Source organism: Bacillus sp. 2205SS5-2, assembly GCF_037024155.1.
Lineage (GTDB): Bacteria > Bacillota > Bacilli > Bacillales > Bacillaceae_K > Bacillus_CI.
This window is the reverse complement of the sequence record NZ_JAYKTS010000018.1, coordinates 1-90,274: the sequence shown is the minus strand read 5'-3', so window position 1 is coordinate 90,274 and position 90,274 is coordinate 1. Positions and strand designations below refer to the sequence as shown.

At 39.5% G+C, this 90,274-nt stretch carries 83 protein-coding genes, 1 tRNA gene, 1 other RNA gene, 3 pseudogenes and 1 riboswitch; of the genes and pseudogenes, 6 read left to right on the top strand and 82 right to left on the bottom strand.

What is annotated here, in order from left to right; genetic code table 11:
• Positions 1-593: 593 nt before the first annotated feature.
• The 7 genes from ssrA to U8D43_RS13120 all read right to left on the bottom strand — a co-directional run bounded on the left by ssrA (position 594) and on the right by U8D43_RS13120 (position 6,989).
• Positions 594-933: a transfer-messenger RNA gene (gene ssrA / locus U8D43_RS13150) on the bottom strand.
• Between the two features lie 150 nt (positions 934-1,083).
• Entirely contained in the window at positions 1,084-1,557 is a 474-nt protein-coding gene (smpB, locus tag U8D43_RS13145) for an SsrA-binding protein SmpB (RefSeq protein WP_335871636.1), read from the bottom strand.
• 90 nt (positions 1,558-1,647) lie between these two features.
• A complete protein-coding gene (rnr, locus tag U8D43_RS13140; protein ID WP_335871635.1) occupies positions 1,648-4,047 on the bottom strand; it encodes a ribonuclease R in 2,400 nt (799 codons plus the stop codon).
• Positions 4,048-4,073: 26 nt separating this feature from the next.
• On the bottom strand, positions 4,074-4,820 hold the full coding sequence (locus U8D43_RS13135; protein ID WP_335871634.1) for an alpha/beta hydrolase: 747 nt from the start codon (positions 4,818-4,820) through the stop codon (positions 4,074-4,076).
• 678 nt (positions 4,821-5,498) lie between these two features.
• Positions 5,499-5,729: a preprotein translocase subunit SecG gene (gene secG / locus U8D43_RS13130; protein WP_335871633.1), complete on the bottom strand. Its 231-nt coding sequence runs from the start codon at positions 5,727-5,729 to the stop codon at positions 5,499-5,501.
• A 296-nt stretch (positions 5,730-6,025) separates the two neighbouring features.
• The gene (locus U8D43_RS13125) at positions 6,026-6,511 is read right to left on the bottom strand and encodes a DinB family protein (RefSeq protein ID WP_335871632.1); all 486 of its coding nucleotides are present in this window, start codon (positions 6,509-6,511) and stop codon (positions 6,026-6,028) included.
• Positions 6,512-6,557: 46 nt separating this feature from the next.
• Positions 6,558-6,989, bottom strand: a complete 432-nt coding sequence (locus U8D43_RS13120) for an SRPBCC family protein (RefSeq protein ID WP_335871631.1) — start codon at positions 6,987-6,989, stop codon at positions 6,558-6,560.
• 557 nt (positions 6,990-7,546) lie between these two features.
• Between U8D43_RS13120 and U8D43_RS13115 the strand changes: the two genes are divergently transcribed.
• From U8D43_RS13115 to U8D43_RS13105, 3 genes and pseudogenes are all read left to right on the top strand, one after another.
• Positions 7,547-7,945, top strand: coding sequence for a nuclear transport factor 2 family protein (locus U8D43_RS13115; protein ID WP_335871630.1), 399 nt, complete (start codon positions 7,547-7,549; stop codon positions 7,943-7,945).
• 160 nt (positions 7,946-8,105) lie between these two features.
• Positions 8,106-8,230 (top strand): annotated as a pseudogene (locus U8D43_RS13110) (transposase); the annotation flags it as partial.
• Between the two features lie 470 nt (positions 8,231-8,700).
• Positions 8,701-9,135 carry an SRPBCC family protein gene (locus U8D43_RS13105; protein ID WP_335871629.1) on the top strand — a complete coding sequence of 145 codons (435 nt, stop codon included), beginning with the start codon at positions 8,701-8,703 and terminating at the stop codon, positions 9,133-9,135.
• A gap of 625 nt (positions 9,136-9,760) precedes the next feature.
• On the opposite strand, the gene U8D43_RS13100 is transcribed toward U8D43_RS13105, so the two are convergent.
• The 10 genes from U8D43_RS13100 to U8D43_RS13055 form a co-directional block, all read right to left on the bottom strand.
• Positions 9,761-10,906, bottom strand: a complete 1,146-nt coding sequence (locus tag U8D43_RS13100) for a M15 family metallopeptidase (RefSeq protein ID WP_335871628.1) — start codon at positions 10,904-10,906, stop codon at positions 9,761-9,763.
• Positions 10,907-11,592: 686 nt separating this feature from the next.
• The gene (gene eno / locus U8D43_RS13095) at positions 11,593-12,885 is read right to left on the bottom strand and encodes a phosphopyruvate hydratase (protein ID WP_335871627.1); all 1,293 of its coding nucleotides are present in this window, start codon (positions 12,883-12,885) and stop codon (positions 11,593-11,595) included.
• Between the two features lie 24 nt (positions 12,886-12,909).
• The gene (gene gpmI / locus U8D43_RS13090; RefSeq protein ID WP_335871626.1) at positions 12,910-14,445 is read right to left on the bottom strand and encodes a 2,3-bisphosphoglycerate-independent phosphoglycerate mutase; all 1,536 of its coding nucleotides are present in this window, start codon (positions 14,443-14,445) and stop codon (positions 12,910-12,912) included.
• A complete protein-coding gene (gene tpiA, locus U8D43_RS13085; RefSeq protein ID WP_335871625.1) occupies positions 14,438-15,199 on the bottom strand; it encodes a triose-phosphate isomerase in 762 nt (253 codons plus the stop codon). The genes gpmI and tpiA overlap by 8 nt, the downstream gene beginning before the upstream one ends.
• Before the next feature lie 46 nt (positions 15,200-15,245).
• Positions 15,246-16,430, bottom strand: a complete 1,185-nt coding sequence (locus U8D43_RS13080; protein WP_335871624.1) for a phosphoglycerate kinase — start codon at positions 16,428-16,430, stop codon at positions 15,246-15,248.
• Positions 16,431-16,594: 164 nt separating this feature from the next.
• Positions 16,595-17,602 (bottom strand): type I glyceraldehyde-3-phosphate dehydrogenase, encoded by a 1,008-nt coding sequence (gene gap, locus U8D43_RS13075; protein WP_335871623.1) that lies wholly within the window; start codon positions 17,600-17,602, stop codon positions 16,595-16,597.
• 52 nt (positions 17,603-17,654) lie between these two features.
• Entirely contained in the window at positions 17,655-18,677 is a 1,023-nt protein-coding gene (locus U8D43_RS13070; RefSeq protein ID WP_335871622.1) for a sugar-binding transcriptional regulator, read from the bottom strand.
• Positions 18,678-18,807: 130 nt separating this feature from the next.
• A complete protein-coding gene (locus tag U8D43_RS13065; RefSeq protein ID WP_335871621.1) occupies positions 18,808-19,047 on the bottom strand; it encodes a glutaredoxin family protein in 240 nt (79 codons plus the stop codon).
• Positions 19,048-19,134: 87 nt separating this feature from the next.
• Entirely contained in the window at positions 19,135-20,406 is a 1,272-nt protein-coding gene (gene rpoN / locus U8D43_RS13060; RefSeq protein WP_335871620.1) for an RNA polymerase factor sigma-54, read from the bottom strand.
• A gap of 323 nt (positions 20,407-20,729) precedes the next feature.
• Positions 20,730-20,801 (bottom strand) — tRNA-Arg (locus U8D43_RS13055).
• Between the two features lie 247 nt (positions 20,802-21,048).
• On the opposite strand from U8D43_RS13055, the gene clpP reads away from it, so the two are divergent.
• Positions 21,049-21,642: an ATP-dependent Clp endopeptidase proteolytic subunit ClpP gene (clpP, locus tag U8D43_RS13050; RefSeq protein ID WP_335871619.1), complete on the top strand. Its 594-nt coding sequence runs from the start codon at positions 21,049-21,051 to the stop codon at positions 21,640-21,642.
• 372 nt (positions 21,643-22,014) lie between these two features.
• Here the strand turns inward: clpP and U8D43_RS13045 are convergent, their stop codons facing one another.
• From U8D43_RS13045 to hprK, 20 genes are all read right to left on the bottom strand, one after another.
• Complete coding sequence (locus tag U8D43_RS13045) at positions 22,015-22,272, bottom strand: HPr family phosphocarrier protein (protein WP_335871618.1); 258 nt, start codon at positions 22,270-22,272, stop codon at positions 22,015-22,017.
• Between the two features lie 25 nt (positions 22,273-22,297).
• Positions 22,298-23,251 carry a DNA-binding protein WhiA gene (whiA, locus tag U8D43_RS13040; RefSeq protein ID WP_335871617.1) on the bottom strand — a complete coding sequence of 318 codons (954 nt, stop codon included), beginning with the start codon at positions 23,249-23,251 and terminating at the stop codon, positions 22,298-22,300.
• 59 nt (positions 23,252-23,310) lie between these two features.
• On the bottom strand, positions 23,311-24,282 hold the full coding sequence (gene mgfK, locus U8D43_RS13035; protein WP_335871616.1) for a gluconeogenesis morphogenetic factor MgfK: 972 nt from the start codon (positions 24,280-24,282) through the stop codon (positions 23,311-23,313).
• Positions 24,279-25,172 carry an RNase adapter RapZ gene (rapZ, locus tag U8D43_RS13030; protein WP_335871615.1) on the bottom strand — a complete coding sequence of 298 codons (894 nt, stop codon included), beginning with the start codon at positions 25,170-25,172 and terminating at the stop codon, positions 24,279-24,281. Before rapZ ends, mgfK begins: the two co-directional genes overlap by 4 nt.
• A gap of 18 nt (positions 25,173-25,190) precedes the next feature.
• Positions 25,191-25,658, bottom strand: a complete 468-nt coding sequence (locus U8D43_RS13025) for an 8-oxo-dGTP diphosphatase (RefSeq protein WP_442893608.1) — start codon at positions 25,656-25,658, stop codon at positions 25,191-25,193.
• Positions 25,659-25,969: 311 nt separating this feature from the next.
• Complete coding sequence (trxB, locus tag U8D43_RS13020; protein WP_335871614.1) at positions 25,970-26,914, bottom strand: thioredoxin-disulfide reductase; 945 nt, start codon at positions 26,912-26,914, stop codon at positions 25,970-25,972.
• 110 nt (positions 26,915-27,024) lie between these two features.
• Complete coding sequence (locus U8D43_RS13015; RefSeq protein WP_335871613.1) at positions 27,025-28,539, bottom strand: tetratricopeptide repeat protein; 1,515 nt, start codon at positions 28,537-28,539, stop codon at positions 27,025-27,027.
• 238 nt (positions 28,540-28,777) lie between these two features.
• Positions 28,778-29,425 carry a bifunctional phosphoribosyl-AMP cyclohydrolase/phosphoribosyl-ATP diphosphatase HisIE gene (hisIE, locus tag U8D43_RS13010; protein ID WP_335871612.1) on the bottom strand — a complete coding sequence of 216 codons (648 nt, stop codon included), beginning with the start codon at positions 29,423-29,425 and terminating at the stop codon, positions 28,778-28,780.
• Positions 29,422-30,177 (bottom strand): imidazole glycerol phosphate synthase subunit HisF, encoded by a 756-nt coding sequence (gene hisF, locus U8D43_RS13005; RefSeq protein WP_335871611.1) that lies wholly within the window; start codon positions 30,175-30,177, stop codon positions 29,422-29,424. Before hisF ends, hisIE begins: the two co-directional genes overlap by 4 nt.
• Positions 30,171-30,893, bottom strand: a complete 723-nt coding sequence (hisA, locus tag U8D43_RS13000) for a 1-(5-phosphoribosyl)-5-[(5-phosphoribosylamino)methylideneamino]imidazole-4-carboxamide isomerase (RefSeq protein WP_335871610.1) — start codon at positions 30,891-30,893, stop codon at positions 30,171-30,173. The genes hisF and hisA overlap by 7 nt, the downstream gene beginning before the upstream one ends.
• On the bottom strand, positions 30,890-31,513 hold the full coding sequence (hisH, locus tag U8D43_RS12995; protein WP_335871609.1) for an imidazole glycerol phosphate synthase subunit HisH: 624 nt from the start codon (positions 31,511-31,513) through the stop codon (positions 30,890-30,892). The genes hisA and hisH overlap by 4 nt, the downstream gene beginning before the upstream one ends.
• Positions 31,514-32,113 carry an imidazoleglycerol-phosphate dehydratase HisB gene (gene hisB, locus U8D43_RS12990; RefSeq protein WP_335871608.1) on the bottom strand — a complete coding sequence of 200 codons (600 nt, stop codon included), beginning with the start codon at positions 32,111-32,113 and terminating at the stop codon, positions 31,514-31,516. It abuts the gene before it with no gap.
• Between the two features lie 11 nt (positions 32,114-32,124).
• Entirely contained in the window at positions 32,125-33,393 is a 1,269-nt protein-coding gene (gene hisD / locus U8D43_RS12985; protein WP_335871607.1) for a histidinol dehydrogenase, read from the bottom strand.
• Positions 33,383-34,024, bottom strand: a complete 642-nt coding sequence (hisG, locus tag U8D43_RS12980; RefSeq protein ID WP_335871606.1) for an ATP phosphoribosyltransferase — start codon at positions 34,022-34,024, stop codon at positions 33,383-33,385. The genes hisD and hisG overlap by 11 nt, the downstream gene beginning before the upstream one ends.
• A complete protein-coding gene (locus tag U8D43_RS12975; RefSeq protein WP_335871605.1) occupies positions 34,018-35,199 on the bottom strand; it encodes an ATP phosphoribosyltransferase regulatory subunit in 1,182 nt (393 codons plus the stop codon). The genes hisG and U8D43_RS12975 overlap by 7 nt, the downstream gene beginning before the upstream one ends.
• A gap of 519 nt (positions 35,200-35,718) precedes the next feature.
• Positions 35,719-36,261 carry an acyltransferase gene (locus U8D43_RS12970; RefSeq protein ID WP_335871604.1) on the bottom strand — a complete coding sequence of 181 codons (543 nt, stop codon included), beginning with the start codon at positions 36,259-36,261 and terminating at the stop codon, positions 35,719-35,721.
• A 2-nt stretch (positions 36,262-36,263) separates the two neighbouring features.
• Complete coding sequence (gene ppaX / locus U8D43_RS12965; protein WP_335871603.1) at positions 36,264-36,908, bottom strand: pyrophosphatase PpaX; 645 nt, start codon at positions 36,906-36,908, stop codon at positions 36,264-36,266.
• Positions 36,905-37,846: a nucleoside recognition domain-containing protein gene (locus U8D43_RS12960; protein ID WP_335871602.1), complete on the bottom strand. Its 942-nt coding sequence runs from the start codon at positions 37,844-37,846 to the stop codon at positions 36,905-36,907. Before U8D43_RS12960 ends, ppaX begins: the two co-directional genes overlap by 4 nt.
• 13 nt (positions 37,847-37,859) lie before the next feature.
• Entirely contained in the window at positions 37,860-38,666 is an 807-nt protein-coding gene (lgt, locus tag U8D43_RS12955) for a prolipoprotein diacylglyceryl transferase (RefSeq protein ID WP_335871601.1), read from the bottom strand.
• A 17-nt stretch (positions 38,667-38,683) separates the two neighbouring features.
• Positions 38,684-39,628, bottom strand: coding sequence for an HPr(Ser) kinase/phosphatase (hprK, locus tag U8D43_RS12950; RefSeq protein WP_335871600.1), 945 nt, complete (start codon positions 39,626-39,628; stop codon positions 38,684-38,686).
• A 204-nt stretch (positions 39,629-39,832) separates the two neighbouring features.
• Between hprK and U8D43_RS12945 the strand changes: the two genes are divergently transcribed.
• Positions 39,833-40,498 carry an N-acetylmuramoyl-L-alanine amidase gene (locus U8D43_RS12945; RefSeq protein WP_335871638.1) on the top strand — a complete coding sequence of 222 codons (666 nt, stop codon included), beginning with the start codon at positions 39,833-39,835 and terminating at the stop codon, positions 40,496-40,498.
• 136 nt (positions 40,499-40,634) lie between these two features.
• Here U8D43_RS12945 and U8D43_RS12940 read toward each other — a convergent pair whose 3' ends face one another.
• The 45 genes and pseudogenes from U8D43_RS12940 to U8D43_RS12720 form a co-directional block, all read right to left on the bottom strand.
• Positions 40,635-40,985, bottom strand: a complete 351-nt coding sequence (locus U8D43_RS12940; protein WP_335871599.1) for a phage holin family protein — start codon at positions 40,983-40,985, stop codon at positions 40,635-40,637.
• Positions 40,986-40,994: 9 nt separating this feature from the next.
• Entirely contained in the window at positions 40,995-41,186 is a 192-nt protein-coding gene (locus U8D43_RS12935; RefSeq protein WP_335871598.1) for a PspC domain-containing protein, read from the bottom strand.
• A gap of 30 nt (positions 41,187-41,216) precedes the next feature.
• Positions 41,217-42,299 carry a DUF4097 family beta strand repeat-containing protein gene (locus U8D43_RS12930; protein WP_335871597.1) on the bottom strand — a complete coding sequence of 361 codons (1,083 nt, stop codon included), beginning with the start codon at positions 42,297-42,299 and terminating at the stop codon, positions 41,217-41,219.
• An 18-nt stretch (positions 42,300-42,317) separates the two neighbouring features.
• Entirely contained in the window at positions 42,318-42,632 is a 315-nt protein-coding gene (locus U8D43_RS12925; RefSeq protein WP_335871596.1) for a magnetosome magnetite crystal formation protein family, read from the bottom strand.
• A gap of 452 nt (positions 42,633-43,084) precedes the next feature.
• On the bottom strand, positions 43,085-45,970 hold the full coding sequence (gene uvrA, locus U8D43_RS12920) for an excinuclease ABC subunit UvrA (RefSeq protein ID WP_335871595.1): 2,886 nt from the start codon (positions 45,968-45,970) through the stop codon (positions 43,085-43,087).
• A gap of 7 nt (positions 45,971-45,977) precedes the next feature.
• Positions 45,978-47,954 (bottom strand): excinuclease ABC subunit UvrB, encoded by a 1,977-nt coding sequence (uvrB, locus tag U8D43_RS12915; protein WP_335871594.1) that lies wholly within the window; start codon positions 47,952-47,954, stop codon positions 45,978-45,980.
• A gap of 727 nt (positions 47,955-48,681) precedes the next feature.
• Positions 48,682-48,975, bottom strand: a pseudogene (locus U8D43_RS12910) (sulfite exporter TauE/SafE family protein); the annotation flags it as partial.
• Positions 48,956-50,392, bottom strand: coding sequence for an MBL fold metallo-hydrolase (locus U8D43_RS12905; RefSeq protein ID WP_335871593.1), 1,437 nt, complete (start codon positions 50,390-50,392; stop codon positions 48,956-48,958). The pseudogene U8D43_RS12910 and the gene U8D43_RS12905, both read right to left, overlap by 20 nt.
• A 446-nt stretch (positions 50,393-50,838) precedes the next feature.
• On the bottom strand, positions 50,839-51,069 hold the full coding sequence (locus tag U8D43_RS12900) for a CsbA family protein (RefSeq protein ID WP_335871592.1): 231 nt from the start codon (positions 51,067-51,069) through the stop codon (positions 50,839-50,841).
• Between the two features lie 71 nt (positions 51,070-51,140).
• Positions 51,141-51,776 (bottom strand): HD domain-containing protein, encoded by a 636-nt coding sequence (locus tag U8D43_RS12895; protein ID WP_335871591.1) that lies wholly within the window; start codon positions 51,774-51,776, stop codon positions 51,141-51,143.
• 323 nt (positions 51,777-52,099) lie between these two features.
• Positions 52,100-52,855 carry a (S)-benzoin forming benzil reductase gene (locus U8D43_RS12890; protein ID WP_335871590.1) on the bottom strand — a complete coding sequence of 252 codons (756 nt, stop codon included), beginning with the start codon at positions 52,853-52,855 and terminating at the stop codon, positions 52,100-52,102.
• A gap of 397 nt (positions 52,856-53,252) precedes the next feature.
• Entirely contained in the window at positions 53,253-54,086 is an 834-nt protein-coding gene (locus U8D43_RS12885; protein ID WP_335871589.1) for a metallophosphoesterase, read from the bottom strand.
• Positions 54,087-54,148: 62 nt separating this feature from the next.
• Positions 54,149-55,345 (bottom strand): PDZ domain-containing protein, encoded by a 1,197-nt coding sequence (locus U8D43_RS12880; protein ID WP_335871588.1) that lies wholly within the window; start codon positions 55,343-55,345, stop codon positions 54,149-54,151.
• Positions 55,346-56,435: 1,090 nt separating this feature from the next.
• On the bottom strand, positions 56,436-57,869 hold the full coding sequence (locus U8D43_RS12875; protein WP_335871587.1) for a S41 family peptidase: 1,434 nt from the start codon (positions 57,867-57,869) through the stop codon (positions 56,436-56,438).
• Between the two features lie 187 nt (positions 57,870-58,056).
• Positions 58,057-59,103: a homoserine O-acetyltransferase MetX gene (gene metX, locus U8D43_RS12870; RefSeq protein ID WP_335871586.1), complete on the bottom strand. Its 1,047-nt coding sequence runs from the start codon at positions 59,101-59,103 to the stop codon at positions 58,057-58,059.
• A gap of 7 nt (positions 59,104-59,110) precedes the next feature.
• Positions 59,111-60,421, bottom strand: coding sequence for a homocysteine synthase (locus U8D43_RS12865; protein WP_335871585.1), 1,311 nt, complete (start codon positions 60,419-60,421; stop codon positions 59,111-59,113).
• 130 nt (positions 60,422-60,551) lie between these two features.
• A riboswitch (SAM riboswitch) is annotated at positions 60,552-60,662 on the bottom strand.
• Positions 60,663-60,902: 240 nt separating this feature from the next.
• Positions 60,903-62,042, bottom strand: a complete 1,140-nt coding sequence (locus U8D43_RS12860) for a trans-sulfuration enzyme family protein (RefSeq protein WP_335871584.1) — start codon at positions 62,040-62,042, stop codon at positions 60,903-60,905.
• 143 nt (positions 62,043-62,185) lie between these two features.
• Positions 62,186-62,386, bottom strand: a complete 201-nt coding sequence (locus U8D43_RS12855) for a DUF302 domain-containing protein (protein WP_335871583.1) — start codon at positions 62,384-62,386, stop codon at positions 62,186-62,188.
• Between the two features lie 86 nt (positions 62,387-62,472).
• A complete protein-coding gene (locus tag U8D43_RS12850) occupies positions 62,473-63,021 on the bottom strand; it encodes a peroxiredoxin family protein (protein WP_335871582.1) in 549 nt (182 codons plus the stop codon).
• A complete protein-coding gene (locus U8D43_RS12845) occupies positions 63,022-63,612 on the bottom strand; it encodes a hypothetical protein (protein WP_335871581.1) in 591 nt (196 codons plus the stop codon).
• Between the two features lie 207 nt (positions 63,613-63,819).
• Positions 63,820-65,148, bottom strand: a complete 1,329-nt coding sequence (locus U8D43_RS12840; protein WP_335871580.1) for a murein hydrolase activator EnvC family protein — start codon at positions 65,146-65,148, stop codon at positions 63,820-63,822.
• A gap of 33 nt (positions 65,149-65,181) precedes the next feature.
• Positions 65,182-66,066 (bottom strand): permease-like cell division protein FtsX, encoded by an 885-nt coding sequence (gene ftsX / locus U8D43_RS12835; RefSeq protein WP_335871579.1) that lies wholly within the window; start codon positions 66,064-66,066, stop codon positions 65,182-65,184.
• Positions 66,056-66,742: a cell division ATP-binding protein FtsE gene (gene ftsE / locus U8D43_RS12830; protein WP_335871578.1), complete on the bottom strand. Its 687-nt coding sequence runs from the start codon at positions 66,740-66,742 to the stop codon at positions 66,056-66,058. The genes ftsX and ftsE overlap by 11 nt, the downstream gene beginning before the upstream one ends.
• Before the next feature lie 1,583 nt (positions 66,743-68,325).
• Entirely contained in the window at positions 68,326-68,682 is a 357-nt protein-coding gene (gene cccB, locus U8D43_RS12825) for a cytochrome c551 (RefSeq protein WP_335871577.1), read from the bottom strand.
• A 52-nt stretch (positions 68,683-68,734) separates the two neighbouring features.
• Positions 68,735-69,610, bottom strand: coding sequence for a YitT family protein (locus tag U8D43_RS12820; protein ID WP_335871576.1), 876 nt, complete (start codon positions 69,608-69,610; stop codon positions 68,735-68,737).
• 183 nt (positions 69,611-69,793) lie between these two features.
• Positions 69,794-70,895 (bottom strand): peptide chain release factor 2 gene (prfB, locus tag U8D43_RS12815; RefSeq protein ID WP_335871575.1). Its coding sequence is split into 2 segments (ribosomal slippage): positions 69,794-70,822 and positions 70,824-70,895, totalling 1,101 coding nucleotides; the frame shifts between segments, so codons are not numbered across the junction.
• Between the two features lie 743 nt (positions 70,896-71,638).
• Positions 71,639-74,146, bottom strand: a complete 2,508-nt coding sequence (secA, locus tag U8D43_RS12810; protein WP_335871574.1) for a preprotein translocase subunit SecA — start codon at positions 74,144-74,146, stop codon at positions 71,639-71,641.
• A 272-nt stretch (positions 74,147-74,418) separates the two neighbouring features.
• On the bottom strand, positions 74,419-75,462 hold the full coding sequence (locus tag U8D43_RS12805) for an SEC-C metal-binding domain-containing protein (protein WP_335871573.1): 1,044 nt from the start codon (positions 75,460-75,462) through the stop codon (positions 74,419-74,421).
• A 417-nt stretch (positions 75,463-75,879) separates the two neighbouring features.
• Complete coding sequence (gene hpf / locus U8D43_RS12800; RefSeq protein WP_335871572.1) at positions 75,880-76,437, bottom strand: ribosome hibernation-promoting factor, HPF/YfiA family; 558 nt, start codon at positions 76,435-76,437, stop codon at positions 75,880-75,882.
• Positions 76,438-76,744: 307 nt separating this feature from the next.
• Entirely contained in the window at positions 76,745-77,128 is a 384-nt protein-coding gene (locus U8D43_RS12795; RefSeq protein ID WP_335871571.1) for a DUF8042 domain-containing protein, read from the bottom strand.
• A 9-nt stretch (positions 77,129-77,137) separates the two neighbouring features.
• A complete protein-coding gene (gene fliT / locus U8D43_RS12790; protein WP_335871570.1) occupies positions 77,138-77,479 on the bottom strand; it encodes a flagellar protein FliT in 342 nt (113 codons plus the stop codon).
• A complete protein-coding gene (gene fliS, locus U8D43_RS12785) occupies positions 77,479-77,877 on the bottom strand; it encodes a flagellar export chaperone FliS (RefSeq protein WP_335871569.1) in 399 nt (132 codons plus the stop codon). Before fliS ends, fliT begins: the two co-directional genes overlap by 1 nt.
• A 191-nt stretch (positions 77,878-78,068) precedes the next feature.
• Positions 78,069-79,541, bottom strand: coding sequence for a flagellar hook-associated protein 2 (locus U8D43_RS12780; RefSeq protein WP_335871568.1), 1,473 nt, complete (start codon positions 79,539-79,541; stop codon positions 78,069-78,071).
• Between the two features lie 12 nt (positions 79,542-79,553).
• Positions 79,554-79,916, bottom strand: coding sequence for a flagellar protein FlaG (gene flaG, locus U8D43_RS12775; RefSeq protein ID WP_335871567.1), 363 nt, complete (start codon positions 79,914-79,916; stop codon positions 79,554-79,556).
• A gap of 271 nt (positions 79,917-80,187) precedes the next feature.
• Positions 80,188-81,294, bottom strand: coding sequence for a flagellin N-terminal helical domain-containing protein (locus U8D43_RS12770; protein WP_335871566.1), 1,107 nt, complete (start codon positions 81,292-81,294; stop codon positions 80,188-80,190).
• Between the two features lie 304 nt (positions 81,295-81,598).
• Entirely contained in the window at positions 81,599-81,826 is a 228-nt protein-coding gene (gene csrA, locus U8D43_RS12765; RefSeq protein WP_335871565.1) for a carbon storage regulator CsrA, read from the bottom strand.
• Positions 81,827-81,830: 4 nt separating this feature from the next.
• On the bottom strand, positions 81,831-82,274 hold the full coding sequence (gene fliW / locus U8D43_RS12760; protein ID WP_335871564.1) for a flagellar assembly protein FliW: 444 nt from the start codon (positions 82,272-82,274) through the stop codon (positions 81,831-81,833).
• A gap of 18 nt (positions 82,275-82,292) precedes the next feature.
• A complete protein-coding gene (locus U8D43_RS12755) occupies positions 82,293-82,886 on the bottom strand; it encodes a DUF6470 family protein (RefSeq protein WP_335871563.1) in 594 nt (197 codons plus the stop codon).
• A 630-nt stretch (positions 82,887-83,516) separates the two neighbouring features.
• On the bottom strand, positions 83,517-84,407 hold the full coding sequence (gene flgL / locus U8D43_RS12750; protein ID WP_335871562.1) for a flagellar hook-associated protein FlgL: 891 nt from the start codon (positions 84,405-84,407) through the stop codon (positions 83,517-83,519).
• A 14-nt stretch (positions 84,408-84,421) separates the two neighbouring features.
• Complete coding sequence (gene flgK, locus U8D43_RS12745) at positions 84,422-85,972, bottom strand: flagellar hook-associated protein FlgK (protein WP_335871561.1); 1,551 nt, start codon at positions 85,970-85,972, stop codon at positions 84,422-84,424.
• 20 nt (positions 85,973-85,992) lie between these two features.
• Positions 85,993-86,490 carry a flagellar protein FlgN gene (locus U8D43_RS12740; protein WP_335871560.1) on the bottom strand — a complete coding sequence of 166 codons (498 nt, stop codon included), beginning with the start codon at positions 86,488-86,490 and terminating at the stop codon, positions 85,993-85,995.
• 90 nt (positions 86,491-86,580) lie between these two features.
• Positions 86,581-86,844: a flagellar biosynthesis anti-sigma factor FlgM gene (gene flgM / locus U8D43_RS12735; RefSeq protein ID WP_335871559.1), complete on the bottom strand. Its 264-nt coding sequence runs from the start codon at positions 86,842-86,844 to the stop codon at positions 86,581-86,583.
• Between the two features lie 70 nt (positions 86,845-86,914).
• Positions 86,915-87,331 carry a TIGR03826 family flagellar region protein gene (locus U8D43_RS12730; RefSeq protein ID WP_335871558.1) on the bottom strand — a complete coding sequence of 139 codons (417 nt, stop codon included), beginning with the start codon at positions 87,329-87,331 and terminating at the stop codon, positions 86,915-86,917.
• A 79-nt stretch (positions 87,332-87,410) separates the two neighbouring features.
• Positions 87,411-88,094 carry a ComF family protein gene (locus U8D43_RS12725; protein WP_335871557.1) on the bottom strand — a complete coding sequence of 228 codons (684 nt, stop codon included), beginning with the start codon at positions 88,092-88,094 and terminating at the stop codon, positions 87,411-87,413.
• The gene (locus U8D43_RS12720; RefSeq protein ID WP_442893607.1) at positions 88,091-89,572 is read right to left on the bottom strand and encodes an ATP-dependent helicase ComFA; all 1,482 of its coding nucleotides are present in this window, start codon (positions 89,570-89,572) and stop codon (positions 88,091-88,093) included. The genes U8D43_RS12725 and U8D43_RS12720 overlap by 4 nt, the downstream gene beginning before the upstream one ends.
• Before the next feature lie 214 nt (positions 89,573-89,786).
• Here U8D43_RS12720 and U8D43_RS21020 point away from each other — a divergent pair.
• A pseudogene (locus U8D43_RS21020) lies at positions 89,787-90,177 on the top strand (DUF4277 domain-containing protein); the annotation flags it as partial.
• Positions 90,178-90,274: the final 97 nt, after the last annotated feature.

Genomic DNA, 90,274 nt, shown 5'->3' with positions numbered 1-90,274 from the left:
CGAGCTTCTTGAATATGCATTGAAAAAGAGCAACAAAAAGGTACAAAAACTAATCAATAGTCAACTACAACAATGGATTGCAGGCTTGCCTAACTACATCAAGGATTACCTGCCTATTTCAGTCTGCGAAAGTTGAGTAATTAACTTAACGATTAATGGAAGATAGTATTGAATATTCTGCTGAAATAAAGCATAAAATTTCCTAAAAAAAAATAAAGCATAAGCTTTCCAAACGGAAAGCTTATGCTTTATGTCAAAACAAAAAACAAAAAACAAAAAACCACCAAATATGTATTTGGTGGAGACGGTGGGACGTGCACATCCATGCTTTCGACATGGCACTGACTATATCTTGAACCTTCAGTTTAGAAGGCCCTTTGGCGTATTATGCGAAACATAGTTTTACCTTCATTGAAGGTAGATTTTCGCATCCTAGTACTACCAAGTTGGATTGGCAGTCTATGAGTCGATACACGGCTGTTGGATTACTCCACATACCGCTCGGCATTGCCCTATCACATTAAAGATGACTTAGGTTTCACCGATAAAGCCAAATTTTCACTTATATGTTACCACATAAGGCGACTAATAATTAATCGAACCCACGTCCAGAAACATCGCCACTTAAGCGTCTACGAGTGTAGTCGATAAATTTGCGTTTTCGCTAACTCCTATGCCTATCGACGGGCGTCGGAGCAGCTAGTCTGGTTAATCTCTTCCTTCATCCTCAGACGGTGGAATCCGGCGTAGCCTACTAAAAGTGAGTCCCTTACCCTACCACATAGGCGATGGAGGGAGGAACCGCTAAGCTAGCTTACGCTGCTAAAGCGAAGTTGTTGTTAGATTTGCCAGTTATTATTGGCGTTGACGTTTTAACGAGGACGATCCCCTCGACTCGCAACCCAAGCTCGAACTATCCCTGTCGAATCCGTAACGTCCCCATATATAATATAAGGAAGAACGGGAAGAATATTGAGCAAGTGTCAACTATTCAATTGTTCTTACAGCGCCGTTGTTATCTCGGCGACTAATACTAGTATAACAAAACTACAGAAAAATGCAATTGTAAGATTTTAGAAACTACTAAATTGTCCCCTTCTGTCTCTGCACAAGCTCACGTTGAATCGAACGGTTTGCTTCTTTTCTCTTCAAATCTTCGCGTTTGTCGTATTTCTTTTTACCCCGAGCAAGTCCAAGTAAAACCTTTGCATAGCCATCTTTAATATACATTTTTAGTGGAATCAATGAATATCCTTGTTCCTTCAAATCACCAATCAGTTTATTAATCTGATAACGGTGAAGCAAGAGCTTTCTCATACGTAACGGTTCATGGTTATGAATATTTCCTTGTTCATATGGACTAATATGCATATTGAGTATGAACAGTTCCCCATTTTGAATCCGTGCATACGAATCTTTTAAATTCACTCGGCCTCCGCGAATCGCTTTAATTTCTGTTCCTTTTAGAACAATCCCTGCTTCATACGTCTCTTCGACAGCATAATCATGTCGGGCCTTTTTATTTTGGGCTATTACCCCACCGGTTCCTTTTGGCATGTGAAATCCCCCTTCAACTCTCTCTATACTTAGTTTACCGAAAATAAAGAAAGGTTAAAAGGAAAACCTCTTAACCTCTTCCTGTTCAGACTATCTTTTCTTTTTCTTTTTACGTTTAGCAGCTGGAGAATTTTCAAAGAATTTTTTGTTTTTCTTTTTCTTTTTCGGATTGGTTGTTGACCATTCGCCACGATTGTCGTTGCCACGTCGGGTCTCGCCGTTCTCTTTGTTGCCGCTATCTTCTTTGCGATCCGAGCGTCGACCTTGTCCTGCTCCTCGACCTTTGCGTCCATCATTTCTGTCTGCCCGTATCGCTTTCGGTCGTTCGGTCCCTGGTGGACGTCTATTGCTAATCATGCCGACAATTTCGAAATCAATGGCTCTTTCTTCTTTATTCACATTAACAACCCGGACCGTGATTTCATCTCCAATACGGAACACATTTCCAGTTCGTTCACCAATCATCGCCATATGACGTTCGTCGTAACGATAATAATCATCAGTCATATAACTGACATGAACGAGACCCTCAATCGTATTCGGTAATTCAACAAACATTCCAAAGTTGGTGACAGAACTGATGATTCCATCATACTCTTCGCCAATTTTATTCAACATAAATTCAGTCTTTTTCAGATCGTCTGTTTCACGTTCAGCATCCACTGATCTTCGTTCTCTACTAGAGGTATGATCCGCAATCTCTCCCATAATCGCATCCCATTTGCTTTGGGTTGCTTCATCGAGCTTACCTTCAATTAGGTAGGTCCGAATTAACCGGTGCACAATTAAATCTGGGTAACGACGAATCGGCGATGTAAAATGAGTATAGAATTCTGTGGATAATCCAAAGTGCCCTAGACTGTCTTCATTGTATTTGGCTTGTTGCATGGAGCGAAGCATCATTGTTGATACGACCATCTCCTCTGGCTTTCCTGCTACCTCTTCCACAATGTCTTGCAGTGCTCGTGGATGAACGGAATTGGCCGATCCCTTCACGACGATTCCAAAATTCGTAATAAACTCGAAAAAACGTTGTAGTTTTTCTTCTTTCGGATCTTCATGAATTCGATAAATGAACGGGACTTCCATCCAATGAAAATGTTCCGCTACCGTTTCATTCGCCGCTAGCATAAATTCCTCGATGAGTTTTTCCGCTACCGAGCGTTCACGTAAGACTACTTCTGTTGGATTTCCTTCTTCGTCCACCAATATTTTCGACTCTTTAAAGTCAAAATCAATCGCTCCACGATTCATGCGTTTTCTTCGCAAAATCTCCGCAAGCTTTTCCATTTCTTGAAACATCGGGACAAGTGGTTCATAGCGTTCAATTAACGATTCATCTTTGTCGACCAAAATTTTATTCACATCGGAATAGGTCATGCGCTCATTCGTTTTAATCACACTTTGATAAATTTCATGAGACACAACTTCACCGCTTGATGTAATTTCCATATCACATGAAAGTGTTAGACGGTCCACTTGAGGATTTAATGAGCAAATCCCATTGGACAAGCGGTGTGGAATCATTGGAATCACACGATCTACTAAATACACACTCGTTCCGCGCTCATACGCTTCTTCGTCAATCGGCGAACCTTCTGTCACATAATAACTGACGTCCGCTATATGAACGGATAGCTTGTGGTTTCCATTGTCTAAAGCCACGACTGAAACGGCATCATCCAAGTCTTTTGCGTCTGCTCCGTCTATTGTGACAATCGTTTCATCACGCACATCACGGCGATTTTTAATTTCAGCCGGATCAATTTCATCAGGGGCTTGGTTCGCTTGCTTTAGCACCTCATCTGGAAATTCGACCGTGATCCCGTGTTTGTGAATGACCGAAAGAATATCTACTCCGGGATCATTTTTATGACCGAGAATCTCTTTAATTTCACCTTCAGCGCTTTTTTGCCCTTCTGGATAAGCAGTTAATTCAACTACGACCTTATGTCCTTCAACGGCTCCTAGACTGGCATTCTTCGGAATAAACACATCACTCGCAAATTTCTTATCATCCGGTATGACAAACCCAAAGTGTTTGCTTTCAGTATAGGTTCCTACCATTTTCTGAACGCCTCGCTCGAGGATGCGAATGACCGAACCTTCACGTCTCGAACCTGAACTTCCTTCTGATACGCGTACTAGAACAATATCTCCATGCATGGAATTATTCGTTTCACCTGGCGGAATAAAGATATCATCCATCCCTGGTTCATCTGTTATTACAAAGGCAAAGCCTTTAGCGTGAGCAGCGAGTTTCCCTCGCACTAAATTCATTTTCTCCGGCAATCCATAACGGTTACTTCTCGTGCGAACCAATAGTCCTTTTTCTTCCATATAAACTAGCGCTTTCACGAAGCCCTTAAATTCAGTTGAATCCTCTATCCCAAATGCCTCTTCAAGCTCTTGAACGGTTAATGGCCTGTACGCCTCATCTTTCATATAAGTTAATAACCGAGTCACATGCTCTTTTATGATTTGATCCATTCCCTTTCCCTCCTTACAATTATGTATTAATCTTTCCAGTCTAATTTATTTAGAAATGCCAAAACATCTTCATGTAGTTGCTCTTTTTCTTTATCTAGCGTGATGACATGTCCAGAATCCTCATACCATTTCATTTCTTTATGTGGAGCCTCAATCTCGTTATAAATAATATTCGCAGAATCTGTATTAATCATATGATCATGTCGTCCTTGAACAACAAATGTTGGTGCATAAATCATATCCACATGTTGACGAACATCCGAGATGAGTGCCTGCAATTCCTTTAATGTATTCATTGGCGTCTGCGCAAATTCCTTCATTTCATTGTCGATTTCCTCTGGGCTTTTCCCTTGGAATTTTTTAAATTCGCGAGCATAGTCCAGTACACCCTCATACATCACTTCTTCACTCTTGATATACATTGGAGCACACATCGGCACAATACCCTTTATAGGTACAGTGTAACCTAATTTCAAGGAAAATACCCCACCGAGGGATAATCCCGCCACAGCTATTTCATCATACCCTAAGTTTTTTAAATGCTCGTAACCATCCATCACATCCTGCCACCAATCCGTTGGACCCGAATGAACAAGCTCTTCTGGTGGGACACCATGTCCTTTATAATGGGGGGCATGAGAGGTGTAACCGTTCTTTTCTAAAAATCGTCCAAGCATCCTCACATCCGCTGAATTTCCAGTAAATCCATGTAAAAGTAAGACCGCTCGTTTTCCTGCTTGAAAGGTAAATGGTTTCGGTATAGCTATTTTCATACAACTAAACTCCTTTATCTGTCACTCTACTGATGCAGAGATTCCTTACTACTTCTTATCCCTATTGTAAACAAAGAAGCACTTCTCAATCCAATATAACGCCTAACGGATCACGAAAAGCGGAAGTGGCTGCCCTGCGGCGTCAGGCAAATGAAGAACTCGGAGGTGATGCCTGCATCACTGGAGAGTTATTCATTTGACCCCGAGCCGCAAGCCACTGTAGCTAGACACGAAAAGCGAAAGTGAATCCCAAGAAAAACGTTACACCCATAAATTTAAAAAATGCTTAAACCCACTCAAAATCACTATCTATACATGGCTACTCTCGCAAAAATAGTTGATTTAACCATCAGGGTGTAGATACGACTTAGAAAGTTTTCTCTACATCTTTAGTCTTCAAATTGAAGAAATTTCTCCCTAAAAATACAAAGTCGATTATTCTTAAATCCTATAGAACCAATGTATACGAAAGGCTGTTTTCGCAAAGATTGTGGCTTTTCTTATCCATTAATAATCTATGATATGGCTTGTTTCGGGCATCATTTCGTCTGTTTTTGATCGAAATCAACAGGGAAATGGAGGATTTATTCAAAATCAGATGAAGTAGCCACAATGTATACGAAAAGAACCTATAAATAAAAGCCTGACCCCGCTGGGCCAGGCTTCACTTTTATCATCTTAAGCGAAGTATGCAACTGCAATGGTTAAAACAAAGAATAAAACCGATAGAACAATCGTCACACGGTGTAAAATCAAGTCAATCCCACGTGCTTTTTGCTTCCCGAAAAGTGTTTCCGCACCACCAGAAATGGCACCTGACAATCCTGCACTTTTCCCAGATTGAAGTAAAACAACAGCGATGATACCTAAACAATCAATTACAAGCAATGTTATTAACAATGCTACCATAACTTCCACCTCCTGAAGCGTACATAACAGTATTTCTAGTTTATCATATTGAAATAATTGTCACAATAAGCAAACAAGGAGAATTCGACGATTTTATCTAGATTTTTTTTATTGAGGATTATTTCGTCTACATTGTGGCTATTTCACCTAATTTTTGATTAAAATCTCCATTTTACTGTTGTTTTTATCAAAAACAGACGGAATTCTTAGTTCCATTAAAGAATCCAAAAAAGCTACTCAGTTATAGGCGCTTTAAAGAAATAAGATTTGGCAACAGACGACGGGAAAATCAGTGTTTATTTTAGAGCTCTTTTAAATCCTTTAGGCGTTCTTCCATTAATATATCCAAGATGGAATCCTTCATGATATAGGCAAAAATTAAGCACTTCTCCTAAAGTCTCTTGAGGATTTCCGTATAGGTTAAATGTTTTTGGTGTCTTTTCATCCATTGAACGATTCTCTAAGTGTTTTTTTATGTGGTCTATTTGCCCATTAAACATTTCAGAAATCTCATCTAACGTTGGAGGCTCAGTATGCCAATCTGCTGGTTTCGAACCCGATTTAAACATTTCGAATTGTTCTTCAGATAAGTACATCGGTATTTCAGCAAAGTTAAATAAAAATGCATCTGTCACAGCTACAATATGACCTAGATGCCATCGGATCGTGTTTTTATATCCTTCTGGCATTTCATCAGCGACCTCTTCTGAAATCGATTCAATTGATTTTGTGGAAATGGCCCGGATAACTTCGAGTTGTTTTAATAATTTGTTATCACTCATGATTTTATTATCCCCCTTTCTTTTTCATAGGTTGAACGACTATTCTTTACGATCCTTGGTACCATGCACCAGGATTTCCACCCTCTACATACTGCTTCAGGATAGACATAAGCGTACCCCAGGTTGTATTAATCATCGCATACGGTCCATCCATGGAGTCCCATCCAGAGTGACTAAAGTGTAGGATAGTTGAACCATTTTCTTGTGGCGATAATTCAAAACTGATTTTTGTTCCTTTCCAACCAGGCATATCGTGCTGAGCAGTCCAATTCACAAGCTTTCCTTTTTCAAGCTTATCTATATGCATTTGAAAAACTGCTTGACGGTTATAAAAGCCAAATTCAGCAACTGTTCCCACAGTTGGTTCTACTTTTGCATCAGAAGTCCACCACCCTTTTATTCCTTCTGAAGTGGTAATGGCCTCGTATATTTTTTCTGGTTTCTCATTAATAGTGATTTGATGTGGCATATTGATCATTATAGTTCGCTCCATTCCATCATGTTATATTTGTAAAAACAATAAAAAAAGCACTCTTCTAGTGGGTTACTTACAAGCAGTTTATTTCATCATTTCGTCTACCTTAGATTATGCACAAATTCAGACTCATTAGGCGGAAGATCCGAATGCGGTATATAAACTTCAGTTGAGTTATTCTTCTCTAGAAATCCTGCATATAGTTAACTATATGGTTAACTATATTTATCTATATAAAAATTGCAATAATATTAAATGTTTTAACCAACAATTCCCAATATGTTTTTAGAACTTCGAATCTTATTTATCCTTAACGTATAAAGCTCTTGAGCAAAATTACCAAAGCTTGCAACTCCCTTTAATAATTTACGAATGAGCTAGCTTTTGCTTATGATATTTAGATTCTTATTCATCATTTTCATAAAACTCACCTTATTTCTACAACGTGTAGTCAGGGTTAACTATTTTTTTGTTTTCAAATAGTTGACTTTCTATCGTTTATACCTTATTTTTCGTTAAACATATATAGTAATACTCATGAACATGAAAGGAGCATTGAAATGAAAAAAGATCAGTTAGTCCATGGCAAACTCTCTAACAGAGAGAAAGCATTGTCGTTTCTACAACTTGTCGTATCAAGGAAAGTTCGAGAAGCATTCTTAAGTCACATAAGCCCTGATTTTTGCCACCACAACCCTTATTTCCAAGGAGATGCAGATTCAATTATGTTAGCGATGGAAGAGGATGGAGCAAAGAATCCTGACAAGATATTTGAGGTCAAGCGTGTTTTAGAAGAGAGAGAAACCGTTGTGGTTTACTCACATGTTAAACAAAATCCAAAAGACCTAGGAGTGGCTGTTGTTCATATATTTCGCTTCCAGGATGATCTAATTGTTGAAATGTGGGATGTAGGTCAACCTATCCCAGAGGCTTCCCCTAATGAGAATGGAATGTTTTAACTAGGTTTCCGAAATTCATCTCCCACTTCAAGGAATAGGAAGGGCGAAGCCCAATGAGTAAGTGGGAGATGAATTTTCGGTTGGAGTCAGCCGTAGTGTTTGTAGCTATTAGAAAATTACGTTTGAATCAGTCTGTACATACGGAAAGGTTGATAACATAATGAAATTAGATAGTACTAAACATTCGGCCTTTTTTTGCACTATCATCTAGTATTGGTAGTGAAATATCGTAGACAAGTATTTGATGATGATTTGTCAAACTATGCAAAAGATATTTTTGTGAGAAGTGTGTTTCCACACGATTTTATAAGCTAGAGCATCAAACTTTGCGAAAACAACCTATGTAAAAGAAGGTGAAACTTCATCTTTTTATACCCATACATTTTCTGAGATGGCATTTGCCTTCATACGACAATATGGCGGGCCGTTACAATAAGCGTATAAAAAACTAAATGATTATTCCGCTAACCCAGACAGAATTGATAAACGCTACTCGCTTACTGGTGACTTAGCTTAAAAAAACTATCCAAAACGGTGGTTTTAGCTTGTTTTCATCTAAAAATCTGGTTATTGAAAATGCTATTCTGAGTAAAGGCGATGCTCATTAAAAACTATTTTAAATGATTCCCCTAATTAGGGTGTTATACCAATTGGATTACAAGCAACCAAAATCTATCGAACAACATCATTAGGTCCAATTTCAGATTTAAATGAAACGACCTTTGTATACGAGGAATAATGGAGGAGAAATAACTATGCCTGAATTTCAAGATACTGTGACGATTGATCATCCGTTAGAAAAAGTCTTTGCCTTTGCATGTGATGTTCGGAATGGTCAAAAATTCATGAAAAATGTGGTCAGATGTGAAAAACTTACGGAAGGACCGATTGGAAAGGGAACCAAGTTTAACGAAACAAGAATTATTGGCAATAGAGAAGCTTCGTCTATAATAGAAATTTCTGAGTTTACGCCTAATCAATCGTATTCAGCACAAAGTGAAACAAAGGGACTCTGTGCAAAGTATCATTATCAATTCAAAGAAATTGGGTCAACAACGCAAGTGTCTTTTCAATGTGACATTTTTACAAAAGGGCTGATTATGAAATTAGCAAAGCCAATGTTTGTGAAAATCATGAAGAAAGAAGATGGTGATCACCTCCAACGTTTAAAGCACGAGCTAGAACAGTAAGTTAGTTACTTTTGGAAGTTGTGCAAAATGAGATATAAGATAAATCGTACCTTACCACCATTATGATAAAGCGGTAATATGTTTGGATTCAGACACTTAATTCATATTTCTCCATAGTAGGTCAGCCTTATTAAATGGCTTTTTTTGTATACATTGTGGCTATTTCATCTGATTTTTGACTAAATCCTCCATTTCACTGTTGATTTTCATTAAAAATAAATTGAGTTCCTATGGAAATAAATGATCAGATCGTGAAAATTCCTTGTGCAACAATCATCATAAATTTTTCATCACGAGCAAGTTGGTTGGACGGATTCCCCCCCCTTGATACTGCTTGAATGTCTCCCAGTGACCATGATGTTCAAGGAGATTCGTTTTCTATTATTTGTCTCCATAATAGAAAAAAACACAACCAAAAAGTTGTGATCGATCTTTTTTTATTTTCTTATCTGTGAAAAAAGAACATTTCTTCCTGGAAATGTTCTTTTTGGTTTAATCTATTCATTAATAGCCCCTTTTCAAAGCTTTGGAATTCAAAAAGCCACTCTTATAATGCTCTAAAAATATTGAAATTACAGCACATTCTTTACCAATCAGCTTTACTTTATAACATAGCCAAAGAAAACTACATTCCTCTAGTATATTCTTCAAGCGTAAGTCCTTCACTCTCAATCTCTCGCGCCATTTCTTTGCCTACATAACGGAGATGCCAAGGTTCATACTTATACCCTGTAATCGCTTCTTTCCCTTTTGGATAACGAACAATAAATCCGTATTCAGCTGCATGAGTCGCCACCCATTTTCCTTCTGGTGTTTCCCCAAAAGCTTCAGTCAGATCATAAGCAACACTTTTACTAGAAACGTCCATCGCGAGTCCAGACTGATGTTCACTTTGACCAGCTCTTGCGCTAAATTTATTGGCTTCTTCTTCCCCGTGCGTATCCGCATACCAAGCAAACAAAGTTTTCTGTTGGTCGAACGAGCGGTATCCAGATGCGGCTAGAAGTTCTACATTCTCATTTTTAGCAGCGGCAAACATCTCTTCTAATGCTAAAGCAGCTTCTTTAACCAACAACTTCTTCGGCAAATCTTCTTCGAAGGTAAACGGAACATTCGGTTCTATTAAATCAGCTGGTATATAATCATTTGGAAGAAAATACTGTTTATTGATTAAAGCCATCTCGCTATCATGATTCTCAGCTAAAGTAGGCTTGGTTTGAGTGAAAGAACTCTTAGCAATCACCCAATGATCCCCATCTACTTCAAATGACGCTTCGATGGTATAGGAGCCAAACAGTTCATCTTGTTGATCCTGTGTTACTTGATATTCTGTTTCATTAATTTTGTTTAATTGAAACGGAAGAGTAGGATCTATGTGCGGGATAGCTTCTTGCGGAACCAATTTCAGTTTCCCATTTTCTTCTTTGTAATAGGTATCGACTAAAGACTGAGCGAATCCTTTTTTCGCGTATTGAACTAGATATTGGACCAACTCTGTTTTTGAAGAAAACTTTTTCACAACATACTGTTCATCCGTTTCTTGTATAATTGACTCGTAAAACGAGGTAACTAGCTCGTTCACAGGCGGCTCAGCAGGAGTTTCAGGTTCCTGTTCCTTCACTAAAGGTTCCTTGTTTTCTTCCTCAACTGGCTCCTGCTCTGTTGGCTCTATTCCTGATTCATTCTCCGTTGAGCTATTTCCAAATAACGCCGTACATCCTCCAAGAAAAAGAAGGGAGAGGCTTAGCGCCATTCCTACAATAAACTTCATTTCTATATGCACTCCTCAACCCGATATTAAAACGGGAAAATTAAACATTCACTTTCTTCATTATAGATTATTTTAGCCTCTTTTGCTTCTTACAATGATAGGAAATGACCAAATTCCCATTTTCACAGATAATTAAGACAACTAAGAACCTAATAAATATTAGGAGTAGAGGATTCACTTCCCTGCTCCTAGAGTCGTTTTGATTATCATTCTATTTCCATTAAATAAACGTATGTTCGTTATTATTCTTTTTTACACTATACATAGAATTTTTGCACAATCCTGCCTCATTAGTCTTAGTACAGACATTCATAACCCACCTTAAATTTCCATGTAATTACAAATGGTGTTAATCAATCATGGCCAAATTGTTGATTAACAAACAGTTTTCCAATATCGCGAACGTTAAACAAGAAGGATGTCTTCAATCCGGCAAAGGTAATACTCCGTTTAAGATGATTTTTATTGAGTTAACTCTGCGGCAACGACATTGCGAAGAATTTGACAATCTTGCCTACTTTCAATTTGCGCTTTTAAGTCTAGGACAAACTCCAATAAAGAAGACCTTTTCTCATTCAAGATTGTTATCCTATTGCTTTCCTTTCTTATTTTTATATTCCTCCTTGCCAATATTCACAAAAAAACAACCCCGCTTATCAAAAGCGGAGTTGTAATATATGGTTAGCTTATTTTTTCAGGTTATAGAATGTTTTAGCACCTAGGTATTGAGCAGTATCAGCCAATTGGTCTTCAATGCGAAGTAATTGGTTGTATTTTGCTACTCGGTCTGTACGAGATGGTGCACCCGTTTTGATTTGGCCAGCATTTGTTGCAACTGCGATATCAGCAATCGTGCTGTCTTCTGTTTCACCGGAACGATGAGAGATTACTGCAGTGTAACCAGCGCGTTTAGCCATTTCGATTGCATCAAATGTTTCCGTTAGTGTACCAATTTGGTTTACTTTGATTAGAATTGAATTACCAATTCCTTGTTCAATTCCTTGAGCAAGCTTTTCAGTGTTTGTTACGAATAAATCGTCACCCACTAGTTGAACTTTGGTACCAATACGCTCAGTTAAAAGTTTGAAACCATCCCAGTCATTTTCGTCAAGTCCATCTTCAATAGAAACGATTGGGTATTTATTAGCCATTTCTTCGTACCAGTCAACCATTTCAGCAGAAGTACGAACCACACCTTCACCAGAAAGATGGTATTTACCGTCTTCTTTATTGTAAATTTCAGAAGCTGCCACGTCCATTGCAAGAAGAACTTCTTCACCTGGTTTGTAACCTGCTTTTTCAATCGCTTCGATGATAGTAGATAATGCTTCTTCATTAGACTTAAGGTTAGGAGCGAATCCACCTTCGTCACCTACTGCCGTGTTATAGCCTTTGTCTTTAAGAACAGATTTTAAGCTATGGAAGATTTCAGCACCCATGCGAAGACCTTCTTTGAATGTTGGTGCGCCTACAGGCATAACCATGAATTCTTGAATGTCGACGTTATTATCCGCATGCTCTCCCCCATTTACGATGTTCATCATTGGCACTGGAAGTTGTTTTGTGTTGAATCCGCCAAGATATTGATAAAGCTCAAGTCCTAGTAAGTCTGCTGCGGCGCGAGCTGCTGCCATAGAAACACCTAGAATAGCGTTCGCACCCAATTTACCTTTGTTTTCAGTTCCGTCAAGCTCGATCATTGCTTTGTCAATTCCGACTTGATCAGTTACGTCAAAGCCGATTAGCTCTTCTGCGATCGTTTCGTTAACATTAGCAACAGCTTGTTCTACACCTTTACCTAAGTAACGACCTTTGTCACCGTCACGTAATTCTACTGCTTCATACTCACCAGTTGATGCTCCACTTGGAACAAGCGCGCGTCCGAATGCACCTGATTGAGTGTATACTTCTACTTCAATAGTTGGGTTACCGCGAGAATCTAATACTTCGCGTGCATATACTTCTGTAATGAATGGCATATTGGTAAATCTCCTTTAATAATATTATTTTTTAATTAATGTATTTCCTGTCATTTCTGATGGTTGATAAACATTTAATAAATCAAGAATGGTTGGAGCCAAATCTCCTAGAATTCCACCCTCACGAAGAGATATTCCTTCTTTTGTTAAAATAACCGGTACAGGATTCGTTGTGTGTGCCGTCATCGGTGTTCCCTCTAACGTCACCACTTCGTCAGCGTTTCCATGGTCCGCTGTGATAATGGCTGAACCGCCTTTAGCTAAAATTGCGTCCACGATTTTTCCGAGACATTCGTCAACGGTTTCAATCGCTTTGATCGTTGGCTCGAGCATTCCGGAATGCCCCACCATATCAGGATTAGCAAAGTTCAGCAGAATCACATCCTGCTTGTCACCTTCTATTTCAGCAAGCAAAGCTTCTGTAACTTCATAAGCACTCATTTCTGGCTTTAAGTCATAAGTTGCAACCTTAGGAGAATCGATTAGGATTCTCCTTTCACCAGGAAATTCTGCTTCACGACCACCGCTCATAAAGAACGTTACATGAGGGTATTTTTCAGTTTCAGCGATACGAAGCTGCTTCAAGTCATTTTGTGCTAACACTTCACCTAGTGTGTTATCTAAGTTAGTTGGCTTAAATGCTACATAGCCATCAACTGTTTCACTAAAATGCGTTAAGCAAACGAAGTGAAGATTATTTGGATGCTTCTCTCCTCGGTCAAAGGAGCGGAAATCCTTATTTGTAAATGTATTTGAAATTTGAATGGCGCGGTCTGGACGGAAGTTATAGAAAATAACGGAATCCTCATTTTCAATCGTCGCAACCGGTTCTCCGTTTTCGTTGGTAATCACAGATGGAATCACAAACTCATCAAAAATTCCATTTTGATAAGAATCTTGCACTACTTCTAGCGCTGATGAATAGGTAGGGCCGTCGCCATACACCATGCTACGATACGATTTCTCTACTCGGTCCCATCGCTTATCACGATCCATTGAGTAGTATCGACCTGAAATCGTCGCAAATTCACCGACACCAATTTCTTTCATTTTGGCTTCTGCATCAATAATGTATTTCTCAGCTGTTTTTGGACCAACATCGCGTCCATCTAAAAATGCATGAACATAGACTTTTTCTAATCCTTCAGATTTTGCTAGCTTCAGAAGAGCGTACATATGTTCAATATGACTATGAACACCACCATCTGAGAGTAAACCAAAGACATGAAGAGGTTTATTATTTGTTTTTGCGTAAGTCATCGCATCTTGGAAAGTTTGATTTTGCTCAAACTCCCCTTCACGGATGGCTACATTTACGCGCGTTAAGCTTTGGTACACGATTCGACCTGCACCAATATTAAGATGACCCACTTCTGAATTCCCCATTTGACCTGCTGGCAAACCGACTGCTTCACCAGAAGCGGTTAACGTACTATGTGGAAATTCATTCCAAAAGCGATCAAAATTTGGTTTTTTTGCTTGTGAAACAGCGTTCCCTTTTACTTCATCTCGGCAAGCAAAACCATCTAAGATGATTAAAGCAACTGGGGCTTTACTCATGTGAACCTGCCTCCAATAATTGCAGATACGACTTCGCTTCTAGGCTTGCTCCGCCCACTAATGCGCCGTCAATATCTGGTTGTGCCATATACTCTGCAATGTTTTCAGGTTTAACACTTCCACCGTATTGAATCCGAACCGCATCCGCTGCTTCTTGAGAAAATTCAGTCGCAACTACTTTACGGATATACGAACATACTTCGTTTGCATCTGCAGAAGTGGAAGATTTTCCTGTTCCAATCGCCCAAATAGGCTCATAGGCAATGACTGTTTGCTTCAGTTGGTCTTCTGTCAATCCTGTTAAAGCTTTTTTGACTTGATCGCCCACAACAGACATTGTTTGCTCACTTTCACGTTGATCCAACGTTTCACCAACACACACAATCGGCGTTAAGTCGTATTGGAATGCAGCAAGTGTTTTTTTGTTAACTGCTTCGTCTGTTTCATTGAACATTTCTCGACGTTCTGAGTGTCCTAAAATCACATACTTCACGCCAAGATCTGCTATCGCTTTCGGGCTTAGTTCTCCAGTGAACGCTCCACTTTCTTCAAAGTGCATGTTTTGAGCACCAATTTCCACATTGTAGTCTTTCGTAATTTCAACTAAACGATCTAAAAACAATGCTGGTGCACATATGACCGAATCTACACGATCTTTGCCAGGAGTGAGTCCGTTTACTTCTTGAGCAAAAGCTTTTGCTTCCTCCATAGTTTTATGCATTTTCCAGTTACCTGCTATAATTGGCTTGCGCATAATTCCCCATCCTTTCAAAAAAGCTTCTTAGCTTTTCATTGTTGGTTTACTTATCGTTAAGGGCTACAACGCCTGGAAGATCTTTACCTTCCATAAATTCAAGAGACGCTCCACCACCTGTTGAAATATGGCTCATTTTATCTGCTAATCCAAACTTTTCAACAGCTGCTGCCGAATCGCCACCACCGATGACAGAATATGTATCTGTCGAGTCTGCTAACGCTTGGCCTACCGCTTTCGTGCCACCTGCATAAGATTCAAGTTCGAACACACCCATTGGTCCGTTCCAAATTACAAGTTTAGACTCTTTTATTACACCACTGTATAATGCTTGTGTTTTTGGTCCGATATCAAGAGCTTCCCAATCTGCTGGAATCTCTTCAATTGAAACTTCTCGTTTGTTTGCTGAATCAGAAAAGTCATCAGCCACAATCGCATCAACTGGTAGATAAAATTTCACGCCTTTTTTCTCTGCTTTTTCCATAAACTGTTTCGCTAAGTCTATTTTATCTTCTTCAAGTAAGGAGTTCCCAATTTCATGACCTTGGGCTTTAACAAATGTGTAAGCAAGTCCGCCACCAATAATTAGGTTATCCACTTTTTCTAATAAGTTGTCAATGACACCAATTTTGTCTTTTACTTTTGCGCCACCGATAATCGCTGTGAATGGACGCTCTGGATTGGATAAAGCTTTTCCTAGAACTTCAAGCTCTTTTTCCATTAAGAAACCTGCAACCGCCGGAATATGTTTCGCAATTCCTTCTGTTGAAGCATGCGCCCTGTGGGCAGCACCAAAAGCATCATTTACATAAAGATCCGCTAAATCAGCAAAGTTCTTTGCTAGCTCAGCATCATTTTTTGTTTCACCAGGGTAGAATCGGACGTTTTCAAGAAGCAGGATATTTCCTTCTTCCATCGTGTCAATTTTCGCCTTCACCTCTTCACCATAAGCTTCATCCGCTTTCTTTACATCTTTTCCAAGATGCTCAGATAGGCGTTTTGCAACAGGTGTTAAGCGAAGTTCTTCGACAACTTGTCCGTTTGGTCGGCCAAGGTGGCTTGCTAAAATGACTTTTGCTCCTTGTTCAGCTAAATGCTGAATCGTTGGTAGAGCCGCACGAATACGCGTTTCATCTGTAATGACACCGTCTTTCATTGGTACATTAAAGTCTACTCGGCAAAATACTCGTTTTCCTTTAACATCTACATCTGTAATACTTTGTTTGTTCATTGCAAAAGGCCTCCTTCTTTAGTTTCGGGCAAATGCCCAATTAAAATGGAAATGGGGAGAGGGAATGTTTCCCTACTCCCCATTCATCCCCTTACATTATAGATGCTTGGCATCACAATATCCAATGATATCCTATTGAATATTACTTTCAATGTTCGATCGAATTAAAGACCTTTTGAAGCGATGTAGTCTACAAGGTCAACAACGCGGTTTGAGTAACCACTTTCGTTGTCATACCAAGATAGAACTTTAACCATGTTATCTTCAAGTACCATAGTAGATAATGCATCAATTGTAGAAGATGCAGCATCACCATTGTAATCACGAGATACAAGTGGCTCTTCGCTGTATGCAAGAATATTTTTAAGATCACCTTCAGAAGCTTCTTTAAATGCTGCATTTACTTCTTCAGCTGTTACATTTTTATCTAGTTCTGCTACTAAGTCAACAACTGATACGTTAGGAGTTGGTACACGCATTGCCATACCATTTAATTTACCTTTTAATTCAGGTAGAACTAATGCAACGGCTTTTGCTGCTCCAGTTGTTGTTGGAATGATTGACTCAGCCGCTGCACGAGCACGACGGTAGTCTTTATGTGGTAGATCTAAAATTTGTTGGTCATTTGTATATGAGTGAACTGTTGTCATCATACCGCGTTTGATACCGAACTTGTCGTTCAATACTTTTGCGAATGGAGCAAGACAGTTAGTAGTACATGATGCATTTGAGATTACATGGTGGTTAGCTGCATCATATTGCTCATGGTTAACACCCATTACGATTGTGATATCTTCTTCAGATGCTGGAGCAGAAATAACAACTTTCTTCGCACCTGCTTCTAAATGTTTCGCAGCGTCTGCACGTTTTGTGAAACGGCCAGTAGATTCAACTACTACGTCTACGCCAAGATCTCCCCAACCAAGTTGAGCAGGGTCACGCTCTGCAATTACTTTTACGCGGCTATCGCCAACGATTAGATAATCACCATCAACTGCTACTTTTGTATTCAATGTTCCGTGAACAGAGTCATATTGTAGAAGGTGTGCTAACATATTTGCATCCGTTAAATCGTTAACAGCTACAACCTCAACATTCGGGTTAGCCATTGCTGCACGGAATACGATTCGTCCAATACGTCCAAAACCATTAATACCAATTTTTACTGTCATGAAAAACTTCCTCCTTTAATAGATAACGCTGTTTTATATATTTCAAAAGGGACTACCCTTTTAAAAGCTCTTTTGCGGCTCCTTCATCCGTTATTAAGACGGTATTGGAAGGGGCACTTTTTAAGTATGATCGAATGGCCTTTGCCTTCGATGTTCCACCTGCTACAGCAAATACATTGGGGATATTAGCCAAATCACGAAGTTGTAGCCCAATTGTTGGTACTTTGTGAACCACTTCTCCTTGTTCGTTAAAGTAATACCCAAAAGCTTCGCCAACAGCTTGTTTAAAAGTGATTTTTTCAATATCTTCTTCATTGGTTCTACGGCGTTTGGCCATCGAGATAGCCTCACCAATTCCATGAAGAACAATATTAGCAGATGTAATTAAATTCATTACCTCACGAATGTCAGGCTCTTTCATCAAAGAGTGATACACTTCTTTACTTACTTGATCAGGCACATACAAGACGCGATGCTTGGCACCTGTCACTTCTGCCATTTGAGCGCAAATGGTATTGGCTTGATTTTTCACATCTTCACCGATGCCACCTCGAGCCGGTACAAACAAAATTTCATTTTCAGAAAATCTTGCTGTCAGCATTTCAGCAACGGTAGCCATTGTCGAGCCACCCGTCACAGCGATGATATTATTTCCTTCTAATCGCTTTTTCATACTTAAAGTGGTTGCTCTTCCCATTTCTTCTTTCACCCATAATGACTCGTCCGACTCACCAGGTACAATGACAACTTCTTGGAGCATAAACTGCTTTTTGATTTTCTGCTCCATTACATTAATTCCAGATATCTCTCGCATTACACCTTCAAGTTCAAGTAATAATGTAAATCCCTCTTCAGTAATGCTCATTCCCTCCGCTTTGATCGCAATGAGATCTTGATTTTTCAAAAAATCGACCTCACTTCTCAAAACGCGCTCGGTTAACCCTAAGGCTCCACTCAAGCTTCTTCTCCCGACCGGTTGTAAAAATCGAATCGATTGAAGAATATGATACCTTTTTTGCATAATCTCTAGCAGGTCAGGTAATAATTGCTTTTGAATATCAATCATCGATTTCATATAAAAGCTCCTTCAAGGTTAATGGTCAACATACGTCCCAGTAAGACATATTGTGTCCCAGTAACGCTAAAAAAATTTATCCCTGCCTCTAATTAGTATTGTATCAGGGTTGTTTTTAATATTCAACTCACTATTTAGCTTGTAAGCGTTTACTAATTGAATAAAAATCGACAAATCCAAATTGCACAATTTCCCCTTGACATTCAACGACTGGTATCATAAGCCCATATTTTTCTGTCCATTCCTCACGGCTTGCAATATCCCGCTCGATTAGGATAAATGGGATCTCTTCTTGGACTAATAATAAAGTCCGTTTCGCCTCTTCACATAAATGGCAGCTTTCTCTTGTGTAAAAAATAATTTCCTTCAATTCTTCTCGCCTCCTTATTCAAGGCTCTTTTCGCATTTATTTATGTTTTTGACATGGAAACAACAATAATCCTTGCGAAAACAACTTTTATGTATATCGTTTTCTTTTCGTAGACGACGGAATCCCGAGTTGGTCTCGGTATTTTGCTACCGTTCTTCTTGAAATGAGAATACCCTTTTCGCTTAGTGTTTGGCAAATCTTTTCATCCGATAACGGTTTTAATTTATTTTCCTCGGTCACAATTGTTTGCACTAACTCTTTCACCTTTCGAACGGACACGTCGGATTGTTCGTCCCCTATTCTCGTCGAAAAAAAGAAATTCAATTCAAAAGTGCCAAAAGGTGTTTGAATGTACTTTCCTCTAACTAAGCGGCTAACGGTTGATTCGTGCACGCCGATATCTTCTGCAATCTGTTTTTGTGAAAGTGGATTGAGTGCTGAAGGACCATCCGTTAAAAATGCACGTTGATGATGAACGATACGATATCCAATAGCTAATAGACTCATATTGCGATGCGCAAGGCCTTGAGAAATCGATTCATAATGGCGCTTTCTATCATCTAAAAACGTCTGAAGCTGCTCATCTTGATCAGCACGATACTCTCGAAAACTAGCATCTTGAAAAGAGATAACGGGTACATTTCTTTCATTAATAATTACTTCGAATTCATCCCCTTTTAGGTTTACCAATAAATCGGGCGTAATATAGTTGATGGCTTGCTCTGAAGCTTTTTTTACAGGATAGAGGTGCAGCTGAGCGATTTCATCTATTGCCGTTTGGATTTCCACGATTGATACTGATAATAACTTCGCTAAAGGACGCCACTTTTCTGCTACAACTAACGAAAATCCTTGTTCAACAATTTTTTTTGCTAAGGATGAACCATTCTTTCGAGAAAGCTGCAAAAGCAAAGATTCTTCAATACTTCTCGCACCAATTCCTGCCGGCTCTAATTTTTGAATTTCTTCAATATAAAAGGAGATTGGCTCCATGGACAAAGGCAGATTATTGAAATCAGTAATCTCAAAAAATCCATTTTCATTGATATACTGAATTAAGACACGGAAATTTCTCAATTCTTCTTTAGAAAACGCTTTCAAATGTAATTGTGAAAAAATCTCTTCTTCTAAGCAAAATGAAACGGGTGCAGCCGTAAGCTCCGTCCAATCTGACGATAAACCCTTCGATTTAGAGCCAGACTCTTCTTTTTTTACAGAAAGAAAGGGATTTTCCAACACTTGGTCTTCAAGAAAGTCTTCTAGCTCAAGTGTAGACATTGACAACAATTCAATAGACTGCCTCAAGCTTGTAGTCATTTTTAGTTTTAGCACTTGAGATTGTATTTGCTTGAGTTCCATCTACTTGCCTCCTATCACTTTTTCACCATTTTCCCATAATTCTGTCTATTTAACAAGCGGTGAAAACCTACAAGAACGACATAAGATGATCCAACCTTCAATCATGAGTCGGCGGTTCATGGAGGTAGGCATCTAACTAACGACCCAAATTTACACTTTCTTATCTTACCAAAAGAATTGACTTCGGTGCATCCCATCGTCTATTTTTGAACAAAACCCATTCTAAAGTGGCTGATTCCATCGATACGTAATTTGAATAGCAACAATGTATACAAAGCCGTAAAAAAAAACCTCTCCCCTTAATAGGGAGAGGTTTTCAGTTATGCCCTCGGAGGGAATCGAACCCCCATTTTAAGAACCGGAATCTTACGTGTGATCCATTACACTACGAGGGCGCAAATATAAGTGGTACGATTTCATATTATAATGGACATCTAGCAATTAAGCAATAGTTTTTCCTAGTTTTAAAAGAGGAAGAAGTGGGTATGATGGAGAATGTTACTGTAGCCTTTATTCAAAGCAAAGCACAATAAATTGTTAAGGCGAAACGTTTGACCTTCATTGACCATCAGTGTATCATTAATTTACATAAGCAAACTACAAGCAGGTACGCCTGCTCATATTAAAAAGGAGGAAATAAGAATGAACTTAATTCCTACAGTTATTGAACAAACAAATCGCGGTGAGCGTGCATACGATATTTATTCACGCCTGTTAAAAGACCGAATCATTATGCTTGGGAGCGCAATCGACGATAATGTAGCCAACTCCATTGTCTCACAATTGTTATTCTTAGAGGCTGAAAACCCAGAGAAAGATATCTCTATCTACATTAACTCTCCAGGTGGTAGTATCACTGCCGGAATGGCGATTTATGACACGATGCAATTTATTAAGCCTAAAGTGCAAACAATTTGTATCGGTATGGCAGCCTCTATGGGAGCCTTCTTATTAGCTGCAGGTGAAAAAGGACATCGCTATGCTTTACCGAATAGTGAAGTTATGATTCATCAACCACTTGGCGGTGCCCAAGGTCAAGCAACAGAAATTGAAATTGCCGCAAAGCGCATTTTATTCTTACGTGAAAAATTAAATGGCATTCTTGCTGAACGTACAGGTCAAGATCTTGAGGTCATCAGCCGTGACACAGATCGCGATAACTTTATGACAGCAGAACGTGCTTTAGAGTATGGTTTAATTGATAAAATCATGACACGCCACGATATATCGAAATAAGTACTTTTTTTAACGCTCTGATCAAATGCTTTGTAGCTCTTGGCACTAAGAAAACACAAGTAGTAAGAGTATTTCGGATAATTTCCTAATGAAGAGTCTTTCATTTTTTCGGTATCCAAGTTTATAGACTGATTCGAAAATAGCTTTTTTCAAAATTCATCTCCCATTCTTCCGGAGGTGAATTTTTTTGAGAGGACCTTTTTGCATTATGTTGCGGTATTGAATTTATTTATTCCCAGAAACGTTCATTGTACCAGTAGTACAGTGCAAAACACCGAAACAATGCCCGAAATCATTCTTTTAGGGGCTGCAAGACTAGGTCGAAAAATATGAAAATAAAAAACAGCCGCGACGAGCTGTTTTTTTGTTTTATTAGACTTCCTTTATTACGAATTCACTTAGCGCGTTGATGGCTTCATTTTCGTCATTTCCATCGGCAATCAGTGAAACGGTCGCCCCGGAGCTAATCGCTAAGCTCATAAGCCCCATAATACTCTTGGCGTTAACTTTTTTTCCGTCTTTTTCTAAAAAAACTTCAGATGAAAAACGGTTTGCTTCTTGTACAAAAAGAGCTGCTGGTCTCGCTTGCAAGCCCGTTTTTAGCTTAACTTCTATTTTTTTCTCAACCATGTCACTTTTCTCCCCTTTATATTTTTCATGTTTTTTGTGATACAGATTCACCTGCACGAAGACGATCCGCTATTTGATCAATCTTTCGTAATCGGTGGTTTACTCCCGACTTACTCACCGTTCCTCCTGACACCATCTCACCTAACTCTTTTAATGTAACATCTTGATAGGCCACCCGGAGCTCAGCGATTTCTCTTAATTTATCTGGGAGAATATTTAGACCGACCACTGCTTCAATAAAGCGAATATTTTCCACTTGTCGTAGAGCCGCTCCAATTGTTTTATTTAAATTGGCTGTTTCGCAGTTCACTAGGCGGTTGACAGAATTACGCATATCACGAACAATCCGAACGTCCTCAAATCGCATCAACGCATTATGCGCGCCAATTACATTTAAGAGTTCCGTGATTTTTTCTGCCTCTTTTAAATAAGTAATGAAGCCTTTTTTCCGCTCTAACGTTTTACTGTTTAAACCAAATATATTCATTAAATCTGATAGAGCTTGATTATGCTCTTCATAAAGTGAAAAAATCTCTAAGTGATAGGAAGATGTTTCTGGATTGTTCACGGAGCCGCCAGCTAAAAATGCTCCTCGTAAATAACTTCGTTTGCAGCACTTTTTCTTTATAAGTTCAGGCGAAATATTATAAACAAACGTAAATCCTTCTGCTAAGATCATTAAATCTTCTAAAATTTGTTTAGCACCCTCATTTAAACGGACAATATACACATTGTTTTTCTTTAAGCGCATTTTTTTCCGTACCAATAATTCAACGGGAGCTTGATAAATCTTTTTAATCAATGTGTAAATCCGTCTAGCAATCGCTGCATTTTCTGTTTGAATATTAACAATGAGCATACGATTCGAAAAGGAAAGGGAGCCATTCATGCGAATTAATGCAGATAATTCGGCTTTTGCACAACAATGTTTCATTTCTATATTCGTTAATTCTTTCTTCGTTTCAGATGCAAACGACATACCCTTCACCTCCTGGTACAAACGGTTGCACATAGTAACCCTATAGGATAGTCTACTATTTAATTATGCTTCTCGTCCTCTAATAATGTGTAGATAATCTTCGCTACTTCATCTGTATTGTGTCGAATATACTCTCCTTCATATGAAAGGATATTCTTATATAGCACGTCTAGACCTAATTCTTTCAAGCGATCTATATCATACACGACTGGTTTAGCGAGCTCTTCCTTGTATTTCATCTGAACTTCTAACGGAACCTCTTCATTATTCACTAATATTATATCAATAAACTGAGAGTTCATGTGATGATAAATCGCTTTCACATGATCACTTGCGGTAAAATCAAGGGTTTCACCTGCTTGTGTCATAATATTACATATATACACTTTCTTCGCCTTGGCCTTGCTAACCTCTTCTCCTATTTGCGGGACAAGTAAATTAGGTAAAATACTAGTGTACAAACTTCCTGGTCCAATGATAATTAGGTCTGCTTCTCGAATAGCCGTTATCGTTTCAGGTAAAGGGTCTGTTTTTTCTGGTGTTAAAAAAACCTTTTTGATTTTCTTTCCTGAGTAAGGAATTTTTGATTCTCCTGAAACAATCGAACCATCTTCCATTTCGGCATGAAGAACTACACTTTGATTCGCTGCAGGTAGCACTTTACCTCTTACATTTAAGACACGGCTCATTTCTTGAATGGCATGAACAAAATCTCCAGAGATAGAGGTTAATGCGGCAATTATTAAATTCCCTAGTGAATGACCTGTCAATTCATTTGTCGTTTGAAACCGGTGTTGAAATAGCTGTTCAATGAGTGGCTCTACGTCGGATAATGCAGCTAACACATTGCGAACATCTCCCGGTGGAGGGATATCTAGATCATTCCGGAGACGACCTGAACTCCCTCCATCATCCGCTACAGTCACAATCGCTGTAATATCTAACGGGTATTTCTTCAATCCCCTCAATAGGACAGGTAGCCCTGTGCCACCACCTAGAATGACAATTTTTCGTTGATCAGGAATTATCATGTTGTATTTTCCTTTCTCCTCTCAACATCACGATGGAATACTTCTGTTTGATAATCTTCGCCAAAATACTTCGAGAAATGCTCGGCTAGCGCGACTGATCGATGCTGTCCACCGGTACAGCCAATCGCAATGACCAACTGACTTTTTCCTTCGCGTTTATAGTGAGGAAGCATAAACGTAAGTAAATCTGCTGTTTTTTCAATAAACTTCTGAGTTTCATTCCATTTTAAAACATAGGTTGAGACATCTTCATCTAAACCTGTTTTTGGTCTCATACTATCAATATAGTGAGGATTCGGTAAAAAACGGACATCAAATACAAGGTCAGCATCAATCGGTATTCCGTGTTTAAAACCAAATGACATCACATTGACCGTAAAAATCGATTGCTGATTCGCAGAAAACTCGGTTAAGATTTTTTCTCTTAACTCTCGCGGATTCATGCTTCCTGTATGATAAATCATTTGCGCGCGCCCTTTTAGCTCCTCTAACAATTCACGTTCTTGTTTGATTCCCTCTAGGGGTAAGCCTGTAGGAGCAAGCGGATGATTTCGTCTTGTTTCTTTGTATCTTCTCACCAAGGCTTCATCATCTGCATCTAAATAAAGAATATGCGGTGTAATCCAAGACGTTTCTGCAAGATTATCCAATCCCTTTAATAAATGCTCAAAGAACTCTCGTCCACGTAAGTCCATCACGAGTGCGACTTTATTCATTTTACTTCCAGACTCTTTCATTAGCTCTAGAAATTTCGGTAATAGGGTTGGAGGTAGGTTATCTACACAAAAGAAGCCCAAATCCTCAAAACTTTGAATTGCAACTGTTTTACCAGCCCCCGACATCCCTGTAATAATCACTAATTGCACATCACTTATTGATCCCGTACTCATGACAATCCCCCGTTTCTTTTAACTCGGATCTAACCGATAAGAAAGCAATTTAAAATCAGGTGTATACGTAAACGTTCCATAAATAATGCCTTGGCCGTGAATCATATAATCCAAAATATGATAATCACCTTCTGCCATAGGCAAATCCTTTAGGCTTCCAAACGGATGCCAACCAATTTGCCCTTCATCGGTCTGTTTTAGATTGACTCCATCCCCATCTTCGGCAAAAAACGTAAACATCATCCATTCTGATACTAGTTGTTCTCCATCTTTAATAATAAATGTAAAAATACCCTTGAGAACGGGTGAACGAAGATAAATTCCTGTTTCTTCTCGGTATTCACGGATAACCGCATCTCTCACCGATTCACCTGGCTCCATCTTGCCTCCTGGAGCAACCCACCAGCCTCTTCTTGGTTTTTTCAGTAATAATACTTGGTCATCTTTTAGGTATAAACAATTCGTCACACGTTGCAACATAATCACCTCGATGCTTCTGTCATTCGAAAGCCTTTATCGTTCCTTATATTATACTATTTTTAGAAAACACTCACAATGGATAAGAACGACAAGCGAAATGGCGACAAAATTAGACAAAGGCAAAAAAAATAGACACAGGATTCTCCTGTGTCTTCTACGGGATTTATTTCTTAAAGGGGGTCAATTTCTTACTCTTATATTACCCCATCATTGTTTCACTACTGTTACAACCTGTTTAAAACAGCATTACGCTTTTATTAAGTTGTCCTCGCAATATTCGACAACCACTATAGCGTTGTCGAATATTGTCTAGTTGATTATATTTTCAACTTTTCTTTAAGTTCTTCAATATAATGTTGAACACTTTGCGCAGCAATACTTCCATCACCGGTCGCCGTCACAATTTGACGTAACGTTTTTTCCCGGACATCCCCCGCTGCAAAAATTCCGTCTACTTTTGTTTCCATGCGTCCATTTGTTTCAATATATCCAAACTCGTTCGTAATCCCTAAATTAATAAACGGTTTGGTTAATGGGTCCATGCCAATGTAAATGAAGACACCTTGAGCTGGAAATTCTGTTTTCTCCCCATTTTCAGTAGACACAAGCGTGACGCTGCCAACTTTTCCGTCTTTATCATTGATTTCTTGAATTGTATGATTCCAAATGAAGTCGATTTTATCATTTTGGAACGCGCGATCTTGCAAGATTTTCTGTGCACGAAGTTCGTCACGACGGTGAACAATGGTGACTTTGTTAGCAAAACGCGTTAAATACACGCCTTCTTCGACAGCAGAATCTCCTCCACCAATGACAACCAAGTCTTTACCTTTAAAGAACGCACCATCACAAACGGCACAATACGATACGCCTCGCCCACCAAGTTCTTTTTCACCTGGTACACCAATTTTTTTGTACTCTGCTCCGGTTGTGATAATTACTGCATGAGCTTTGTATTCTTTTGAACCTGCTTTGACGAGCTTATACTCTTCCCCATCAACAATTTCTTTTATGTCCCCGTAGGCATATTCAGCTCCGAATTTTTTCGCATGTTCAAACATTTTATTCGAAAGATCCGGACCTAAAATATGATCAAAACCTGGATAATTCTCGACATCCTCAGTGTTAGCCATTTGGCCACCTGGAATACCTCGCTCAATCATCAAAGTAGAAAGATTTGCACGAGATGTATATACTGCAGCGGTCATCCCCGCCGGACCCGCACCGATAATAATGACATCATAAATGTTCTCTTCAGTCACGACACATCACTCCTTTTGTCCTAATTCGATAGCCTTGTATCGTTATAGTAGTAGTATTTCCTATCTATTCTTATCCTATAAAAAACGAGCATATTCGTCCACGAATATGCTCAAATCAAGTATTTATTAACAATCTTAGTATATTTAGCTAATGTAGCAGGTGATATTCCGTATTTTTCTGAAACCTCTTTTTGAGTTGTTGCTTCCGAACGAAGCTTAAGCCAAATATATTCTGTTGCGGCAGCGAAAGCACGGGCATTTGTAAACGACTCTCCACCATTCAAACCATTTATCCCAATCGTAAACCATAATAAATATAAACCCGATGAAACAGGATCAACCGGTTGATAATATTTGTACAAATAAAGAGCTGTTTCTTGCAGTTTACAAATACGGGCATCGGGTTCAAAAGCCGAAGATTTCTCTTTCTGAAGAATCTCTGCTAAATACAATTTCTCTAACAAGTTGAACTCTGATATATTAGTGAAATTAGGGTGAGATAACATCTGCTTCTGCTTATCACTTACAGACAGTAAAAATAAGCCAAATATTCGCTCCTCTTGGTGTTTACTTTTTAGTTTTTTTAATAGTGAAGGAATATGGTTTTCAAACCCTTCAACCGTTTCATTCTGGTCGATCCAAGGTTCTTCCCCTTCTTTTTCCGGACTTTCAAGCAACACTTTTTTCCATGCATTTCGAGCAGATTCTTCATGACCGGTAAAGTACGCTGCTTTTGCCAACCAGTAGTAAAAGCCGGTTTCTGTATCATAGCCTTGCTTTTGTAAATTTTTTAACCATTGATAGGCTAACTCGAATTTTCCGATTAATGCAAACGTTGCCCCCAATTTGAAGCGATGCTCAAAAGCAATTGGACGAACCTTCTCAAGACCTTTAACAATCTCAGTCAATTTTGTTTGCTCTTGTTGATAGAAATGAAACACTGCTAGGTTGCAAAGAGCATGTAAATTTCCTGGGTTTTCCTCTAACACTTTTTCCAGGATTTCTTTTGCTTTTTCCAATTCCCCTAAATAAAAATGTGCTAAAGCTAGGTTATTGTAAGCGGACCAAAACTCTGGAAACTCTTCAATGACTTCTTCTAAAAGCGCTATAGCTTTTTGGAAATTTCCTGATTCTAAAAGCTTTCTTGCTTCATCTTGCTTTGAGATTAGCTCGTCTTGTTCATAAAGTGTCTCTAACGACTCATCTGAATCGAGTTCTAGTAAATCTAATAAATCTTCGGCATCTTCATTAAATTCACCGATTTTATCATGCTCTAAGTATTGGGTCACATGCGTATATGCTTCCTTAAACAAACCTAAATGAGCATAATTATTCGATAAAAAATAATGACATTCAGTCATATGAGGATCCAGTTCTTCTACAATGACGTGAAGAAGTTCGTTTGACTGTTGGTAATCGCCAAGTTCTGTTTTCACGATGGCTAATTGGCATGCAATCATTGGTTCAAGTGGCTCTAGTTGAAAGGCCCGCTCTAAATATTTTGATGACTTTTGGAGCTCTTGACGATGGTACGCCTTTACTCCCTTATTAAAATAGTATTCTCCTGTTGGAACAAAAGAGACTAGTTTCCCTCTTTCTTTTTGTGCTCTTAAGCCTTTTCTCATGTATTTCCTCCGAACGTATTATTAACTACAGTAGTATACCATATCTAGTATGTTTGCTAAACATCTGTTGGAAGAAATTTATTGGAAATCCTCAAGGTAGCTAGAGAGGGGCTCAGTAACAAAAGACGAAAAGATGCCCCGAAAGAACGCTTTTTACAGGTTATTATCTGGTTCGTAAAGCAACAAATTTTACGAAGTTAGCCGTAAAAAAAGAACCGCATGTATGCGATTCGCCATTTTATTTCTTCTGACGTTCTGCTAATACATTCAGCACGTCTTGAAACGGTAATTTTTGCTCTTGAAGTAGGACTAGAAGGTGATAGAGGAGATCGGCTGTCTCCCATGTTAATTCTTCCTTATCTCGATTCTTTGCCGCAATAATGACTTCTGCACTCTCTTCGCCGACTTTTTTCAAAATCTTATCAAGTCCTTCTGAAAATAAATACGTTGTATAGGCTCCTGCAGGCATGTTTTGCTCTCGCTCTGAAATAAGCTGTTGCAGCGTCTCTAAAATGTTGTTTTCTTCCGGCTGTTCTCCCTCGCACTCATCTCTCTGATAAAAGGAGGGAGTAAAACAACTGACTTCGCCTGTATGGCAAGCTGGTCCTTCTGGTTTTACTAAGGCTAAAATCGCATCCTTATCACAATCAAAGCGAAGCTCGACAATGGATTGTGTGTTTCCGCTACTAGCTCCTTTATGCCAAAGCTCGGCTCTTGATCTACTATAGAACCAAGTTTCACCGGAATCAATAGACCTCCGCAATGACTCCTTCGACATATATGCCAGGGTAAGTACCTCTTTGGTTTTAGCATCCTGCACAATCGCCGGGACAAGTCCTTTTTCATCAAAGACGATGTCCTTCACAAAATCTGAATCTATTTTCATCGTACAACAACTCCTTTTGTTTTCAAAAAACGCTTCACCTCTTGAACACTCGTTTCTTCATAGTGGAAAATGGAGGCTGCTAAGGCTGCGTCTGCCTTGCCACTGGTAAAGGCGTGGAAAAAATCAGCTGCACTTCCCGCTCCTCCAGAAGCAATGACTGGAACCGAGACCGCTTCACTGATGGCTTTTGTCAATGCGAGATTATATCCATTTTTTCCGCCGTCGGTATCCATGCTGGTTAGTAAGATTTCTCCCGCTCCACGATTAACAGCTTCCCTTGCCCATTCGACAGCTGAATAGTCCGTTGGTGTGCGACCCCCATGTGTGTGTACACGCCAGCCAAGCTTGTCGTCTTGCTTGGCATCAATCGCAACGACGATGCATTGAGAACCAAAATACCTGGCTCCCTCAGTAATTAACTCCGGCCTTAAAACTGCGGCTGTATTTAAGGACACCTTATCTGCACCTGAACGAAGAATTTCTTTCATATCACTTACTGAATGAATACCTCCACCAACGGTAAAAGGGATGGCGAGTTCTGAGGCAACAGCTTTCACCACATTAACCATCGTTTTTCTGCCTTCATGTGTAGCAGATATATCTAAGAAGACTAGTTCGTCTGCTCCTTGTTTATCGTAAATTTTCGCTAACTCAACAGGATCCCCTGCATCGCGTAGCTCGACAAATTGAATGCCTTTTACGACCCTTCCCTCTTTAACGTCTAAACATGGAATAATTCGTTTTGTTAGCATGTAGTGACCTCGATGGCATCTCGCAAAGAAAATCGCTTCTCATAGAGTGCTTTTCCCACAATAGCCCCTTGTATGTTTGACTTCATCCCCAATTCCTTGAGATCGGCTAGTGAACTTACTCCGCCTGAAGCAATGACCTGTTTCCCGGTTACTTCACCAAGCTTTGCTACTGCCTCAATATTTGGCCCTGAAAGCATCCCGTCTGTTGCAATGTCTGTAAAAATAAACGTTTCCGCCCCTGCTTCTACTAACTCCTGGGCTAAATCAATCGCCGTTAGCTCAGAGGTCTCTTGCCAACCTTGGGTAGCCACATAGCCATCTTTCGCATCCAGACCGATGACAATTTGATCTCCGTAATTGACTAACCATTCTTTCACTAACGATCGATGCGATACAGCTAGGCTACCGATAATCACACGCTTCACACCATTATCTAAGTAGTAGCGAAGGTCGGCCTCTGAACGAATTCCCCCTCCTACTTGAACGGAAACGTTTAACGTATTCGCCACCTGGCAAACAAAATCGCGATGAATGGTGTCGCCATCTTTTGCACCGTCCAGGTCAACCATATGTATCCACTGAGCTCCGTTTTTCACAAAGTGCTCTGCTCTCTCTAAAATATCGCCGTAAATCGTTTCTTTTTGGTAATCCCCCTGCTGAAGGCGAACACATTTGCCACCAAGCATGTCAATAGCTGGATAGATCGTCAAACTCATGCGATCACAATTCCTTTCTGGACCAGTTCCGTAAAGTTTTGCAATAATCTCATGCCGAGAGACCCACTTTTCTCCGGATGAAATTGCATCCCGATAATATTTTCTTTTCCTACGATTGCAGGAATTTCTACATGATAGCTGCAAGAAGCCAGAAGTTCTTTGGGAGCAAATTCCGTTACATAATACGAGTGAACAAAATACACATGCTGTTGTGGTAACTTGTTTATGAGTGGGGAAAAACCATTATAGCGAAGAAGGTTCCACCCCATATGAGGAACCTTTACCTCCCCCTTAGGAATGTGCCTTACTTTTCCTTTTAAAAGAGAAAGACCCGTTGTATGTCCATTCTCCTCACTTTCTTCATATAAAAGTTGCATCCCAAGACAAATCCCTAAAACGGGTTTCCCAGAAGCAGAGTAGTTTTTTAGCAAACGATCTATTTTCTTTTCTTGCAATAACTTCATCGCATCTTTAAAGCTGCCGACACCTGGTAATATAAGTCCATCTGCTTGCTGTAATTCCTCTACTGATTCAGAAAGAAAATAAGGAATATTCAAGCGGTGCAAAGCTTTGCTGACCGAAAAAAGATTTCCCATTCCATAGTCAATAATCCCAATCATTTATAATATCCCTTTCGTCGAGGGAATCCCTGTTACTCTTGGATCAATCGTCGTCGCCTCATCTAACGCTCGGGCAATTGCTTTGAAGATGGCTTCGATGATATGATGCGTATTTTGACCGTAGTGGACAATCACATGCAAGTTCATGCGCGCTTCAAGTGCAAGTTTCCATAGAAATTCATGAACTAACTCGGTATCAAACGTACCCAACTTTTGGCTTGGAAAAGATGCTCTCATTTCTAAATGGGGACGATTGCTTACATCTACCACCACTTGTGCTAGTGCCTCATCCATCGGGACAAAGGCACTCCCATAGCGCTTAATTCCCTTTTTAGATCCTAAGGCTTCTTTTAGGGCTTGTCCAAGGCAAATTCCAATATCCTCCGTAGTATGATGATCATCCACATCGGTATCTCCTTGGGCATTCAGGGTCAAGTTAAAGTGACCGTGCTTTGTGAATAGCTCCAACATATGAGTCATAAAAGGGACATTCGTATTTATTTCGGCCTTCCCTTCTCCATCAACCGCAAATCCTAGAGATATATTCGTTTCAAAAGTTTGTCGGTTAATCGTTGCGTTCCTTTCAACTATCCCTTCCATCATATGTCCCCCTATTTCAAATTTCTGATTTCCACTGCTCTAGCATGTGCTTCTAGTCCTTCTAAGCGCGCAAATGAGGCGATTTTTTTACCGTTTTGTTTCAGAGCTGCTTCACTATATTGAATAATGCTTGATTTTTTCACAAAATCATCCACTGAAAGAGGACTAGAAAAGCGGGCTGTCCCGTTTGTCGGAAGAACGTGATTGGGACCAGCGAAATAATCGCCAATTGGTTCTGAACTGTAGGGCCCGATAAAAATTGCTCCAGCATGACGAATTTGCATGGCCGTTTCGAAGGCATTTTTCGTTATCACTTCAACATGCTCTGGTGCTAGTTTATTCACAATTTGAATGCTCTCAATACTATCTCTCGTCACATAAATCCGTCCATGGTGCTCTAACGCTTTTTCGGCAATTTCTTTCCGGGGAAGCGTGGCGAGTTGTTTTTCTAATTCCGTTTTCACATTTTCAGCCAGACTTTCAGAAGAAGTTACCAAAATTGCACTGGCTCGTTCATCATGCTCCGCTTGTGAGAGTAAGTCAGCCGCAATCTGAGCCGCCTCACCGCTTTCATCCGCTACTACCACGATTTCACTGGGACCGGCAATCATATCGATATCCACCATCCCAAAAACGGATTTTTTCGCTAACGCAACATAGATATTTCCCGGTCCAACAATTTTATCAACCGGTTGAATGGACTCGGTTCCATAGGCTAATGCCGCAATCGCATGGGCGCCACCTAGCTTATAAATTTCATGAACACCCGCAATCTTGGCTGCTGCTAAAACACCGGCTGGAATGTTGCCATCTTTCTTAGGTGGTGAAACCATCACAATCCGCTCGACTTTGGCTACTTTTGCCGGCATCACATTCATCAAAACAGAAGAAGGGTAAGCAGCTGTCCCCCCTGGCACATAGACACCTACTGAATCGAGCGGGGTCACTTTTTGACCGAGCAACGTGCCTTCGTCATCTGTTGTAAACCACGATTGTGAGGTTTGTTTTTCGTGAAAATTGTATATATTTTGAGCCGCCTCTTCTAGGATGTTAATCATGTCAGAATCCAGCGACCTAAATGCTCGTTCAATCTCCGCTTCGGTTACACGAAATTCTGCTAATTGGACCGAATCAAATTTTTCTGTAAAGGAATAAAGCGCTGCATCTCCAGCGACTTTTACTTTGTCTATGATTCTATTAACCTCTTGTTGTTGCTGAGCGGTTCCACTTTCAACTGAACGTTTCAGCGATGCTGTTATCGTTGCTTTTTCAATCCTCATGCCCTCCCCCCGTTTCTCCAATGACATTACATAATCGTTGTACCAAAGCGGATATTTGCGCAGATTTGGTGCGATAGCTAACGGTGTTTACAATGAGTCTAGAAGTTATATGGGCGATTTTTTCATATTCAATTAATCCATTTGCTTGGAGTGTTTGTCCGCTTGATACGATATCCACTATTCGGTCAGCTAACCCAATAAGCGGAGCGAGCTCAATGGAGCCATTTAGTTTAATTACTTCCACTTGTTCTCCTTGTTCACGAAAAAATGAGGAAGCTACATTCGGATATTTCGTCGCTATTTTTGGCGCAACTTCATTCATAATCGTGTCTGGAAGTCCCGCAACCGCTAGATAGCATTCACTTATATGCAAATCGAGTAACTCATATACATTTCGTTCTTCTTCTAAGAGCACATCTTTTCCTGCAACCCCAAGATCAGCCACACCATATTCTACATAGGTAGGAACATCCATAGGTTTTGCTAAGATAAACTGTAGATTTTCTTCATCTACATCTATAATCAACTTTCGTGAATCCTCGAATGCGGGTGGAAGCTTGTATCCCGCTAAGTCGAGTAATTTGACTGCTTCATTAAAAATTCTTCCCTTTGGCATGGCAATGGTTAGCATCTATTACTACCCTCTCCGTTTAAAAAATACACTTGTTGATAGGATGTTATAAATTTCCCAACATCCTCTACCCCGTTCATATCCTGCATGACCACATTCACACCTATTGCCCGTTTTTCGCGAACGAATTGAAGGGCTTCCTTTCTCCATCCCTCTTGAAACAGAACAAGCTCACATTCGTTTACAGGTTGGATCGTTCCTTCAAGTGCTTGCAGAAGATAGTTCATTGAGATCGCAAAACCTGTTGCTGCAACCGTTTTTCCGAATTTAGTGAGTAAATGATCATAACGCCCTCCATTTCCAATCGGAAAACCGACAGAATTGGCAGATACCTCAAACACTAGACCTGTATAATAGCTCATATGGCTAACTTGACCAAGATCAATTTTTATTGAGGTTGCCACACCATATTCGTCTAACTGCTCCCATAACAAGGATAATTCATCTAATGCGTTTCTGGCTTCTTCTGAACAAACTAGATCATAAGCTATTTGTAAGCAATCATTTTTACCAGTAAGGGATAAAAGTTTGGAAAGTCGATGCTTATCTAGGGATGAGAGCGATAATGACTGGACGTATGTTTCGAACCCTACATAGTTTTTATCAAAAAGAAAACGTTGCAACTCGTGTACCTGCGAGTCATTTCCCAACACTTCATTCAAAAGAGATTGAACAAAACCAATATGCCCAATCGATACTATAAACGAGTCTAATTGCAGGCCATTCAAGGAAGAAATCATAAGAGCGATTACTTCCGCATCCGCGCTGATTGTTCCATCACCAATGCATTCAATTCCTAATTGCTCAAATTCTGCTGCTTTCCCACCTTCTCTTTGCTGCGCTCGATACACCTTTGAATGATAGGCAAGTCGGAGGGGATTACGCGTACTTAAGAGCTTAGATGCAGCCACTCTTGCGATCGGGGCTGTCATATCTGGACGTAATACGAGGGTGTTTCCCTCTTGATCTAATAGTTTAAATAACTGTTCTTCTTGTATCGCCGAGGCCATCCCAACTGTATTGTAATACTCCAAGGCAGGGGTTTCTAAAAAGGAATATCCCCATAAAGTCCATTCTTTCTCCATCTCTTCTTTGATCATTTTTATTTTTTTATATGTAATTGGAAAGGTGTCTCTCATTCCAAGTGGTTTTTCAAACATAAATATTTTTGTCATCTTTCGTCTCCTTTCATCCCATTCAAACCGGTGTTTTAATACCTAACATGAATTAAATAATCGATCCTTGCTGATGAAGAATCCCTTTGATGGATGTATCAAGTAATATTAAATTATCAAATTACTTTATCTCGCTAATATACTACCAAGTTAAAGTTAACTGTAGTTTAACGTGCATTTTACCTTACGTCAACTGTTAACTGGACATCATTCAACACATACAGACAGCTTCATTTATTTACAAATAGGAAGGTGGCAAAAGTTCTATGGAAGATAATATGAAGGATTTATTTCCCTAGTTTGTTCCTTTGCCAAAACTGCCTAATAAAATTATCGTATGCATTGTGGCTATTACATCTGATTTTTGATTAAATCCTCCATTTCACAGTTTGTTTCCCTCAAAATTAGACGAAATGATGCCACGAAACAAAGCTATTCAATCATGATAAACTGATACGAAAAGCAACAAACTTTACGAAAATAGACTTAAAAAAAGCCTGCACCCAATGGTAGCAGACTTCACGAAATACTATTCATTTCTCCATAAATGCGATCATCTTTCCAACGTTCTTTTAACTCCTCTTTGCTATAAATGATTTTCATCGGGTTCCCTCCGACAAACGAACCCTCAGGAACATCTTGATGCACCAGCGTACCCGCAGAGACAATCGCTCCATCTCCTATTTTCACACCCGGCAATATTGTGCAATTGGCTCCAATCATAACCTCACTGCCAATGTCCACTTCACCCAAACGATATTCCTTGATTAAATATTCATGCGCGAGGATAGTGGTATTATAGCCGATGACCGTGTTTCGACCGACAGAAATTTTTTCTGGGAACATGACATCGAGCATCACCATTAAGGCAAATGAGGTTTGCTTCCCTATTTTCATGTGTAGAAACGTACGATACATCCAGTTTTTCATCCCCAAAAAAGGGGTGTATCGCGCCAGTTGAATGACCGCAAAGTTTTTTACAACCTTGATAAACGGTACCGTCTTATACACATGCCAGAGCGAATTAGCTCCCTGAACTTCGTAGCGCGTGGTACGCCTCATTCTCACTTCACCCCTAATAAATCTAATAAATCGGGCATTTCCTCTAAAATATAATCTGGGTGATAGTCTTCTAAGTAGCCTCTCCCTTTTGCTGACCATGCAACACCAATGGATGTGGTGTTCGCATTTTTGCCCGCTAATATATCATGATGATTATCACCAATCATACAAGCTTCCTCCGGGAGTGATCCTAATGCTTCTAGTGCCTTATAAAGAGGCTCTGGATCTGGTTTTGCATTCGTTACATCGTCTAAAGCAATAATCACATCAAAATACGGTCTTAGATTCATAAGTTCTAATCCCTTGATTACTACTGAGCGAATTTTCGTCGATACGATTGCCAATTTATAGCCCAATTCATGAAGAGCAACAACCGTTTCCTTTACACCACTGAATTCTTTCACCAGCTTGTCATGATGCTCTAAGTTATACGCCCGGTACCGCTTGACCATTTCTTCGACCTGATCCGGTGCCACTTTTTCAAAACTTTCCTCTAACGGTGGTCCAATAAATGTCAGCACATCTTCTCGTTGATAATCATTGGGAAAATAATAGTTCAACGTATGAAGAAACGAAGAGATGATTAATTCATTTGTATCAATCAGCGTTCCATCTAAATCAAATAATATGGTGTTTATGTTTTTCATGTTAGCGTAAATTCCTTTCCATTAGACACTTCTTTTTTCTTCCACGCTCTCCCTATGGCCCAGGTTAAGATAATAGCCGTTCCGAGTCGAATCAATAATAGAGGCCACACCGGTATTCCAAGTGGAAGGAAAATAAGCGTATCCTCTACAACTGCATGACACCCTACTAGAAAAATAAACGCCAATGTGACGTCTCGCTTACTCACTCCATCCTCTTTCACGGCTTGAATCATCACACCCGCTCCATAAGCCAAGCCAAACAGTAATCCCGCAGCCAAAGTAGTGGAAGTATTTTCATTCATTCCTAGCCTTCTCGTAAACGGAGCTAATAACGCAGAGAATTTTTGTAGCCATTGTAAATCTTTCAAAAATTGAATACCGATCATCAATGGAATCACAATTAGAGCTAACTGCAATACCCCGAAGGTTGCTTTTTGCAAAGCCATCGCGGCAATCATTGCCCAGCTGCCAACATCTGCTTGAACAGAAGGCATAAACCCATATTGAGCGAGTTCACTCCCTCCGTCCCATACGAGATGAAGAACTACAGCAGAAAAGAGAGCTAAGCCAATCCGGACAAGGAGTATAATCCAAAGCCTGACCCCTACCTTAACGGCGACACTCGATTCGATCAGTAAATTATGGGAAAAGGACAACATCATCGCAACGATAAAGACTTCTTTTACCGTTAAGTCAAGCGATAGAATTCCTCCAATCGCCGCATATAAATTCAAAAAATTACCTAATACAAGCGGGATAGCCGCATCTCCTGATAAACCAAACCAACTCATAAATGGTGAAATCCACTCAATCAACCATGGTAGTAGCGGAGTGTATTGCACAAGTGTCACCAATAAAGTGGTAGGGAAAATAATTTTCCCTAACGTCCAGGTCGTGGTGAGCCCTACTTTTGTCCCCTTTACTAATGATCCCATCATCCATTTCTCTCCTTTAGACATTTACCTCATCGTACCGTACCGATAACTTTCCGGTTTGACGACGATAAATCCAAACAGCAACTGCCCCGACAATCAACGCAATTGAGATCACTTCTGCCATTCGTAAACTCTCTGTCAGCATTAAGCTGTCTGTTCGTAATCCTTCTATAAAGAATCGACCGACAGAATACCAAATCACATACGATAAAAAGATGGTCCCTCTTCCAGGATTCATTCGTCTGATGATAACAAGTAGAATAATCCCCGCCAAATTCCACAGGGACTCATACAGAAAGGTAGGATGATAATAAACCCCGTCTATGTACATTTGGTTTACAATCCAATCTGGTAAAAACAATCCTTCTAAAAACGCTCTTGTTACCGGTCCACCATGAGCTTCTTGATTCATAAAATTTCCCCAGCGGCCTATTGCTTGTCCGACAAGCAAGCTCGGTGCAGCAATATCCGCTAACACCCAAAACGAGATTTTTTTTAATTTGGCGAACACTATCGTTGTAACGACAGCCCCAATTAAGGCTCCGTGAATCGCAATTCCACCAGTCCAAATTTGAATGATTTTTTCAGGATACACCGAATAGTACTCCCACTGAAAAATCACATAATAAATACGTGCCGAGATGATAGAAGCTGGAATGGCCCAAATCAGTAAATCGGCAAATAAATCCGGATTTAGCCCTAATCTCTTTGTTTCTCGAATTGCCAAATATAATGCTAAAATTATTCCTAGTCCAATAAGAATGCCGTACCACCTTACTTGAATGGCACCTAAATCTAGCGCAATTGGATTAATCGGTTCCATTTTTTTCACTCCTTTTCTTAATAGTCTTCGTGATCATCTTGTTCCCCTGAGGTGATCGCTCCCGATAAACGTTCTTGGAATTGCTCGGCTGCGTTTACGCCCATTCTTTTCAAGCGGAAATTCATGGCTGCCACTTCAATAATCACGGCTAAATTTCGCCCGGGTCGAACTGGTACCGTTAATTTTGTTACATCTGTATCGATAATTCTCATCGTTTCCTCTTCTAAACCTAAACGATCATAATGCTTGGACTTATCCCAAATTTCTAGATTAATGACCAGTGTGATTCGTTTATACGTACGAACAGCACCTGCTCCAAATAGAGTCATCACATTAATAATCCCTAGCCCCCGAATTTCAAGTAAATGTTCAATTAATTCAGGTGACCCTCCAATCAGGGTATCCGTATCCTCTTGACGAATTTCTACACAGTCATCTGCGACTAAACGATGTCCGCGTTTGACAAGTTCTAGTGCGGTCTCACTTTTTCCGACGCCACTCTTCCCAATAATCATCACCCCAACACCGTAAATATCAACAAGTACGCCGTGTACCGCTGTTGTTGGAGCTAACTTACTTTCTAAAAAATTCGTTAGTCGACTGGAAAATCTTGTTGTTTTCATCGCAGAACGCATAAGAGGCACAGAAAATTTTTCAGCAGCCTTCATCAATTCTTCTGGGACTTCTAATTCTCTCGAAATGCAAATTCCAGGAGTAATATCCGTACATAGCTTTCCCATTCGAATTTCTCTTTCGTCTTCGCTCAGTTTTTCTAAAAAAGAAAGCTCTGTCTTCCCGAGGAGTTGAATTCGCTCCGCTGGATAATAGTTAAAATAACCTGCTATTTCTAGACCTGGCCGAGAGATGTCACTTGTTGTAATCGGTCGATGAACCCCTTCTTCCCCAGCTATAAGATCTAAGTTGAATTTTTCGATGATGTCATTGGTCCGTACTTTTACCATTGTATTTCCTCCTTCAAGCCTATGTACAAATTATGTTGAACGATACCTATACAAATATACCATCCTATTGTAGCACTTTTCTATTTAGGGAAACCAGAAAACAACTTGGCCAAACTCAGGAACAAACACCGTGTCTTTTTTCACAATCCCATTATATGTTAATTGTGAAAGAAACAAAAAAGGAGGACATGTAGAGTGAAAATTATGCTAGATGCAGGTCATGGTCTGACTACCTCTGGTAAACGTACACCCGGTGGCATGAAAGAATACGAATTCAACACTCAAGTGGCCGATTATGCGAAAAACCTTCTATCCGCTTACGAAAAGGTGATCGTCTTTTTCACTCATTCGAACACTAGGGACGTCCCATTAACAGAAAGAACGAACAATGCCAATGCCAAAAACGTCAATGTCTATGTTTCCATTCACGCTAATGCGTATGGGAGTGGAGGATGGAACGAGATAAGTGGAATCGAAACATATGTGCATCCTTCACGACCTTCAGATGCCCTCTCGTTAGGCAAAAAAATACAAGCAAACCTGGTTGCAGCTTCAGGTTTGTCTGATCGCGGGGTCAAAACGGCCGATTTCCATGTGCTACGGGAAACTAAAATGACCGCCGTTCTTATCGAATGTGGTTTCATGACTAACCGAGGGGATGCGGCGCTATTAAAATCTGATCGCTACCGAAAACTTGTCGCTGAAGGAATTGTGAAAGCTCTCGCTACTCAATATAAACTCAAGAAAAAAAAGACCGGATTATATAAAGTCCAGGTTGGAGCCTTCTCCTCAAAAGCAAATGCCGAACAACTAGCCAATCAACTAAAACAGAAGGGTTTTTCCTCCTACATTAAGTGTGAAGAAGCATAGGGGTTGGTCTATCTGATTCCGAAATCTCTTCATTGATCTTCAAAAATGACAGTAGGTTAGTAATAATGAGACGCTCCTCTCACTTCCTAAAATGTATAAAAACCGTTCCTATATAGGAACGGTTTTACATTTGAGTCTATTTATCTTTATCAAATATCACTTTTTGAAAGACAAGGTTAACGATTGATAAAATCACGGAAGCCAACAACGCCATTCCAAAGCCGGAAATTTCAAAAGAATCACCCATAAGGCCATCGGTTAACAATAAAGTGATCGCATTGATAACAAATAAGAAGAATCCCAATGTAAGAATGGTCACTGGCAGCGTCAAAATCACTAAGATAGGGCGCACCAAAATATTGAGAAATGACAATACAAAGCTTGCCCCAATAGCCGCACCAAGACTAGAGACCTCGAAAGAAGTAAAATAGCCATCAAGAGCTACAAATAACACCGCGTTAATCAAAATTGTAAATAACCATTTCACTTGTTCAACTTACCCCCTTTCTTTCGGGATGATCCATGCCAAGATAATATAGATGAATACTATTGGAAAAAAGCCTGTTGCGAATACTAATACTGCAAAAATAATTCGCAATAACGTTGCATTCATTCCTAATTTTTTTGAAAGCCCGCCGATAATACCAAAGACGACCTTATTTGATTCCGATCGTGTTAAGGACATCATTCCTTATCACTCCTTCTTTCAGGCGCTTCTCTATTTAAGTGAAATAGAACCTGTTTTTGTATCTGCAAAAACGTGTAGCATATGTGGATTTAATCCTTTTTTAGAAAAACGCATATATTTTTGTACGAGTTCACTTTTCTCTTCTAGTATAGTAATACCCATTTGATTAACTTTAAAACTTCCTAGGTTGGACTTCAATTCTCCACTAAGTGATCGCTCCGTCCCAATCGCTAATACAACGCTACCCGTAACCGTTTTGGCATGAAGCGTTTCACACTGATCTCCGGTCACATCGCATTGAATATTTCCATTGAGAGATTGAAGATCAAGCTTTTGACTATCTCCTTTAAAGGTGATACTTCCATTAATCGTTTCCGCTTCAATTTTGCGGCTATAAGAGTTCACAATAGATATTGATCCATTGGCCGTTTCCGCTTCCAACGACTGTGAATAAAGCTGTTCAACATTCAGCTTCCCATTCGCTGTTTTAAATTTAAAGTCTTCAACTTGTAAACCTTTGACGGTTAATCCCCCATTAAAAATTCGAACCGACAGCTTTTCATATTCATTCTTTGGGATGTAAAGAATCGTATCTGCCTTCATCCACTTAAATTGAGTTGAAAAGCGTAATTTATCATTTTCAATGGAAAACGTCGTATTCTTAAGAAACATTGTTCTGGCTTCTTCCTGTTTTTCCGTTCGGTACACACGAACATTACACTCTATTCGCACGTCCTGCTGATCCCAAGGAATAATCTCCACTTTTCCATTCGATATATCCAATTCCAATTGTTGGACCGTTACACCAGTATGCTGGAACACATGGGACACATCCGCATGTTGACCAAGCTGAAAATCCAAATCCATATCTTTGACTTTTTTAATCGTACTTGAAATAAATTCCATCAACTTCTCTTTTGTGGATGAACCAGTCGGCCCATCTGTTTTTTTCTCTTTGTTTACTGCAATAACCAAATCGTTGAGTAATTTCTCCTCTTTCTTTTTGCTTGTTTCTTCTGCAGAATCTAAGGCTTCTAACAATGTAAGAGCTTCACGTGCCGATAAGGAACCATTCTCAACCATTTCTAATATTCGCTTACGCTCTTCTGTCATAATCTCGACTCCTCCTTTTTAAAGAAGTACTTTGACTCCTTTATATACATTCCAAATCGTAATAATGATAACCATCAGCATATAGAGACCAATTCCACCAAGCATAAAAAAGGGAATTCCACTGCCCTCACTTAATACGTTGAAATCTAAGATGATCGACAGAAAAATAAATGGTACACCTACAATTGGGATGATATGAGAAACTAAAGCTTTCACCGCATGTCCTTTCACTTCTTTATCTTTGGTCACAAACAACACAATTAAGGGAAAAATAAACCCAGCGAAAAAAATACTCAAATAAGAAAGAGATGATAATAATTTATTCGTTTCCATTGCGCTCAACTCCTTTAATTTACATTACGAAATTTTCATTAAAAAGTTTCGTTTACTTCTCCTATTTTGTGAGGCATCTGAACTTGATGGTTTGTGATAAAAAGTCTCAATATAGGAGTGTATGTTTGAATTCAGTAGAAAATTATGACCTATTGGTGAAATTTTTCATTTGGTTCTTAGGACTCTTGAGCTCGGAGTGGTATTTCTATGCAGCTGTTTTCGCGAAGATTGTGGCTTTTCGAATCGGAATATGTCCCCTGATTTGTATGACTTCGTGCCAATAGCAACAAAATATTCGAAAAAAGCCTTTTATTAAGATGTATTATCCATTCAATAGGCAATTAAAAAACTTCAGTTTAGTCAATTCGAAAAGGAGACCACAAATCTGGGTCTCCTTTTAAGAAATAACTAGGTCTACCTTATTTACCGATACATCTTTCAGAGGAAACTGCTCACGTTGATACTTCCTCTCGCACATCTTCTTGTTGAGCCAGTCGTTTTTTCATTCGCTCTCGATCACGCTCTAAAATCGGTTTTAAGTATTTCCCAGTATAAGAGGCTCTCGTTTCAGCCACTTTTTCTGGTGTTCCTCTTGCGATAATTTGGCCACCTTTATCGCCACCTTCAGGACCAAGATCAACCAAATAATCAGCTCCTTTAATAACATCTAAATTATGTTCAATCACTAAAACCGTGTCGCCATTTTCAACCAGTCGTTGCAGCACGATGAGTAAACGAGCAATATCATCCACATGTAATCCTGTCGTTGGTTCATCTAAAATATAAAAAGATCGTCCATTGGATCTTCGGTGTAACTCAGATGCTAATTTCACCCGTTGTGCTTCCCCTCCAGATAGTGTCGTCGCCGGTTGACCAAGCTTCATATATTCCAAGCCTACGTCAGCAAGAGTTTGGAGCTTGCGACTAATCTTTGGGATGTTTTCAAAGAAAGGAATCGCGTCTTCTATCGTCATATTTAGTACATCAGAGATATTTTCCCCTTTGTATTGAACTTCTAACGTTTCACGATTGTAGCGCTTTCCATGGCAGACCTCACAAGGTACATACACATCTGGTAGGAAGTGCATTTCAATTTTAATTATTCCGTCTCCTCGGCATGCTTCACAGCGTCCACCTTTTACATTAAAAGAGAAACGACCTTTTTTGTAGCCTCTTACTTTGGCTTCATTTGTTGACGCGTAAACATCACGAATATCATCGAATACGCCTGTATAGGTCGCCGGATTTGACCGCGGTGTTCGGCCAATGGGCGACTGATCGATATCAATCACCTTATCTAAATACTCCACACCCTTAATTTCTTTATGGTTACCAGGCTTTCTTTTCGCTTTATGCAGCTTTTGAGCAAGCGATTTATGCAAAATTTCATTAATTAATGTACTCTTTCCTGATCCCGATACGCCCGTGACAGCGACAAACATGCCTAGTGGTAGCTTCACTTTTACATTTTTTAAATTGTTTGCTTTTGCTCCGATTATCTCTATGAATCGACCATCATCTTTACGACGCTCTAATGGCAGTGGGATGAATTTTTCCCCTGCTAAATATTGCCCCGTTAAGGAGTGCGGGTTTTTCATGACTTCCTCCGGTGTTCCCTCTGCTACAATTTCTCCGCCATGTACCCCGGCACCAGGACCAACATCTATTAAATAATCTGCAGCCAGCATCGTATCTTCATCATGCTCGACCACGATTAAAGTATTCCCGATGTCTCTCATATTCTTCAATGTTGAAATGAGACGATCATTATCGCGTTGGTGTAATCCAATCGAAGGTTCATCGAGAATATATAAGACTCCTGTTAAACGGGATCCAATTTGAGTTGCTAGTCGAATTCTCTGTGCCTCTCCTCCAGATAGCGTTCCTGCCGCACGGCTCATAGTTAAATAATCGAGCCCCACATTCACTAAAAATCCTAATCGTTCCCGAATTTCTCGCAAGATCAGGTTGGCAATTTGCATATCTTTTTCTGATAGAGATAATGACTCGAAGAATGCATCGGCTTCTTCAATTGACAACTCTGTAATCTCACCAATATGTTTTGATGCGACTTTGACCGAAAGAGTTTCAGGTTTTAAACGATGACCCTTGCAGGAAGGACAATGTTGTTGTGCCATGTACTTCTCCATTTGTTCCCGAATATACTCTGAACTCGTTTCACGGTAACGACGCTCAACATTTCCAATCACACCTTCAAATTGAATATGATTTTCTCGAACTTGTCCGAAATCATTTTCATAACGGAAATACACTTTGTCAGTACCAGAACCGAAAAGTATTTTATTCAGGTGTTCGGGCGGCAACTGGGCAACTGGAACATCCATATCAATTCCATAATGAGTGGCAACCGCTTCTAGCATTTTCGGATAATATTGAGAACTTGACGGCTCCCACGGAGCAATCGCATGAGCACGTAAGCTCAATTCACTATTCGGAATCACTAGCTCCTTATCCACCTCGAGCTTCGTGCCTAATCCATCACAGCTCGTGCACGCTCCATATGGAGAGTTAAATGAAAACATTCGTGGTTCAAGCTCGCCAATTGAAAATCCGCAAATTGGACAAGCATGGTGCTCAGAGAACAATAACTCTTCTTCTCCCATCACATCGATCAGGACGCGCCCTTCAGCTAGCTTAAGAGCCGACTCTAGAGAGTCAGCTAAACGCGCTTCCACTCCCTCTTTCACAACAATTCGATCAATGACTACTTCAATATTATGTTTTTTATTTTTTTCCAATTCAATTTCTTCACTTAAATCGATCATTTCCCCATTTACACGGACACGAACATAGCCTTGCTTTTTCACGTCCTCAAGTGTTTTTACATGAGTCCCTTTTCTTCCAGAAACAATCGGCGCGAGAACCTGGAGCTTTGTTCTTTCTGGATACACGATAATTCGATCGACCATCTGTTCAATCGTTTGTGAGGAAATTTCAGTTCCATGATTCGGGCAAATCGGTTTCCCTACTCTTGCATAGAGAAGTCTAAGATAATCATAAATTTCCGTTACGGTTCCAACGGTCGAACGCGGGTTTCGACTCGTTGTTTTTTGATCAATCGAAATCGCAGGAGACAGCCCTTCAATCGCATCGACATCCGGTTTGTCCATTTGCCCTAGAAATTGCCGTGCATAAGCTGACAAAGATTCTACGTAACGACGTTGCCCCTCGGCGTAGACAGTATCAAATGCCAAGGATGATTTCCCTGAACCTGATAAGCCCGTTAACACCACCAGTTTATCTCTTGGAATGGTGACATCAATATTTTTTAAATTATGAGCTCTTGCTCCCTTTACAATAATTTTATCTATACCCATCTAATGGTCATCCTTCCGCTTTTAACTCTAGAATTGTATCTCGTAGCTGAGCAGCTCGTTCAAAGTCAAGGGCTTTTGCCGCAGCTTTCATATCGGTTTCAAGCTGAGATATCAGATTATTTTTTTCTTTCTTGGTCATTTTTTTCGTTGATTTTGGTACGTCAAATTCTTCCTGATCCTCAGCCACTTTTGTCGCGCGAATCACATCGCGAATATCTTTTTGGATCGTTTGTGGAGTAACGCCTAATCTTAGATTGTTCTCTTCTTGAAGAAGACGACGACGCTTCGTTTCACCAATCGCTTTTTGCATTGAATCCGTCATTTTATCTGCATACATAATAACGTGTCCATTGGAATTACGAGCGGCACGACCAATGGTCTGAATTAACGCCCTCTCAGAGCGCAGGAAACCTTCTTTGTCTGCATCTAGAATGGTGACGAGCGATACTTCTGGAATATCTAACCCTTCTCGTAATAAGTTAATCCCAATCAAGACATCGTATTTTCCCAAGCGAAGGTCACGAATAATTTCAATTCGTTCTAGTGTTTTAATTTCAGAGTGCAAATACTGAACTTTCATCCCGAGTTCTTTGAGATAGGCTGATAAATCCTCTGACATTTTTTTCGTTAATGTTGTCACAAGGACACGCTCATTTTGCTGAATTCTTTCATTAATCTCATCTACGAGATCATCAATTTGTCCTTGTATCGGACGGACATCAATAGTTGGATCCAATAACCCTGTTGGTCGAATAATTTGCTCGACCATTTCTGGACTATGTTCCATTTCATATGGACCAGGGGTGGCGGTCACATAAACAATTTGATTTGTTTTTTCTTCAAATTCTTTAAATGTTAAAGGACGATTATCCATTGCCGATGGCAGACGGAAACCATGATCCACGAGAACCTTTTTCCTCGCTTGGTCACCGTTATACATCCCTCGAATTTGCGGAAGACTCACGTGAGACTCATCAATAATAATCAAAAAGTCTTCCGGAAAATAATCGATTAATGTATACGGAGTAGCCCCTTTAGAACGTAGCGTTAAATGCCGAGAATAGTTTTCAATGCCTGAACAAAAGCCCATCTCTTGCATCATCTCTAAATCATAACGAGTTCGCTGCTCTAATCGTTGAGCCTCTAACAATTGATTCTCTTCACGCATGATCTTTAGCTGTTCTTCTAGCTCATGTTCAATATTTCCGATGGCTACTTTCATCTTTTCCTCACGGGTTACGAAGTGAGAGGCTGGGAAGATAGCGACATGGTCTCGCTCGCTAATAATCTCGCCAGTTAAGGAGTCTACTTCTCGAATTCGATCAATTTCATCGCCAAAAAATTCGATTCGAATACAATGCTCATCTCGTGAGGCTGGAAAGATTTCAACCACATCTCCACGTACACGAAACGTCCCGCGACGAAAATCGATATCGTTGCGCTCGTATTGCACATCTACAAGTTTACGAAGAAGGGCGTTCCGCTCTAATTCCATACCGACACGAAGCGAAACAACCAGATTACGATACTCTTCTGGCGAACCTAGACCATAAATACACGACACGCTCGCTATGATAATAACATCTTCACGTTCGAAGAGAGACGATGTTGCGGAATGGCGAAGCTTATCGATTTCATCATTAATACTGGCATCCTTTTCGATAAAGGTATCTGTTTGAGGAACATAAGCTTCAGGTTGATAGTAGTCATAATAGCTGACAAAGTACTCTACGGCGTTATCAGGAAAGAAGTCTTTGAATTCACTATAAAGCTGACCTGCTAACGTTTTATTATGCGCAATAACCAAGGTTGGTTTTTTGACTTGTTGGATCACATTTGACATCGTAAACGTTTTCCCTGTTCCGGTTGCCCCTAATAATGTTTGATGTCGTTGTCCTTCATTAATTCCATCCACTATTTTTTGGATGGCCCGCGGTTGATCTCCTTGTGGTTGATATTTTGATTTCAACTGAAATTCACTCAATGGTAAGCCTCCTATCAGCTTCAATTCATTCTTTATATAAGGCTATTTGTATACCTTACTGTTATTTAGTCTACTTTTAGATAGAATCCTCCATTTTGCGGGTAATTCACATCAGAAATTAGTGAAAAAATGTCCCGGAACAAAGCAATATCACCGTTTATAAACTGGTTTGAAAATCAGCAAACTTTGTGAAAAAAGCCTTGTATAAGAACATTTCTAATCGTAGAGGATCTGTTATCTGTCATGATGGAGTATTGATTATTTCAGGCTATAAAGGGCGGTATTATCCCTTCCACATGCTCTATGTACTTGTTGTTTGGTTCAATGTTTTATGGTCGATAATAGGTATACACTTTCTACTCTAACTTTATCCCCATTCTACCACAATTTAAACTAGTTTAACCAATAAAAAGCGAACATTTGTTTGATTTATTAAACTCACGGTTTTTTGATACTCTTCCAGGTGGTCCCTATTCGTAAAAGAAGAGCGACATGACGACCTTAGATTTTAGTTGGAAATGCCTTCATTTCAGTGAGTAAGCCAATAAACAAAGTACAATGAGAGACTGTTCCGCTAATTTCTCATTTGAAACACAAAAAAGGCAGAACTCTACTGTTTTTCATTAGAGTACCGCCATTTCTAAAAATCGTTATAATAGATTTTTTCGTATTCATTGTTGCTCTTCACTTTGACTATCGACGGAACATATCTTGCTGCCAAAACCGCCTATAATATTAAATTAATCCAAATTTTTATCGTTGTTCCTAAAATAAGTAGAGCTAAAAACCACTGTAGAAACTTGGTATTTATTTTCTGACCAAATTCCGCTCCTAATGGGGAGGCAATCGTCATTCTTGTTGGAATCTTCACTACGACCAGCATAATCGGTACTAATAAAAAGGCACCTGCTGCTCCCACAATCCCTGCCCCAATTCCAATGATGAGGGCTAAAGATGCAGCCAGCAATCGGTTAAATTTCACTTGATCCAACGGCAGATCGTCAATTCCTTTTTTGGGAAGGATCTTTCATATCGATTGGATGGTTTTTATTTTTCCAATCGGAGAATCCACCACTATAATTATGGATGTTTTTATAGCCCATTGCCTGTAATACACTTGTTCCAATAGCTGAACGTGTACCTGATTGACAGTGCACAATCAGTTTTTTATTACGCGGAATTCGATCGCCTTGTTTTCGTAAATTCCCTAATAAATGATGATGTGCTGTTGGAAGATGCCCTTCATTCCATTCGCTTTGTTTGCGAATATCTATCACATAAGTCGAGTCGTCCTCGTATTGAGCAACTAGTTGATCCGCCTCAATATATTCATACTGTTCAAGCGTACTCTCGTATTGGCCTAACACTTCAGGAGCCACATAAGAAACGATTCTGTCTAATCCAATCGACTCTAAGGCAAGTTGAAGTTCATCTCGATGGTCTTCCGCTGCAAGAATGACTAAGTTTTCATCGTATTCAAACAGCCATCCCGCCCAATTGGCAAATCCTTTGTTATAAGGGATGTTGATGGATCCTTCGATATGGCTAGTGGAAAATTCGGATTGTGATCGAGAATCAATTAAGACCGTCTTCTCTTTTTGCAGCAGATTTTCTAAATCATTTTTATCGTAGATGGTCGCTTTAACTTCTCTCGTTAATAAGGCAGGACCTTCTTTATTTACTTTCTTCATCATCGCAAAATAAGTTGGTGGTTCTGGTTGATCTTTTAATAACTCTGCTATAAAGGATTCTTCATCGTTCATAAGGAACGCCCAGTTATTTTTCTTTTCATAACCCACAGTTGAAAATGGAACTGCGCCTAATGACTTTCCACAGGCACTGCCAGCACCGTGCCCTGGCCACACCATTACATAATCAGGAAGCTCTTTGAATTTTTTGACCGAATGGAACATGTCTTTCGCTCCAATATCAGCGGTCCCTTTCACTCCAGCGGCTTTTTCAAGTAAATCAGGGCGTCCAACATCTCCAACAAACACAAAATCTCCTGTGAATATTCCCATTGGTACAGATGAGCCGCCCCCTTTATCCGTCAGCAAAAACGAAATACTTTCTGGGGTATGCCCCGGGGTATGGAAGACCTTAAATTCTATATTTCCGATATAAAAGACCGATTCATCCCTCACAAGTTCATGCTTCACTTCATCTAAATAACGATACTTCCAGTTTTCATCGCCTTCATCTGAAAGATAGAGCAGTGTTCCATAGTCTTCTGCCATTTGACGTGCACCTGAGACAAAATCGGCATGTATATGCGTTTCAGCTGCTGCGACTAGGTTAAACCCTTCATTTGTAGCTGTTTCTTGGTATAAGGATGTGTCACGTGCTGGATCAATGACAATGGCTTCACCAGTCCGTTGGCACCCTACTAAATAAGAGTATTGGGCAAGATTCTCATCAAAAAAGCTTCGAAAAAACATTGTATTACCTCCTTCAATTTTTCCAGCTTGGTTTTCTATCATTGCTTTTAGTTACTTTTTCTCATTGTTGTTCTATTCATTATTATACCCCCTACGGTATAAAAGTCAACTATGTTGCTCCACTCTATAAATGGATGATATTTTTATTAATGGCTCTATTCGCATACTTTTTTGCTATAGCATACAAAAAAAGGATAGAAACACCCTTTACTTCATTACGGGTTGAAAATGATGCGAAAAGATGCTCGAAGTCATTCTTCATCATGATAGGAAGGCTCATTCGAATAGCCAAAATCTTTCCGAAAACAGCCTTATTAAATCACAGCTATCAACTTTGACGTTATCAATAATGGAGCGTTACAGTTCCTATTTTTAAGATACATTTCTGACTTGGTTTTTCGCACACAAAAAAATGCTCAAGCCAAAAGGTATCCTTCCTTTTCTGCTTAGGCACTTTTTTTTGCTTTTAGTCTCATTTGATTTGCATACCAAAAACCAGCTGTTAACGATGCCGCATCAACGACAATCAGTAGCCACGTATCAGTATACCCCTTATAAACTGAAGCGGTAATTAGGGCAACGGTTAAGGCGAGGGCGACAAAGTGACTGTACGTAACTCTGGCAAAAAACACGACTAACAAGCCTGGTAAGAAAATAGCTAACAATACTTTCGTCATCGTATTCACTCCTTGGTCTTATCCATTACTCATCTTACCTTATTCCCGCTATCATGAAAAGCGTTCTTTACTTAGTCCCGGTCAATAATCTTCTTTGTAATCGACCGAAGTTCATTTTGAGGGATAAATTTTTCTGAAAGCATATCAGGCAACACCACTTTGAGAAAATACTGTACTGATGTTAATTTTTTATAAATTAAAATCGTACTCAATGCTTCTTGATAAATTTCAAAAAACAGCGGTTCTGGATTACCCTTTTGAATCTCGCCAAATGATTCATATAAGAGATCAATTTTATCAGCCACTGACAAAATTCTTCCTTCTAAAGAGTCATCTTTTCCTTCTTGTAAACGATGTAAATAGACTTCTTGATACGCTGGTGGAATTTCTTTCGTGACAAATTTCTTCGTCATTTCTTCTTCAACTTCACTAAATAACTTCCGCAGTTCTACTGAGGCATACTTCACAGGTGTTTTAATATCCCCAGTAAATAATTCTGCATAATCATGGTTCAGTGCTTTCTCATAAAGAGATTTCCAATCCACTTCTTTCCCTTCTTTTTCTTCAACTGTCCCTAAAAATTGAGCTATTTTCGTGACCTTAAAAGAATGACTTGCGACGGAATGCTCATCGTATTTAAATTTACCCGGGCAACGATAAATTTTTTCTAGATCGGACAAACTTTTAAAATATTGGTGTATCCCCATTAGCCTCTTCCTTTCATTGCTTAGTAACTTGACTATTCCCTGCTTCAAAAAGCTGAAATTCTTATGAAAAGTCACATTTCAGGTATTTTACTACGATAGGTTCTTCATATTAATTCAAGATCTATATTGGCCGTGAATTCATCCAAAGAATTCTAAAAAACGCTTCGAAAACAGCTTTTACAAAGGCTCTTTTCGTACACATTGTGGCTATCTCATCTGATTTTTGATTAAATCGCCCATTTCACAATTTATAGACTGATTCGAAAAGCCACAAACTTTGCAAAAACTGCATTTATAAAAAAACGGATGAAGATTCATCCGTTTTAAAGCAGCTCATTAATGGCATAGGTTTTTCCAGTCTCTAACTTCCCTTCATCGAGAAGAGAAGCTAATTTGTCAGCCACAAGAGTTGGCGTTCTTAAAACATTTTTTTCTTTATATTCTTGAAACTTTGCAACGTCTTTAAAGGAATCCTTGTGAGATGAGCGAATTTCCAGCTGCATATCTGTATCCATGATGCCAGGATTAAAGGCGATAAACGTAGCTGGGTTTTTCACACCCTCCTGCTCTAGTGATGCAGTTTCCGTAAATAGATTTAAAGCCGCTTTTGTCGGTCCATAGACGCTCCAGCCGGAAATGGGACGATAGGCGGCACCTGAACTAACATTCACGACAATCAGTTCTGTTGAGGTTAACGCAAATGTTGGAAGAAGTAAATTCACAATCAGCATAGGAGCTAGAATATTCACATGTAAACTTTTTTCAAGCTCTATTGGGGAAATATTCCCTACTTTTTCAACGGGGCCAACCATGGCTGCATTGTTAACAAGATAGAGAGTGTCAGGATTGAGTTGCTGAATCTCTGAAATCACCTTGTTCATAGTTTGGAGCGTGTCGTCTCGTTGTGATAAATCACAAGGATAATGTTGAAAAAAAGTGGATGTCTCCTTCGCAAAATTTTCTAATTCTTCATTTTTCGTTCTTGAAATGGAAACGATTCCGATATTCTTCTCGAGTAAATTAAAAGCTAATGCTGCTCCCAAGCCTTTTGAAGCCCCTGTTATAATGGCAAGTTTCATTTTCTTCCTCCTCCATTTTCTTGGTATGAGTATAGCTAGTCTCACACTAAGATTCAACTTTTCTGTTTTAGTCTGAGCTTTTCCCTTATGATTGTGGTCTTCTTGTCCTCAAGAAAAATAATATACGAATGAAAACAGTAACCCACTTATTGAGAACGAAGGGCGATAAAACTTAACGTATTTCTTCGTTACACTCCTTGCGCCTCCATTAAAGAATAATAAACAGTAAAAGTCCAACAATTCCAACCCATTACATTTCCAAAGTCTAAAAATACCTTGATCAATTTCATTGTTCTTTTTTCGGTACATTTTTATCTTAATCCAAACACAGAAGAGGGCACACAGATTGAATATCTACCCTTTCTACTAATCAACGCCCGTTTTCACCGCTTAATCTCTATTCTTGCTCTAATGTAATCACAACAAGCTCTGGGGAGTTAAATATTCTTTGAGGAATAATACTATTTCCCAACCCTCTCCCTACAATCATGGTCGATTGATTTTGTTCAAAACGTCCATAATCATATTTGGGGAGAAAACCTTGATTGGGTGCCACTAAGCCGCCGATTAAAGGGATTCTGACTTGGCCACCATGCGCATGACCTGCCAAAATCAAATCAACCTTTTGCTCTGCATAAAGCAAGAAATGCTCTGGTCGATGAGCAAGCACCACCGTAAATCCTTCTTCTGTTGGCACTGCTTGTTGAAGAGAGATCGTGGTTGCTCCGGATTCGGATCCTATACTAGTAGCAAATGCTGGATCCTCTAGCCCAACAAGTTGAATAAATTCATCCTCTAACTCTATTTTTTTTGATGCATTTCTTAAAATATGCACACCAAGCGACGTAAGCTTTTCTTCAAGAGCTGGAAACTTTCCCGACCACGCTTCGTGATTTCCAGTGACAAAATAGACGGGAGCTATACCCATAATTTGTTGAATTAAATTCAGACTAATCTCCTCATTGTATTTTTTGCTGTCAATTAAATCTCCAGTAATGACGATAAGGTCTGGTGCTTGTTTTTGAATTTTCCTTACTAACGGTTCTTGATTTTTGCCAAAGTTTTTATTATGTAAATCGGTTAAATGAACCAACTTATAGCCTTGAAAAGATTTAGGTAAATTGTCCGACGGAATAGAATATTTTGTGATGGATATGAAGTTATTTTGACTATACAAGAAAAGTGCGAGTCCCAAAACGATAACGACAATGTAGATTAATTTCTTCTTCATAAGTCATTCCTTTCTAAGAAAAGCTCAGCTAATTTATAGCTGAGCTCCAAGTGGTACTATCACTATGCTCTTTGTTCGAGATTCCACCTTGCATCGTCTACAGGGAAAAGGATTCCGAGTTCGTGATGGTCACCTTCATAAAGAGCTCCTTGAACAAACCGTATCTGCTGGTTCACATCGAGAACCTCAAGCTTACAGTATGCCCGATTTTTTTGAAGCGCTTCATAAAACGTTCTTTCGTCGCGAACGACTATTCCGTTCACTTTTTCAATGATTTCGCCAATCACTAGCCCCATTTTATCTGCCGGTGATAGAGGGATGATTCCTAAAACCCTCACCCCTTTTTCTTGTGGAGAGAAAAGATACGGTCGGTTCTCTTCTGCTGTGCGCTGCTTCATCGTAATCCACTCTCGTCCGATAATTGCGGTCAAGACGCTTACTACAGAAAGAATCGCAGCAAAATAGCCACTCGCTGCAAAGATGGTCACTAACCCTCCAAGCCAGATAACTTTTTTGCCCATTTGCCCAATTGCTCGTTTTGGTAACATCGACTGGACTTTTTGATGAAAACCAATTAAAAAAGGTACAAGTAAAATAGAAAATGTCTGGTCTCCAACCGATAAAACAGGCCACCACTGGAAGGGAAGAGATAATGCATCACCTGGAATGAGAATAAAAAGAGGCAGCAACCAGAGTCTTCTAGATACATGTGCCCCTACCGTTAGCCCTCTTGGACTTTTAATAAAGGTAGGGGAAGTTTTCTTAGCAGAATTAATGAGAATAAATAAGCCTTCAACTAAAATTAAAAGTCCTATCAATAGCGTCAAAGGTAGCAATTCTTCTAGATCAAGCCCTGATACTGTAATGTTTAAGAAGGAAAATTCCCATTCAAAATAATCCATAATCGATAAAATAAGATAACTTATCCCTACACTATAAGCGGGAGATAATAAACGAAAACTAGTAAATAACAAGAGAATCATAGTAACAAAACCTATAAGAACGATTGCACTAAATGGAATCGCAAGGCCAGTGCCAATAATGATCACTGAAAAAATCATGCCTAGTCCTAATCCTAACGGCAGCAAGTTGCGTAACTCCTGATACATATCATACACGCGCACGTGGAAATCTTTCCGTTCTCTTCTAATTCGGAAATAACCTGTGAATAAAACGGCAATAATAGATACATATAAGAGTGGATGAAGAAATAATTTCACGACTGCTCGTCCTAGTTCCATTGCCCACTGTTCAATCATATGCTCCCTCCTTTCTGTTTGTATACTTGATGATACATTCTATTATCTCTCATTTTATCAAAACTTACTGTAGAAACGTATACTAATTTTCTAAGCTTGCTGTAGATTGATTCGACAGCAAGCTCCAGCATTTTCCCGGGAAATGGAGGGAAGTTGCGAGAATCGTCGTGTATTCAGATTAATGAGAGCGAAGAAAGGTTTATATAGAAGTAGGTTATTTTAGAATGATGTCGGATAAAGTTTGATGAATCCCCCTATTCTACCGCTTTAATCCGTCTCAACTTTCCACTCACCGAGAAATCTTGCCCATAGAATGAAGAGAGCAAGAAAATATCATATTCAAGGTGAAAATTTGATTTCACTGCTTTATATCAATAGAATAGCAGCAAGCAGACCCTATCAGGTTTTTCTAATGGGATTACTTAACAATATATTTACCAGTCTAATTTACTCTTAAATAGAAAAAATAGAGAGCACTCATTAATATGATTCAGTGGAATATTGACTTCCTTAGAGATAAGAAAAACCGCCGAAAAGCATGCCCATTCTTTTTTAGTCTAGCTCCGATCGGTTGTACTCTTGACCAAGAATCCTAGCAGTAATTTTTTTTAGCTACCCTCTTTTTAAGAGCGGTGGTAATTTCACATATTTTTGTTCCGCTCTACGGTTACTTTTCATACTGATTGATGAAATTTTCTTAAATACGAATGATGAGGCGTTGGTGAATTCTTCATGCAGCAATCACCTTAAATTTTTCATCCTACTCCTGATGATTGGACGGAAATTGCTCCGTGCTTTTGCTTGAATGTCTCTCGCTAACTATGATTCTCAAAGGATATTCATTTCAAATTAATTGTCTCCTTGCAGAATAGAAGAAACAAAACCAAAAACTGTGATAGACCAATATTTTGTACTATCTTTTCTAAGAATAAGGCTCATTTCGTATACTTTGATGCTATTGGCACAAAGGCATACAAATCAGGGGATATATTCCTCTTCGAAAAGCCACAATCTTTGCGAAAACAGCCAAGAATAAAAAACACCTCTTTCCACAAAAGAAAGGGGTGTTTTTCTCTATGTTTAATGTGCCCTATTGTTGTAAAAGGTGATGAATCGCCGCTTGTAACTGTAGATCATTTTTTTCTTTCCTTGTGGCTTCTTTTATTTTTTCTTCTAACTTCCTTGCCGTTTTTTGATCAATTTGTCCTGTCACTGGCAGATCATTTTGGGCCTGGAAAGCTTCGACTGATTTTTTGGTTTGTTCATTATAGTAACCATCTGTTCGTCCAGGAGCAAATCCTAGACCGTATAAAATTTCCTGAGCACTTTTGACGGCTGTTTCATTCATTTCTAATTTCAATGGAGTTTCGACTTGGAGCGGATGTGTATGAAAAAAAGGTGGCTGTTCCACTTTAATAGTGGGTTGAATGCCTTTTTTATGAATCCAATTTCCATCGGGAGTGAGCCACTTAAACATGGTCATTTTAATATTGCTTCCATCACCTAACGGAATCGCTTGCTGTACAGTCCCTTTTCCGAATGTCTTAACTCCAATGAGTGGATACTCTCCTGCTTCTTGAAGAGCTCCCGCTAATATTTCTGAGGCTGAGGCGCTTCCTTCATCTATAAGGACCGCAATCGGATACGGCTTTTTCTTATCTAAAGGAGAATAATAGGGCATCTTCTCCCCACTCCGCTCTTCTATTTGAAGATATGGCTTTTCACTTGTGACAAGTGTTGCCAATATTTTTTCAACGGCCATTAATAAGCCACCTGGATTTCCACGAACATCAATGATTAGTCCTTCTATTTTTTCCGCTTCTATCTCTTGAATCGCGAGATGAAACTCTTTTGCTGTCTCTTGAGAAAAGGAGGTGATTTCAATATACCCGACGCGTTGGTTCATTTTTTCTTTCACTTCAAAATGGACAGATTCATTTGGAATCTCGGCTCTTTCTACTGATACGGTAATGGAGTCTGTTAATCCTTCTCGTTTAATTTCCAAATTGACTTTAGAACCTTTTTTCCCACGAATTTTTAACGTAGCTTCATAAAGGTCTAATCCTTCTATACTTTTTCCATCAACCGAGATAATTTCATCATTGGGCTTCAGTCCTGCTTTTTCTGCTGGAGAGTTGCGAAATGGAGCCACAATTTTCAACTTTCCATCCATCACCGTTACTTCTGCCCCAATTCCTTCAAAAGAAGAATCTAAAGAGTCATTAAACTGAGCAGCCGTTTCGGCGTCCATGTACACAGAATAGGGATCTTCAAGCGTTTTCAGCATTCCTTGGATGGCTCCTTCAACTAAGGTCATTTCATTCACGTCTTCCACATACCTGCTAAGGATGAGCTCATAGGCCATGTGAACTTTTTTTAATTCCTCTGTCTCCAGCTCCACTTCATTTGGACTTTGAGTAGAGGCGGGTCCTTCGTGATCAAGCCATTTATAGACACCAAATCCTCCCCCTGCGACTAAAAACAGTATGAGAATCCCTAACAGGATCCGATATTTTTTTGTCATCGTCTGCTTGCCCCTCTCCACTTATCTAACTTTCGAAAATTCACACTTTCAAATTATGAGAAAAAGACACCACACAAAAACAATATGCGATGTCCTTGCTATCCTATATATATGCATGGAGGGGGACAAGATATGAAACAAAAATTAGATACTGAATTCTTTTCAAGCTATGCTGCTTCGATTGTTGTTACACGGTGTTTTCCTTTAGTAAAAAGGCAGATAGAAGATGAGCCCATTGCTGAAATTCAACTAGAAATCCATCATGGCCGAAATCTGTTTTCACATAATGATAGGTGCTTTGAATAAGTTGATCGTGTAGCTGCTCCAACTCTTCGCTCGGGTACAGCAAATCCCCTTGAAAAGCGATCAAACACAGCTCACATTGATAGTGTTTCGCTGCCTGTTGCCAGCCCTTTCTTCCCTTCCCAATATCATGTGAATTCATAGCAGCTATCAGCGCTAAATAACTATTGGCATCAAATCGTTTCGCCAACTTTTTTCCTTGATACTCTAAATATGACTGAATCTCAAAGTCATGCTGCTTTCCCTTTCTTCGGTTAAATTTTTCATTAAATAATTCTCGACTTCGATACGTAACCATCCCAGCCATTCTCGCCGTTTCAAATCCCTTAATCTCCGCCGACGATTCATAGTTTCCATTCTGCCAATGAGGATCATTTTGAATGGCAACCGCACCAATGGTATTAAAGGCAATACCATAATCACTTAAATACGGGGTGGCAGCTAGCACGACGACTTTTTTCATAAAGGTAGGATATAACAGCCCCCACTCGAGTGCTTGCATTCCTCCTAGCGACCCCCCAATGACAGCTTCTACTTTCTCAATGCCGAGCTTTTCAAGTGCTCTTTTTTGTGAATGAACCATATCACGAATCGTCACGGTTGGAAAGGATTGCCGATAAGGTTGATCGGTGGCGGGATTGATTGACGCTGGACCCGTACTTCCATTGCATCCCCCTAGTACGTTAAAGGTAATTACACAGAAATGATTGAGGTTAATCTCTCGCTGAGGTCCAATTAATCCGCTCCACCAACCACGCTCCTTTTCTGTTCCGACAGCACAGTGATGACCGGTTAAAGCATGACAAACTAGGATAACTGGTGAACCTATCTTTCCGACCCTTTCATACGCTAGTTCAACCTGATGCAGCTCAGTACCCTCTTCAAAGCAAAATGAATCTAGAAGCACTCTTCCCTCTGTTCTCAAAGTCATACCCTCCTTACGATTGAGGAGCAGTTGAAACAGAGTTTTGCGCTTTTTGAATCGCTTCTGATAGATCCGCTAATAAGTCTTTCTTCGATTCAATCCCAATTGATAGTCGGATCAAGTCCTCTGTAACACCGGATGCCTTCAGTTCATTTGCTTTAAGCTGTTGATGGGTCGTCGATACTGGATGGATAATCAGTGATTTCGCGTCACCGACATTGGCCACATGAGACCATAGTTCAACGTGATCAATAATTCTTTTTCCGATCTCTCGCCCACCCTTTACACCGAAGTTAACGATTGCTCCGTACCCTCTTTTCAAATAGGTCTCAGCTAAGTTTTTCGAACGGTGGGAGTCTAGTCCCGGATAGGAAACCCAGGCCACTTCAGGATGTTGCTCAAGGTACTGAGCAATTTCTAGCGCATTCTCATTATGTCTTTCCATTCTTAAATGCAAGGTTTCAAGTCCTTGTAAAAGCAAAAAGGCATTATGAGGGCTTAAGCAAGCACCAATATCACGGAGGAGCTGAACACGAAGCTTAATAATAAATGCAGCTTCGCCGATATCACGGGCGTACACTAGACCATGATAGCTTGAATCCGGCTCTGTAAAGCCTGGGAATTTCTCGCTATTATAATCAAATTTCCCTCCATCGATCACCACACCTCCAATCGCTGTTCCGTGACCACCAATCCACTTTGTCGCAGAATGAATGACAATATCCGCTCCGTATTTAAGTGGTTGCGAGAGATATGGAGTCGCAAACGTATTATCAACAATGAGGGGAATACCATTTTCATGAGCAATGTCAGCTATTTTTTCAATATCCAATATGTCTAAACTTGGATTTCCGATCGTCTCGCCGAACAGCGCTTTTGTATTGGATGTAATTGCCTTCCGAAAATTTTCTGGGTCCACGGGATCAACAAACTTTACTTGAATACCATACTTTGGCAAGGTGGTAGAAAATAAATTATACGTCCCCCCATAAAGGGTTGAAGCAGCGACAATCTCATCCCCTGCACTTGCAATGTTTAAAATGGAAAGCGTGATTGCTGCCATTCCTGATGAAACCGCCAGTGCACCCACACCACCTTCGAGCAAGGCCAAGCGCTGTTCCAAGACATCTACCGTTGGATTGCCAATTCGGGTATAAATATTCCCCGGTTCTTCTAATGAAAATAGCTTTGCCGCATGCTCGCTGTTATCAAATACGTAGGAAGTGGTTTGATAAATTGGAACAGCTCGTGATCCTGTAGTTGGATCGGACTGCTGACCACCGTGCAGCAATAAAGTCTCAATATCGTACGTTTTTTTCTCCATCATCATACCCCCTAATAGTTTTAAAACCGAAATCATTTTCGACTGGATCAGGAAGAACGCCGGGAAAGTAAGGATTAGAATAGCAAAAAACCCTCTTCACGAAGAAGAGGGTGGTTTAAACGAACTCCTCCTCTCATCTTCCAGGCATACACCTGTAGGATTTAGCACCTTTTCAAGCTAATTACACTTGAAGGTTGCCGGGCTTCATAGGGCCTATTCCCTCCGCCGCTCTCGATAAGAGTATTTAATTGTCAGTAATCATATCTTAAAGTGAATTATAGCGGATGAATGGAAGAACGTCAATTAGTTTTTTAAATTTTCAGTTTTATTCACAATAAATAATCATAAAGGTTTTGTTTTAGTGGTTGAATTTGAATACATCAATAGGCATTTCTGTAGACTAGTTGTAGTCCTATTCGGTTTATGCCAACTCTTAGTACTCACAGGCCTCTCCATCTCCATCACCTTCGAAAATAGCCAATCATTGCTTCTTTGCCTGTGTAATAGCAGATGAAAATTGTTCAATAATGTCTTCTGCTTCTTCAATTCCAACTGAAATTCTTACTACTCGTTCGTTAATCCCGAGTTGTTGCTGCGCTTCCTGCGGGAGTGCACGATGACTTGTTCCGATCGGATAAGATACGGTTGTTTCGACTCCGGCTAAAGATGGGACAATTTTTATCCATAGAAGAGCAGAGAAAAAGCCGCTCATGTCGCTGCCTTCTTGAAGCTCGATCGTCACAATCGCTCCATTACCTTTTTCCGCTAGATTGTTCGGATAATAGACTGTTTTCACTTGCACATTTTCTCTTAATGATCGTGCCAACTTTTCGGCATTGAACGATTGCTTGTCCATTCGAAGAGCCAGTGTTTTCACACCTCGACACGCAAGCCAAGCATCAAATGGGCTTAAATTCAAGCCAAGATTCACCACTTTTTCACGTGCTTTCAAAACGAGGTCCTCCCTGCCAGTCACGACGCCTGCGGTAACATCGCTATGACCACCAATGTATTTTGTAGCACTATGAACGACAAGATCCGCGCCTACTAAAAAAGGCTGCACGAGAAACGGGGTAGGGAAAGTATTATCAATCATTAAATAGTGTTTATGTTTCTTCGCTAATTCAACTAAAAAAGGAATATCCTCCACTCTCAAGAATGGATTCGTAACCGTTTCCGAGTAGAGAAGCTTCGTTTCTGGCCGGATTGCTTCTTCAATCGCCTGTTTATTTAAAAAATCCACAAACGAAACGTCTATTCCAAATTGCGCAAGCTCCACTGCTAATAAATGATACGTCCCACCATATAAATCTTCGGCGGCTACGATATGGTCTCCTGCTCCTAGAACCGCTAAAATACCGACCAAAATAGCTCCTAACCCAGAAGAAACTGCTACGCCTGTTGGCGCACCTTCTAAACCTGCCACAGTTTGACCAAGTTCATCCGTGTTAGGATTTCCCACCCGCGAGTATAAATAAGGGGATCTCCCTTCATAATAGCCTTCAAGTTCCTCTAAGTTTGAAAAAGAAAAGACGGATGTTTGATAGATCGGGGTTGCTTTACTATGTATATTGTTTGTTTGAAGCTTATGAGCATGAACCACTTTTGAATTAAACTTCATCTTAATTACCTCCACATTTTAAAACGGGACAGCTTAGCTGTCCCGTTTCGTTAGATTGATTGTAGTCCATTTACTAAGCGTCCTTCAATGTCAACTGCCATTGATTTTAAATCAGGTTGATCGATCATTTCAATCAGTTTACCTTATCGTGCCATATCAATTTTCGTTAGACTTTTTTCACTATAGACTGTGACTTTACACGGAAGAAAATAGCTAACTAACATGCTTTGTTCAAGCACTTTTTTCGCTTCAAGTGGATTACATACTTTTAAAATGACTACTTCTTCTGCAAAGTCTAATCCTTTTTCTTCTAGTATTCCCCTTAGATCTAATTTCCAGAGCAACCCAAACTATTCCTCTATTAAGGCCACTTCGGCTTTTTCAACCGTTTCTTCAACGGAATATGAGACTTCTTTTTTAAAGAAACCTTCTACGACATTTCTTCAACGATTGCCTCGAGCATTTCTTCGTTCATCGGACCAATTCGCTTCTCATAAATGATTCCGTTTGTTGAAATAAAATAGGTCGTTGGAATAGCCAACACCTTATACTCTTCCCCTACTTGTCCTGTTTCGTCTAAAAGAACAGGGAAAGTAAGCTCATACTCTTCTACAAATTCTTGAAGCGCTTTTAAACCTCGATCCTGTTTCGTCAAATTCACAGCTAAAATTTCTACATTTTGTTCATCTTGATTTTCTTCATAATAATTTTGCATATGAGGCATCTCTGCTTTACACGGAGAACACCAAGTAGCCCAGAAATTCAGCACTACTTTTTTCCCTTTTAGGTCGGATAGATTGATGGATTTACCGTCTAACGTTGATAAGGTGAAATTAGGTGGAGCATCTCCCTTTTCTATTCCTATTTCTGACTGTGCCCAAACCTCTTTTTCTGAATTGTCGTCTGTATTCCAAATATTAAGCACTAAAATAAGCATAAGAAGAAGTAGAAACAGACCAAAAAATATTTTTTTCTTCATTTAACGACTCCCTTTCCTCTGTTGAATCGTAAAAAAGATCAGCATTATCGCATAAATGAGCATAGGAGCACTCAACAGTTCGCCTCGAACAGAATACAGCGTTCCTTGAAAGAGTGTAAACAAGCAGAGCAAAGGAATTTCACTAACCGTATTCCTTCCGCTTTTCCAAAACCAGGCTAAAAACAATAAATTCACTACATTTAGAAGCAGTAAAGCGGGAGTCAATTCTTGATTGAAACATAGAAAAGCACCTTCATATACGACTATTAGTATGACCCATGCTTGTAGAAATACCCTTTGATTGGGTCTATTCCAAAGGTAAAACAGGGAAAATAAAACCCCTAAAATAAATCCCTTCACACCGCCATGAAAATAAACAATCGTAAAAGGGTGGTGGATACTCGTGGTAAAATCAAATAGCAGCACACTCAACTTCCATGTCAAAAATATGGTAAAAAGCAGATTGCTATAAAGATCTCGAACTTCTTTGGATTGGGTGAAATGCAAATATACACCGGTAACAGACACAGCAAATACTATTGCCACCCAGGACGCGGGGAAATAAAATGCCCCGATATGATACCAACTCATGAGCACACTCCGTTCAGTGAGGATGGGTGAAAATCTTGAACGAAGTACTATAAGATATTTCGTTGTAGAGTAGTCTATTCACCTTATCTTATACCCTAAAGTCTATTTTAATGATTGTCAATTTCGGAAAAGAAAAAACACAACTCTATCAAAATTCCTTTGACAAAGTTGTGTTTTTTACTTGATTTTTAGTAGAAACTAATAAAATTAGAAATTTATATATCGACGAGGGTTGACTGCGTTGGATTTGCTTCCATTCCAACCGCCTTCATGAACTTCAAAGTGTAAATGTTGACCATAGGAATAACCGGTATTACCCATTACACCAATTTGTTGACCCTTCGTTACGTATTGCAAATTAGCTACCGCTCTTGATGATAAATGGGCATAAACGGTTGTGATTGTTCGACCATTAATGTCATGCGAAATATAGACAACATTTCCATAACTAGAGCTGTAATAGCTTTTAGAAACAACCCCATTTGCTGCTGCATAAACAGGTACATATCCTTTTGCAGCAATATCCATTCCGTAATGGAAACGAGTTTTTCCATTTAAGATGTCATAGCCATATTCAGTGGAGATATACCCACTAGCTGGTCTTGTCCAATCACTATATGATGGGGTGGGTTTCGGCGCTGGTGCAGGCGTAGATGAACCTCCACCTCCACTATTTTCAGATGACTCTGCAGCACGGGCTGCTTCAGCTTCGGCAGCTCTTCTTTGTCGCTCTTCTTCTGCTTTAATTTTCGCAATCTGAATGGCTTCGGCTTCAGCAGCCCGAATTTCATTTTCGAGACCTTGACTCATTTCATGCAATTCAGCTGCATGATCATGCAACTCTTCTTTTTCTATTTCAAGATTCGACTGCTCGCTTTCTAGCTGATTTAAAAGCTTGTCCTTTTCAGCTTTCTTGCCGTTTAATTCAGCTTTCAAACTTTCTAGTTTATTCTTTGCCTCTGTTAAACTTTCAAGCTTCTCTTCTACTTCTTTTTGCTTAGTCTCTAAAGCCTCTTTATCTCTTTTCTGGTCATCTAAAATGCTTTTATCCGCACTCACAATCGTGTTGACGGCGGAAACTCGAGAGATAAAATCTGAAAAGCTTTTTGCTCCAAGAAGTACATCTATGTAACTTGCACTTCCACCTTTTTGTTGAACGGTTCTTGCCCGTTCCTCTAAAAGTTCATTTCGTTCTTCTATTTTTTTAATAAGTTCTTCTATTTCTAGCTTTAAGGCGTCAATTTCAGCATTGGTTTTGTCTATTTCAACCGTTTTTTCTTGGATTTTAGTGTTCGCATCCGTAATCTCTTTGTCTAAACTAGCAATTTGGGTTTTGATGTTCATTTGCTTCCCAATATTTTCTTCTATTTCGTTTTGTTTTTGGGATATATCACCTTCAACTGCTTCTTTTTCTTGCTCAATTTGATTTTTTTCTTGTTTTAATTTATCGACCGATTCTGCAAAACCAGCGCTTGGGAAGCTTCCTACTATCAACATCCCAGCTACCGATAAGGCCATTAGTGACTTTTTATTCACGATGCAAACCCCTTTCACTCCTGAACTTCAGTTCTATATTTTTAAGAATTTACGAACAGACATCATACTTCCCCAGACACCAATTAAACAGCCCATTAATAGAATCAGAATATTGACTTGATAAATAAACGGAGTCATCTCTAATAGTGAGAAAAAATAGTTTTGTAGTTTTGGTTCAATATAGTCATAAGCATAGTAATAACCGGATGATACAAGAACAATTGGTATAATCGATCCAAGAATTCCAAGCCATAGTCCTTCTAATATAAACGGCCAACGGACAAACCAATTCGTTGCGCCAACTAGTTTCATAATTTCTATTTCACGACGACGAGCAACTATCGTAATTTTTATCGTATTAGAAATTAAAAACATCGCTGTAAATAATAAACCAATTATTAGTACTAAGCCGACATTCCGGCTAATTTTGAAGAACGTAAACAGTTTTTCAATTTTAGATTCTCCATAGACCGCGTCTTGAACATTCTCTAGTTTTTTTATTTGGCTGGTAATGTTTCTTGTGTCTTGCGGTGTTTCTGCTTTCACAATAAAAGCGTTATATAAAGGGTTTTCTTGTTCAAAAATCCCAAATTCGTCTCCAACATCATCGATCAGGTTTTTCAGTTCGCTCTCTTTAGATGAGAATTCAACGTTTTCAACACCCGCTAGCCTCGTAATCTTTTCTTGGGCTAATTGGATGGCTTCCTGATCGGCCTCTAGGGTAAGATACACTTTAATTTCAACATCATTCTCAATATCTGAAGCAATTTTATTCATATTTAGCATGAGAACAACAAAGACGCCAACAAGTAATAGCGTCACAGTTACAGCACTTGCGGAAGCGAATGTCATCCAACTATTCCGAACGATATTTTTTAAGCTCTCGCGAAAGTGCCGTAGAATGGTATTAATTTTCATAGCCGTAATCACCTCGTTGTTCGTCTCGAACGATTCTGCCATTTTCAATTGCGATGACTCGATGACGAATAGCATTTACAATTTCACGATTATGGGTTGCCATAATGATCGTCGTTCCTCGCGTATTGATTTCTTCAAAAAGGTTCATAATTTCCCAAGAAGTTTCCGGATCTAAGTTTCCTGTCGGTTCATCAGCAATCACTAGCTTTGGAGTGTTAACAATCGAACGGGCAATCGAAACACGCTGTTGTTCTCCACCTGAAAGCTCATTTGGTAACATTCTAGCTTTATGCTTTAAGCCAACTAATTCTAATACTTCTAGTACTTTCTTTTTTATAACCGAAGACGATTCCTCGATTACTTCCAAAGCAAATGCAACATTTTCATAGACTGTTAACGAAGGAAGCAATTTAAAGTCTTGGAATACAACACCCATACTTCGTCTCAAGTATGGAACACGATGATTTTTCAAAGTTCCCGTGTCTATTCCATTAATAATAACTTCACCCGAAGTCGGTTTCTCTTCACGATACATCAATTTTATAAAGGTAGATTTACCGGCACCACTAGGCCCTACCACATAAATAAACTCACCTTGCTTTATTTCAATATCAATTCCATTGGCTGCAATAATGCCATTTCGATATTCTTTATACACTTTGTTCATTTTAATCATCTAGTAATCACCTAATTTGTTTATTGGATAACTATTAAAATAGTCTCATATTTCGGTGGTTATGGGCTTTTGTCAAATCGACTCGAAATTTGCCCACATTTCATTATAGCATCAGTCTTTTATGAGGTCATGGATATTTGTATTACAGTTTCTTTTCATTTTTGAAAAGGAGTGAAAAGAAGTTGCAATACTTGACCAATACAGCTTTCATTCTGTTAAATTACGTTTTTACGATAATATCGTTGCCTATTACATATTAATGTAGGGGGTAGGTGATTTCCATGTTAATTTTTACCATGTGTGGGTTTTTGTCGAATAGGGATTATTTACTTGAAGAAACACAAGGAGGTACTAAGTTCTATCGGACTATTAAATTAATGTTAACTACAAATATATCATACTTTATAACTAGATAACCCAAATAGTGAAGGCCGTTCGTTCAGCAGTGAGGAACAAATGCTGAATCAGAACTATTGTCATAGGGAGACTTTTTTACTTTGTTTGGGACATTGATCAAACGACCAAAGACCAAACAAGTCTTCTACAAATACTTACCTACCGATTTGGATAAATAATCTTTTAAGTCATCTCTCGCTTGTATAACTAAATTTGCTTTATATCGTTATTTCATCGCACTTTTTTCAATAAGCTGTTAACTTAGCTTATCATAATAGGAGTTTATTGGGAACATACCTCGTATGACTTTAGAGGGTATCCCATAACCACTTGAAATTGAAAACACCACTAACAAGGCTCTTTTGGAAGCAATTTATGTACCTTAATAAATAGGACTTGCTGTATCTACCGCATTTTCCGCAAGATAATTACAGAAAAAATGAAGGTAATCGTCGAACAGTATATTTAAAAGCTATTTTCGCAAAGTTTACTGCTTTTCGAACTAGTCAGTTTATAAATAAGGATTTAGCTCTGTTTCGAGGCTTCTTTTCATCTGTTTTTGCGTCCTACTATTAGACATATTTAAACGATCCCCCATTTCGGAAACGAATGCTTTTTCTCATATATATAACTGTCTCTGTTATTTTTCATTTAATTCGATGGATTTTTACGAAAAGGAAGGTGAGGAATTGCTTGTGCAACATTAATAGCCAGGTAAGCAGCAATTATCTTCCATTTTTCATCACGAACAGGTAGCTTGGACAGATTTTTACCCTGTGATCCACTTGAATACCTCACAGTGTTCATGATACTCAAAGAAGATTCGTTTAAAATCATTTGTTTCCATAATAGAAAAATACCACAACCAAAAGGCGGTGGTAGAACAAGATTATATACTTCCTTGTCTTTTAAATGGCTATTTCTGCAAAGTTTATTGCTTTCGATTCAGTCTATAAACGGTGATATATCTTCGTTTCGGGGCATCTTTTCGTCTGTTTTTGATGTAAACCAACAGCAAAAGGGAGGATTTCATCTGATGTTAGATTAAATAACAACTATAAATACGAAAAGAGCCTTGATGAAAAACACTAGAAAAATGGGTATTCCAGCAAAATTAGATCAAGTTGCAACAATGGTTACGAAAGAGCCGTTGAAAAAGAACAAGGCATACACCTTGTTCTCAACTGTTACTTTTTGTTTGCTAACCATTCTGCGACAGCTTCTGCTTCTTCGCCCTTGATGATTTCTTTTGGCATTTGGCCTTCGCCATTATTAATAATGCTTAAGATTTCCTCTTTACTAAGTGAAGATCCGATGTTATCAAGTTTTGGCCCAAATCCACCTTCCAGGTTTCCACCATGACAAGATGCACATTTTTGATCGACGATTTTTTCAACATCGACGTTTGTGGCAACGGTTGAATCTGTCGTTTCTTCTGTTGTTTCGTTTTTGTCTGTTTCCGTACCTGTTGTTCCATCATCACCACCACATGCAGCCAGCACGAGTGAAGTTCCAAGCATTAATGCAAAAAGTTTTTTCTTCATAAATTACTCCCCCTTTGGGAAAAAGTAGAATTACGTATATATTATACCAAGTTTACACCCGTTTGAAACCCTCGCCGACAACTTCCGAAGAGTCTGTAACGACGATAAAAGCCGTTGGATCAATGCTTTTGACTAGTTGTTTCAATTTTGTGAATTCCGTCTGATCGACGACACACATTAAAATCGGTCGTTCATCATCGGTATAACCACCGTATGCTGATAGTTTTGTCACACCACGGTCAATTTTATTCAAAATACCATCACGAATTTCCTCTTGACGATTAGTGATGATTAACGTCATTTTGGAACGACCGATGCCCACTTGTACTAAATCAATCGTTTTGCTTGTCACGTACAAGCCTATCATCGCATATAAGCCTCTTTCGATATCAAAAACAAGTGCAGCTGACAACACAATTAATCCATCGATTAATGCGACACAAGTACCTAGCGATAAACCCGTGTATTTATTAATAATTTGTGCAGCTAAGTCCGTTCCACCTGTCGAAGCTTTTCCTCTGAACACAATCCCAAGACCAAGGCCAACCCCAATCCCTCCAAAAAGCGCCCCTAGTAGAGGATCTAATGTCCAAGGGTCCCAATCTTTAGTTAAAAAAACAACAAGAGGTAAAAATATTGTACCGACCGCTGTTTTAATACCAAATTGAAATCCAAGAAAAATAAGACCGGCAATAAAGAGGGGGATATTTAACGCCCATTGAACGTAAGCTGGCTCCCAATTCAGTAGTCCCTTTAAAATCGTAGAAATACCGCTTACTCCGCCTGACGCCACCTCATTTGGTAATAAAAAAACATTAAACGTAATCGCGACAATTACCGAACCACTGATCACGGCCAAATATTCAAATAATTTATCTAAAAACGGATTTGCGGGCTCTCCGCGTCTTCGCTTATTACTCTTCACCATCTAGTTAACTCCCTTTCTTAACAGTATGTGTAATTTCTCCGAAAACATGCCGTTAAGGAGTATATCATGTCGAAAAATGACTGTAAATAACACTGCTATACCGCGGTGAAGGGACGGTTACCCCACCGTGATTCCGCGCAGTAAAAAAACTGACGGTAATCGCCAGCTTTTTGAATGATTCAATTAGTTAATTCGTGAACGCAAATACGAATTAATAAACAAGTCAAGATCACCGTCCATTACCGCATGGACATTTCCCATTTCGGCATTCGTCCGGTGGTCCTTTACCATTGAATAGGGATGAAATACATACGAACGAATTTGGCTTCCCCAACCGATTTCTTTTTGTTCCCCACGAATTTCAAGAAGCTGTTCTTGCTGCTCCTCGATTTTCTTTTGGTACAACTTTGCTTTTAACATCTTCATCGCATGATCGCGGTTTTTTATTTGTGAGCGCTCCGATTGACACGTCACAACTATATTTGTTGGAAGATGCGTAATACGGACCGCTGAATCAGTCGTATTGATATGCTGTCCTCCTGCCCCACTCGCACGATAGGTGTCAATTTTCAAATCTTCGGTTCGAATATCAATTTCAATTTCATCATTAAATTCCGGCACAACTTCACATGAAGCAAAAGACGTATGACGGCGACCCGATGAGTCAAACGGCGAAATCCGCACGAGACGATGGACCCCTTTTTCCGCTTTTAAATAGCCGTAAGCGTTATGCCCCTTAATAAGAAGCGTCACACTTTTGATGCCCGCCTCATCCCCTGGAAGATAATCCAACGTTTCCACCTTAAAGCCCCGTTTCTCTGCCCAACGCGTATACATTCGCAGTAGCATGGAACCCCAATCTTGAGACTCTGTCCCGCCTGCACCAGGATGAAGTTCTAAAATGGCGTTATTTTTATCATACTGTTCACTTAAGAGAAGCTGTAGCTCAAAGGTACTCAATCGTTCTACTAACTCTACCAACTCCGATTCAAGCTCCGCTTGTAATTCGGCATCGTCTTCTTCTTTTACAAGTTCGTATGTTACTTCTAGGTTTTCATGTGTTTCTTGCAACTCATTGTACTCATTTACGAGTTCCTTAAGCCCGTTCACCTCATTAATAACACCTTGAGCGGCTTGTTGATCGTTCCAAAAATTTGGATCAACCATTTCTTCATCTAATTCAGCAATTCGAGCTTCTTTGTTTTCGAGGTCAAAGAGACCCCCTAAAGTCCGCTAATTTTTTTGCTGTATTTTCTAATTCTGCTCTCATTTCTGCTAGTTCCATTGCAATCACCTCTTGATTTATTTTATACCGAGACTTTCCTGGCCTCTCTTGGAAAGTCATTTTTCTTAAGAAATCCTGTATTTAGCCACCGAACCCATTTTTTCACTGTTCCTATTTACTTTTTGGCTATTTTCACAATGTTTGTTGCTTACCGTACCCGTCTATGAACGGTGATATAGCTTTGTTTCGGGGCATTTTTTCGCTTTTTTTGATGTGAATCACCTACAAAACGGTGGATTCCATCTAAATTTAGACTAGATAGCAACCATCTATACGAAAGGGCCTTACTTGATAAAAGCTGAATCGGGAAAAATCCTTGTTTTCCGCAACAGTGTATTTACCGTAAAAATAATCGAATGTGGGCATTTTTTGATCAAAATCACTGAAAAATTGGAGGACCTTATCCTCTAGTAACCGCGCGTGCGAAAGAAGTCTTTATCAAAGGCTCTTTTCGCATACTTTATTGTTCTAGCATACAAAAAACGGATGGAAACGCTCTATTCTTTCCTCATCTCAGATTAAAAAAGATGCAAAAAGATACCCAAAGTCAATCTCCATCACGATAGGAGGGCAAATTCAAAAAATCACAATCTTTGTGAAAGGCTCTTTTCGCATACATTGTGGCTATATCACCGTTTACAGACTAGTTCGAAAGCAACAAACTATGCGAAAATAGCCTAGTAAAACAGTCTTATCAAAAACCAGTATGGTGCTTGGCTCGTAGCCAAACACCATACGCGGTCTTATCCGTGACAGTTTTTATATTTTTTCCCACTACCGCATGGGCATGGATCGTTACGGCCGGTGATTTCATCTTTACGAACTGGCTGGCGTTTTTTGACTTTTCCATCGCCTTCTTTAGGGTTAACTGCTTGACCTTTAGCCACTTCTTGACGTTGGAGGTTGTTACGAATCTGAGCTTTCATAGCCAATCTCGCTGAATCTTCTTCAATTGCTTCAATCATCGCTTCAAACATGATGAAGCCCTCATTTTGATACTCGCGAAGTGGATCATTTTGACCGTAAGCGCGCAAGTGAATTCCTTGACGAAGGTGATCCATCGCATCAATATGATCAATCCATTTCGTATCTACAGCTCGAAGTAGTACAACTCGTTCAAACTCACGCATGCGCTCAGAAGACATCTCTTCTTCTTTCTCGTTATAGCGAGTGAGTACTTTTTGGAAAATATATTCCGTCATCTCATCTGGATTTTTCCCCGTTAAATCAGCAATCGTAATCTCGCCTTCTTGAAGGAGACTCGCGGCTGTATAATCTACTAATCCTTGTAGATTCCATTTTTCCTGATCTTCAGCTAGTGATGCATGAGCATCAACCTGTCTTTGGATCACGGAGCGTAGCATCGTTTCCACGATTCCACGTAGATTTTCTGAATTTAAGACCTCGTTCCGTTGTGCATAGATAATCTCACGTTGCTGACGTAAAACATCATCGTATTGAAGCAGTTGTTTACGAGAATCAAAGTTATTTCCCTCTACTCGCTTCTGCGCACTTTCAACCGCACGACTAACCATTTTACTTTGGATCGGTTGGGAATCTTCCATCCCTAAGCGTGCCATCATCGATTTCATATTATCCGAACCAAATCGGCGCATCAATTCATCCTCCATCGAGAGATAGAATTGTGTCACCCCTGGATCCCCTTGACGACCTGAACGACCACGAAGCTGATTATCAATTCGGCGAGACTCATGACGCTCTGTACCGATAACAGCTAAACCGCCTAATTCTAATACGCCTTTACCCAGTTTAATGTCTGTTCCACGACCCGCCATATTTGTCGCTATCGTAATGGCTCCAGGCTGTCCCGCGTCTAAAATAATTTCGGCTTCTCGTCCGTGATTTTTCGCATTTAATACATTATGTCGAACACCTTTTTTCGTAAGAAGCTTGGAAATGAGTTCAGACGTTTCAATCGCGACTGTTCCGACTAATACCGGCTGTCCTTTTTCAAAACGTTCGGCAATATCCTCCACCACTGCACGAAACTTGCCTTCCATCGATGCATAAATCAGATCAGCGCGGTCATCACGAACAATCGGTTTATTCGTCGGTATCACAATAACATTCATATTGTAGATATTACGAAATTCCTCTTCTTCGGTCTTTGCCGTACCGGTCATGCCTGCCAGCTTTTCATACATACGGAAATAGTTTTGGAACGTAATCGTCGCCATTGTCATGCTTTCATTTTGTACTTCAAGGCCTTCTTTTGCTTCAATCGCTTGGTGAAGGCCATCACTGTATCGGCGTCCCTTCATTAGACGACCTGTGAATGAATCAACGATCACGATTTCGCCCTCTTGCACAACATAATCAACATCATTATGCATGCTGACATGTGCTTTTAACGCTTGATTTATATGATGAAGTAGCTTTACATGACTTAGATCAAATAAATTTTCAATATTAAAGGCCTTTTCCGCCTTGGAAATACCGTCTTCTGTTAACAGAACACCTTTTGTTTTCTCATCATACGTATAATCACTATCTTTGCTTAACATCCGCACAAACGCATTGGCTTGAACATACAACTGTGCCGAACGAGCGGCTTGCCCTGAAATAATGAGCGGCGTACGCGCTTCATCAATCAAGATGGAATCGACTTCATCAATCACTGCATAATTTAGTGGACGCTGTACTTTATGCTCACTATAGAGAACCATATTGTCGCGAAGATAATCAAAACCAAATTCATTATTCGTTCCATATGTAATATCAGCTAAATAAGCTTCTCGCTTTTCCTCTTTAGTTAAAGAATTTAAGTTCAACCCTACCGTTAATCCTAGGAATTCAAAGAGATTACCCATTTCTTCGGCATCACGACTGGCTAAATATTCATTCACGGTTACAACATGAACGCCTTTTCCTGAAAGAGCATTCAAATAAACAGGCATCGTTGCCGTTAAGGTTTTACCTTCCCCAGTTTTCATTTCAGATATATTCCCTTCATGAAGGGTAACCCCACCAATGAGCTGTACGGAATATGGATATAAACCAAGAACACGACGGGCCCCTTCACGGACAACCGCAAACGCTTCGACTAATAAATCCTCTAACGTTTCGCCACTTTGGAAACGCTCTTTAAATTCGACCGTTTTCCCGCGTAGCTCTTCATCGCTTAATCGCTCCATGTCTGCCGCTAGCACATCAATTTCCTCGGCAAATTTTTCTGCTTTTTTTAATTCGCGTTTATTGCTATCAAAAACTTTGTTTAAAAATCCAAGCATGTAATAACGCTCCTTTGTTTAGTCTTACAAGATGTCGTCAAAGAAATTCGACCTATTTATATTCTTGTAAATAACTCACAATCTTTCTTCTAATATTACCACTTCACCATAGGGGTGACAACTTATGAAATACAATCGATTGAGTCTACAGAATTTCGTTTTTTTGTCTAAAGGAAAAGAAATTAAATTACTACATTGCATACGAAAAAAGCCTTTAAAAAAGGCATACCCCTTAGGAGCATGCCTTTTCATGAATCATGAAGCTGATTCGTTTATGAAGGTTGAATCGCCAATCCTTCTTTTTGGGAAAGTACATCATCCATAACTTCCACCATTTCTTTGCTTTTTTTCGAAATGGATTGTGGGGATACGTCAAAACTTGATGCAATTTCTTTTTGCAGAAGATTCACGTGTTTCGGTAAATAATGTTTCACCGCTTCCACCATTGCTGCTGCGTATACGTTCGGATTACGCATGGATGGTTGTGCTCGTTCTAAATATTGTTGAAGAAGGTCACTGACAAATTCTACTTGTTCTGCTTCTTCGCTGTTCGCTTCAAGATAAGTTTGCAAGGAAGAAAGGGCCGTTTCATAGGAAACCTTATTAAATTTTGATTTCCCCTTAATCTTTGGCTTCGCACCGACCGTTTTACTTACTTCATACGCTTCGAAAGAATGAGCGACGAATTCGAAAAAGTGATTCTCTACCTTATCTTTTACATTTTTTTTAGCATAAGCGGTCAGTTCTTCCCCTAATCCAGGGAAAATAAAATATTGCCCAAATAATGACTGAGTTTCTCCGTATGAAAGAACCACCCCTATTAAAAAGCTATTCTTCGTAATATCTGAATCACTTTCTTTTACGGTAACAAATTCACCTGTCAGTGAGTTCTCTACCGTCACAAATCCATCACTGATACTAGTCACTGTTCCTGCAACAAAGGGCGCCTGCTTCCAAGCTGCCACACTCTCCTGTGATTGTGGACGTAGAATATTGTCCACATATTTATCGATAAACGCGTTAGCCAACGTTTGATTTTCTGTATTTTTATAAAGAAATAGAGACCAAATGGTAAAAGCCATTTCATAGATTTCTTCATCTTTTGCAAACCACTTGTGATTAGCAAAATAAGTTTGATAGCTCTCAGCCATATCTTCATTAATTTTCGTGTAAACACTCTCTATCAATTGCATTTGCACCGTATCAAGCTCTGTATGAATAAGATCCTGAACGGAGATACTCCCTGTTTTCCCACAACATTTTTTGTATTTTTTTCCACTGCCACAAGGACATGGTTCATTTCTACCTATTTCCATCTTTTGCTTCATCCTTTAATTCTGTCTTTTATCTAGGCTGTTTTCTTAAAATTTCTAGCTTTTCGTATCAGTTTATTATCTAAGAAAATCATAACCTCTCTATCATAAAACAAATAGAGGAAAAGAAAAAGGAAGTTGAGGTCGATACAACATTTCTTGATTGGAAATGGATTATCGTTTCATTCGTTCTGGGGATAACTTTCTTATTTTCCCTTGCTAAATGTTTTATTCTGGATAACTTATCAATTTGCATTGTTATACACGGGTATTTGTGGATTACTTCTGAATTTTCTGGATAACTAAGTATTCCGCTATTTTTAAAAATGAAAAAAACTGAAAAAATGTGGATAAATTCATTTTCAACATAAAAAAGAAGCAGACTCTTGTAAATGAGTCTGCTTCTTTTAGCTACATCATTTAATTTGTTTCAATTAAACCGTATTTGCCGTCACGGCGTTTGTAGACAATGTTCGTTGCGTTAGATTCAGCATCTGTGTAAATATAGAAGCTGTGACCAAGCATATTCATTTGTAGAATCGCCTCTTCACTATCCATCGGCTTTAAGTTAAACTGCTTTGTACGAACAACTTCCATTTCTTCGTCTTCTTCGTCAGCAGCAGCAGCTTTTGCGCCTTCCATAATAGCAAAAAATTCTTTTGGACTACCATTCTCACGCATTTTACGGTTAATTTTTGTTTTATGCTTACGGATTTGTCGCTCTAATTTATCAATGATTAGGTCAATTCCTGCGTACATGTCTTCATGATTTTCTTCTGCACGAAGGACGATGTTTGGCATTGGAATCGTGACCTCTACTTTAGTAGTTTTGTCTGGATAAACTTTTAAGTTCACGTGTACATTGGCATCAGGAGTTTCATTAAAATAACGCTCCAGCTTTCCAACCTTTTTTTCTAAGTGCTCCCTAATTGCTGGAGTTACCTCAATGTTCTCGCCACGTATGTTATAAGTTAACATGTAAACTCCTCCTTAAAATAAAGCTTATTTATATAATTCTAGTTTACCCTCGAAAATCCTTCTTAATCTTATTAAAAATTGTGTCTATTTATTGTAGAAATTGTAGATGCGTGTTGTAGTTTGTTGAGAAGGTAGAAGGAAAACACACTTTACTCTTTTACAGTTCTTCATAATGATGGAAATTCCTTTTTCGAAAAAATCCCAATAATAACTTTTGATCACATTTAAGACTAGAAAGGAGATTGGCTCGAGCTGAGCACCAAAACGTCTTTTTTCCTCACAAAAAAAAGAGCCATCATCATCGCTCCTAATGTTTAACATAATGGATTAGATGCTCTTCAACAGAAAGCTTCCAAGTAAAAAAAGCCGGAAAAAGGCTACTTTCTATAATTTTCTGCTTATTTCCACCCGCTAGGACCTGTCTTACAAAGTCTTCAACCTCACTAAAACTTTCGATCTCGCTAACAATTTCTTCATCGTTTTGAAAATAATGAACTAGTAATTGATTACTTTTGCTGATCTGAGTCAAAGCTGAAAAAAGGTCCAGCAGCATCAAATTCGCTTCCTTCTCTCTTTGGTTCTCGTAGGCTGAAAGAATATACTGAAAACCTTCTTCCATCGTATCCAGCAGGTCGATATATTGCCGACACACCACTAATTGCTCTTCTGTTAAACTAACGGTCTCTGTCATACTCCTCACCTATTTCTTTTTATCATAAAACATCCCATCATATTGAAGTGATTCATATGGATTCACGTACTTTTGCACGGATGTCTTCTTCTTATTTAATCCATTACGATCGCGGTCGATGGCTGTTTTGACAGACTGCATCTCACTCTCAATCACTTTATTCATTAGAACGATTTGTTGACCGAGCTTTTTTTCATCTCCTGTAAAAGGAGGCTGAATGGCTGTCAGTATAGATTCTCGTTCATCCAATAGCGAGGTGAGGTGATCAATTTTGCTTTCACGCTCACCTTCAGACTTGACTAGATCATATAGCTTTTTCGTGAGCTGATAGCACTCCTTGATCGCACTCATTACGCTTGCCCACCCGTATGTTGCTGCTTTCGGTTTATCTGAATCACTTGCTTCCAAGTATCGCGAAACTCGGTCACTAGCCCCTCAACCTCTTCCAGAATCGCCACATCATTTTTAATATTAGCAGTAATTAATTGACGGTTCATATAGTCATACATACTCATAATATCCTTAGACATTTCGATATCCATATTTAAGGTCACCATTAATTCACGGATGATATTCTGGGTTTTTTGGATATTCGTATTTTTCAATTCGACATTTTCATCTGTCATCGCTTTTTTGGCAATATGAAGAAACTTAAGACAACCATTATAGAGCATTAACGTCAGTTCGCCAGGAGAAGCCGTGCTGACTGAATTATTTTGATACGTTTGGTATGGATTTTTGATGGCCATGGTGACACTCCTTTTCATTTCTTTAGACTGCTTTCGCAAAGATTGTTGCTTTTCGGAACAGAAAAGATTCCTTGATAGTAATACACTACAGGTCATCTTTTCGTATCAATGGGTCGTTGAGTTTAGAAACAAGGACGATTTACATCCAAAATTTCATCCTATAGCAACAATCAATACCAATAGAGCTTTTCTTAATAACTAAATTGCTGCATTAAATACGTTGCTTGTGAATTGGCTTTTTGAATCGCTTTTTCCATTGCGGTAAATTGTCGCCAATAACGATCTTCTATCTGAATCAATTTATCTTCAAAACGATCAATCGAATCTTCAATACTGTCTAAATTCCGCCCGAGTGTATACGTGCTTGTTGTACTAGTGGCTTTTCCGGCACGGACTTCGATGCCCCTCATTGTGTCTTTAATACTATCACGTAGACGTCTTGCTACACCTTGTTCCTCTGAGGTTGCTCCGTCTTTAGCAAATAAATCATAAATAGCATTAGGATCCTCCGAAATCGCTTCTCGCAACTTCGCTTCATCAATAATTAGCTTCCCGCGATCTAGATAATTACTCGACGGTTTGATGCCAATATCAGACAGCATTGTATTGGCAATCCCACTCACTGGGGAATTTAAATCTAAACGCATGCTATTCACGCCACGGGATAAAGTCGAATCATTGCGAAGCGTTCCACTCTTCGCTTTTTCATCCCAAAGCTCGATTTCTTTTTCTTCCATGCCTTCTTTCTGTTCGGCGGTTAAGGGTTGGAAGTCACGGTATTTTTTTTCATTGATTTCATCATTCACTTTTTTGATGACCTCATTGTATTTATCCACAAATTTGACGACGGTTTCTAGGATGCTATCAACATCCGGTGAAGAGCTGAAGGTGACATCTTTCGTTGACGTGTCTTTTAAGGTGAATTCAAAGCCATTTAATTGAAATGTGTTTGAAGCCCGTTGAGTAGCCAGGCCATTATAGGTAATTTCAGCATTTTCACCCATTGTTTTAGTTGCATCTCCAGCAGATAGCTTCATTGCAGAAAAAAATGTGCCCGAATCATCCGTTAATGTAATATCACCTGCTCCGGTATTTTCAGCTGAAACGGCGATTTGTTTTGTGTAGGAATCAAAAAATACACTCACGCCAGATTTTGCATTAACATCTGAGATCACATCATTTAAAGATTTTTCCGCTGGATCAAATTCTAATGTATAGTCGATTGTTCCAGAGCCATCCTTGTTAGGTGCATTAATCGTGATTTTTTGTGTGCCCGTAAGCCCTAAATCACTGAGCTTGACGGAAGAATCCGTGATGCCTGTATCACCACCAATCACTCTTGTAGAAGTCGCCAATTTATCTATTTTAATCGTTCCCGAAAAATCACTGCTTGAACTTAGGTTTTTGATGGCAAGGCTATCTGGATCCGAAATATTAATATCTTTTTTAAGATACGTCGCCTTCCGAAAGACACCGTCAAAAATCATCGTATCAAACTCCAGGAGTGATTTATTCATATCCCGATAATCATCCCGCTGCCACTCCATGTAGCTTTTCTTTTGTTCTAATTTATCTAACGGAATTTTTTCCGCTTTCATTAAGTCGCTTATAATTTGATCGGTGTCCATCCCAGTGGCTAACCCACCAATTCTTATTCCAGCCATACTTTCACATCCTTAAATCTTCTTATCGACGATTAAGCCAACGAACTCAGTCATCGCCGCATACATATCTAATAGTTTTTTCGGTGGTACTTCACGAATGACTTCATTCGTTTCGTCGTCAATAATCGAGACAAAATACTCTTGTAGTTTTTCATGATATTCAAATTTTAACGATGTAGGTGACGCATGCAAGAAATCATTCATACTATCGACTATTGATTCAACCTGCTCTTTTGGAGGCAATTCAAGTTGTTTAGCTTCCTGTTCCTTTTTTAAATACGTGTTTGATAACTCAGCCACTTTTTTCGTTTGCTCATTGGGCTTCGTTTCTTGAAAAGTAAATGATGTAGCATTCATTCCAACTTTATCAATCATACGCTCTCCTCCGATTATCCGTTTCTATCTACTATTATTATCGGATAAATTTCTAAGTGGTTTAGTTTTTGAGGGAAATATTTTAGGGAAGGGTAGGCGTTGGATAGTTAGTTGAAGTTGAATCTACAGATAGATGGAGAAAAAAACTATTTTTTATTGATTACTTCGATAAGAAGATACGCCAATAAATATCGAACCTCCCTTGCAAATATTGTCTGTAACTAGAAAAGAAGACCCTCAGATGAGAGTCTTCTAGATTCAAGGCTACTAATTAACGAAGTAATTGAAGAACACCTTGTGGGTTTTGATTTGCTTTTGCAAGCATTGCTTGAGAAGCTTGAGAAAGAATAGATTCTTTCGTTTGGTTCATCATTTCCTTCGCCATGTCTACGTCACGGATACGAGATTCCGCTGCAGTCAGGTTTTCAGAAGATGTACCAAGGTTATTGATAGTGTGTTCTAGTCGGTTTTGATTCGCACCAAGTGAAGAACGCTCTTCTGACACCATTTTTAACGCACTATCAAGAGTAGCGATAGCATTTTCAGCTCCGGCGGCTGTCGATATGTCAATACTATCTATCCCTAAGCCATTAGCAGTCATATCATTAATTGATAGACCCATAGTTTGTGATTGGTTTGAGCCTATTTGGAATTTAACTTCAGTTCCTGTTATTTCAATATCGGTAGCAGTTACGTCACCAGCACTATAAGCATCATTTACTGTTATTGATAACTCACCAGATCCAAATGTAAGTGTACCCGCGCCACTAGCCAATTCATTTGACACTAATGTAGTTGTGCCATCTGTTATTGTGTATGCATTTGCTGATACTGTTGTACCATCCCCTACAGTCAAAGTCCATGTGCCTGCATCTAAACCACCGCTTGTTGATGCTCCAGTCACACCAGCCACAGCTAAAGCAGTTGAATTGGTAGTTGTCTGGTCTACCGCAGTACCTAGAGTACCATCAAGTAGTTTTTTTGTGTTAAATTCCGTTTGATTTGCAATTCGATCAACTTCTTCAATTAATTCTGTAACTTCGTCATTCAATGCTTGTCTATCGTCATCTGTATTTGTACCATTAGCAGCTTGAACAGATAGCTCACGTACACGCTGAATAATACTGTGCGTTTCATTTAACGCACCTTCAGCAGTTTGAATCATTGATATACCATCTTGAGAATTACGAGATGCTTGGTCCAATCCACGGATTTGTCCACGCATTTTTTCAGAGATTGCTAAACCAGCTGCGTCATCTCCTGCACGGTTGATACGAAGACCTGAAGATAGTTTTTCCATTGATTTTGCGCCAGCGTTGTTCGCACTGTCTAATTGACGATACGTATTAAGTGCTGCGATATTGTGATTAATTCTCATGTTAATATTCCTCCCTGAATGTAAAGCTCACATCCTTGTGAGCTATCATGTATTGTGGAAAGAAAGGTCGGCCGCTCCTCTCTCCCTTACACTACTATTATCGTCAAGGTTCGACTATGTTTAATAGTTTTCGATCATTTTTTTTGAGATTTTTTGATTTTCTCATATTGTACGGTTAAGAAAAAGTTATTCATCATCATTCATGAGTCAAAAAACAGCCAAGCCCCTACTTAGGGGCTTGGCTGTTCGTTATCAGAATAGACTGGGTTTCCTTCTTAAGAAGAGAAATCAAATGGAATTCAGCCTATTTATGAAAAGTATTTGGTATAAGCTTAGAAAGATCACCCACATTTTTAGTCGCTTCGCTGTTTTCAGCTTGAATACTCAAGTAAATTTCTTTCCGGTGAATTTCAACTTGCCTTGGAGCATTAATGCCAACCTTCACTTGATCACCTGCTACCGACACAATAACCAATTCAATATCATTTCCTATTTGAATGGCTTCCCCTGGCTTTCGATTGAGTATTAACATCCCCTCACTCCTTCACCGATGCTTGCTCATTAAAAAGAGCGTGCTTCGTTTGATAGGTAGTATCATTTAAAATGACTTGCTTTGCTTTATTAGTTTGTCGATTAATAATTAGTGGCGCTTGCAGATTAGCGGTGGATTTCGAAAAAGGCTCCTGGACCGTTAAAATGGTGTAAACAATCACATCTGCCTCGGACTGAATGTCTAGTTTTTCCACAATAGAATCATCGAGTTTAAAATCATAATCAGAAAAAAACTGAAACGGATTCGTGACAATAAAGGCTACGGACGAGATGTTACAGGATTGAAGGACGAAAAACACATCATTATCTGGCAATGGTAGCAGGATAAATTGAGTTTGTTCTGGAAAGCCTGGTAGTCCGTTCCCAAACATTAAAATTTGGGTTGAATCAATTACCGTTTCACCATGGTATTGCGTTTGTATCTTCATTCCTCACATTCCTTTTCCTTAAATTTCTTGCTCATAATTGATTCCTACAAATTTCAAATGCTCAAAATCAATCGATAAGCTTTGATGATTTTTCATGCTCACGGTTGTTTTCCCAGGAGTATAATCTATTATCGGCGCATTCACCTTTGTATTATTTATAGGTTGGTTGATTTTGGATGAAATATCCACTCTTCCCGGTTCAAATTGAATCTTGACTGAACCATGTGGCGGAATCCAGCCAATATTAAAATCATGCTCTGGCTCTTCTCCGTTTCGTTTTGCAATCGAAGCAATCGCCTTTCCCCCATTTTCAATCCTCATCAATTCATCGCCATCCGCTGCATCTCTTGCCATTCCATTTAGCGCTTCCTGAACACCTGCATCTGCAGCTTCTTCAGCTAGACGAAACACGCTTTTGAAATTCAGCGCTTCCCATGCCTGCGTTTGATTAATCGTTAAACGCGAGGGCGTAACGCGAATATCCAAATCAGCTTGTGGTTGTTGCTGACTTAACTCTGCTTTTGGCTGCTGAATCGATTGCTGTGGTTGTACGATATGTAATTGAGTTTGAGCTGATTGAGATTGGAGCCTTATTTGTGGTAATAACCTCATCGAGTCACCCCCTTAATCTGAAATGCGTAAGTAGCTACAAATTGACATTATTAATGGCTCTTTTTATACGAAAATGGGTTTTGGTGCTGATTTTGACACAAAAAAGCACCCTCCCTAAAATAGCTTATCCGTTTTTTTGAAATAGGACACAGAATTCTTTATTGTAGATTACTTGTTATCACCTGCACTTTCTCATAAAGGGGATTGTGAAAGGGAACAAAGTCCAAACAATACCAATTTCCACTAGATGCATCGCCATGTCATCATTCAAACAGTGGAAATGGTTGTTAACATGTGTCTCTTTCAGCACTAAGATCATCTATCTTAGCACCTACCTTATCATCGTTGACTAAGAGGATTCATGTTAAACCGATAGACCCCATTTTCATCCATTGCGGTGTCTGACAGGACATGGGGTTTCGTATACATTGTGGCTATTTCACCTGATTTTTGATTAAATCTTCCATTTCACGTTGATTTCCATCAAATATATACGAAATGATGCCCGAAACAAAGCTATATCAAAGTTTATAGGCTGGTTCGAAAAGCAACAATCTTTGCGAAAACAGCCTTATTAATAGAAACAAACTTTCCTTCCTTCTAAAAGAAGCTATCCAGATGGAATAGCTTCTAACGTAAAAAGTCTAATAATGTCGGTTGAATAATTCTCGCGCTTGCACTTAAGGCAGCCCGGTGCACACTCTCCTGCGTTTTAAGATCGGTAATGGTTCGTTCCATATCAACATCTTCATTATCGGAAAGAACACGAGTCGCGGTTATCTCTTGCTGGCTCAGGCGGTCATCAATCATCTCTAAGCGATTGTAGCGAGCACCTAATTCAGAACGTTCCGCTGATAAAGTACTCATCACATCGTCTAAATCCGAAAGTAAATAATCGAGTGAATCCGTTGCCCCTCCTTTTAATGCATCTTCAATCCCTTGCACTGTGTCGAATAGCTTTTGACTGAAAACATTGGTGGGCGTGACATTGGCCTTTAAATAAACACCTTGAGATACTTCCACTTTGTAGTCATCAATGACTGAAGTATTCAAATTATCTGCTACAATTGGTGGGTTTTTCTGCTTTATCGGCGACGTTTCCACATCGGTACCGTGGTAAATATATCGTCCAGCGATTTGTGTTTCCGCTGTGTTCACTAAATCCAATTTAATTTGCTCAATTTCCGTTGCAATCGCCTTTTGATCCTCTGGACTCAGTGACCCATTCTTCCCTTGAATCGTCAATTCCCGCACACGCTGTAGTCCGGAATTGGCTTGTTCAATCCCTGATTCAGAGTTCTCCGTCCATAAATACAGCTCAGAAAGATTCCGCTTATACTGTTCAATTGACGTTAAATTGGAGCGATAATACATCCCCTTCATCGCCACTACCGGGTCATCGGACGGCTTAGTAATCTTCTTCCCCGTTGAAAGCTGATCCTGCAGAGCGCCTAATCGATTATAGCTTTGACTTAAATTGGAGAGCGAGTTATTCGCTAGCATATTTTGTGTGACACGCATCCTTATTCACCTACCTATCTTCCGCCGGTACCCATACCGTTAATAATTTTATCGAGCATTTCATCCGTTAATGTGATGATTCTGGCACTTGCATTATACGCATGTTGAAATTTAATCATATTGGTCATTTCTTCATCCAACGACACCGAGCTGACCGATTGCCTACGCGTATCTACCGCACTTCGAAGCACCTCTGAATTGCTGGATAACCGAACCGCTTCCTGCGATTGAACGGCCATATCGCCAATCATCGATTCATAGTGAGATTTAAACGTCGTCGGATTAGCCCCATAGTTTAACGGAAGCTTGTCAATGACATTGGCTAGTGCGGTAATGTTTTCAGCATTACCCATTGTTGGATTAGCTGTTGAGGCACTCGCAATATGATCTAAGTTTTGCAGGATACCTGCTGATACTTCCATTCGGCTGGCAAAACCAGCTTTGTTAGTAGCATCCAAGTCTGTATTATTTTGATCTTTAAAGAAATCATAGGACGGTACCGTATTATCCATCATTTGAGCAGGTGAAACCCCAGCTTGATGTTGGGCATTGAAGGCTTCGGTAAACGTAAAGGCGAGATTATCGAGCTCAGCTAACATATTGGCATACGAACCTTGAATATCGCCATTTTGGTCGACATAGCCATACGACTCAATTAACCCTTTTAATTTCCCAATCGATTCAAAGCTAGCAATCGGCATCTTTTGATTGCCCACTTCAATTTCATTGACAACAGAAGTAGTAGAATCATAGTTTACCTTAATCGAATTGGCGCCATCCTTGCCTACTAGCATCGCTGAACGTAAATTGGTCTCACCGGAAGCTAAGTACACAATCGCCCGCCCTTCCGCTAAGGGACTGGCATTTCCACCATTTGCTTGGTAGCTCACCTTAACATCGACAAGCTGAGACAGGTCATCGATTAAGCGATCTCGTTCATCGTATAAATCATTGGGCATTAAGCCATGTGGTTCAACATCGGAAATTTGGTTATTCAGTTGATGAAGTTGATTTAAAAGGGCATTGACATTTTTCTCGGTTACCGAAAGTTCATTCTGAATATCCTTTTGAACACCTGATAAAGAGGATGAAATATAATTAAAGGTTTCTGCGACGGCTACGGCACGCTGTCTCACAACCGAACGAGCACCGTCATTCGTTGGATTCACCGCTAAGTCTTGTAGGGATTGCCAAAGTTGATCCATTGTTTTGGCTAAGCCTGATTCAGATGGTTCGTTCATGACTTCTTCCATCTTCTTCAGTGACTCCATTTTCGTTTCCCAATAACCGAGCTTATTATTTTCACCCCGAAATTGCACATCCAGGAATTGTTCTCGCACACGCTCAATCGATCCCGCTTCCACTCCTGTCCCGACCTGTCCTGGAATTTGTGGACGGTTCATGCTTGGGGCTGGATAAGGAGAGGTTTGCTCGAAATTCACTCGCTGACGTGTGTATCCAGGTGTATTGGCGTTTGAAATATTATGTCCCGTTGTATATAGGGCACTTTGCTGTGTATACATGCCACGTATGGCCGTTTCAAGGCCATGAAAGGTTGATACCATAGATGTTACCTCCGTCTAAATTATGCCTGTGAATCAAACATCGAGCGCGATGGAGCTTTGGGCTTCGGTTGATTTGGGCGAGAATAGGTTGCTGTTTGGTTTTCAGGCTGCATCATAGATAAATTAAGATTCACAAATTGCAGTGATTGGTAAATCAATTTCTGATTTAATTCATTCCGTTCCTGCAGCTCGACAATTTGCCGTAATAATTGATTTTGAGCTTTTTGTAATTGTTCCGTTTCATATTCATCTGCATATTCGAGGCAATCATTAATCGTCGGAGCATCGTTCGCTGACGCACCTTTTTTATCAAGAAGAAAAGAAAGTGCTGCTTGTTGACGCTGTTTTTCCACCGTTTGAATGGCAGCCATATGCTGTTGTTCATCCTTTAACAGCTCATTCAGTTTGTCGATATTTCCTTCTGTGACGATGTCGGTCTTCTTCACAGAGAGGTCAAACATGCGTTGATGAAGCTTTGTTAGTATGGTTAGTGAAGTTAACAGCGGCGTAAGCGACATATCAATTCCTTCTTTCTGCTAGGCTTTTAATGGAATATATCCTGATGAGAAAACCAGCACTCTTTCCGAAAACAGCCTTCTGTCGATTAGTTAAAATGATTGATAATACTTGGCAATGCTTGTTGCAACGGCCTTATGATCTACTTTGTACTGTCCGCTTTCAACAAGTTCCTTCAATTGATTGACCTTCACTTCACGCTCTTTAGAAATCTTCGATGCTTCTCTCATTTCCTTTGCCGCAGAAGAAATTTCCACCTTGTCTTGAGGCGCTTTTTTTGTGTCAGCCTGATCTATTTTATTCATTTGCTTTTGATACGGATTCACACTATTGATTCGGTTTGGATTAATCTTCATGTTAATCCCTCCTTTATTTACGTTCAACCTCTATTACTAATTGTATCGGTCACTGTGGTTAATTGTTTAACTATTGCTCACGATTGATCGTGCGATACGTTTCTGTTCGACGTTCTTGTTGCTTTTTCATGCGTTCCTGCTCTTCATTAAAAATTTGCAGATCTTTTGTGATCTCTCCTGCACAATCCCCACAAAGTTTTCCTTCTTTGATCAGTTTCCCGCAGCGTTCACATGGATAGCCCAGATTTGGAAAATGCCGAACATTCAGACGTCCTTTTCTTACCCATTTATGCAGCAGGGCTTCGTCAACGCCGGTTTTTTCGATAATCATTTCTGGTAAGGCCGAACGGTTTTCGCGAACGCGGAGAAACTTAGATACTTCTTCAAATTTCTTCTCTTCTGTTCGGAAACATGCGTCGCATACTTCACGAAATTGATTTTTGACATAAATGGAACCACAGTTCGGACAATTTAGTATTTCACTCATTTTTCTTCCCCCAATAATTACTCGTTATGCTTATTATCGGAATAAAAAGGAGAAAGGTTAAGCCTGTATCGAAAGTTTTCTAGCCTCTTACTAAAGTGACGGAACAGACATGACGAGCCCCAGAATTCTTTAAAACTTTAGCCGCCTGTCTAAGTGTTGATCCTGTCGTATAAATATCATCTACAAGCACAATTTTCTTCCCGGCTATACTCAGTCCTCTTTCAACCAAAAAGGGGTTCTCTATACTCATTCGTTCTTGCTTCGTTTTTTTCGACTGTTTTTCACTCGTTTTTCTCGTCAAAAGGGAAGAATACTTTAAATCTTCAAGCATCCCTTCCACCTGATTAAACCCTCTTTCATAAAGACGCTGCGAACTAACAGGAATCGGCACAAGCTCATCGTAGGAAAAAGAAGCAATTTTTTTCTTCATAAGCGGCCGAAAGAAGCAACTAAGTTCGTAATCACCGCGATACTTATATTGAGCTAAATAGTTCTTCATGCTCTCGTTATACAAAAAAATGGACCTGTTTTGTGACAGAGTACCGGACCATTTATCATGACTCTCCCACGCTATGCAATCTGGACATCTACCAACTTTAGCAGAATCCTTTAGCAGGCGACTACAAATATCACATCCGTATTCTCCAACAAGCTCGAATGAATTCTGACACTCCTCACATAGCGGACGCTCCTTTTCTTGAAATAAAAAACTCGACCAAGTTAACGTTTCTCTAAAGGATTGATGACAATAAATACATCTCATTGAAAATAGCCCTTTTTCCTTGCCACTCGGTTCATGCTCATAATATGTAATAATGCCTTTTCCATCTCGCTACTCTTCCCGTAATGGAAAAAAGTAACCTCTCCCATTGGATATTCCGCATCCCGGCCCACTCGTCCAGCAATTTGGACCAGCGCACTTTCGGTAAAAATCGCTTGCTCTGCGCCAATTACTGCGACATTGAGATTGGAAATGGTAATCCCTCTCTCTAGAATGGTCGTTGTTATGAGCAACGGAATTTCGCCTCTACGCAGTTTTTCAACCTTTTCTTTCCTATCTTTATCGTTAGCATGTACGGAGAGAATATTCTTATGTAACGCCTGAAAGAGGGGAAGTGCTTTTTCAATCATGTTTACTGAAGGGAAAAAGATAAGCGCTTGTTCTTCTTTTTGTAACTGATTCAAGACCCACACTTCTACTTTTTGAGGGAGATTATTTTGTTTTAGTTTCTTCTCCCAATTTCCACACCAGCTGAATTTGGGCTGTGGAAGCGGGTGACCATGATACCGGGCGGGGATTTTTACATGTGGAGTTCTTTGCCATTTTTTCGTTGGCGTAGCGGTTAGATAGATAAAGGCCGCATTCTGTTTACTCGCTTTTTTCACTTCATAATGCAGACTCTCATCGTAGGAAAACGGAAAGGCATCAACTTCATCGACGATTATTACATCAAAAGCTTGATGAAACCGGAGTAATTGATGAGTGGTCGAAACCATCAAAGAGCTCGTTGACTGGTTCTCCCCGCTCCCTCCATATAATCCAACAATTTCAGCGTTCGGAAAAGCTTGTCTGAGGCGGGGCAATAATTCTAGCACAACATCCGTTCTAGGTGTAGCAAGACAAACCTTCATCCTGTTCTTTAAAGCATAATGAATACCAGGGAAAAGCACCTCTGTTTTTCCTGCACCACAAACAGCCCAAATTAGCCGTTGACTTCGTTCTTGAATCGCAGAGATCATCTGCTCTGACGCATCCCTTTGACCAGATGAAAGAGTTCCCTTCCAAGCGATTTTTGCTTGTTTATCCGGCCCAACCGGAAAGTCTCCTCTCCATGAAAGCAATGCCGTACATGTAGAAACACGTCCCATCATGATGCATTTCCGGCAATAGGTGCACATCTCCTTGCAGCGTGCACACTCAAAGCGGGCGAAGAGTGTTTTCTCCTTATTCCCGCAGCGCCTGCATTCCATGAGAGTATTTTTCTGACGGATGCCCTTCTCCCATAAAATATAGCCTGCAAGATAATGTTCATAAAGAAGTTCCACCGAGAAGGAGAGTTCATCCATCAACAACGCACGACCGGCAAGAGTGCTCTGTAAATTTTCATCAAAATGGAAAGTTTCATCTTTGGGAGGAGGTTGGGGCAGTTTTAAAGCGGTGAGTGGTTGAGGTGGTTGGCTGTTTTTTGCAAAAGGTTCAGGGATAAGAAGAAAATTTTCTATACAATAACGCAAAAGCATCACTCCTTTCTAACTTTACACAACTATTATTTCTACCTCCTTCGTTTAAATCCCTTTATTTAGGTGATTTTATCTTCATGAAGATTGAGATTCCCTTGATTTCTCGCATATATCTCACATTCCTCATGAAAAATTATCCAAATATTATTTTTATGAAGGATACCTCCACTTTTTCTAGAACCTTACAGTAATGATGAAAGTGGAGGGTCAAATTATGGTGAATCAAGTACTTACGTTAGACGTGGGACCATCACAACTATTGTCGAAATTAATGGATGAAATTCAGTTTGAAGAAAAGATTAATGAGTCGGTCGTTTGGGATCAACAGCGCTGCGGCCTGTCCCCCCGGTACCCGACTCAAGGCGTTGGTTCTAAACATCCTTGGCCAAAATTCTCCTCTCTATAAGGTCCAGGAATTTTACCAAAAACAAGATGTTGAACTTCTCTTTGGACCGGATGTAAAACCGGAACAGTTCAATGATGATTCGTTAGGAAGAGCCCTTGATTATTTATACGAAGCCGATCCGTGGAAAGTCTACACCCCGTTAGCCTTATCGACCTTAAACGACCACCCGCTAAAGCAGGTGGATTTAGACATAAATGTCACCGACTAAAGTCGCAATTCAAGACTCAAGTCTTCTCAAAGTACCTAAGCTGAAGCATACTGAATTTGACTAAACTCACTCCTCAATCTTGAATATA

Excerpts from the sequence above, each read along its gene's own strand:
- metX (WP_335871586.1), bottom strand. The coding sequence starts at position 59,103 with ATGACTTTGAGAACAGAGGGAAGAGTGCTTCTAGATTCATTTTGCTTT.
- fliT (WP_335871570.1), bottom strand. The coding sequence starts at position 77,479 with ATGAGTGCGATCAAGGAGTGCTATCAGCTCACGAAAAAGCTATATGAT.
- U8D43_RS13080 (WP_335871624.1), bottom strand. The coding sequence starts at position 16,430 with ATGAACAAACAAAGTATTACAGATGTAGATGTTAAAGGAAAACGAGTA.
- ftsE (WP_335871578.1), bottom strand. The coding sequence starts at position 66,742 with ATGATTAAAATGAACAAAGTGTATAAAGAATATCGAAATGGCATTATT.
- hisA (WP_335871610.1), bottom strand. The coding sequence starts at position 30,893 with ATGAGTTTGACGATCTATCCAGCTATTGACATGCTTGGTGGCAAATGT.
- U8D43_RS12970 (WP_335871604.1), bottom strand. The coding sequence starts at position 36,261 with ATGAGGCGTACCACGCGCTACGAAGTTCAGGGAGCTAATTCGCTCTGG.
- U8D43_RS12935 (WP_335871598.1), bottom strand. The coding sequence starts at position 41,186 with ATGATGTCCTTAACACGATCGGAATCAAATAAGGTCGTCTTTGGTATT.
- ftsX (WP_335871579.1), bottom strand. The coding sequence starts at position 66,066 with ATGAAAATTAATACCATTCTACGGCACTTTCGCGAGAGCTTAAAAAAT.
- gap (WP_335871623.1), bottom strand. The coding sequence starts at position 17,602 with ATGACAGTAAAAATTGGTATTAATGGTTTTGGACGTATTGGACGAATC.
- U8D43_RS12770 (WP_335871566.1), bottom strand. The coding sequence starts at position 81,294 with ATGAGAATTAATCACAATATCGCAGCACTTAATACGTATCGTCAATTA.
- flaG (WP_335871567.1), bottom strand. The coding sequence starts at position 79,916 with ATGATTGATAAAGTTGGAATGAATGCTACATCATTTACTTTTCAAGAA.
- U8D43_RS12795 (WP_335871571.1), bottom strand. The coding sequence starts at position 77,128 with ATGACAGAGACCGTTAGTTTAACAGAAGAGCAATTAGTGGTGTGTCGG.
- U8D43_RS13070 (WP_335871622.1), bottom strand. The coding sequence starts at position 18,677 with ATGAAATCGATGATTGATATTCAAAAGCAATTATTACCTGACCTGCTA.
- smpB (WP_335871636.1), bottom strand. The coding sequence starts at position 1,557 with ATGCCAAAAGGAACCGGTGGGGTAATAGCCCAAAATAAAAAGGCCCGA.
- U8D43_RS12755 (WP_335871563.1), bottom strand. The coding sequence starts at position 82,886 with ATGAGGTTATTACCACAAATAAGGCTCCAATCTCAATCAGCTCAAACT.
- U8D43_RS12725 (WP_335871557.1), bottom strand. The coding sequence starts at position 88,094 with ATGAGATGTATTTATTGTCATCAATCCTTTAGAGAAACGTTAACTTGG.
- hprK (WP_335871600.1), bottom strand. The coding sequence starts at position 39,628 with ATGGTAAAAGTACGGACCAATGACATCATCGAAAAATTCAACTTAGAT.
- fliW (WP_335871564.1), bottom strand. The coding sequence starts at position 82,274 with ATGAAGATACAAACGCAATACCATGGTGAAACGGTAATTGATTCAACC.
- U8D43_RS12720 (WP_442893607.1), bottom strand. The coding sequence starts at position 89,572 with ATGCTTTTGCGTTATTGTATAGAAAATTTTCTTCTTATCCCTGAACCT.
- U8D43_RS12805 (WP_335871573.1), bottom strand. The coding sequence starts at position 75,462 with ATGGAAATAGGTAGAAATGAACCATGTCCTTGTGGCAGTGGAAAAAAA.
- fliS (WP_335871569.1), bottom strand. The coding sequence starts at position 77,877 with ATGGCCATCAAAAATCCATACCAAACGTATCAAAATAATTCAGTCAGC.
- U8D43_RS12945 (WP_335871638.1), top strand. The coding sequence starts at position 39,833 with ATGCTAGATGCAGGTCATGGTCTGACTACCTCTGGTAAACGTACACCC.
- U8D43_RS13115 (WP_335871630.1), top strand. The coding sequence starts at position 7,547 with ATGAAAAAAGATCAGTTAGTCCATGGCAAACTCTCTAACAGAGAGAAA.
- hisF (WP_335871611.1), bottom strand. The coding sequence starts at position 30,177 with ATGCTAACAAAACGAATTATTCCATGTTTAGACGTTAAAGAGGGAAGG.
- U8D43_RS12905 (WP_335871593.1), bottom strand. The coding sequence starts at position 50,392 with ATGTTTTTTCGAAGCTTTTTTGATGAGAATCTTGCCCAATACTCTTAT.
- eno (WP_335871627.1), bottom strand. The coding sequence starts at position 12,885 with ATGCCATTCATTACAGAAGTATATGCACGCGAAGTATTAGATTCTCGC.
- hisH (WP_335871609.1), bottom strand. The coding sequence starts at position 31,513 with ATGATTGGGATTATTGACTATGGAATGGGAAATCTTTTTTCGGTCAGC.
- U8D43_RS12890 (WP_335871590.1), bottom strand. The coding sequence starts at position 52,855 with ATGAAACTTGCCATTATAACAGGGGCTTCAAAAGGCTTGGGAGCAGCA.
- U8D43_RS12885 (WP_335871589.1), bottom strand. The coding sequence starts at position 54,086 with ATGAAGAAGAAATTAATCTACATTGTCGTTATCGTTTTGGGACTCGCA.
- hisB (WP_335871608.1), bottom strand. The coding sequence starts at position 32,113 with ATGGAAGGGATAGTTGAAAGGAACGCAACGATTAACCGACAAACTTTT.
- U8D43_RS12860 (WP_335871584.1), bottom strand. The coding sequence starts at position 62,042 with ATGAAGTTTAATTCAAAAGTGGTTCATGCTCATAAGCTTCAAACAAAC.
- U8D43_RS13105 (WP_335871629.1), top strand. The coding sequence starts at position 8,701 with ATGCCTGAATTTCAAGATACTGTGACGATTGATCATCCGTTAGAAAAA.
- U8D43_RS12975 (WP_335871605.1), bottom strand. The coding sequence starts at position 35,199 with ATGACAAAAATATTTATGTTTGAAAAACCACTTGGAATGAGAGACACC.
- U8D43_RS12895 (WP_335871591.1), bottom strand. The coding sequence starts at position 51,776 with ATGGGGATACACCAATATTTTAAAAGTTTGTCCGATCTAGAAAAAATT.
- U8D43_RS12875 (WP_335871587.1), bottom strand. The coding sequence starts at position 57,869 with ATGACAAAAAAATATCGGATCCTGTTAGGGATTCTCATACTGTTTTTA.
- clpP (WP_335871619.1), top strand. The coding sequence starts at position 21,049 with ATGAACTTAATTCCTACAGTTATTGAACAAACAAATCGCGGTGAGCGT.
- whiA (WP_335871617.1), bottom strand. The coding sequence starts at position 23,251 with ATGTCGTTTGCATCTGAAACGAAGAAAGAATTAACGAATATAGAAATG.
- cccB (WP_335871577.1), bottom strand. The coding sequence starts at position 68,682 with ATGAAGAAAAAACTTTTTGCATTAATGCTTGGAACTTCACTCGTGCTG.
- flgL (WP_335871562.1), bottom strand. The coding sequence starts at position 84,407 with ATGCGTGTCACACAAAATATGCTAGCGAATAACTCGCTCTCCAATTTA.
- U8D43_RS12820 (WP_335871576.1), bottom strand. The coding sequence starts at position 69,610 with ATGGTGAAGAGTAATAAGCGAAGACGCGGAGAGCCCGCAAATCCGTTT.
- flgM (WP_335871559.1), bottom strand. The coding sequence starts at position 86,844 with ATGAAGATTAATCCAAACCGAATCAATAGTGTGAATCCGTATCAAAAG.
- U8D43_RS12845 (WP_335871581.1), bottom strand. The coding sequence starts at position 63,612 with ATGAGTTGGTATCATATCGGGGCATTTTATTTCCCCGCGTCCTGGGTG.
- rapZ (WP_335871615.1), bottom strand. The coding sequence starts at position 25,172 with ATGAGTACGGGATCAATAAGTGATGTGCAATTAGTGATTATTACAGGG.
- rnr (WP_335871635.1), bottom strand. The coding sequence starts at position 4,047 with ATGGATCAAATCATAAAAGAGCATGTGACTCGGTTATTAACTTATATG.
- U8D43_RS12960 (WP_335871602.1), bottom strand. The coding sequence starts at position 37,846 with ATGATGGGATCATTAGTAAAGGGGACAAAAGTAGGGCTCACCACGACC.
- hisG (WP_335871606.1), bottom strand. The coding sequence starts at position 34,024 with ATGCTAACCATTGCCATGCCAAAGGGAAGAATTTTTAATGAAGCAGTC.
- U8D43_RS13135 (WP_335871634.1), bottom strand. The coding sequence starts at position 4,820 with ATGAAAATAGCTATACCGAAACCATTTACCTTTCAAGCAGGAAAACGA.
- U8D43_RS13015 (WP_335871613.1), bottom strand. The coding sequence starts at position 28,539 with ATGAGAAAAGGCTTAAGAGCACAAAAAGAAAGAGGGAAACTAGTCTCT.
- hisIE (WP_335871612.1), bottom strand. The coding sequence starts at position 29,425 with ATGAAAATAGATTCAGATTTTGTGAAGGACATCGTCTTTGATGAAAAA.
- mgfK (WP_335871616.1), bottom strand. The coding sequence starts at position 24,282 with ATGATAATTCCTGATCAACGAAAAATTGTCATTCTAGGTGGTGGCACA.
- secA (WP_335871574.1), bottom strand. The coding sequence starts at position 74,146 with ATGCTTGGATTTTTAAACAAAGTTTTTGATAGCAATAAACGCGAATTA.
- U8D43_RS12740 (WP_335871560.1), bottom strand. The coding sequence starts at position 86,490 with ATGTCGCTTACGCCGCTGTTAACTTCACTAACCATACTAACAAAGCTT.
- gpmI (WP_335871626.1), bottom strand. The coding sequence starts at position 14,445 with ATGAGTAAAGCCCCAGTTGCTTTAATCATCTTAGATGGTTTTGCTTGC.
- U8D43_RS12730 (WP_335871558.1), bottom strand. The coding sequence starts at position 87,331 with ATGAGTGAAATACTAAATTGTCCGAACTGTGGTTCCATTTATGTCAAA.
- hpf (WP_335871572.1), bottom strand. The coding sequence starts at position 76,437 with ATGTTAACTTATAACATACGTGGCGAGAACATTGAGGTAACTCCAGCA.
- U8D43_RS12780 (WP_335871568.1), bottom strand. The coding sequence starts at position 79,541 with ATGGCTGGAATAAGAATTGGTGGGTTAGCCACTGGGATGGACACCGAT.
- ppaX (WP_335871603.1), bottom strand. The coding sequence starts at position 36,908 with ATGAAAAACATAAACACCATATTATTTGATTTAGATGGAACGCTGATT.
- U8D43_RS12900 (WP_335871592.1), bottom strand. The coding sequence starts at position 51,069 with ATGACGAAAGTATTGTTAGCTATTTTCTTACCAGGCTTGTTAGTCGTG.
- U8D43_RS12930 (WP_335871597.1), bottom strand. The coding sequence starts at position 42,299 with ATGACAGAAGAGCGTAAGCGAATATTAGAAATGGTTGAGAATGGTTCC.
- U8D43_RS13100 (WP_335871628.1), bottom strand. The coding sequence starts at position 10,906 with ATGAAGTTTATTGTAGGAATGGCGCTAAGCCTCTCCCTTCTTTTTCTT.
- lgt (WP_335871601.1), bottom strand. The coding sequence starts at position 38,666 with ATGGAACCGATTAATCCAATTGCGCTAGATTTAGGTGCCATTCAAGTA.
- rpoN (WP_335871620.1), bottom strand. The coding sequence starts at position 20,406 with ATGGAACTCAAGCAAATACAATCTCAAGTGCTAAAACTAAAAATGACT.
- U8D43_RS13045 (WP_335871618.1), bottom strand. The coding sequence starts at position 22,272 with ATGGTTGAGAAAAAAATAGAAGTTAAGCTAAAAACGGGCTTGCAAGCG.
- U8D43_RS12925 (WP_335871596.1), bottom strand. The coding sequence starts at position 42,632 with ATGGAAACGAATAAATTATTATCATCTCTTTCTTATTTGAGTATTTTT.
- U8D43_RS12850 (WP_335871582.1), bottom strand. The coding sequence starts at position 63,021 with ATGAAGAAAAAAATATTTTTTGGTCTGTTTCTACTTCTTCTTATGCTT.
- hisD (WP_335871607.1), bottom strand. The coding sequence starts at position 33,393 with ATGAGGATTGAAAAAGCAACGATAACAGCATCGCTGAAACGTTCAGTT.
- secG (WP_335871633.1), bottom strand. The coding sequence starts at position 5,729 with ATGGTAGCATTGTTAATAACATTGCTTGTAATTGATTGTTTAGGTATC.
- flgK (WP_335871561.1), bottom strand. The coding sequence starts at position 85,972 with ATGGTATCAACCTTTCATGGCCTTGAAACGGCCATACGTGGCATGTAT.
- U8D43_RS13125 (WP_335871632.1), bottom strand. The coding sequence starts at position 6,511 with ATGAGTGATAACAAATTATTAAAACAACTCGAAGTTATCCGGGCCATT.
- U8D43_RS12880 (WP_335871588.1), bottom strand. The coding sequence starts at position 55,345 with ATGATTGAACAGTGGGCAATGGAACTAGGACGAGCAGTCGTGAAATTA.
- U8D43_RS12865 (WP_335871585.1), bottom strand. The coding sequence starts at position 60,421 with ATGGAGAAAAAAACGTACGATATTGAGACTTTATTGCTGCACGGTGGT.
- uvrA (WP_335871595.1), bottom strand. The coding sequence starts at position 45,970 with ATGGGTATAGATAAAATTATTGTAAAGGGAGCAAGAGCTCATAATTTA.
- tpiA (WP_335871625.1), bottom strand. The coding sequence starts at position 15,199 with ATGCGCAAGCCAATTATAGCAGGTAACTGGAAAATGCATAAAACTATG.
- U8D43_RS13120 (WP_335871631.1), bottom strand. The coding sequence starts at position 6,989 with ATGATCAATATGCCACATCAAATCACTATTAATGAGAAACCAGAAAAA.
- csrA (WP_335871565.1), bottom strand. The coding sequence starts at position 81,826 with ATGTTAATACTCAATCGAAAGCCAGGGGAAGCCATTCAAATAGGAAAT.